Source organism: Clostridium swellfunianum (assembly GCF_023656515.1).
Classification (GTDB): domain Bacteria; phylum Bacillota; class Clostridia; order Clostridiales; family Clostridiaceae; genus Clostridium_AT; species Clostridium_AT swellfunianum.
This window is the reverse complement of record NZ_JAMOFV010000006.1, coordinates 4280001-4395343: the sequence shown is the minus strand read 5'-3', so window position 1 is coordinate 4395343 and position 115343 is coordinate 4280001. Positions and strand designations below refer to the sequence as shown.

General features: G+C 34.6%; 100 protein-coding genes, 3 tRNA genes, 3 rRNA genes and 2 riboswitches (2 of these 108 cut by a window edge). Of the genes, 86 read left to right on the top strand and 20 right to left on the bottom strand.

Going from position 1 to position 115343, the window contains the following annotated elements:
* The 23 genes from larAH6 to NBE98_RS20760 form a co-directional block, all read left to right on the top strand.
* Positions 1-710, top strand: the 3' portion of a protein-coding gene (larAH6, locus tag NBE98_RS20870; protein WP_250816931.1) for a nickel-dependent malate racemase, LarAH6 family. The gene continues 541 nt to the left of window position 1, outside the view; only the last 710 of its 1251 coding nucleotides appear in the window; the start codon falls outside the window, past its left edge; it ends in the stop codon at positions 708-710.
* Positions 711-984: 274 nt separating this feature from the next.
* Positions 985-1905 carry a carbohydrate ABC transporter permease gene (locus NBE98_RS20865; protein WP_349305966.1) on the top strand — a complete coding sequence of 307 codons (921 nt, stop codon included), beginning with the start codon at positions 985-987 and terminating at the stop codon, positions 1903-1905.
* Complete coding sequence (locus NBE98_RS20860; RefSeq protein ID WP_250816930.1) at positions 1905-2741, top strand: carbohydrate ABC transporter permease; 837 nt, start codon at positions 1905-1907, stop codon at positions 2739-2741. The genes NBE98_RS20865 and NBE98_RS20860 overlap by 1 nt, the downstream gene beginning before the upstream one ends.
* Before the next feature lie 99 nt (positions 2742-2840).
* Positions 2841-4211, top strand: coding sequence for an ABC transporter substrate-binding protein (locus NBE98_RS20855; RefSeq protein WP_250816929.1), 1371 nt, complete (start codon positions 2841-2843; stop codon positions 4209-4211).
* A 73-nt stretch (positions 4212-4284) separates the two neighbouring features.
* Positions 4285-5013: a glycerophosphodiester phosphodiesterase gene (locus NBE98_RS20850; RefSeq protein ID WP_250816928.1), complete on the top strand. Its 729-nt coding sequence runs from the start codon at positions 4285-4287 to the stop codon at positions 5011-5013.
* Positions 5014-5146: 133 nt separating this feature from the next.
* Complete coding sequence (locus NBE98_RS22555) at positions 5147-6160, top strand: inorganic phosphate transporter (protein ID WP_250816927.1); 1014 nt, start codon at positions 5147-5149, stop codon at positions 6158-6160.
* An 18-nt stretch (positions 6161-6178) separates the two neighbouring features.
* A complete protein-coding gene (locus NBE98_RS20840; RefSeq protein ID WP_250816926.1) occupies positions 6179-6796 on the top strand; it encodes a DUF47 domain-containing protein in 618 nt (205 codons plus the stop codon).
* 37 nt (positions 6797-6833) lie between these two features.
* Complete coding sequence (locus NBE98_RS20835; protein ID WP_250816925.1) at positions 6834-7712, top strand: PfkB family carbohydrate kinase; 879 nt, start codon at positions 6834-6836, stop codon at positions 7710-7712.
* A gap of 243 nt (positions 7713-7955) precedes the next feature.
* Positions 7956-9026 (top strand): ABC transporter substrate-binding protein, encoded by a 1071-nt coding sequence (locus tag NBE98_RS20830; protein WP_250816924.1) that lies wholly within the window; start codon positions 7956-7958, stop codon positions 9024-9026.
* A 68-nt stretch (positions 9027-9094) separates the two neighbouring features.
* A complete protein-coding gene (locus tag NBE98_RS20825; protein ID WP_250816923.1) occupies positions 9095-10786 on the top strand; it encodes an ABC transporter permease in 1692 nt (563 codons plus the stop codon).
* Positions 10787-10790: 4 nt separating this feature from the next.
* Positions 10791-11921 (top strand): ABC transporter ATP-binding protein, encoded by a 1131-nt coding sequence (locus tag NBE98_RS20820; RefSeq protein ID WP_250816922.1) that lies wholly within the window; start codon positions 10791-10793, stop codon positions 11919-11921.
* Positions 11922-11930: 9 nt separating this feature from the next.
* On the top strand, positions 11931-12734 hold the full coding sequence (locus NBE98_RS20815; protein WP_250816921.1) for a Cof-type HAD-IIB family hydrolase: 804 nt from the start codon (positions 11931-11933) through the stop codon (positions 12732-12734).
* Between the two features lie 343 nt (positions 12735-13077).
* Entirely contained in the window at positions 13078-16209 is a 3132-nt protein-coding gene (locus NBE98_RS20810; RefSeq protein WP_250816920.1) for an alpha-mannosidase, read from the top strand.
* Positions 16210-16268: 59 nt separating this feature from the next.
* A complete protein-coding gene (locus NBE98_RS20805) occupies positions 16269-17033 on the top strand; it encodes an endonuclease/exonuclease/phosphatase family protein (protein ID WP_250816919.1) in 765 nt (254 codons plus the stop codon).
* A 188-nt stretch (positions 17034-17221) separates the two neighbouring features.
* A complete protein-coding gene (locus NBE98_RS20800) occupies positions 17222-17683 on the top strand; it encodes a PTS sugar transporter subunit IIA (protein ID WP_250816918.1) in 462 nt (153 codons plus the stop codon).
* 85 nt (positions 17684-17768) lie between these two features.
* Positions 17769-19169 carry an ABC transporter substrate-binding protein gene (locus NBE98_RS20795; RefSeq protein ID WP_250816917.1) on the top strand — a complete coding sequence of 467 codons (1401 nt, stop codon included), beginning with the start codon at positions 17769-17771 and terminating at the stop codon, positions 19167-19169.
* A 168-nt stretch (positions 19170-19337) separates the two neighbouring features.
* On the top strand, positions 19338-20267 hold the full coding sequence (locus NBE98_RS20790; protein WP_250816916.1) for an ABC transporter permease subunit: 930 nt from the start codon (positions 19338-19340) through the stop codon (positions 20265-20267).
* 15 nt (positions 20268-20282) lie between these two features.
* The gene (locus tag NBE98_RS20785) at positions 20283-21152 is read left to right on the top strand and encodes a carbohydrate ABC transporter permease (protein ID WP_250816915.1); all 870 of its coding nucleotides are present in this window, start codon (positions 20283-20285) and stop codon (positions 21150-21152) included.
* 5 nt (positions 21153-21157) lie between these two features.
* Positions 21158-22462, top strand: coding sequence for a CehA/McbA family metallohydrolase (locus tag NBE98_RS20780; protein WP_250816914.1), 1305 nt, complete (start codon positions 21158-21160; stop codon positions 22460-22462).
* 2 nt (positions 22463-22464) lie between these two features.
* Positions 22465-24525 carry a DUF5054 domain-containing protein gene (locus NBE98_RS20775; RefSeq protein ID WP_250816913.1) on the top strand — a complete coding sequence of 687 codons (2061 nt, stop codon included), beginning with the start codon at positions 22465-22467 and terminating at the stop codon, positions 24523-24525.
* Between the two features lie 152 nt (positions 24526-24677).
* A complete protein-coding gene (locus NBE98_RS20770) occupies positions 24678-26687 on the top strand; it encodes a BglG family transcription antiterminator (RefSeq protein ID WP_250816912.1) in 2010 nt (669 codons plus the stop codon).
* A gap of 86 nt (positions 26688-26773) precedes the next feature.
* Positions 26774-27094 carry a PTS fructose transporter subunit IIB gene (locus NBE98_RS20765; protein WP_250816911.1) on the top strand — a complete coding sequence of 107 codons (321 nt, stop codon included), beginning with the start codon at positions 26774-26776 and terminating at the stop codon, positions 27092-27094.
* Positions 27095-27213: 119 nt separating this feature from the next.
* Complete coding sequence (locus tag NBE98_RS20760; protein WP_250816910.1) at positions 27214-28242, top strand: hypothetical protein; 1029 nt, start codon at positions 27214-27216, stop codon at positions 28240-28242.
* A gap of 32 nt (positions 28243-28274) precedes the next feature.
* On the opposite strand, the gene yidA is transcribed toward NBE98_RS20760, so the two are convergent.
* Complete coding sequence (yidA, locus tag NBE98_RS20755) at positions 28275-29093, bottom strand: sugar-phosphatase (protein WP_250816909.1); 819 nt, start codon at positions 29091-29093, stop codon at positions 28275-28277.
* A 187-nt stretch (positions 29094-29280) separates the two neighbouring features.
* Here yidA and NBE98_RS20750 point away from each other — a divergent pair, with 187 nt between their 5' ends.
* Positions 29281-29856 (top strand): ATP/GTP-binding protein, encoded by a 576-nt coding sequence (locus NBE98_RS20750; RefSeq protein ID WP_250816908.1) that lies wholly within the window; start codon positions 29281-29283, stop codon positions 29854-29856.
* 68 nt (positions 29857-29924) lie between these two features.
* Complete coding sequence (locus NBE98_RS20745; RefSeq protein ID WP_250816907.1) at positions 29925-31520, top strand: peptide chain release factor 3; 1596 nt, start codon at positions 29925-29927, stop codon at positions 31518-31520.
* Positions 31521-31631: 111 nt separating this feature from the next.
* On the opposite strand, the gene NBE98_RS20740 is transcribed toward NBE98_RS20745, so the two are convergent.
* Positions 31632-32816 carry an NAD(P)/FAD-dependent oxidoreductase gene (locus NBE98_RS20740; protein WP_250816906.1) on the bottom strand — a complete coding sequence of 395 codons (1185 nt, stop codon included), beginning with the start codon at positions 32814-32816 and terminating at the stop codon, positions 31632-31634.
* 106 nt (positions 32817-32922) lie between these two features.
* Positions 32923-33078 (bottom strand): lmo0937 family membrane protein, encoded by a 156-nt coding sequence (locus tag NBE98_RS20735; RefSeq protein WP_250816905.1) that lies wholly within the window; start codon positions 33076-33078, stop codon positions 32923-32925.
* A 223-nt stretch (positions 33079-33301) separates the two neighbouring features.
* Between NBE98_RS20735 and NBE98_RS20730 the strand changes: the two genes are divergently transcribed.
* Positions 33302-33865: an ECF transporter S component gene (locus NBE98_RS20730; RefSeq protein ID WP_250816904.1), complete on the top strand. Its 564-nt coding sequence runs from the start codon at positions 33302-33304 to the stop codon at positions 33863-33865.
* Between the two features lie 88 nt (positions 33866-33953).
* Here the strand turns inward: NBE98_RS20730 and NBE98_RS20725 are convergent, their stop codons facing one another.
* Complete coding sequence (locus tag NBE98_RS20725; protein ID WP_250816903.1) at positions 33954-34124, bottom strand: zinc-ribbon domain-containing protein; 171 nt, start codon at positions 34122-34124, stop codon at positions 33954-33956.
* Positions 34125-34299: 175 nt separating this feature from the next.
* Positions 34300-35376: a GerAB/ArcD/ProY family transporter gene (locus NBE98_RS20720; RefSeq protein ID WP_250816902.1), complete on the bottom strand. Its 1077-nt coding sequence runs from the start codon at positions 35374-35376 to the stop codon at positions 34300-34302.
* A gap of 94 nt (positions 35377-35470) precedes the next feature.
* On the opposite strand from NBE98_RS20720, the gene NBE98_RS20715 reads away from it, so the two are divergent.
* The 4 genes from NBE98_RS20715 (at position 35471) to NBE98_RS20700 (ending at position 39303) form a co-directional block, all read left to right on the top strand.
* On the top strand, positions 35471-36904 hold the full coding sequence (locus NBE98_RS20715; RefSeq protein ID WP_250816901.1) for a spore germination protein: 1434 nt from the start codon (positions 35471-35473) through the stop codon (positions 36902-36904).
* A complete protein-coding gene (locus NBE98_RS20710) occupies positions 36879-38003 on the top strand; it encodes a Ger(x)C family spore germination protein (protein WP_250816900.1) in 1125 nt (374 codons plus the stop codon). The genes NBE98_RS20715 and NBE98_RS20710 overlap by 26 nt, the downstream gene beginning before the upstream one ends.
* 65 nt (positions 38004-38068) lie before the next feature.
* Positions 38069-38560 (top strand): YajQ family cyclic di-GMP-binding protein, encoded by a 492-nt coding sequence (locus NBE98_RS20705; RefSeq protein WP_250816899.1) that lies wholly within the window; start codon positions 38069-38071, stop codon positions 38558-38560.
* A 23-nt stretch (positions 38561-38583) separates the two neighbouring features.
* Positions 38584-39303, top strand: a complete 720-nt coding sequence (locus tag NBE98_RS20700) for a DUF554 domain-containing protein (RefSeq protein ID WP_250816898.1) — start codon at positions 38584-38586, stop codon at positions 39301-39303.
* Between the two features lie 52 nt (positions 39304-39355).
* On the opposite strand, the gene NBE98_RS20695 is transcribed toward NBE98_RS20700, so the two are convergent.
* Complete coding sequence (locus tag NBE98_RS20695) at positions 39356-39493, bottom strand: hypothetical protein (protein ID WP_250816897.1); 138 nt, start codon at positions 39491-39493, stop codon at positions 39356-39358.
* A gap of 249 nt (positions 39494-39742) precedes the next feature.
* Between NBE98_RS20695 and iadA the strand changes: the two genes are divergently transcribed.
* The 4 genes from iadA (at position 39743) to NBE98_RS20675 (ending at position 44986) form a co-directional block, all read left to right on the top strand.
* Complete coding sequence (gene iadA, locus NBE98_RS20690) at positions 39743-40921, top strand: beta-aspartyl-peptidase (protein ID WP_250816896.1); 1179 nt, start codon at positions 39743-39745, stop codon at positions 40919-40921.
* Between the two features lie 178 nt (positions 40922-41099).
* Complete coding sequence (locus NBE98_RS20685) at positions 41100-42626, top strand: spore germination protein (RefSeq protein WP_250816895.1); 1527 nt, start codon at positions 41100-41102, stop codon at positions 42624-42626.
* Positions 42627-42661: 35 nt separating this feature from the next.
* A complete protein-coding gene (locus tag NBE98_RS20680; RefSeq protein WP_250816894.1) occupies positions 42662-43864 on the top strand; it encodes a Ger(x)C family spore germination protein in 1203 nt (400 codons plus the stop codon).
* Positions 43865-44986 carry a GerAB/ArcD/ProY family transporter gene (locus tag NBE98_RS20675; RefSeq protein WP_250816893.1) on the top strand — a complete coding sequence of 374 codons (1122 nt, stop codon included), beginning with the start codon at positions 43865-43867 and terminating at the stop codon, positions 44984-44986. It begins immediately after the preceding gene.
* 39 nt (positions 44987-45025) lie between these two features.
* Here the strand turns inward: NBE98_RS20675 and NBE98_RS20670 are convergent, their stop codons facing one another.
* Positions 45026-45163, bottom strand: coding sequence for a hypothetical protein (locus NBE98_RS20670; protein ID WP_250816892.1), 138 nt, complete (start codon positions 45161-45163; stop codon positions 45026-45028).
* Between the two features lie 224 nt (positions 45164-45387).
* On the opposite strand from NBE98_RS20670, the gene NBE98_RS20665 reads away from it, so the two are divergent.
* Complete coding sequence (locus NBE98_RS20665) at positions 45388-46554, top strand: metallophosphoesterase (RefSeq protein WP_250816891.1); 1167 nt, start codon at positions 45388-45390, stop codon at positions 46552-46554.
* Positions 46555-46582: 28 nt separating this feature from the next.
* On the opposite strand, the gene NBE98_RS20660 is transcribed toward NBE98_RS20665, so the two are convergent.
* Entirely contained in the window at positions 46583-48496 is a 1914-nt protein-coding gene (locus tag NBE98_RS20660; protein ID WP_250816890.1) for an ABC-F family ATP-binding cassette domain-containing protein, read from the bottom strand.
* Positions 48497-48768: 272 nt separating this feature from the next.
* On the opposite strand from NBE98_RS20660, the gene NBE98_RS20655 reads away from it, so the two are divergent.
* The 12 genes from NBE98_RS20655 to NBE98_RS20600 all read left to right on the top strand — a co-directional run bounded on the left by NBE98_RS20655 (position 48769) and on the right by NBE98_RS20600 (position 61810).
* Positions 48769-49416: a redox-sensing transcriptional repressor Rex gene (locus tag NBE98_RS20655; protein WP_250816889.1), complete on the top strand. Its 648-nt coding sequence runs from the start codon at positions 48769-48771 to the stop codon at positions 49414-49416.
* 105 nt (positions 49417-49521) lie between these two features.
* Positions 49522-50298, top strand: a complete 777-nt coding sequence (locus NBE98_RS20650) for a short-chain-enoyl-CoA hydratase (protein WP_250816888.1) — start codon at positions 49522-49524, stop codon at positions 50296-50298.
* Between the two features lie 24 nt (positions 50299-50322).
* On the top strand, positions 50323-51174 hold the full coding sequence (locus NBE98_RS20645; protein WP_250816887.1) for a 3-hydroxybutyryl-CoA dehydrogenase: 852 nt from the start codon (positions 50323-50325) through the stop codon (positions 51172-51174).
* Between the two features lie 109 nt (positions 51175-51283).
* A complete protein-coding gene (locus NBE98_RS20640) occupies positions 51284-53206 on the top strand; it encodes a sigma-54-dependent Fis family transcriptional regulator (protein WP_250816886.1) in 1923 nt (640 codons plus the stop codon).
* Between the two features lie 222 nt (positions 53207-53428).
* Entirely contained in the window at positions 53429-54595 is a 1167-nt protein-coding gene (locus NBE98_RS20635) for an iron-containing alcohol dehydrogenase (RefSeq protein ID WP_250816885.1), read from the top strand.
* Positions 54596-54874: 279 nt separating this feature from the next.
* Positions 54875-55753, top strand: a complete 879-nt coding sequence (locus NBE98_RS20630; RefSeq protein WP_250816884.1) for a sulfide/dihydroorotate dehydrogenase-like FAD/NAD-binding protein — start codon at positions 54875-54877, stop codon at positions 55751-55753.
* A gap of 12 nt (positions 55754-55765) precedes the next feature.
* Entirely contained in the window at positions 55766-57157 is a 1392-nt protein-coding gene (gene gltA, locus NBE98_RS20625; protein ID WP_250816883.1) for an NADPH-dependent glutamate synthase, read from the top strand.
* Between the two features lie 118 nt (positions 57158-57275).
* The gene (locus NBE98_RS20620) at positions 57276-58178 is read left to right on the top strand and encodes a DNA-3-methyladenine glycosylase family protein (protein WP_250816882.1); all 903 of its coding nucleotides are present in this window, start codon (positions 57276-57278) and stop codon (positions 58176-58178) included.
* A gap of 165 nt (positions 58179-58343) precedes the next feature.
* Positions 58344-59036 carry a TVP38/TMEM64 family protein gene (locus NBE98_RS20615; protein WP_250816881.1) on the top strand — a complete coding sequence of 231 codons (693 nt, stop codon included), beginning with the start codon at positions 58344-58346 and terminating at the stop codon, positions 59034-59036.
* Positions 59037-59121: 85 nt separating this feature from the next.
* Positions 59122-59742, top strand: coding sequence for a hypothetical protein (locus NBE98_RS20610; protein WP_250816880.1), 621 nt, complete (start codon positions 59122-59124; stop codon positions 59740-59742).
* Between the two features lie 233 nt (positions 59743-59975).
* Positions 59976-61250, top strand: coding sequence for an HD-GYP domain-containing protein (locus NBE98_RS20605; protein WP_250816879.1), 1275 nt, complete (start codon positions 59976-59978; stop codon positions 61248-61250).
* A gap of 2 nt (positions 61251-61252) precedes the next feature.
* Complete coding sequence (locus tag NBE98_RS20600; protein WP_250816878.1) at positions 61253-61810, top strand: DUF5317 family protein; 558 nt, start codon at positions 61253-61255, stop codon at positions 61808-61810.
* Positions 61811-61813: 3 nt separating this feature from the next.
* Here the strand turns inward: NBE98_RS20600 and NBE98_RS20595 are convergent, their stop codons facing one another.
* A complete protein-coding gene (locus NBE98_RS20595) occupies positions 61814-62467 on the bottom strand; it encodes a TIGR01906 family membrane protein (protein ID WP_250816877.1) in 654 nt (217 codons plus the stop codon).
* A 587-nt stretch (positions 62468-63054) separates the two neighbouring features.
* On the opposite strand from NBE98_RS20595, the gene groES reads away from it, so the two are divergent.
* The 8 genes from groES (at position 63055) to NBE98_RS20555 (ending at position 71183) form a co-directional block, all read left to right on the top strand.
* Entirely contained in the window at positions 63055-63339 is a 285-nt protein-coding gene (gene groES / locus NBE98_RS20590) for a co-chaperone GroES (RefSeq protein ID WP_250816876.1), read from the top strand.
* A gap of 23 nt (positions 63340-63362) precedes the next feature.
* Positions 63363-64985 carry a chaperonin GroEL gene (gene groL, locus NBE98_RS20585; protein WP_250816875.1) on the top strand — a complete coding sequence of 541 codons (1623 nt, stop codon included), beginning with the start codon at positions 63363-63365 and terminating at the stop codon, positions 64983-64985.
* Between the two features lie 214 nt (positions 64986-65199).
* Positions 65200-66894, top strand: coding sequence for a GspE/PulE family protein (locus NBE98_RS20580; protein ID WP_250816874.1), 1695 nt, complete (start codon positions 65200-65202; stop codon positions 66892-66894).
* Between the two features lie 12 nt (positions 66895-66906).
* Positions 66907-68118: a type II secretion system F family protein gene (locus tag NBE98_RS20575; protein ID WP_250816873.1), complete on the top strand. Its 1212-nt coding sequence runs from the start codon at positions 66907-66909 to the stop codon at positions 68116-68118.
* A gap of 76 nt (positions 68119-68194) precedes the next feature.
* Positions 68195-68575 (top strand): type II secretion system protein, encoded by a 381-nt coding sequence (locus NBE98_RS22485; RefSeq protein ID WP_284703670.1) that lies wholly within the window; start codon positions 68195-68197, stop codon positions 68573-68575.
* 6 nt (positions 68576-68581) lie between these two features.
* Positions 68582-68664, top strand: a riboswitch (cyclic di-GMP riboswitch).
* A gap of 258 nt (positions 68665-68922) precedes the next feature.
* Positions 68923-69948, top strand: coding sequence for a pilus assembly protein PilM (gene pilM, locus NBE98_RS20565; RefSeq protein ID WP_250816872.1), 1026 nt, complete (start codon positions 68923-68925; stop codon positions 69946-69948).
* A gap of 3 nt (positions 69949-69951) precedes the next feature.
* Positions 69952-70494, top strand: a complete 543-nt coding sequence (locus NBE98_RS20560; protein WP_250816871.1) for a PilN domain-containing protein — start codon at positions 69952-69954, stop codon at positions 70492-70494.
* Positions 70491-71183, top strand: a complete 693-nt coding sequence (locus NBE98_RS20555) for a hypothetical protein (RefSeq protein WP_250816870.1) — start codon at positions 70491-70493, stop codon at positions 71181-71183. The genes NBE98_RS20560 and NBE98_RS20555 overlap by 4 nt, the downstream gene beginning before the upstream one ends.
* A gap of 61 nt (positions 71184-71244) precedes the next feature.
* Here NBE98_RS20555 and NBE98_RS20550 read toward each other — a convergent pair whose 3' ends face one another.
* Genes NBE98_RS20550 through NBE98_RS20540 form a run of 3 tightly spaced genes read right to left on the bottom strand, consistent with a single transcriptional unit; the run spans position 71245 to position 73744 of the window.
* The gene (locus NBE98_RS20550) at positions 71245-72363 is read right to left on the bottom strand and encodes an Ig-like domain-containing protein (protein ID WP_250816869.1); all 1119 of its coding nucleotides are present in this window, start codon (positions 72361-72363) and stop codon (positions 71245-71247) included.
* A gap of 29 nt (positions 72364-72392) precedes the next feature.
* A complete protein-coding gene (locus NBE98_RS20545) occupies positions 72393-72761 on the bottom strand; it encodes a prepilin-type N-terminal cleavage/methylation domain-containing protein (protein ID WP_250816868.1) in 369 nt (122 codons plus the stop codon).
* 26 nt (positions 72762-72787) lie between these two features.
* A complete protein-coding gene (locus NBE98_RS20540; RefSeq protein WP_250816867.1) occupies positions 72788-73744 on the bottom strand; it encodes a pilus assembly PilX N-terminal domain-containing protein in 957 nt (318 codons plus the stop codon).
* 238 nt (positions 73745-73982) lie between these two features.
* On the opposite strand from NBE98_RS20540, the gene NBE98_RS20535 reads away from it, so the two are divergent.
* The 5 genes from NBE98_RS20535 (at position 73983) to NBE98_RS20515 (ending at position 80196) form a co-directional block, all read left to right on the top strand.
* Complete coding sequence (locus NBE98_RS20535) at positions 73983-74735, top strand: prepilin peptidase (protein WP_250817646.1); 753 nt, start codon at positions 73983-73985, stop codon at positions 74733-74735.
* A 33-nt stretch (positions 74736-74768) separates the two neighbouring features.
* A riboswitch (purine riboswitch) is annotated at positions 74769-74866 on the top strand.
* Positions 74867-74955: 89 nt separating this feature from the next.
* Complete coding sequence (gene guaB, locus NBE98_RS20530) at positions 74956-76407, top strand: IMP dehydrogenase (RefSeq protein ID WP_250816866.1); 1452 nt, start codon at positions 74956-74958, stop codon at positions 76405-76407.
* A 131-nt stretch (positions 76408-76538) separates the two neighbouring features.
* Positions 76539-78068, top strand: a complete 1530-nt coding sequence (gene guaA, locus NBE98_RS20525; protein ID WP_250816865.1) for a glutamine-hydrolyzing GMP synthase — start codon at positions 76539-76541, stop codon at positions 78066-78068.
* Between the two features lie 332 nt (positions 78069-78400).
* On the top strand, positions 78401-79750 hold the full coding sequence (locus NBE98_RS20520; protein ID WP_250816864.1) for a glucose-6-phosphate isomerase: 1350 nt from the start codon (positions 78401-78403) through the stop codon (positions 79748-79750).
* Positions 79750-80196, top strand: coding sequence for a YaiI/YqxD family protein (locus NBE98_RS20515; RefSeq protein ID WP_250816863.1), 447 nt, complete (start codon positions 79750-79752; stop codon positions 80194-80196). The genes NBE98_RS20520 and NBE98_RS20515 overlap by 1 nt, the downstream gene beginning before the upstream one ends.
* Before the next feature lie 127 nt (positions 80197-80323).
* Here NBE98_RS20515 and NBE98_RS20510 read toward each other — a convergent pair whose 3' ends face one another.
* Both NBE98_RS20510 and pulA read right to left on the bottom strand, forming a co-directional pair.
* The gene (locus NBE98_RS20510; protein ID WP_250816862.1) at positions 80324-80764 is read right to left on the bottom strand and encodes a hypothetical protein; all 441 of its coding nucleotides are present in this window, start codon (positions 80762-80764) and stop codon (positions 80324-80326) included.
* Positions 80765-80912: 148 nt separating this feature from the next.
* Positions 80913-83045, bottom strand: coding sequence for a type I pullulanase (gene pulA, locus NBE98_RS20505; RefSeq protein WP_250816861.1), 2133 nt, complete (start codon positions 83043-83045; stop codon positions 80913-80915).
* Between the two features lie 185 nt (positions 83046-83230).
* Here pulA and NBE98_RS20500 point away from each other — a divergent pair, with 185 nt between their 5' ends.
* From NBE98_RS20500 to NBE98_RS20460, 9 genes are all read left to right on the top strand, one after another.
* The gene (locus NBE98_RS20500; protein WP_250816860.1) at positions 83231-85234 is read left to right on the top strand and encodes a triple tyrosine motif-containing protein; all 2004 of its coding nucleotides are present in this window, start codon (positions 83231-83233) and stop codon (positions 85232-85234) included.
* Positions 85235-85304: 70 nt separating this feature from the next.
* Positions 85305-85961 (top strand): lytic transglycosylase domain-containing protein, encoded by a 657-nt coding sequence (locus NBE98_RS20495; protein WP_250817645.1) that lies wholly within the window; start codon positions 85305-85307, stop codon positions 85959-85961.
* Positions 85962-86030: 69 nt separating this feature from the next.
* On the top strand, positions 86031-86747 hold the full coding sequence (locus NBE98_RS20490) for a pseudouridine synthase (RefSeq protein WP_250816859.1): 717 nt from the start codon (positions 86031-86033) through the stop codon (positions 86745-86747).
* A gap of 441 nt (positions 86748-87188) precedes the next feature.
* Positions 87189-87494, top strand: coding sequence for a YerC/YecD family TrpR-related protein (locus NBE98_RS20485; protein ID WP_250816858.1), 306 nt, complete (start codon positions 87189-87191; stop codon positions 87492-87494).
* A 203-nt stretch (positions 87495-87697) separates the two neighbouring features.
* The gene (gene pcrA, locus NBE98_RS20480; protein WP_250816857.1) at positions 87698-89962 is read left to right on the top strand and encodes a DNA helicase PcrA; all 2265 of its coding nucleotides are present in this window, start codon (positions 87698-87700) and stop codon (positions 89960-89962) included.
* Between the two features lie 148 nt (positions 89963-90110).
* Positions 90111-92111, top strand: a complete 2001-nt coding sequence (gene ligA, locus NBE98_RS20475; protein ID WP_250816856.1) for an NAD-dependent DNA ligase LigA — start codon at positions 90111-90113, stop codon at positions 92109-92111.
* 102 nt (positions 92112-92213) lie between these two features.
* On the top strand, positions 92214-92483 hold the full coding sequence (locus tag NBE98_RS20470; RefSeq protein ID WP_250816855.1) for a hypothetical protein: 270 nt from the start codon (positions 92214-92216) through the stop codon (positions 92481-92483).
* 144 nt (positions 92484-92627) lie between these two features.
* Positions 92628-93107 carry a hypothetical protein gene (locus NBE98_RS20465; protein ID WP_250816854.1) on the top strand — a complete coding sequence of 160 codons (480 nt, stop codon included), beginning with the start codon at positions 92628-92630 and terminating at the stop codon, positions 93105-93107.
* A gap of 77 nt (positions 93108-93184) precedes the next feature.
* Positions 93185-94777 (top strand): peptide ABC transporter substrate-binding protein, encoded by a 1593-nt coding sequence (locus NBE98_RS20460; protein ID WP_250816853.1) that lies wholly within the window; start codon positions 93185-93187, stop codon positions 94775-94777.
* A gap of 11 nt (positions 94778-94788) precedes the next feature.
* Here NBE98_RS20460 and NBE98_RS20455 read toward each other — a convergent pair whose 3' ends face one another.
* Both NBE98_RS20455 and NBE98_RS20450 read right to left on the bottom strand, forming a co-directional pair.
* The gene (locus NBE98_RS20455) at positions 94789-94947 is read right to left on the bottom strand and encodes a hydroxymyristoyl-ACP dehydratase (protein ID WP_250816852.1); all 159 of its coding nucleotides are present in this window, start codon (positions 94945-94947) and stop codon (positions 94789-94791) included.
* Between the two features lie 107 nt (positions 94948-95054).
* Entirely contained in the window at positions 95055-96467 is a 1413-nt protein-coding gene (locus tag NBE98_RS20450) for a hypothetical protein (RefSeq protein WP_250816851.1), read from the bottom strand.
* 94 nt (positions 96468-96561) lie between these two features.
* Here NBE98_RS20450 and NBE98_RS20445 point away from each other — a divergent pair, with 94 nt between their 5' ends.
* The 9 genes from NBE98_RS20445 to NBE98_RS20405 all read left to right on the top strand — a co-directional run bounded on the left by NBE98_RS20445 (position 96562) and on the right by NBE98_RS20405 (position 105260).
* The gene (locus tag NBE98_RS20445) at positions 96562-97563 is read left to right on the top strand and encodes an AIR synthase family protein (protein ID WP_250816850.1); all 1002 of its coding nucleotides are present in this window, start codon (positions 96562-96564) and stop codon (positions 97561-97563) included.
* Between the two features lie 55 nt (positions 97564-97618).
* Positions 97619-98368 (top strand): ribonuclease PH, encoded by a 750-nt coding sequence (gene rph, locus NBE98_RS20440; protein ID WP_250816849.1) that lies wholly within the window; start codon positions 97619-97621, stop codon positions 98366-98368.
* Positions 98365-98961: an XTP/dITP diphosphatase gene (locus NBE98_RS20435; protein ID WP_250816848.1), complete on the top strand. Its 597-nt coding sequence runs from the start codon at positions 98365-98367 to the stop codon at positions 98959-98961. Before rph ends, NBE98_RS20435 begins: the two co-directional genes overlap by 4 nt.
* Positions 98958-99431 carry a metallophosphoesterase gene (locus NBE98_RS20430; protein WP_250816847.1) on the top strand — a complete coding sequence of 158 codons (474 nt, stop codon included), beginning with the start codon at positions 98958-98960 and terminating at the stop codon, positions 99429-99431. The genes NBE98_RS20435 and NBE98_RS20430 overlap by 4 nt, the downstream gene beginning before the upstream one ends.
* Positions 99432-99519: 88 nt before the next feature.
* Positions 99520-99595 (top strand) — tRNA-Pro (locus NBE98_RS20425).
* 142 nt (positions 99596-99737) lie between these two features.
* Positions 99738-101240 (top strand): 16S ribosomal RNA (locus NBE98_RS20420).
* A 356-nt stretch (positions 101241-101596) separates the two neighbouring features.
* Positions 101597-104503: ribosomal RNA gene (locus tag NBE98_RS20415) — 23S ribosomal RNA — on the top strand.
* Positions 104504-104556: 53 nt separating this feature from the next.
* A 5S ribosomal RNA gene (rrf, locus tag NBE98_RS20410) occupies positions 104557-104673 on the top strand.
* Together the 16S, 23S and 5S rRNA genes with 1 tRNA gene alongside form the textbook arrangement of a ribosomal RNA operon.
* Before the next feature lie 134 nt (positions 104674-104807).
* A complete protein-coding gene (locus NBE98_RS20405; protein WP_284703669.1) occupies positions 104808-105260 on the top strand; it encodes a redoxin domain-containing protein in 453 nt (150 codons plus the stop codon).
* A gap of 148 nt (positions 105261-105408) precedes the next feature.
* Here the strand turns inward: NBE98_RS20405 and NBE98_RS20400 are convergent, their stop codons facing one another.
* Positions 105409-106050: a DUF4397 domain-containing protein gene (locus NBE98_RS20400; RefSeq protein ID WP_250816846.1), complete on the bottom strand. Its 642-nt coding sequence runs from the start codon at positions 106048-106050 to the stop codon at positions 105409-105411.
* A 330-nt stretch (positions 106051-106380) separates the two neighbouring features.
* Between NBE98_RS20400 and NBE98_RS20395 the strand changes: the two genes are divergently transcribed.
* The 4 genes from NBE98_RS20395 (at position 106381) to NBE98_RS20380 (ending at position 110927) form a co-directional block, all read left to right on the top strand.
* Complete coding sequence (locus NBE98_RS20395) at positions 106381-107844, top strand: spore germination protein (protein WP_250816845.1); 1464 nt, start codon at positions 106381-106383, stop codon at positions 107842-107844.
* Positions 107837-108916, top strand: coding sequence for a GerAB/ArcD/ProY family transporter (locus NBE98_RS20390; RefSeq protein WP_250816844.1), 1080 nt, complete (start codon positions 107837-107839; stop codon positions 108914-108916). The genes NBE98_RS20395 and NBE98_RS20390 overlap by 8 nt, the downstream gene beginning before the upstream one ends.
* Position 108917: 1 nt before the next feature.
* On the top strand, positions 108918-110036 hold the full coding sequence (locus NBE98_RS20385) for a Ger(x)C family spore germination protein (protein WP_250816843.1): 1119 nt from the start codon (positions 108918-108920) through the stop codon (positions 110034-110036).
* Positions 110037-110228: 192 nt separating this feature from the next.
* Positions 110229-110927 carry a DUF2238 domain-containing protein gene (locus tag NBE98_RS20380; protein ID WP_250816842.1) on the top strand — a complete coding sequence of 233 codons (699 nt, stop codon included), beginning with the start codon at positions 110229-110231 and terminating at the stop codon, positions 110925-110927.
* Between the two features lie 84 nt (positions 110928-111011).
* Here NBE98_RS20380 and NBE98_RS20375 read toward each other — a convergent pair.
* Together NBE98_RS20375 and NBE98_RS20370 are read right to left on the bottom strand one after the other, a co-directional pair.
* Positions 111012-111086, bottom strand: a tRNA-Glu gene (locus NBE98_RS20375).
* A 3-nt stretch (positions 111087-111089) separates the two neighbouring features.
* Positions 111090-111165: transfer RNA gene (locus NBE98_RS20370), tRNA-Thr, on the bottom strand.
* 187 nt (positions 111166-111352) lie between these two features.
* Between NBE98_RS20370 and NBE98_RS20365 the strand changes: the two genes are divergently transcribed.
* Positions 111353-111913 (top strand): DUF6143 family protein, encoded by a 561-nt coding sequence (locus tag NBE98_RS20365; protein ID WP_250816841.1) that lies wholly within the window; start codon positions 111353-111355, stop codon positions 111911-111913.
* Between the two features lie 74 nt (positions 111914-111987).
* Here the strand turns inward: NBE98_RS20365 and NBE98_RS20360 are convergent, their stop codons facing one another.
* Positions 111988-112941: an alpha/beta hydrolase gene (locus NBE98_RS20360; RefSeq protein WP_250816840.1), complete on the bottom strand. Its 954-nt coding sequence runs from the start codon at positions 112939-112941 to the stop codon at positions 111988-111990.
* A 352-nt stretch (positions 112942-113293) separates the two neighbouring features.
* Between NBE98_RS20360 and NBE98_RS20355 the strand changes: the two genes are divergently transcribed.
* From NBE98_RS20355 to NBE98_RS20345, 3 genes are all read left to right on the top strand, one after another.
* Positions 113294-113803 (top strand): GNAT family N-acetyltransferase, encoded by a 510-nt coding sequence (locus tag NBE98_RS20355; RefSeq protein ID WP_250816839.1) that lies wholly within the window; start codon positions 113294-113296, stop codon positions 113801-113803.
* Between the two features lie 272 nt (positions 113804-114075).
* Positions 114076-114840 carry a DODA-type extradiol aromatic ring-opening family dioxygenase gene (locus NBE98_RS20350; protein ID WP_250816838.1) on the top strand — a complete coding sequence of 255 codons (765 nt, stop codon included), beginning with the start codon at positions 114076-114078 and terminating at the stop codon, positions 114838-114840.
* 294 nt (positions 114841-115134) lie between these two features.
* A protein-coding gene (locus tag NBE98_RS20345; protein ID WP_250816837.1) for an adenylate kinase crosses the window boundary here: on the top strand, positions 115135-115343 show its 5' end (the start). It continues 439 nt past the right edge of the window; 209 of the gene's 648 nt are visible here — the first part of the coding sequence; it begins with the start codon at positions 115135-115137; its stop codon lies off the right edge, out of view.

Sequence of the window (115343 nt, the reverse complement as noted above, 5' to 3'; positions counted from 1 at the left end):
TAATGCCTGGAGTTTCTACAAGGGAAGCTATACAGGCAAATCATAGCAGAATGGTTGAAGATGCTGCGTATGCAGGAAATTTAACAACTAATCCAGTAAGAAAGGATATAGAGGACACAATAAAGCTTGTACCAATAGATTTTATAGTTAATGTTGTACTTAATGAGAAAAAAGAAATCATAAAAGCTGTTGCAGGTCACTATATCGAGGCTCATAGAGAGGGCTGCCGGTTCCTGGATGGATTTTATAAGATTCCTATTAAGGATAAGGCTGATATAGTCATTTCTTCAATAGGAGGCTACCCTAAGGATTTAAACCTCTACCAAGCTCAAAAAGCCTTGGACAATGCCAAACATGCAGTTAAGAATGGTGGAATTATAATTCTTGTTGCTTCCTGTAAGGAGGGCCTTGGAGAAGATGTGTTTGAAAAGTGGCTCCTAGAAGCTGAAAAGCCAGAAGACTTGGTACAAAAAATAAAGACAAATTTTGTTTTAGGAGGACACAAGGCTGCAGCTATTGCAATGGTACTTGAAAATGCAAGAGTATTTCTAGTTTCAGAGTTAGAGCCTGAGTTTGTAAGAAATATTTTCCTTGAGCCCTTCAGCAATGTGCAGAGAGCTTTAGATAGCGCTTACGAGGCTTTAGGTGAAGACGCTAAGGTTATTTTAATTCCACACGGAGGTTCCATCTTGCCAGTGTTAAAAAAATAAAAAAGCAACTTTTAGGGAAGGACTTATGGAGTTAGAGTCCTTCTCTGTTTTTATAGTAATATTTTCTGCTTAATAGAATAAATATTAAACAAGAGAGATTATAAATAAGGATATATAGAATATTCTAAATATTAGTAAATTTATTTTTTAACAATGAAGGTATTTTTAAACAAATATAGAAATAAGTATAGTGAAATAGTTAAACGGTTTCATTATAAAAACAACAAGAAAGGGGTTTACTTTTGAAGTAAGAATTTAAGGGGGCTAAAGAAATATGCAAAATTATAATTCTTCATTAGCTGCAGAAAAAAAGATGGTAAAGAAACCAGGTAGGGCAAAGAGAGGGTTTTTTAAAACTGTAGAACCATATATATATATTTTGCCTTGTATACTAATATTTGCGGCTTTTACTTTTTATCCTTTTATTAAAACTATCTATCTAAGCTTAAATGCTACTAACCCTCAAGGGCAAGTAAGCTATTTTGTTGGCTTGGAAAACTACACTAATCAATTTAAGGATCCATCCTTTAGAAACAGTCTTATGGTTACAGTGAAATTTGCAATAATGACAGTATTCCCATCTATGTTTATAGGCTTTATTGCAGCGGTATTGGGAAATACAAAGATAAAGGGAATTGGAATATTTAGAACTCTATATGCTCTTCCATTAGCTATATCTGCTGCTGCAGCATCAATTGTATGGATGTTTCTTTTTCATCCAAGTATAGGAATCATAAACTATCTGTTAAAAAGTGAAATAGGCTGGCTGACAGATCCAAGCTGGGGGCTTTTATCAGTTGTTATTGTAACTGTTTGGATGAACATAGGCATTAACTTTGTATTTATGATAGGAGGGCTTCAAAGTATATCTCATGATTTGTATGAAAGTGCTGCAATAGATGGAGCGGGAATTATTAGAAAGCATTGGTCAATAACCATACCATCCTTAGGACCAACGTTATTTTTCTTATTAATTATAAATATTATTAATACCTTCCAAGCTTTTGGTCAAATTAAAATCATGACTTCAGGCGGACCAGGAGAAGCTACTAATGCATTAGTATTCTCAATTTATAGAGAAGCCTTCTTCAACAATAGATTTGGAGTGGCAAGTGCGCAGTCTATAGTATTATTTGTAATATTACTAATACTTACATTACTTCAATTTAAGCTGGAAAAGAAGGTGAATTATTAGTGAATGAAGGAAAAGTAAAAAAAGAGTTTTCAAAAATACTTGTTTATGTTGTAAACATAGCTATAGGTATTTTAATTGTATCACCAATTATTTATGCTGTGCTAGTAAGTTTAATGGCCCCAGATCAGGTTTTTGAATATCCGCCCAAACTGATACCTAGGGGGTTACACTGGGAAAACTATAAAGATGCTCTTAGAACAGCACCAATACTGAAGTTTATAGTTAACAGTTTAATGATGGCATCTGCAATAACTATAGGACAAATTATAACTGGAGGACTTGCGGCTTATGCCTTCTCCTTCATGGAATTCAAAGGTAAGAAAGTTCTTTTTATAGCAATACTTTCTACAATGATGATTCCAGGACAGTCAATAATTATAGCAAACTATCTTACTATAAGTTCTCTAGGCTGGATTGATACCTTTAGAGCGTTAATAATACCACATTTAACCTCAGCTCTATCAGTGTTTTTATTGAGGCAAGCCTTTCTAGTACTTCCTCGTGAATTAAGAGAGGCTGCAGTTATGGATGGATGTGGAAACTTTAAATTCTTAATCAGTATAGCTATTCCTTTAACTAAACCAGCAATAGGTTCCTTAGGTATTTATGCTTTTTTAAATGCTTGGAATATGTATCTATGGCCTCTTCTAGTTACAAATAGGGATAGCATGAGAACTGTACAAATAGGGATGAGCATGCTTCAAAATGTTGACTCTCAAGCCTTTGGGCCGCTGATGGCAGGGATAACAATGATTCTTCTGCCATCTATATTAGCCTTCGTTTTAGGACAAAAGCAACTTATAGAAGGTCTTACTGCAGGCTCTGTTAAGAGTTGATTATGATATAAAAAGCTTAGTGCTGCAGCAAATTTTAACCTAAGATTTTATGCAGCATTAGGATTTTATATAAACATATAAGTATAAGGGGGAAAATAAATGAATATCAAAAAAATTACATCAATACTGCTTGCAGCCTCTATGCTAGTTGGTGCAGCAGGTTGTTCGAAGCCAAACAATGGCTCACAGCAAACCAGTGGTTCTAAAAAGACTGTGGAGCTTACTTTATGGCATGCCATGGGTGGGGTAAATGGTGAGGCAGTAAAGTATATAGTAGACGAATTCAACAAGAAACAAACTGACATACATGTTACTGCTCAATTTCAAGGAACCTATGATGATGCTATAAACAAGTTGAAGAGCTCTATGACAGGAAAAGCAGGTCCAGATATAGCACAGATATATGATATAGGTTCAAGATACATGGTTGACAGCGGTTGGGTTGTTCCAATGCAAAAGTTTATCGATGAGGACAAGAAATTTAGTAAAGACGATATAGAGCCAACGTTATTAGGTTATTATACTGTTGACAACAAGCTCCAATCGATGCCGTTCAACTCTTCAACGCCAATACTATACTATAATAAAACTGCATTTAAGGCTGCTGGCTTAGATCCAAATAAGCCGCCAAAGAACTTTCAGGAAATAGCTGAATACAGCCAAAAACTTGTTAAGAAAGATGGTTCAGGCAAGGTTTCTCAATATGGTTTTTCCATGGCTATATATGGTTGGTTCTTTGAGCAGCTATTAGCAAAGCAAGGTGCTATGTATGCTAATAATGCAAATGGAAGAACTCAAAAGGCTACTGCTGTTGAGTGGGATAAGAGTGAAGCAGGAATGAATATTCTTAAAGAATGGAAAAAGCTTGTTGACTCTGGAAGCGTTGGAAACTTTGGAAGAAAGACAGATGATACTAAGAATGCCTTTACAGCAGGAAGAACTGCAATGATTCTTGAATCAACTGCAGCTCTTGGCGGATTAGTTAAAGGTGCAGGCGACAGATTTGAAATAGGTACAGCTTATCTGCCAGCTTTAGGTACCGAAAATCCAAATGGTGGAGTTATAATAGGCGGAGGCTCTTTATATGCTCTTAACAACGGCGATGAAACAAGACAAAAGGCAGCTTGGGAATTCATAAAATTTGCAGTTTCTCCAGAACAGCAGGCAACTTGGTCTAAGACTACAGGGTACTTCCCAGTAAATAAGAAGGCCTATGATTTGGATGTTATGAAGAAGCATCTTGAAACAGCTCCACAATTTAAAACAGCTATAGATCAGCTTCACAATACAAAGGTTAACGAAGCTACAAGAGGCGGTTTAATAGGAGTATTCCCAGAAGCAAGAGCTACAATAGAAACAGAAATAGAAAATATGCTGCAAAATAAGCAAACCCCGGAGCAAGCTATTCAGAACGCAGCTAAAAAGGTTAATGATGCTATAACCAACTATAATAAAACAAATACTAAATAATTAAATAAATAGGATACCGGGTGATTTTCCCGGTATTTTATCTTGTAAGAAATTTAGAATAGGAGATGAAATTATGTCATTAAATTATGCACACAGGGGAGCAAGCGGTTATTACCCAGAAAATACCATGTTAGCTTTTCAAAAGGCTGTAGAAATGGGCTGTGAAGGAATTGAGACAGATGTACAGCTTACTAAGGATGGAGTACTTGTACTTTGTCATGATGAGCTGGTGGATAGAACTACAGATGGCAAGGGACTTATATCTGAAATTAATTATAAGGATATTGAAAAACTTGATGCAGCAAAGCTTTGGGGTGGAAGATTTAAAGATGTAAAAATTCCAACTCTCGAAGAGCTTTTAGGCTATGTTAAGAATAAAGACATAGTTGTTAATCTAGAGCTTAAAAACAGCATAATAGATTATAAAAACCTTGAGAAGCTTGTTATCGATATGATTGATAAATATAACTTAAAGGAGAAAGTGATAATATCTTCCTTTAATCATTATTCTATACTTAGATGTAAGGCTATTGACTGCACACTTAAGCTAGGACTTTTGTATAGCTGCCGTATTTTCCAGCCTGGTAAATATGCAAGTGAGCTCGGTGTAAGTGCTGTTCATCCGTTATTTTATAGTTTGGATGAAACTACTGTAAGGGAAATAAAGGAGCACAAGCTAGCTATCAATACTTATACTGTAAATGATGAAAAATACATGCGTGAACTTATTAAGTTAGGTATTGATGGAATAATAACAAATTATCCAGACAAACTTAAAAAAGTTCTTGAAGAACAAAGGTAGATAGTTTTAATTGTTAAAAAGTTCATTATTTAATGATGAAGTATTATGAATCTTTCTATTGATTATAATGTGGTAGCATATAAGTGTAACAAAGACAATATATAAAAATAGGAGTAATGGGAGGGGAGTAAAGGTGATAACAGCAATTACAGTAGCGGCAATAATATTAGCATATGGGTTTACAATTTTAAATGGAATACATGATGGCTGTAATGTTATAGCTACAATCATTGCATCAAGATCAATGCCGCCAAGGCGCGCCATAATTATTGCTTGTGCTGCAGAGCTTATTGGTCCGCTTTTTGTTGGAACTGCGGTAGCTGCAACTATAGGGAAAGGTGTTATAAAATTTAACTATATCAATGCTTCGGGAAATATAGTATCCGTTGTAACAATTTTAGCTGCCTTGGTAGGGGCAATTTGCTGGAACCTGCTAACCTGGAAGCTTGGGATTCCATCAAGCTCCTCCCATGCGTTAATAGGAGGGCTTTTAGGAGCGGGAATTGCCGGATTTGGATTAGCTGCTATAGACTGGCACAGCCTTATCTTCAAGGTTATTTTAATAATGTTTGCTTCACCTTTGATAGGTTTTGGAATAGGCTATATATTTATGAAGCTGAGCATTGGCATATTCAAAAATTTTAATCCAAAGATAAATAACTTTTTTAAACATATACAGGTTCTAAGCATGATATTCTTAGGTACCAGTCACGGCTCCAGTGATGGTCAAAAAGCGGCTGGAATAATTACTTTGCTTATGGTGGTAGGGGGTATGACTCAGGAGTTCGTAGTCTCAAAATGGATACTTTTAAGCAGTACTTTTGCTCTCGTATTTGGAATTTCATTGGGAGGCTGGAGCATTATAAAAACAGTTGGAACTGGAATTTATAAGGTAAAGCCGCTGCATTCCTTTAATGTTCAGCTATCCTCTGCATTTGTAATATTTACTTCAAATATGCTTGGGGCACCAGTAAGTACAACACAAATTGTAAGCTCCTCAGTGATGGGAATAGGCTCAGCTGAGAGAATAAATGCAGTGAAATGGATAAGGGTAAAGAATATTGTATTATCATGGTTTATAACTATACCAGCTGCAGGAATTGCGTCTATGGGCATTTTTTATATTTTAAAATTAATCTTGATTTGATATAGAGGGGGAAGATAGATGGTAAGACTATTTAATAATGTTAACAATCTAGAGAGAGACTTTTATAAGCTATTATCTGCACAGTCAGAAAAGACCTTGGAGGGAATTAAACAACTTAAGCTTTATATGAAAACAGGACTTGATGAAGATGGAGAAAAGCTTGTTATCTACGAAAAAGAAGGAGATGAGCTCAGAAGAATACTTATAGATGAACTCAATAAAACCTTTATTACACCCTTTGAAAGAGAAGACATTTTTATTCTCTCAAGGTCAATTGATGATATGCTTGACTATAGTAGAAGCACTTATGAGGAAATGCAAATACTTGGCCTTCAGCCTACAGACGAAACAAGAAGCATGGTAGGTCTTATACTGGAGGCTTCAGAAGATATAAATTATTCAATTGTATATTTAAAAAATAATCCGAGAGTTTCAGCTGAACATGCTGTAACTGCAAAAAAAGTCGAGAATAAGATTGAAACAGAATATAGAAAGTGCCTCGTTAAGCTTTTAGAAAATGATGATGTGAAATATATTTTAAAGATGAGAGAAGTCTATAGGCATCTTAGCAACTTAGCTGATAAGATAGATTACGCTGCTGATGTAATCGGTCACATAGTTGTTAAGATGGGGTAATATGAATAGTTAAGTAATTTATTTGGTGGGGGGAAATATGGTTAACATACATTACGACACTTTTATAATGGGGCACATATCAATAGATGAAATAATATATGAAGGGACTTATGAGAAAAGTATTGGAGGAGCAGTAATATATTCCTCCTATGCTGCTAAAGCAGGAGGCAGTAAGGTAGGAGTGCTGACAAAGGTTGCTGAGGAGCATATTGATTTATTAAGAAATTTTAATGTTTCTAAAGCTGACATTTACTCTACTGGTTCAAAGGGCACAACCTCTATAAGGAATGAATATTTATCTAAGGATAAGGAACGAAGAATATGTACTGCGCTTTCGATTGCAGAGCCTTTCACTATGGAAGACTTGCCAGATATAGACTCAAAAATATACCATTTTGCAGGTTTAATTGCCGGCGAATTCAAAGAAAACATGATTGAAGCTTTATCAACCAGAGGCTTAGTGGCACTAGATGTTCAAGGGTTTTTAAGAAATGCTGAAAATGGAAAAATGGTATTTAGAGACTGGAGTAATAAAAAGAAATACCTTCCACATATAGATTTTTTAAAAACCGATGCGGCTGAAGCAGAAATAATGACGGGGTGTCAAGATAGAAGAGAAGCAGCGAGAGTTTTATATGGCTATGGGGCAAAGGAAATCATGATTACTCATAATACCGAGGTGTTAGTATATAACGGTAAGAATTATTATACAGCTCCACTTAAGCCAAGAAACCTTTCAGGCAGAACTGGAAGAGGAGATACCTGCTTTAGTGCTTATATAACTGAAAGGTTGAAGGAAGGCATTGAAAAAGCTTTGATATACGCTGCAGCTCTGGTATCGGCTAAGATGGAGACCCCAGGGCCTTTTAAGGGCACTAGAAAAGATATTGAGGAGTATATAAAGCAGTTTTATTAATAAGTTTTAAAATATTGAGAGGGAAACCTCTCATTTATTTTCCTATTGAAGAGGAAATTTTAATTCTTTATCAGGTATATATGAGTATTAAATTAATATACTTTAATAAGGAATAATTGATGGTCTTCAAATAGTTAAAAATGAAAGGTAAAGTTGGGGGTGCGTAAAAGAGTAGATATTTCAAGGCACGAATGAAACCGGTTACAAATATTGAAAATAGTAAATTTTAAGGGGGATTAGAAAATGAAAAAAAGATCAGCTTTAATTGCAGGCATAATATCTATAATTACAGTTTCTATGTTAGCTGGCTGCAGCAAGCCCCAGTCGTCGAGTAACAACAATGCTTCAACAGCAGGTAGCGATAGCAAGACATTAACTATGTATTGTTCTTTTCCTGATTCTGAATATCCTACATACACAAATGCCTTTGAAAAGGCTACTGGAATTAAGGTTAATGTAGTTAGATTATCAGCAGGTGAAGTTTTTGCAAAGCTCCAGGCAGAGAAGAATAATCCTAAGGCAAGCTTATGGTATGGCGGACCTAATGATACTTTTATAGCAGCAGTGAAAGAAGGATTATTGGAAAAATATGAGTCAAAGGAACTGACAAATATACCAGCCAATTTTAAAGATAAAGATAACAACTGGAGTCCAGTGTATGTTGGAGCTCTAGGCTTTGCTGTAAATAAGAATTGGTTCCAAAAGAATAACTTGAAGTATCCAGAAACTTGGGACGATTTATTGAAACCAGAATTTAAAGGTCAAATATCTATAGCTCACCCAAGCTCTTCGGGAACCTCTTATACAGCTTTAGCTACTTTAATTCAAATGAAGGGTGAAGATCAAGGAATGGAGTATTTTAAAAAGCTTAATGCTAATATAAGACAATATACTAAATCAGGATCTGCACCTGCACAACAGGTTGGGCTTGGTGAGGCAGCTATTGGCATTGCTCATTCCCATGATTGCTTAAAGCCAACAGCAGAAGGTTATCCAGTTGAAGTGGTGTTTCCAAAAGATGGAACAGGTTATGAAATTGGTGCAGTGGCTCTTATAAAAGGCGGACCAAAAGATGAGGTAAATAATGCAAAGAAATTCATTGACTGGTCGCTTAGCAAGGAAGCTCAAGAGTTATATGAAACTTCAAAATCCTTTAGGCTTCCTGTAAACAAGAATGCAACTCCTCCAAAGGGAGCGATAAAGCTTGAAAATATTAAAGTTATTGACTACAAGTTTGAATGGGCTGGAGACAATAGAAAAAAACTTGTTGAAACCTTTACACAGAAAATTGCTGATGCAAACAATCTAAAATAAAAAGTTAAATATTTTAGTTTGACAGTTTAATGTCAAACTAAAATGTTTTAAGAAAGGAGGACAAACAGTTGGATGGGAAAATAAAAAGAAACACAGGGGTAAGTAATTTAATAATGATATTTAAGGAACCAGTATTGCTTTTGACAATTCTAAGCATATTTGCAGCTATTTTTATATTTGTCTTATTTCCGTTATTCAAGGTTCTAGTTTTAAGCTTTACTACTAATGAAGGGGAATTTAGCTTGCAGACCTTTTGGGACATAGTAAGTAAGGTAAGCTTTAGAAAGACATTTATGAATAGCATGAAGCTTGGAGTTATAACAGCAGCTTTAGCAAGCATTATTGGATATATATTTGCTTATGCTATCACTAGGACAAACATACCTTTTAAAGGCTTTTTTAAGATGATAGCCACGCTGCCAATAATATCACCTCCCTTCGTACTTTCGCTTTCAATGATTTTTCTGTTTGGAAGAATGGGTGTTATAACAAACAAACTATTTGGTATAGATGATTTTAATATATATGGCTTGAATAGCCTGATAGTTATTCAAGTAATGTCCTTTTTTCCTATTGCTTATTTGACTCTCACAGGAATACTTGAAGCTATTGACCCTGCAGTTGAGGATGCTGCTTTAAATCTTGGAGCATCAAGATGGCAGATATTTAGGTCGGTAACACTTCCACTATCTATGCCGGGCATAGTAAGTGCAGTGCTTTTAGTTTTTATCCAATCCCTAGAAGATTTCAGCAATCCTGCCGTTATTGGAGGAAACTATTCGACCTTAGCGGTGGAGGCTTACAGGGTTATTACTGGCATGTACGAATTAAAGAGTGGAGCAGTTCTTGCTATATTGTTACTTCTTCCAACGCTTATAGCTTACCTTCTGCAAAAATATTGGATAAGCGGAAAATCCTTTGTAACTGTCACAGGAAAGCCTTCACAACACAGACCTAAGATAAGTGAAAAGCATATAGTTATTCCGTTATTTATAGTTTGCCTGATGCTTACAGGAATCATTATATTGTTCTATGGTACAGTTCTTTTTGGAGCCTTTGTAAAAGTATGGGGGATTAACAATACCATAACGTTAGACCATTTTAGATACGTATTTTCTTTAGGATGGGAGCCTCTAAAAAATTCTATTTTTATAGCAGCAATAGTAACACCTGTAACAGGAATATTAGGTATGATAATAGCCTATCTGGTTATAAGAAAAGAATTTATAGGAAAGCATTTTATGGAGTTCTCCTCAATGCTTACCTTTGCATTGCCAGGCACAGTAGTAGGTATAGGGTACATACTGGCCTTCAATGACAAGCCGTTTTTGCTTACGGGAACACTAGCAATATTAGTAATTGCTTTGACATTTAGAAATATGCCCGTTGGAATAGAAGCAGGAACCTCTGCGCTTCAACAGATAGATAAATCTATTGAAGAAGCATCAACTAACTTAGGGGCTAGTAGCTTTGAAACCTTTAGAAAAATAACGCTTCCTCTAATAAAGCAAGCATTTTTCTCGGGTTTAGTATTTGCCTTTGTGCGTTCAATGACAGCTGTAAGTTCAATAATATTCTTAATTTCAGCAAAATGGAATCTGGCAACTGCTAAAATATTTTCATTGTTTGAAGTGAGCAAGTTCAGTGATGCTGCCGCCTATATAATAATTATGATTACAGTAATTATGACAGCTATAGGAGTATTAAACTTGTTAGTAGCTAAGCTTGGACGGAAACATAAGGAATACCAGGGAGGATAAATAGATGGAAAGAAAAATTATTACAGATAGAACCTTTAGTTCAAGAAGTACAAGTGTAAAGCTTAAAGAGCTTGTGAAAAAATTTAAAACCTTTGATGGTTCATCAGAATTTATAGCAGTCAATAATATATCTTTAGAAATAAAGCAGGGACAGCTGACAACTCTATTAGGTCCTTCGGGCTGCGGAAAAACTACTACCCTTAGAATGGTAGCGGGCTTTGAGTTTCCAACCTCGGGAGATATACTTTTAGGAGAGCAGTCTGTAGTTAATGTTCCTCCAAATAAAAGAGACATAGCAATGATGTTCCAAAGCTATGCTTTATTCCCCCATCTTACTATTTATGAAAATATAGCCTATGGTCTAAAAATCAAAAAGCTTTCCAAGGAGGAAATTAAGAAGAGAACTGATACAGTAATCGACTTAATGCAGCTTAGAGGAATGGAGTCAAGGTATCCTGCTCAGGTATCCGGCGGTCAGCAGCAGAGAATAGCGTTAGCTAGAGCCGTTGTTATTGAACCAAAGGTGCTTCTTTTTGATGAACCTTTATCAAATTTAGATGCAAAGCTTAGAGAATATATGAGAGATGAGTTAAGAAAGCTCCAACAAAGACTTGGTATAACAAGCATATATGTAACTCACGATCAGTCTGAAGCAATGGCAATATCAGATAATGTAGTAATTATGAACAATGGAAACATTGTTCAAAGCGGACCACCAAGAGAAATATATGAGCATCCAAACTCAAAATTTGTTGCTAATTTTATGGGCAAGTCTAACTTTATTGAAGGAGTAGTAGCTGGAGTAGAAGGCCGTGAAATTATTGTTAGGGTTGGCGACAACCCTATAAGACTGCCAAATCCGGGAAAGATTTTATTTAAATCAGGAGAAAGAACTGTAATGGTTATAAGACCTGAAGCTATTTCTCTTTCCAAGAGTAAGGAAGTAATAAATGGAATTATTACAAGAGCAACCTATTATGGAGCAAAGGCTGAGTACGAGGTAAAGATAAATGATAATATTCTTGTTGTAGAAAATACAAATCCGCAGATTACCGGTATGTTTGACGAGGGAAACAACGTGGGCATACAGCTACAGCTTGATTGCATAAGACTTATTCCAGCACATGAAGAGTAGGTGAATTGAATGGACTATAAGCTGATTGTGTCTGACTTGGATGGAACACTTTTAGATAGTAATAGAAAAATTTCACAAAGAACGAAGGCTTTAATAAAGCGGTTTACTGAAAAAGGTGGAGTTTTTACCTTTGCAACAGGAAGAATGGAAGCATCTGTAGAAAAATATTTAGATTATCTGGAGGTTTTAAATCCAGTAATTATTTATAATGGTGCTAAAATAGTTGATATAAAAAACAACATAATCTTATATGAAGATTTACTTGACGTTGAGTTGGCTAAAAATGCATTAAAGCTATCTGAAAGCTATGACTGGGATGTGCTCTTATATGAAAATAAGAAAATATATGTGAGTAAAATAACTCCCGTTATAGAAGAGTACATGCTAAAGGATGGAGTCTGCTGTGAAGCTGTAGGCAGTCTTTATGACTTTTTAAAAGGCAGACCAACAAAGATACTTATAATTGGAAGTCCGGATTATTTCCTGCCCTATATTGAAAGACTGAAACAAAAAAGTAATAGCCCTATTAATTATGTAGTTTCTGAGTACAACTATTTAGAAATATTGCCTAGTAGTTCTTCTAAAGGAAATGCTTTAAGGGAGCTTGCTAAAAAATTACGTATTCCAATAGAGCAGACTATAGCTATAGGAGATAACTTAAATGACATCTCTATGATAAAGGCTGCAGGAGTTGGAGTAGCAGTTCAGAATGCACATGATAATGTTAAGGAAGCTGCTGATTGTATTACAAAAACAAATGATGAAGATGGAGTTGCAGAGGTAATTAATAAGGTTATTAGTGAAACAGCATAAAAAAACATCACTTAGAATGTTATAGCATTTTAAGTGATGTTTTTTTGTTTTTCAGATCAATTAAACACAAAATATTTATTTTGAATCTTTTTCAAAAAGTTCATTATTATATGTAGAAGTTTTATAAATTTTTAATAAAGTTCCTATATGTTAATATTAAAATAAATCAAACAAAATTCGGTTTTAGTCCTTAGGATATATAGAAGATATTTTAATAAAATACTACATTAGAAGAGTGCATAATATCAGTGCTTGGAGAAAGCTCAATAGAAGAACAATATTTTATAGTAGTTGTATAAAACAGCTAAAGTTTTAAATTATAGAGTGAAGGGGTATATCTGCAATGGATATGAACAATAAAATCTTTTTTACTATTGATAAGCTATCAAAGGAAATACAAGATTTAGAAGCCTTTAGATATTTAAATAGAAATATAATAAATCAGTTTTATTGCAGTGAACATGAGGAAACTTCAAAATATCCTCCTAATAATCAGGAGTGGAGCATACGCTCATTAGGAGAGCATTGGAAAGGACGAGATAAATATCTGTGGGTTAAGATACCATATAATTACTCAGTGGAAAACAAAAACAACAAGCTTATTTTGTTTGTAGATTTTGGATTTACAGATGGGTGGCATAACTCAGGCTTCGAGTCTTTGTGTTTTATAGATGGTGCACCTTTTCAAGGAGTAGATCAAAATCACAAGGAGATTATTCTTCCTCAAAATTTGAATGGATGCCAAACAGACATCTATTTAAAACTATGGTCTGGTCTAGAGGGAGGCGGTAAGCCTCGCGAAATAGAACATGCTTTTAAGCAGCTCTTTGCAGCTGAAATGGTTAAGGTAGATAAATTTTATTATTTGGCTAAGACTTCTATTGAAGCAATTAAAGTACTGCCAGAGGATGATGCAAATAAGCTTGAACTTATTAGCATACTTCAAGGAGCTTTCAATTTGATAGATTGGACACTGCAGGATTATAGGGATGAATTTTACAATAGCTTGCACAATGCTTATGAAAGTTTGCAAACAGAATTAGATAAGCTTGAAAAGAAATCCTTAGTTTGTATCTCAGCAGTAGGCCATACTCACATTGATATAGCATGGCTTTGGAGATTAAAACACACAAGAGAAAAGTGTGCAAGATCCTTTTCAACAGTTTTAAGATATATGGACTTATATCCAGACTATACCTTTGTACAAAGTCAGCCTCAGCTATATGAATTCATAAAGGTTGACTATCCGCAGTTGTATGAAAGAATAAAGGAAAAGATTGCTGAAGGCAGATGGGAACCTAATGGGGGAATGTGGGTTGAGGCAGATTGCAATGTGACTAGCGGAGAGAGCCTTGTTAGGCAAATTTTATTTGGAAAGAGATTTTTTAAGAAAGAATTTAATATTGAAAGTGATATATTATGGCTACCAGACGTTTTCGGATACTCATGGACACTGCCACAAATACTTATAAAGTCTGGCATTAAAACCTTTATTACTTCTAAAATCAGTTGGAACAAATACAACAAGATGCCATATGATACATTTTACTGGAGAGGTATGGATGGCAGTGAAATATTAACACATTTTATTGACACTCCAGAACTTCAGGAGTTTCAGCAGGATTGGCAGTCAAAGCATCATTCTACTTATAACGGACATATTACACCCTTCACAATTAAAAGCACCTGGGAAAGATATACAAACAAGGAAGTGTACAAAGGACAGATAGTTCCTTTTGGATATGGCGACGGTGGCGGCGGTGTGGATAGAAATATGCTTGAAACCTATGAGGCTCTGCAGGCAATTCCTGGATTGCCTAAGGTTAAACAAGAAAAAGTATCTGAATTTGCTAATAAGCTTCATAAAGCCTTCGATAATACAGGTAAATATGTTCAGGTTTGGGACGGAGAGCTCTATCTTGAGTATCATAGAGGTACCTATACTTCGCAAGGCTATGTTAAGAAAAAGAATAGAGAGCTGGAAAATAAGTATAGGTTTGCTGAAATGTTATCTGTGTTAAATGCTATAGAAAAAAATAATTTTAGCCCATATGAACAAGAAACTTTAAATGATGGCTGGAAAATTATACTCCGAAATCAGTTTCATGACATCATACCTGGAAGCTCTATAACAGAGGTTTACGAGGATGCTAGAGAAGAGTATAAGGAAGCAGACACACTTGCAGAGGATATAATAACTAGTACTATCAGTAGCTTAGCCTTAGAGGCTGAAGGTTATTATACAGTTTTTAATCCATTAAGCTTCGATAGAACTGACCTAGTAATAATAAGTTTAGACAGAGAAGCGGCTTTTTATGAACTGGATGGAACAGAACTAGAGTCTCAAAAAACAGAGGAAGGATATATTATAAAAATTAACAATGTGCCTTCTCTAGGATATAAAACAATAAAAATTGGTGATAAGGGTACAAAAAAAGGAAATGATATATTCAGCTTTAAGAACAATACTATTGAAACACCTTTCTATACAGTTGTTTTTAATAAGGGCAATATTGACTCCATTTATGATAAGGAAAACGAAAGAGAGATTTTGGCTGGAACTAGCAATATTCTTGAAGTTTATGAGGATAGACCTCTTAATTTTGATGCTTGGGATATTGATATCTTTTATAACAACAAAGTTCATTATTTAGATGAATTAATATCTCTTGAGCTTAAGGAAATAAACAGCATAAGGCTTGTTGTTAATGCAAAATGGAAGTATAAGAAGTCCTTAATAGAACAGGATATTATTTTTTTCAGACACACAAGAAGAATCGACTTTAAAACTAAAGCAGACTGGCATGAGCATCAGCAGCTTTTAAAGGTAGGTTTTACAGTTGAGGCTAGAGCCACAAAGGCCACTTATGATATACAGTTTGGAAACATCGAAAGAACAACTCATTGGAATACCAGCTGGGATTTAGCAAAGTTTGAGGTTGTAGGACATAAATGGGCAGATGTTTCAGAAGGCGACTATGGTGTTGCACTGCTCAATAATTGCAAATATGGCTATGATGTCAAAAATAACCAAATGAGATTAACTTTAATAAAGTCAGCAATTCATCCTGACCCTAATGCTGATCAAGGTGAGCATTTATTCACATACTCACTGCTTCCTCATAAAGGCGATTTTAGACATTCTGAGGTAGAGAAGGAAGGATTGAAGCTAAATGATGAATTAAAAGCTTTTAAAGGCATGCTTAATACCAAAATTGATAGCATGCTGTCATTAAATACTGATAATGTTATTATTGATGCAGTTAAAAAAGCTGAAGATGATGATGCAATTATAGTTAGGCTTCATGAATATAAAGGTTGCCGCTCTATGGTGAAGTTAAGTGGTAAATTTAATTTTAACTCATGGCAGGAAGTAAATTTAATGGAAGAACCTTTATCAGAACTTAGAGAGTCTAATATACAGTTTATTATTAAACCTTATGAAATCAAAACTATATTCATTAAGTTATTTTAAGATAAAGCCTCTGTTGATGGTTATATGTGAAGAGGCTCTGAGATTATTAGGAGGTAAAAATGCTGAAAGTATTAACCTTAAATATGCATTCTTATTTTGAACCTAGAACTTATTGGGCTTTTTACAAACTTGCAAAAGATATAGCCTATAATAATTATGATATCGTCTGCTTACAGGAGGTTAATCAACTTAGATATACAAGCATAATTTTTGACAAGGTTAGAATCGATAATGCGGCTTATGTGATAAAGTTGATACTTCAAGAAGAATTCAACTTAAACTATAATTTGTTTTGGGATAAAGCTAAAACTCTGGACGGACTAATTGAAGAAGGGGTTGCAATTTTAACACCTCATAAAATACTGGAGAGAGAAAGCAGGTATGTGTCTGACTTAACTGCTGATGAGGAGTGGCGATGCAGAAAAAATGTATATGGTTGCATTGAAAAGGATGGAGTAAGCTACAATGTTTTTTCAGTTCACTTTGCTTGGGAATATGATGGTAAGGAAAGATTTGAAAACCAATTTGCGAGGTTTCTGGATTGGATGAAGGATAAAGATGAGAACTTAATAGTTGCTGGAGATTTCAATATTGACTATAAATCAGAGGCTTATAAGCTGATGGAACAAACCAATTGGAAGGATGTTTCTAGAGCAACTAACAAGGAGCATTTAGCAACAGCCTTTGATGAAAATGGCGAAGGAATACATATAGACTATGTATTTACTAACATAATTGGGGCATATGAATACACCCTTAAATTCGATGGAAATAATGAATCATCGATTTCAGACCATAGGGGAATATATGCGCTTATTAAATAACGTTTGTAGACAGGATTACTGAAATATGAAGAAGTAATCCTTTTTATTATTGTTAAAGTATAAACTAGCATCAAAAACTTCAACATTATATGTGGAAGTTTTATAAATATTTATACAATAAGTTGTATGATATTATAAATATATCAGATAGAATTAACTTTTCTACTGCACAATGAGGTGATGGAATAGTGGAACTATACACAGACTTGCAGATAGTTTTAGATGAAAAACTTATCATTTTAAATTTATATGCCTCTACAAAAGAAGAAGCTATAGAGCGCCTAGCTGATGTATTATATGAAAATGATAAATTAGTGTCAAAAGAAATTTATATAAATGATGTTTTAGAAAGAGAAAAGTATTGCTCCACAGCTATAGGAAGCGGTGTTGCTATACCACATGGTAAATCAAAAGGGGTAAAACATACAAGTATTGCAATTGGCAGGCTAATAGATGAAATAGATTGGCAAGCCTATGATAAGAAGCCGGTTAAAATGGTTTTTCTGATATCTGTAAAAAAGGAAGATGAAGAAGAAGCACATCTAAGAACTATTTCAAGCATAGCAGTTTCCTTATCAGATGATGCTACAGTTAAGAAGCTTTTGCAGGCAACAACAGCTAAGGAAATAATAGCTTTATTATGTGAGTAGTAACTAAACTTATTTGTGTAAACGATATATTTGTGCTTATTTAAATTAACATAAAACGTAAAATTTAAAAGGGGGAATTATTATTATGAAAAACAAAAAGCTTTTAGCTTTGGTAACAGCTACATTAGTTACCTCCATCTCAGTACTGGCTGGTTGCAGCAAGCCTCAACAATCAGCTGCACCTAAAACAGAAAATAAGGAAGTAAGAATCCTTACTGCTGTAACAGGTGGTAAGGATGATGCAGAAATGAAGCTGTTTGAAGAAAAAATGGAAAAAGCAACAGGACTTCAAATCACAATTGACAAGCCAGCTTCAGATTATGACAATGTTATGATGCAGAAGCTTCAGGCAGGAGAAAAATATGACTTAATCTATTTTGGGCAAGATAAGCTGCCATACCTTGTTCAGCAAGGAGCAGTTAAGGACATAACTCAAAATGTTAAAAACTCAAAGGTTCTATCTGATACTAGCAATATACCACAATCTGAATGGGATGCTATAAAAATAGATGGAAAGATATATGCAGGCTTTAACAAAAAAGAGGTTCATAGAGTGGTAAACGTAAATTCGGTTATAGCTCAAAAGGCAGGAATTGATGTATCAAAGATAGAGCCAACACTTGATGGATATTATCAGGTACTTAAAAAGCTTAAAGAATACAATGACAATGGAGAAAAGGCAAAAGACTTCTATGCATTTAATACGTCAATTGTAAAGGTTTATGATCTTCAGCCTTGGTTTTCCTCAGTTGGATTAAAGGGAGGAATAGTTGTAAAAGATGGAAAGAAAACAGTTCCATGGGCAACTGATGAATCCGCTCCAGTATGGGATTGGATGAGAAAATTGTATGCAGAAGGGTTAATGGATAAAGATGCTTTAATTGATACAACAAAAGAGTTAAGAAACAAGTACCAGTCAGGAAAATCAGGGGTTATTGTTGACTGGGCAGCTTGGACAGGATTGTATAATGTTAATGCTGGAGCAAAATACCCTAATGAATATAAATCAGTTCCTTTGCCAGGTGTTAAATCTCCAAATGGAAAATACATGTTAACTAGAGGTGCGGCTTCTCTATGGGGAGTTCCAGCAAATGCTCCAAACACTGATGGTGCTGTAAAGCTTCTTGAATTCTTTGCAACCCAAGAAGGTGGAGAACTTTTATCTGTTGGTATTGAAGGAAATGACTACAACAAAGAAAATGGTAAATATGTTTTAACTGAAACAGGAAAGAAGCATGCTTCAGACCATGGTGCACCAGTTCCAATCAGCTCTACTTTTAAACACCCAATAGGATGGAATCCTGGATTTGAAGATGCTATGAAATATTTAGAGTATGCATCAATAGAAGCAGCTCTCCCAGAAACTCCAAAATTCCAAGAAGTTTTTGCTAAGCATGCAGCTAAGATAGTAAAAGGCGATGTGAGCACAAAAGACGGTTTAGCAGCAATGAGAGCAGAACTTAAACAAGCAGGTGTAATAGATTAATAGTAAACCACAAGAGGAGTATTTCTCCTCTTGTGGTTTATAAAATAAAAAGATTGTATTAATACCAAGTACGTAATGACTAATACTCATTATGTGCGCATAAGGAGTAACCGGGGCGTAATCATTGATAATGATTATGTGCGGATAAGTATTACCAGGGGGGATAATATGTTGAATACAAAAAAGAAAGCTGCCTACAATAGTACGTTTAACAGAAATACCTTTAGACAAATAAAAAAATACAAAACCATATATATTATGATGCTGCCTGTCTTATTATACTTTATAGTTTTCTCTTACTATCCCTTGCTATTAGGTATAATTCAAAGTCTTCAAAAAAATAAGCTTATAGGAGCACCAGAGTTTATAGGAGCGGCAAATTATCAAGAAGTTATAAAGGACTATCAATTTAAACAAGCTTTTCAAAATTCGTTAATCATTGGTATTGGAACGCAAGTGCTGGCATTTATTTTATCTATACTACTTGCAATAGGAATAAACGAAATTAAAAACAAATTATCTAAATCAACTATTCAAACAGTAACCTATCTTCCAAACTTATTCTCATGGACTGTTGTAGGTGGTATGTGGATTTTTGTACTGTCTTCAAATGGTTTGATCAACAGTATACTATCATCGGCAGGGAAGGATTCAGTACAATTTTTAGCCGATACTAAGTTTTCACAAGCTATTATGATTTTAACTGGGACTTGGAAGGCTCTCGGATACTATGCGGTTCTATTCTTAGCCAGCATCGTGTCTATAGATCCAAGTATATATGAAGCAGCTCAGATAGATGGCGCTTCAAGAGTAAAACAGATAATAAAGATAGTAATTCCTCAGCTAATTCCAACAATGAAGGTTATTATTGTGCTTGGAACAATGGGACTATTGAGAAACTTTGACCAAGTGTTCGTAATGGGTAATCCGACCATAATGGATAAGGTTAGGACATTGCTACTATATATATACACAGAGGGTATAACACAGTTTAAGGTAGGTAAGGCAACAGCAGCTGCAACGGTCGTATTAATTGCTACTTTAGTAATATCCTTTGCAGTTAGAAAACTTGTTAAGTATGATGAGAATTATGTGTAGTGGGGGTGTCGTTTAATGTTAAAAAAGAAAAGATTTCATAATGAAATGAATCCAATTGCTAAGGGATTAAATTATGCATTTCTTTTAATCCTGTTTATATCGATGATAATCCCTATGCTGAATGTTTTATCTGTTTCTTTATCAACTAAATTAGGATCAATGCAGCCGGGAATCAGGTTAATACCAGACAATTTTACTTTTGAAGGCTATAAGGATATATGGAGCAGAGTACAGCTTTGGAAACCGTTTCTTAATTCTCTGTATGTAACTGCAGTAGGAACCTTTATCCAAGTAGTTCTTTCTTCTATGGCGGGATACGTGCTTATTCAGCAAGACCTGCCTTTTAAAAAATTTATGACAAGCATAATAATGATTACTATGATGATACCAGGTGATTTGACGCTTATATCAATTTATGCTTTGAACAAGCAGTTAGGTTTAATTAACTCTTACTCAGGATTAATAATAAATGGACTGGTTTCAGGATTTAGTATACTTCTTATGAGAAGTTATTTCTTATCAGTACCTAGTTCTTTAGCGGAATCTGCAAGAATTGATAATGCATCTGAATTCACGATATTTTGGAAAATATATTTACCGCTATCAGTTCCAGGTTTAGCAACAATATCATTTTTAGAATTTGTTAACAAGTGGAACAGCTTGATGATTCCAGTAACAATAATAACTAAACAGGAAAAGTATACTCTTCCTATGGTATTAAAGTCTCTAGTTTTTGATACTTCAAGCAGATCAGGAACAGAATTCATAGCTCCAAACTCAATTATGGCTGCTATAGTAATCTCTGTAATACCTTTAATCTTATTATATGTAATTGCTCAAAAATTCCTTGTAACTGGAATGACAATTGGAGCTTCAAAGGAGTGATGTAAATGCAAAATATTAAGGAGCTAAACTTTGAAAGACTTATAACTAAGGATAAGGAAAAGGCATATTTTGAGATACCATTCTCAATTCCTAAAGATGTTTCCAGGCTTGAAGTTTCTTATGCTTATAAGAGAAGAGATATAACTGAAAATGAAGCAGGGGACGTATTTAATAAAGAAATAAATGTAATTGATATTGCAGTGAGAGACGAAAACAAATCTTTCAGAGGGTGGTCAGGCTCTGAAAGATTATACTTTTATATAACTGAAAATGAGGCTACTCCTGGTTATGTAAGAGGAGTAATAAACGAAGGAGAATGGGCTTTAATATTAGGAGCCTATAAAATTCAAGAGGAAGGTTGTTCTGTAAGCATTAATATTAAATTTACGTTCAAAGAAAGAGTTTTGTTAAAAGGCGATCTTCATATGCACTCAGAGCATTCAGATGGAAAGTATAATGTTGAGAATGTAATTAATATGGCAAAGCTTCATGGTATGGACTTTATTTTCTTAACAGATCATAATACCTTTTCTCAAAATGAATATATAAGGTCAAGCGATTCACTTGTTGTAATGCCAGGAATGGAATGGACTCACTACAAAGGTCACTGCAACTTCTTGGGAGTACAAAGTCCTATAAAGAACTTTGTAGCTAATGACAAGGAAAAAACAGTGGAAATAATGCAGGAGGCTAGACAAAGCGGAGCTTTTATTACCTTGAACCATCCATTTTGCAGATACTGCGGGTGGAAATGGGGCTTTGATGTGCCTTTTGATGCAATAGAAATATGGAATGGACCGATGAAGGATTCAGAGCTTGATGCAGTAGAATGGTGGCATTCCAGGTTAGTGGAAGGCGAAAGAATTCCTATAGTTGGAGGAAGTGACAGCCATAAAAATGAAATGTTTAGAATGATAGGGGCTCCTACTACCTTTATATACAGCGAGTCTAGGGGACAGTCAGATATAATTAAAGCTCTAAAAGCAGGCCATGGATTTGTAAGCTTCACAGCAAGCGGCCCAATAATTGATTTTAATATTAAAGATGCAATTATGGGAGATTTAATAGAAGAAGCGCAAGGGTTAAAGGGAATGGCAAAGGTTTCAAACTTATCTATAGGTGATGAAATAAGACTGATTTCAGACAAGGGAATGGAGGCAGTCTATAAAATATCTACTGAAAGTACAAAAACCTTCAGTTTTGAAGCTTCTGAACGTAAGTTTTATCGTCTGGAAGTATGGAGACAGGTCATTCCGGGAAATAAGCTGCTTGCTGCTATATCAAATCCTATTTACATCGGAAAGGAATAACCATGGAAAGCATTAGAAAGGTTCATGTAGTATACAAAACGCATTTAGATGTAGGCTTTACAGACCTAGCTAAAAATGTAATTGATAAATATATAAGCAGTTTTATTCCAAAGGCAATTGAATTAGCTGAGAAGGTAAACAAAGATGGTGGAAATAAAAAATTTGTATGGACAGTAGGTTCGTGGCTTATCGATGAGTACTTTAGAAGAGCAAGCGTTCAAGAAAAGAATAAACTTACTGAAGCTATTGAAAAGGGGAATATAGTTTGGCATGGGCTGCCATTCACGACTCATAGCGAATTAATGGATAGAGACCTATTTGAATTTGGAATATCAATTTCAAAAGCCCTAGATACTAAGTTTGCAAAAGACACTATTGCTGCAAAAATGACTGATGTTCCAGGGCATACAAGGGGCATAATAGAACCCCTTTGCATAAACGGGATAAAGTACCTTCATCTGGGAGTAAATGATGTATCACATAAGCCTAAGGTTCCAGATACTTTTATTTGGAGAGACTCAAAGGGAAATGAAATAATAGTGGACTACTGCCAAGGCTACGGTAAAACAACCATTGTGCCAGACTTAGAAGAGGTACTGGTTTTTGCCCACTCGGGAGACAACCTAGGACCTCCATCAGAAGAGGATATTGAGCTGCAGCTTAAAAAAATACAAAGCAAGTTTCCTGGTGCTGAAGTAAAAGCTTCGACCTTAGATGATTATGCTAAGGAACTGATAAAGGTTAAGGATAAGCTTCCAGTTATTACTGATGAAATAGGAGATACATGGATTCATGGAATAGCTACTGATCCATTTAAGGTTTCTAGTTTTTTGGAATTGCTTAGATTAAAAGACAGGTGGTTAAGGGATAAAAAATTGGTTAAAGATAGTAAAGTATATAGAGAATTTTTAAGGGACCTGTTGATGGTTCCAGAGCACACCTGGGGCTTGGATTTAAAAAAATATTTGGCAGATTATAAAAACTGGAGTAAGCAGGATTTTATAAAGGCTAGGGCATTAGATAAATTAAGCGATGCTTATATACCTGAAGAGTATTCAAAATATGGAGAATTTGCAAAGAAGGAGTTTGCAGCCCAAGTTAAGCATATGAAATGGGAGGACAGGAGTTACTCTTACTTTGATGCCTCTCATGAGGAGCAGAGAAAGTATATTGAAGAGGCTATTGAAGTCTTGCCTGACAACTTAAAGGCTGAAGCAAGAGAAGCAATTAACGAATTAAAGAGCGGGTCAAGATATAGTAAAGGCAACGAAGAGCTTTCATTTAACAAAAAATATTATTTTGATAATTATGAAGTGGAAATATTAACAGATGGAAGCTTAAAGATAAATATTGCAAATAAACAAAAGGGAATTGTTTTAGGAAAGGTTAATTATGAGCTTTTTGGAAAAGCTACCTTTGATAAGTGGAGAGAGGAATACATGGTTAATCTTGAAGAGAATAGGCTTTGGGGTATTCCAGACTTTTTTAAACTTGGTGCTGAGGGTAGGGCACTACCAAAGGAAAATATTCAATTTAAAGGCAGTGTAAATAAAGCTTATAAAAATAATAATGAATTAATTATTGAAGGAAGTTTTGGTAATAATGAATGCATTGAATATGGATGCCCTCAAAAAATGGTAATTCAATATAAATTCAATGCAGATGAAATAGATATGTGTGTATATCTTTATAATAAAGACGCAGTAAGGCTTCCTGAGGCCATATGGGTTTCTCATTTTACAGAAAACAATGGAATAGAGGATGTAGAGCTTATTAAACTTTGCGAGAGTATAAATCCTTTTAAGGTAATCGAAGCTGGCAATAGGAATTATCATTCAATAAAGGCAGTTGATTTTACAATGGGTGATTCACATGTAAGCATTGTTCCTCTAGATTCCACACTTTTATCTTTAGGCGAAAAACGCTTGTATAATTTTGAGCAAGAATATGCAGATCTAAAAGGTGGACTTCATTTTAACCTATATAATAATTTATGGGGAACTAATTTTAAAATGTGGTATGAAGAAGATATAATTAGTAGGTTTAAAATATCAATAAAATAGGAAAGGGAGACCTTTCCTTTTTTAGGGTAGAAAAATAATTTGAATTAAGTTATCATATAATTATATGATAATAAAAATATTTACAATTTTCATATAAAAGTAGTTTTTAATATGAGATTTTGCAGTTGAATTAAAATTACAGGGGGATAAATATGGAGGGCTTGTTAAACGATAGATGTATACTGATAATGAAAAGCCTAATAACAAAAGGTGTCCTTACATTAAAAGAATTAAAACATATATGCAATGTTTCGGAAAGAACTATCTCCAAAGATTTAGATATAATAGAAGGTTTAGTGAAGGAGCATAAACTGCTGCTTTATAGAAAGCCAAAACTAGGAATATGGATAGAAGGAAGCGAAAAAGATAAAGAAAGACTATATGTTTCAATAAGTGTTAACAACCCTAAAATACCTAATTCACCAAAAGAACGGCAGGAATATATTTTGCTGAAGCTGATACAAGCTTTAGGTTATATTACTATGCAAGAGTTGTGTGATGAAATATATATAAGCCGAGGCACCTTGGAAAATGATTTAAACTACGTAGAAAATATTATTGTCAAAAATGGCTTAAAATTAAAAAGAACCACGAACAGAGGTATAAAAATAATTGGCGATGAAAAGAAGCTAAGAACGCTAATAGCAGGGTTATTTTCAAGGTTATCTTATGTTATGCCTGTAAAGGAATTAGTAACATATATTGGTTCAACTAGGATAGACACCGGTGAGTACAGCTTTGAAAAGGATTTATTTAATCTGTTTAGCGATTTAAATCTTGGAGAAATTGAAAAGATAATCTGTGAAGCTGCTGATAAGTTTCAGTGGAATTTTACTGATAATGCTTTTGCATCGCTTTTGATACATATAGCAGTAGCAATAAAAAGAATTAAAAGTAATAGCCAGGTTAATTTTACAGAAAATATTTTGTCTAGTTTAGAAATAACAAGGGAATATAAGATTGCTGAGTTCATTGCAAAAAATATTGAAAAAGCATTTCTAATAAATGTTTCTAAAACAGAATGTGCATACATATCAATCCACATTTTGGGATCAAAGGTTCAGTTTAATATTATAAATGACGAAGGAAAGGTATTAAATAGAGCTGATGTCAGCGATAGTGTAGAAGAATTATGCAAAGAAATGGTAGCAAAAGCTGCTGAAGCCTTGGATATGGATTTAATAAATGACAAGATTTTGCTTAAAGGGCTATCTATGCATATTAGAGCTGCGCTTAATAGATTAGTTCATGATATGCCTGTAAAAAACCCACTTCTTGATAGTATAAAGAACTCTTACGTAGCTTCTTTTGAAGCAGCTGTATCAGCCTCTACGATTATAAAAGAAAGGTACAAGCTGGCAATAGATGAAAATGAAATTGCATATATTGCTCTTCATATAGAAGCAGCCATTGAAAGAATGAAAAATAACCTTGTAGACAAAAAAAGAATCATTTTTGTTTGCAGTACTGGAATTGGAACCTCTCAGCTTGTATCTTCAAAGCTAAGAAGAGTTTTCAATAATATAGAAATAGTGGATATTCTATCTTCAATGGATTTAAAAAATAAGAAATTAGATAATATAGATTTTATAATAACTACCATACCACTTGTAATAGATTCTGTTCCTGTGATAAGGGTAAATCCACTGCTGCTGCAAGAGGATTTGGATAATATAGAGAAGTTTATGTCAAGAAGTACATCTCCTGAAATTGCTAAAAAAAATAATTTAAAGAATGTACTTCAACTAATAGATAGAGATTTGCTATTCATTAATAAGAACTTCTCAACTAGAGAAGAAGCCGTTTATGAAATAAGCAAGTTGATGTACCAAAAAGGATATGTGGCAGAGGATTACTATGATTCTATAATAAGTAGAGAAAAAATAGCCTCCACCGCAAGCGGAAGAGTCGCATTGCCTCATGGAGATATGAATAAAGTGTACAAGTCCGTTGTAAGTATTTGTGCGTTAAGCAATAAGCTTAACTGGGATGAAAACAACAAGATTGACATCATAATTATGATGTCAATAAGAAAAAAAGACTTAAATAAAATACAAGCTATATTCGAGTGTATCTATGATATCATGTCTGATAACAGGCTTATAAATAAAATATTGAACTGCAAACACAAAGAAGAAGTATTAGAATTTATACTAGAGTAAAAAAACTATAGACACAAAAGGAATACTAGGAGCATAAAGATTGATAATCTTTATGGGCACAAAAGGAATACTAGGAGGCATTACTTATGAAAATTATTGCTGTAACAGCATGTCCTACTGGCGTAGCGCATACAAATATAGCAGCAAGAGCTATAGAAAAAGCTGCTAAAGTGCTTGGATATGATATTAAGGTGGAGAGGCAAGGTGCCTTAGGGATACAAAATAGGCTGACAAAGGAAGATATACAGCTTTCTGACGTAGTAATATTTGCTGTAAGTCAAAAAGTTTTGGACGAGCAAAGGTTTAGCGGTAAAGTAGTTCATATAGTACCAGTAAATGCACCCATTGTTGATGGAGTAGGTGTTTTACAGGATGCACTAAAGCTTATTAATGAGAAATATATATAAACATTCAAATTATTACATTATGCTTCGCAAAATGTAATAGAAATTCTGATTTATGTATAAAAGAAGAAATTAGGAACATTGTAAAGCCACAATTTATAAGAATTGAGTTGGTGAGATATTTGAAAAATATAAAACAAAGCTTAATGTCTCTTCAAAGCCATGCGATGACTGGGATATCTTATATGGGTCCTTTGTTTACTACAGCCTCACTGGTTAAAATATTTTCTAATATGCTTATAAGTAGAAATTTTACAGATGCAGGTGTATATTTAGGTGAATTTGCTTCTATTTTGTTTGCTCTTATACTGCCAATTTTTTCAATGTTTATAGCCTACTCGATAGCAGATAAACCTGGATTGATACCAGGACTAGCTCTTGGCTGGATTGCTTCAAACCCAATTGGAAACTCCTATGATTCAGGTTTTTTTGGGACGTTGATACTAGCCTTTTTAGCTGGGTTTTCAGTTAGATATCTGGCTAAAAGAATAGTGTTTAAGGAACTATATAATTCTGTGGTTCCTACATTTATAATACCCTTAGTAACTGTTATATTGCTGCTTCCAATACATATATTCTTTATAGCACCTCTTTTTGGTGAATTCAATAAAATGCTTATTGGGATGGTGCATAAATGGGGAATGGCTGGGCAAATAGTGTATGCCATTCTTACAGCTGCTGCTATTGCATCAGACTTAGGCGGGCCTATTAATAAGATAGCGATACTGTTTGGAACTCCTCTTTCAGCTAAATTTATTATGCCTATGACAGCAATTAATCTTGCTATAGTTATTCCCCCAGTAGGAATAGGGCTTTCGACAATCATTGATAGGTTGTTTAGAAAAAGAGGAATATATGACGAAGACATGAGAGAAATGGGAAGAGAAGCTTTTAAGCTTGGACTTATAGGAATATCAGAAGGAGGTCTTCCCTTTCTTTATGAAAAGCCTAAAGGAACGTTATTAGTAAATGTTGCAGGTGCTGTAACAGGTTCAGTTACAGCTGTTTATCTAGGCGCTGTATACTGGTATCCTATATCTGCAATATGGGGCTGGATACTTGTAGAAAAATTTTCAGCCTATATCATAGGACTAACTATTGGAGTTGTAATTACCGCTGTAGGTAATATAATTATAAGATGGAAGGATTAAAAACTGGCTGCCTGAATTCAGACAGCCAGTTTTTATGCGTTTGTAACTTCACTTAGTACGAATTTATCAATAACATGTGCAACTCCATCCTCATCATTTGATAGAGTAATATAATCCGCTATTTCTTTAACTTCAGGAAAAGCATTGTCCATAGCAACCCCAAGTCCTGCATACTGAAGCATGTGAATATCATTTCCAGCATCACCAACGCATATTACCTCTTCAGGCTTAATATCCAGTTCCTTTGCTAAAAGTTCAACTCCAGCACCTTTATTAACATTCTTATCAAGAAACTCTAAGAAGTAAGGAGCGCTTCTTAATACTGAGTATTTCTCATAAACTTCAGAAGGCAGCTTAGCTATAACTTCAGAAAGATGCTCTGGTTCATCAATAAACATTATCTTAACTATAGTTGTGTCTTTATCTAAGTTATTAAAGTCAACAAATTCTAGAGGAATGTCATTTATATCTGCTTCCACCTGACTATATTTGCTCCATTTTGGAGTTATACATTTACTTTCTGTTAGGGCATGTATATTAACTCTAAGCTCTTGGCTCAATTTATATAAATAATCAATATCTTTTAAGGACATTAGAGTTTGAGCTATAACTTCTTTAGTCTTAGTGTTTTGAACAAGAGCACCGTTATAAGCCACAGCATAATCTTCATCATTAATTAGATTAAGTTCTTTAAGATATTTTCTAATACCATCTATAGGTCTTCCGGTTGCTAAAACAACTTTTACTCCCTTAGCTCTGGCATTTTGTATTGCTTTATAAGTTTTTTTAGATATAGTTTTATCTTCTCTTAAAAGTGTTCCGTCCATATCAAGTGCGATTAATTTATACATTTAGACCCTCCCAGTATTCATTTGATTATTAACCACTATTATTATATCATTTAACTATAAAAAATGAATGGAACATATTGTATTGTAAATGTTGTCATGCTTATCTTCTAAAAAATAATTGAAATAAAGGTGGAAAACTGATATAATCTACTAGGTTTTAAAATAAATATTCGGAGTGGATGGAGATATGGCTACAAGAATAGCTATACTTGGTGGACCAAGGTGTGGAAAGACTACCTTAATACAGCAATTGTATGTTGAAATGAAAATAATGGGGTTAAGTGTTGGCTGTGCTTCAGAATACAGCACTGACTACCTTAGAGATAAAGGCATGATTGAATCCATTGCTGAGCAATACGGAATATATTTAGGACAGCAAAAAATAGAAGAAGATTTAAGCTCCTTTGATTATGCTATTACTGACTATGCAACCTTTGTACCATATATATATGGAAGATATATGCTTGGAACTAAGAAGAGGACAAAGAAGGAAATAGAAATATTGAAGGATTTATACTACCTTGCATTAAGAGATTTGCCAAAGTATGAACATATTTTCTTTGTACCAAGAGAATTTGGCTATTCAAAAGATGGAGTTAGATGGCAGGATGAAAATGCTGCTTTAGAAGTTGATGCCGCTATAAAAAGCTTCCTGGAGGCTGAGAATGTGACTTATATAGAAGTTACTGGCTCAACAAAGGAAAGGTCACAAAAAATACTAGAGATTATGGGATTGAATAAGGACGTAGAACAAGGAGCATAATAGGTCTGCTATATTTAGCAGGCCTTTCAATATAGATAAGTAATACTATAGAAAAGGAGAGAGAGCTAGTGTCAGAATTAATTAATGAGATAGAAAGAAGAAGAACCTTCGCTATAATATCACACCCAGACGCAGGTAAAACTACACTAACAGAAAAGCTTTTACTATACGGGGGTGCTATAAGACTTGCAGGTTCTGTTAAAGCTAGAAAGGCGTCAAAGCATGCAGTTTCAGACTGGATGGAAATAGAAAAGCAGAGAGGTATTTCTGTAACTTCATCTGTAATGCAGTTTAACTATGAGGGATACTGCATAAATATTTTGGATACTCCTGGTCACCAGGACTTTAGTGAGGATACTTACAGAACACTAATGGCTGCAGACAGTGCGGTAATGGTTATTGACGGAGCCAAGGGTGTTGAGGAGCAGACAAAAAAATTGTTCCATGTATGTTCTCTTAGAGGAATTCCTATCTTCACCTTTATAAATAAGATGGATAGAGAAACACGAGATCCTTTCGAGCTTATGGAGGATATAGAAAATGAACTTGGAATAAAATCTTATCCAATTAACTGGCCAATAGGAACAGGCGCTGACTTCAAGGGAGTTTATGATAGAAAGAAAAATGTAATTCAGGCCTTTGATGGTGGAAATCACGGTCAAACACAGGTTGAGTCAGTAGAAGGAAGTATTGAAGACAAAGTCTTTAATGATTTACTTGGAGAAAACCTTCATAAAAAACTTATAGAAGATATAGAACTTTTGGATATAGCAGGCGATGAATTTGATGCAGAGAAAGTAAGGAAAGGAGAATTAACTCCAGTATTTTTCGGAAGTGCTCTTACAAACTTTGGTGTCGAGCCATTCTTACAATACTTTTTAGATTTAACTCCTTCACCGCTGCCAAGGCAATCAGATCAAGGTGAGATTAGTGTTGTTAATCCTGAGTTTTCTGCTTTTGTGTTCAAGATTCAAGCTAACATGAATCCAGCGCATAGGGATAGAATTGCCTTTATGAGAATTTGCTCAGGACAATTTAGAAAAGGTATGGAAGTTCATCACGTTCAGGCAGGGAACAAAGTTAAGCTTACTCAGCCTCAGCAATTCCTAGCTCAGGATAGAGAAATTATCGAAGAAGCTTTTGCAGGTGATATAATTGGTGTATTTGACCCAGGTATATTCAGTATTGGGGACACTTTATGCGAAAGTCCTAAAAAATATAAATTTGAGGGTATTCCAACCTTTGCACCTGAATATTTTGCTAGAGTAAGAACTGTTGATACCATGAAGAGAAAACAGTTTATAAAAGGTATATCCCAAATTGCTCAAGAAGGTGCTATACAAGTTTATAAAGAGCTCTATGTTGGAATGGAAGAAATAATTGTTGGTGTTGTTGGTGTACTTCAATTTGAGGTGCTTGAATATCGCCTAAAGCATGAATATGGTGTTGACATTAAGATGGATAGACTTTCGTTTAAGTATATCAGGTGGATTGAGAATACTGAAATAGATGTAGAGAAGCTTAATTTAACAAGTGATACTAAGAGAGTAAAAGATTTTAGAGACAGAAACCTGTTATTGTTCCAAAGCGATTGGGCAATAAGCTGGGCCCTTGAACACAACAAAGGTTTAGTACTTTCAGATATTGCTAAAAATAACGAGTAGCAACATATTTATATAAATATATAAATATATAAATATAAGAAGATAAGAAGATAAGAAGATAAGAAGATAAGAAGATATAAAAGCGATGAAAGCACAAGGCTTTCATCGCTTTTATCGTTTAAAGTTGAAGATTTTGGAATCCGGGCTGCTATTGTACAATATTAAATCCTTAATTATCTGAGCTCCTGCAGCGGATAGAGTGTCTCCGCTGCCTCCAAGACCTAAATTAAAGTAGCAGTTTGGAAAGTCCGAGTGCTCTCCTATGTATGGAAGACCATCCTTTGTTTCAGCATAAGAGCATTTCCAAAAGTAATCTGCTTTAAGACCTTTATTCTCGGGAAGTAAAGTTCTTATTTTGTTAAGCATAATATCGAGTTTTTTACTTATATCGTCAACTGTGCTTTCTTCTGGTGTATGCATCTGAATTAAAATCCTATTGTTATTAATAGGTCGTATGTTATAGATATTTTCATCGACCTCATGTATTAAACATTTCTTATACCACCAGTTTAAGTCTTTAAGCTCATTTGTTACTAGGGTGTAAGAGGGAATAAATCTTACTATATTATCAGTTATTAACTTAAGAGCCTGTGAACCGGCTGTAAAAACAACTTTTTTGCAGGTAATGCTGTATTCTTGAGTGTTTACTCGTATTTTATTTTGTGCAAAATCAAGGCTTGTAAGGGATGTATTTTCATATACTCTAGCATTTTTAGAAGCTGAGGCTTTTATCAATGCGTGGCAAAATTTTAAAGGGTCTATTACAGCAAAGCTTTTGGAATAAATTCCGTCACTATCTAAACAAGCGAAATTGCTTTGAACAAGCTCTTTATCCATATAATCCACAGCAAACCCTTCTGAAGCTCTAAGATTGAACTCTTTTTTCAAATCTGTATCCTTAAGTCTATTAATATAAAGATTATCTATTCGCTTAAAATCACAAGATTTAGATATATTCCATAAAATACTTTCTACATCATCTATAGATTTCTGACACAGCTTATAAGCCCTTACAGCGTGCTCTTTTGTAATAAGCTTTGAGAGTTCTGAAAGTTCTTTGCTTAATTCGCATTTGAGTATGCCGGAGCTTAATAAAGTGCTGCCTTGAGCTATACTTTCTTTTTCAATAACAACTGTATCGATATTATATTGAGATAGATAATAGTTGGTAAGACAGCCGGAAATACCTCCACCTACAATAACTACATCACAGCTTATATTCGAAGATAATTTAGGATAAGCCTTATAATTTCTGCTTATATGATTCCAAAAGGTTTTATCTTTTGCAGCCTTCATTTTTAAGCCCCCATTTATTGTTCTGATGCACATAAGCATTATCGGTGCTTATGACTTTCAAATTTAAATATCCAAGCTCAGTTTTATGAACTTGGATATTTAAATGCTACATGGTTTTTCTTCGCCCAAAAAGCGCATCAACTATAAATACAACTGCAGCCACTATAAGCAGAAGATTGATTAGACCGCCGCCGATTCTGAATATAAGACCTATTAGCCAGAATAAAACCACAAGACCGCCTATCCAACGTAAAATAGTCATAACAAAACCCTCCTATATTTCTTTTAGCTAGGTTTAGTGTATATTTTTGTATGTGCATTTAGTATTTACAGTATTAGTTATTATTATTACTATAATTGAACCCATACACTTTAAAAAATCTTGTTTTGAACATATAATGGTATTAGAGAATTAAGCGCGCTGAATTAAAGAAATTATATAAACCAATTAAACACATTGCTAAGTAAGTAGGAGGGTTCTTAAGTTGGAAAGAAAAGAAAAGGCATTAAGGAATAATTCAGTACTAGAAATAGTCCAAGTTGGATTAATGGCTGCTATTGTATTCATAGCAACATCCATGATTCATTTTCAAACCTTTATGGGAGTAATGCATGCAGGAGACAGCATGGTGTTCTTATCAGCAATACTTTTAGGCAAGAAAAAAGCTGCAATTGCATCAGCTATAGGAATGGCATTATTTGACTTGGCTCACGGATATATGACTTGGGCTCCATTTACCTTTATAATAAAAGGTGTAATGGCATATATAGCAGCAATTCTAGCTTATAAGTCAGGCTTGGAAGGCGAAAAAGTTGGCAATAATATTCTAGCTTTTATTACAGCAGGAATATTTATGATAGTAGCTTACTACTTAGGAGGAGCTATAATCTTATCCTTACTTCAAGCTGATAAGCAGCCCTTTACTCAAGCACTAATACTTTCAGCAAAGGATATTCCAACAAATATAGCTCAAGTGGTAATAGGAATATTAATTGCAGTTCCACTTCTTGGAGCACTGAAGAAGGCAGGAATCAAAAACCTATTATAAAAATGATGGCATCGAAGCAAGCTTCGGTGCTATTTTGTTTTTATCAAAAAATAAAAAAGAGAGGTTTTAACCTCTCTTTATAGTTAAATTAGAATCTTCTTTCTCTTTGAGAGTTCTTTTCAGCTTTTCTAGCTTTTCTGCACTCTGGGCATCTTACTGGATCATTTTCAAATCCTTTTTCTTTGTAGAAAGCTTGCTCACCTTCTGTAAATACGAATTCTTTTCCGCAGTCTTTGCAAGTAATGTTCTTATCTGCCATTTTGTAAATCCTCCTTTAATCATAGGGACTAATTTGTTCTTGGACCATGCTCCCTTTTCTGATTAAAGGGGTTAAAAGTACCTTGAAAAATAGACCCGAAAAATAATTAGAGCAATTGCTCAATAATTATTATAGCATATAGCTTATAAAATACAATATGATTTTGCCGAATTTATCAAAGATTTTTACCATTTTTTCTTATAGAATACATAATAAAAGTAATTAAGGGAATAATGATAAATCCTACAAAAGATATGTATGTATAGTAGTCTAGAAGCTTAAATAAAGTAAATAAATTATTAGCTGCGAAGAAAGCAAACAAGAATACAATGGTGCTAATTACATAGTGAATATACTTATTATTTATGTTCAGATCCTTTAAAAGTTTAGTCAGAGCAAAAAATGTGAGTACATATTTTATAAACCAGCCTCCTACAATCTGAAGCATAACAAACAGCTCTCCCATTTCAAGAAAATCGAAAAGACTTACTCTTTGAGTTTGAATAAGCTTTGGATAAGAAATTAGATTTCCTCTGTTAATTCCAAAGGTCATGATAACACCTGTAACTGAAACAATTTGCATTTGTATTAATATAAATAATCCGATTAAGCTGTCTTTAATGATATTTTTTGTATCTTTAATTTCACACAAATAGGGCAGCACTACTGAAATACTTCCATAAAGTCCAAAGGTTTTTAATATGGTAATTAAAAAATTTATAGTAATACCATCTTTAAAAATTGGAAATAAATATTGAAATTTTTTGTACTTTGCTGTAAGTATAGCTAAGTTGATTCCAGCTATCATTATAAGTACTATTCCTATTATAGTAACAGTTATAATTGCAACCTTTCCTTTCTTAACAGTATAAATTGCGGGGATTATAAAAAATATAAGAAAAAACCACTGAGGCGTGCTTAAAAGCATGTTTGTATGCATAGAGTTTGCCTCAACTGCAGAGCTTTCTATTAAAGTAAGAAACAACATGAGCATATAAACAATCATGAAGACTGTGCCTATAATTTTCCCGTAAGCACCCTTGAAGATTTCATAAAGACTGTAGGTTTTAGTCTTGCGGCATACATTTATGATATATAAAAAGTAGATAATTATTAAAATCGAAGAAACTATTACGGCAACCCAGCTATCCCTCCCGCCAACCTTAGTGAAAATAGTAGGATAAGTCTTTAATGATACTATTCCTGTGCCTAGAATTAAAAATATTATATGTCTTGAATTGAACTTATCCACAAGTCATCTCTCCTTTCGCATTTTCTATTCTTGACCATAAATGCGAATATTAACCTAGAATGCTACAAACAATAAAACTGGAGAGGTGAAATATATGAATGAAGGAATAATCCAATATATTAAAGACACCTTTGTAGATAGTTTTGATGTTAAATATAGAGAGATAATTACAGATAAAGGCATGATTACTGTTATATTTATAGACAATATGTGCGATTCAAAATATATTAGCGAATTTATAATAGCACCTCTGTCAAACTCAAGACAAGAAATTGGAAGCCTGATAGATATTAAGAAAGGCATCATTTCAGCAGGTTCCATGGGGGTGCTTAAGACGAAAGATGACCTTCTTACACATTTACTTTCAGGAGACGCTATAATAGTATTTAGTTTTATCAAGGAAGTAATCTACTGTGATTCTAAGGGGTTTAGTAAAAGGTCTATTCAAACGCCTATAACAGAAGCTCAGATTAAAGGACCAAGGGAAGGATTTAACGAGGTTTTGGCTGATAATATATCTCTTATTAGAAGAAGAATAAAAGACCCTAACCTAAAGTTCGAAAGCATGATGATGGGGGAAAAAACTCATACTACTGTGGTACTATCATATATTAAAGGTTCTGCTCCAGAAAAACTAGTGGAATATATAAGAAAACAGCTCAAAAGCATAGAGACTGGAGCTATTTTGAGCATTAATTATATCGAAGAAAAGCTTAAATGCAAGCATACTGCCTTTGACACCATTGGCTATACTGAAAAGCCAGATGTTATAGCTTCAAGGCTTTGCGAGGGAAGGGTAGCTATATTTGTGGATGGTACACCTTTTGTAGCTACAGCACCGTATTTCTTTTTTGAAAATTTTCATACAGGTGATGATTACTATTCAAATATCTATTTTGCTAATGGTGCTAGAATGTTAAGATGGGTTGCCTTCATATTAGCTACATTGCTTACGGGTTTTTACATAGCCATAGTTACTCATCACTTTTCTCTAATCCCGTATATGTTTACCTTTAGACTGGCCATTTCAAGAGCTGGAGTTCCATTTCCTACTATCATAGAAGTTCTTCTAATGAATTTTTTCTTTCAGCTTTCTAGAGAGGCAGGAATAAGGCTTCCTCAGCCCATAGGTCAGACAATGAGTATAGTAGGAGCATTAATTTTAGGAGATGCAACAGTAGGTTCAGGATTAGCCTCCCAGACAACGCTAATAGTAGTTGCCATAAGCTCGATATGCTCCTTTTTGGTACCTAAAATCTACTACGCTATAGCTACTTGGAATTTAGTTACTATTCTGTTTTCAAGTGTTTTAGGCTTGCCAGGTTTTTATATAGGCTTTTGTATCTTTGTATCTCATATTGCAGGTTTAAACAGCTGCGGATATCCATATCTGTTTCCTTTAGGAACTCTTAGAAGCTATAAGCATAGAGATATTATTACTACAGATTACCTTAGAAACTTAACTAATAATATTTTTGATGAAGGTGATAAGGAGGATAAGGGTGAAAAAGACGAAAAGAATAATTAGTTCAATAATATTGTTCTGTAATCTTATATCCTTTAGCGGCTGCTTTAGCTACAGAGATATAAATAAGCTTCTTTTCATTACCTCAGTAATTGTTGATATTGATAAAGACAATAGACCTATTTTGTATGTAGAAGCCTTCAAACCATTTAGAAGTTCCTCTTCTGGTTCTGAAAGAGGGCAAAGAGTGTTTTTGAAAGGGACCGGAAAAACAACCTACGAAGCGTTGAGAGATATACACCTTTCTACAAGCTATAAGCTGAATTATACTCAGCATAAGGCCGTTATTTTTACTTGCAGAGCTGCTAAGGTTGGAATCGATAATTGGCTGGATATATTTGATAGGCATCAAGAGTTCATAATAAGACCGTATATTGCAATTACCAATGACAATCCAGAGGATTTAATGAAGCTTAAAATAGCTGGCCAGGAGTATCTTGGGATAATTGTTAAGGAGTTAATTGATAATGAGGGAGCATCAACAAGAGCAGTTAGGTTGGCGTTAAATGAGTATTTGAATAGAAGATTAATAGGGAGTAAAACTGAAGTAATAACTTTAATAGGTATAAAGAAAAATGTACCGGAGGAGAGAGTTGAGATAGATGGCGGTGCAATACTCAAAGATGATAAGTTTATGGAAATACTGCCTCGTACAGATGGCCAAGGGTATAATTTCCTTATGAATACTTTAAAAACAGGAAGCTTGGAAATAAGCAATCCTCAGCAAGAAAATAATTTCGTTTCGCTAAATATACTGAGTAATAGAACAAGTACTGATCTTACTTATGATGGCAAAGTAATTAGGCTTAGGAAAACAATAAATATAAAAACAAATATTGAAGAGATTGAAAAAGGATTGGTCTTAAGTAGTGAAAATATATTTAAAGTAAAACAAAAATCGGAGGACAATATAAAGAGGGCTTGCGTGAGAGTATTTGAAAAATATAAAGAACAGGATTTAGATATCTTCCAGGTTAAAGAAACTCTTGAAAGAAAGTATCCAAATGCAAAAGTTGAAAATCCCTTGAAAATTACAGAACTTGAGGTTGTAGTCAATGAAAATATCGAAGGTTCTCCAGATACTCAGGATTTTTGGGATTAGATATTGATAAAGTGCGTAAAGTTTATTAATATAATGAGTAGATAAAGACAGGGAGGGTAAAGCAAATGGCAAGTACATATTCATTTGATGTAGTTTCAGAGGTTAATATGCAGGAAGTTGACAATGCAGTTAATCAAGCAAAAAAGGAAATAGAACAGAGATATGATTTTAAAGGCAGCAAGACAGAAATAGATTTAGGAGAAGAGGAGATAAAGATTGCCTCAGACGACGAATTTAAATTAAAGTCTGTTGTTGAGATCATAAAAGCTAAATTTATAAAAAGAGGGTTGTCTCCTAAAGCATTAGATTTGCAGAAGGTAGAAAAGGCAAGTCTTGGTACAGTAAGACAAACTGCTAAAATAGTAAAAGGAATTTCAAAAGAAAAAGCCAAAGAAGTTGTTGCTGAAATTAAGGAAAGCAAGCTAAAGATTCAAACTCAAATCATGGAAAACCAAGTTAGAGTGTCTGCAAAAGACAAGGATGACCTTCAGGCTGTTATTGCGCTTCTTAGAAACAAAGACTTTGGTATAGATTTGCAGTTTACTAACTATAGGTAGCAGAAATAAGATGGGGGCTAAGAATGTTAGGAACAGTTGTTAATTCACTAGCCATAATTGTTGGAAGCTTGGCTGGGTTTGTTCTTAAGGGGGGAATTCCTGAAAGAATAAATGATTCTATTATGAAGGGCTTGGCTCTTTGCATAATGGTTATTGGTATTACCGGGGCAATTAAATCAGACAATATGATTTTAGTTATATGCTCAATTGTTATTGGAACTATTATTGGTGAACTTGTAGATATAGACAAGTGGCTTAAAAGACTTGGAGACCTTATAGAAACTAAACTTCAAGGAAGAGGTGGCAAGGTATCGGAAGGCTTTGTTACTGCAAGTCTTGTATACTGTGTTGGAGCAATGGCGATAGTAGGTTCTTTAAACAGCGGGTTAAAGGGAGACCATGAAATTCTTTTCACGAAAGCAATGCTTGATGGAATTTCTTCTATAATGTTTACCTCAACACTTGGAATAGGAGTTACTCTTTCGGCTGTATCAGTATTTATTTATCAAGGGCTGATAACAGTGGGGGCTTCTTTTATTCAGGGAGTTCTTACCCAACCTGTTGTTACAGAAATTTCTGCTGTAGGCAGTCTTCTAATAATAGGTTTAGGTTTCAATATGATGGGATTAACAAAAATTAAAGTAGCGAATCTTCTGCCTGCAATACTAATACCAATAGGATATTTTACTTTATATGTGCCCATAGCAAGTTCGCTGGGAAAATACTTTTATATGTTATTCTAATAATAAATGCACTGACTGGAATTATAACCTAGTCAGTGCATTTATTATTAAATTATGTTAAATTTGAATAAGCCTGCTCAGTAAGTTTATCTATTTCGTCATATTTATTTGTAAATTCTTTTGAAAAATTAGATCTCATTCCCTTAGTTTCTTTTTCTTTATTTTGATTATCCATATTTGTAGTTCTCATTAAAAATCACCCTTTCATAAAATTTGAACTCACGTTGTTTTATTAATATAATTTTACGATAATTCTATCTATTTGTCAATAATAATTATTAATAAATATAATATATTATAAACATATAATCATAGTATATACAGTAGGAATAATTTTATTCATTTGGATGATTATCTTACTTATATATACTTTATTGGAAAAAGTGTATAATATTGATGGAAGTATGTTAAGGTTAGCCTTAAGAGTGGAGGTAGAGCAATGATTAAACTTATAAAAAGTGCAAAAATTTATTCCCCGAAGTTTTTAGGAATTAAGGATATACTTATAGTTAACGATAAAATTGCAGCTATAGATGATAATATAGAAATAAACTTTAAGGGTAATGTTGATTTTGAAGTAATTGATGGAGTTGGTATGATACTGACACCAGGTTTTATAGACAGCCACGTACACATACTTGGTGGAGGTGGAGAAGGAGGCTTCAGCACAAGAACTCCAGAAATAAGTCTTACGGATATTACTACTGCTGGAGTAACTACTATTGTTGGATGTCTCGGAACGGATGGAGTAGGAAGAAGTATGGAAGCTTTGTATGCAAAAGCAAAAGCCTTGGAAGAAGAAGGAATAAGCACGTATATTTATACAGGCAACTATAGAGTACCAGTTACAACTATTACAGGAAGCATAATGAAAGATATTATGATGATAGATAAGGTTATTGGAGTGGGGGAGATTGCTCTTTCAGACCACCGTTCCTCTCAGCCTACTGTAGAGGAAATAAAAAAGATTGCAGCAGATGCCAGGGTAGCAGGTATACTTTCAGGAAAGGCTGGAGTAGTTAATATACATTTAGGTGACGGTAGAAGGATGTTAAATCATTTATTTGATATCACTGAAAACACTGAACTGCCAATTACTCAGTTTATACCAACCCATATGAGTAGAAATCCTTATCTCTTTGAAGAAGCAATTAGGTATGCTAAGAATGGAGGTTATATTGATTTTACAACAAGTTCAGACCCAAGTTTTTGGGAGGAAGGTGAAATCAAGGCAAGTAAGGCTTTGAAGATGTGCTTGGATAAGGGTGTTCCTGAGGAGAGAATAACCTTTAGTTCAGATGGTCAAGGAAGCTTACCCATGTTTAATGATAAAAAAGAGTTTATAGGTTTAAGAATGGGAAGCTGCAGTACTCTTTTAGAAGAACTTCAAGCAGCTGTTTTCGAGAATGGAATAGGGATTGAGCAGGTATTAATGGTCTTAACTGAGAATCCAGCACGGGCTCTAAAGCTTAGAGAAAAAGGAAGAATTGAAAAAGGCTTTGATGCTGATTTAATTTTACTTGAAGAAGAGAAGCTTGAAATAAATACAGTTATAGCAAAAGGGAAAATGATGGTTAAAGATAAGAAAATAAAGGTTTTTGGAACATTCCAAAAATAAATAAAAGTGCTTCTGGCAAATAGCCAGGGGCACTTTTGATTTAGCAGCTAAAGTATAGTAATCCATAGTATGGTTATAATTTAGATAAAAGATAAAACAAAGAATTACTAGATCTAACTGAAAAGTTAACAAGTTAACTTTTTATATTCTTTGGATTTGTGTTTGAAGGATGGGAGCTATGATTGAAGATAAAATAGGAAGAAGCCTTAATGATAATGAAAAACAAATTAAAAGTATATTAGGTGAAAGCTCCGACATTATTATAAGAAATTTTGTTATACCAGCTTTTAATAATTGTAGAGCTTTTATATTATTTATAGATGGACTTACCGGAACCAAAGAATTAGACGACATAATACTTAAACCTCTTATGACAAATGCTCAGTCTTCTATTGAAAGAAATTTTGCAGCGACTGCTGGTCCTATTAGAGCATTAAAAGAAGCAGGGCTTCTATCTCCCTCAGTTAATGAAACACAAAAGTGGAATGAAATCTTTGATGCAGTCTTATGCGGAGATACTGCATTATTTATTGAAGCCTTTGATACAGCTATAATTATGTCTACGAGAGGCTATGAATCTCGTTCTGTATCAGAACCTTTATCAGAGAGTGAAGTTAGATCAGCTAGAGATGGCTTTATTGAAAATATTCGTGTTAATACTTCTCTTATTAGAAGAAGAATTAGAGACTACAGCTTGCGAATGGATGCAATGAAAATTGGTGAAAGAACCAAGACTGATGTAATACTTGTGTACATAGATAATCTAGTGAATAAAGGCATACTAGAAGAGCTTAAGAAAAGATTAAATAGGATTAAAGTAGACTCAATATTGGAAAGCGGATATATAGAAGAATTCATAGAAGATGCTCCACAATCGATATTTCCAACTATAGAGCATACGGAAAGGCCAGATAAGGCAGCAGCAGCTATTTTAGAAGGAAGAATAGCTATTCTTATAGATAATACTCCCTTCTGCCTTGTTGTTCCTACAGTTTTTTGGCAATATATTCAGGCCACTGGAGACTACTATGAAAGATATTATATAGGCACTTTTATAAGATGGTTGAGATTATTCGCATTGTTTGTATCCCTAACCTTATCTTCTTTTTATGTTATGCTCTCGGAGTTCCATCAAGAGATGTATCCTACTCTGTTGGCGCTTAGAATAGCTGCAGGACGTGAAGGAGTACCGTTTCCTGCAATACTTGAAGTGCTTCTAATGGAAACAATATTTGAAATAATGAGAGAAGCAGGACTTAGGATGCCTAAACCAGTAGGTCAGGCAGTTGGCATAGTGGGAGCACTTGTTATGGGGGAAGCTGCAGTTAGTGCAGGGCTTGTAGGGCCTATATTAGTAATTGTGGTTTCAGCGGCAGGCATAAGCTCTTTTGCAGTACCTGCATATAGTATGTCTACATCCTTCAGACTTTTAAGATTTCCATTGATTCTTTTATCAGGTTCTTTTGGTATTCTAGGATTTTTAGGTGGCACTATTGTTATAACACTGCACCTCTTATCACTTCGTTCCTTTGGCGCACCATTCCTTACACCAATTGACCCTTTCAGATTACCTGGTAATAAGGATGTACTTATTAGGGCTCCTTGGTGGATGATGAAGAAAAGACCTAGGATAACTCAGCCTCAGGATTTTGACAGACAGGCAGATAGTGAGCAATTGAAGCCTAAACCTCCTACAAACAACTAAAGAAATATTTTACCTTGCTATAGGGAGGTGTAGTTATGAAAAAAATTATTGCCATCATCTTGACGTTAAATACGATATTTCTTACAGGTTGTTGGGACTCTAGAGAGTTAAATGAGTTAGGGCTTGTAATGGCTGTTGGGGTAGACAAGAAAAAAGGATCTAATGAGTTTACTGTTACTGTTCAAGTTGCTAAACCTTCCAGTGCTTCAGGTCAAGGAGGAAAGAGCGGGGGCGGCGACCAGCCTGTTTGGGTTGGAACAGCAAGAGGAAATACAATATTTGAGGCTATAAGAAATATAGCAAAGTTTTCTTCTAGAAGAATTATGTGGGCGCACAACAATGTTATTATAATTGGAGAATCTCTGGCAGAAGAAGATATTACCCCTGTAATTGATTTTTTTACAAGAAACCATGAGTTAAGGATGAAAACTTGGGTAGCAATATCACATGGAGATGCTAGACCATATATAGAAGCTAAAACTGGAATTGAGAATATACCTGCATTCTCTATTGCAGAGCTCTTTAGATATTATGAACTTCCAGCAGAAAGCATAGCTTCAGATATGGTACGTGTATTTAGAGACTTTAAGGCTGAAGCAACTCAGCCGTTAATCTCTGCTCTTAATATGCCAGAAGGTGAGGAAGCACAAAGTAATCAAGGCAGACAGATAGAACTTGAGGGAGCTGCAGTTTTTAAGGGAAACAAGTTGATTGGATGGTTGTCTCCAGAGGAAACAAGAGGTGTTGTATGGGTAAGAGGCGAACTAAAAAACGCAATTGTAGATGTTGGTGATGTAGGTGAAGAGAAGCTTAAGGTTTCTATTGAACTAAAAGACATAAAAGTGAAGTCTAAAGCGCATGTAGTGCCAGGAGAAATACCATCAATAACTATTGATATAAATGCCAAAGCCGATATTACTGAACTTGATCATGTAACAAAAATGACTACAGATGAACTGAAAGCTGTGGTACAAGAAGAAGCAGCAAAACAAATAACTAGACAAATTAAACTAGGAGTTGATAAGGTGCAGAAGGAATTTAAAAGTGATGTAGTTCGTTTTGCTATGATGACTCATATCGCGAATAAGGAAGAGTGGTATAACAGGATAAAGCCTAAATGGGAGGAGATATACCCTATGGTACCTGTAAGTATAAGTGCACAGATTGATATTGAATCAGGAGCTTTATATCAGATTCCAATAAAACTTGAACACAAAGCTGGAGAGGAAATAAAGTAAATGAGAGAAAAAATAGATAGGCTCCAATATTTTTTTATGATTCCTAGCATATTGTTTGGAAAGGCTATAGGTATAACTTCTGGAGTAATTGTAAGGAAGAGCGGCAGCGACGTCTGGATAACTATGGCTATAGGATTTATTTTCGGAACAGTTGTTGCACTTTTAATGATATATGCTGCATCTAAGTTTCCAGAAAAAACAATGGTCGAATTTTCAGAAGAGCTTTTTGGTAAATGGATAAGTAAGCTGATTAGTATTATTCTAGCGTGTTATTTTGCTTATGCTTATGCTGTCTCAGCAAATGTAATCAATTTGCACTTAAAGGAATACTTTCTTCCAGAGACACCTTTTATTGTTTTAAGTTTAATATACACAGTAGTATGTACCTATGGTGTCATAACAGGAGCAGAAGTTGTTATTAGGTTTTCATTTTTTGGATTTTTCATGCTTTCAGCTATAAATATAACAATGATATTAGGTGTTATGCCAGACTTTAAGATTTTAAATATATATCCAATTCTTGATAAAGGCATTAAAGTAAATGTAATTAACAGCATATATACTTTTGTAGATACTAGTATGGTAATTTTAGTGTTGGGGATGGTATATCCAATGCTAAATAGTAAGAAGAGAGTAAAAACTATAACTTTTTCTGCTATGATAATAGCTTCAATTTCAGTACTTATTTGGCCATTTTTCGAGGTGGCAGTTTTGGGTACTGATGTTATGAAGCAGTTTGTAGTAGTATGTATGCAGCAGGTAAGAAGTGCACAGCTTACTAGATACCTTCCAAGATATGAACTTATAATGGTAAGCTTTTTCGTATGGTCAATGTATGTTCAATCAGTATTAATGTTTTGGTGCTCTGAATATTGTATTAAATATACTTTCAGACTAAAAAAAGACAGAAAAATAGTATATATTCTTACTCCTATTTTAATTGTGCTTACAAGTCGTTTAGGAAAAGATCATCAGAATTATATTAATTTCTTAGCCTATCCATGGGCACAGATATCGGCTGCTATAGGTATAGGTTTGCCTGTTTTGTTTATAACAGCTATTTTTATTAAAAATGGTGTTAAAAAGAAAAGGAAACCAAGAAAAATTAACAATCAACAATGATGGTTATTGTTGATTGTTAATTTTCACTAAGCAAAGCATCTAGCTTTGCTTAAATTTTTCCTTAGTATTTTTTTCTTCTGCTTTATGATTCTTCTTAAATTCTGCACTTCTTGAATGATACTTTGCACTGTCATAACTGCTTAGGGCCTCTCTATTTTCATATTCCTTTCTACCCATAGAATATACACCTCCTTTTTTTCACTGAAGAACATAATAGTAAGCAATTATTATGTTCTCTAAAGAAGCTTGTGAATTTATTATGTGAGTGTTTAAATACAATTATGCTGTCATAAACTTTGAAACATTTTCTAATTTAATAAATAAAAACTATTACTTTTTAAACGATAATTTTAGTTATATAATATGAATACTATATTTTACCTAAGATTGAGGGGAGATAGATGAGAAACGTTGGATTTGCTATTATGTTTGTAATTTTTATCCTGATTTTCGGGGGAGTTAATTATTATATTGGACTTAGAGGCTGGCAAGGAGTTGGAAGCCATATACCATTTTTAAATAATAAGATTTATTGGATTATATTTTGGTTTATAGCCTTTTCTTTTGTTATAGCAAGGCTTTTAGAAAAAAAATTACCATCTTCAATTAGGCAGTATTTAGATTTAGTTGGCGGCTATTGGATGGCTGCAATGCTTTATTCCATAATAATTCTTCCTTTAGTAGATTTGATAAGATTTGCAAGGAACAAGGCAAGATTTATTCCAAGAGGTATAAGTGAAAGCGATATAATTAAAACTTACTCGGGAATATTAGTGCTTCTACTTTTAATAGGGATACTTGTTTATGGAACGTGGAATGCTAGAAATATAAAAATATCTAATTATAATATAGAGATTCCTAAGAAAGTAGGCAATTTGAAGCAACTGAAAATCGCTATGCTGTCAGACTTGCATCTTGGGACTATAGTAGATAATTCGAGACTCTTTAAGATGATTAATAAGGTTAACGAGCTTGAGCCTGATATGGTTTTAATAGCAGGAGATATAATAGATGATAAAATAGAAGCCTTTAAAAAACAAAATATGAGTGAAAACTTTAAAAGGCTTAAAACTAAATACGGGGTATATGCTGTAACTGGAAATCATGATTACTATGGAGGAGACTCAGAAGAGCTTATTAAAACTCTTGAAACTGCTGGAGTAAAGGTGCTTAATGACGAGTATATAAAAGTAGATAATAACTTCTATGTGGCAGGCAGGGAGGACATAGCTGTGGAAAGCTACTACAAGAGAAGCAGAAAGCCTCTTGATAAGATTTTAGATGGAATAGATAAAACTCTTCCTATAATTTTAATGGATCATAACCCTAAAGATTTAAATGCTGCAATGATTAATGGAGTTGATTTACAAGTCTCTGGGCATACTCACAGAGGACAGATGTACCCGAATGGCTATGTAATTAAAAGAATATATGAACTGGACTGGGGATATTTAAAAAAGAGTAATTTAAATGTGGTTGTATCCTCAGGTATAGGAACTTGGGGGCCGCCTATAAGAATAGGAAACGGCTCTGAACTTGTAGAGATAAATTTAAAATTTATAGAGTAAAAATTTAAGGCTGCAAAAATGCAGCCTTTTATATTAATTCTTCCCACTGGCTATATAGTTTTTCCAATAAGCTTTCTACTAGAGAGATTTCCTTATTCACTTCCTCACTCTTTTGAGGATTAGAATAAACCTCCTCAAGACAAAGCTGATTTTGAAGGTCTAAAAGCTTCTTTTCATTGTCGCTTATAGAAGTTTCTAGGTTTTTAACTCTAAGCTGCTTTTCTTTTTCTTGTTTTTCAGCTTCCCGTTTTTTCTTTTTCTCTTCTTGAATTTGAGTTTTTGTTTTTCCTACATTAGCAAGCTCCTCTTCATATCTTTGAGGATTTTTCTTCTTTTCAACATAGTAGCTGTAGTTGCCAAGATATTCTTTTACTCCGTTTTCTTTAAGTTCGTAAATCTTATCTATAACCTTATTTAAAAAGTATCTGTCGTGAGATATAACAAGCAAAGTTCCATCATAACTTAATAGGGAATCTTCCAGAGCTTCGCGCGAATTTATGTCGAGGTGATTAGTAGGCTCGTCAAGAAGAAGAAAATTTGACTTAGAAAGCATGAGCTTTAAAAGATTTATTCTGCACTTTTCACCGCCGCTTAATGTGGATATGTGCTTAAATACATCATCGCCTGTGAATAAAAACGCGGCTAAAGCATTTCTAAGCTGTGTTGTAGTCATATTAGGAAATTCATCCCAGACTTCATCAAGCACAGTCTTTTCTAAATGAAGATCAGATTGCTCTTGATCGTAGTAGCCTATGAACACATTTTTACCAAGCACTTTTATTCCGGTATCTTTTTCTACCTTATCCATTATGATTTTAAACAGAGTGGTTTTACCTCTTCCATTTTCGCCTATAAGAGCAGTCTTTTCTCCTCTTTTAATATCTAAATTTAAACTATCAAACAGTTTTTTATCTCCATAGCTTTTGCTTACATCTTCTGCATGAAGCACATCATTGCCAGACTTAATCTGAGTTTCAAACTTAATCTTTGAGGCTTTAGCTTCCTTATCAGGGGCTTCTATTCTGTCTATTTTTTCAAGAGCTTTTTCTCTGCTTTCTGCAGCTTTAATACTTTTTTCTCTATTAAAGGATCGGTATCTTTCAATTATTTCCTCTTGTCTTTTTATTTCTGCCTGCTGTAGGTTATATGCCTTAAGTTGTACTTCATAATTTTTTTTCTTAAGATCTACAAAGGTTGTATAGTTTCCGTTATAGCTGTTAACATGTCCGTTAATCATTTCAACGGTCTTGTTTGTTATTGAGTCAAGGAAAAATCTATCGTGGGATATTATAATGATAGTTCCCTTATAGCTCTTTAAATAGTCTTCCAGCCATTCAATAGCATCTAAATCAAGATGATTGGTAGGTTCGTCTAGAAGAAGTATTTCAGGCATTGTTAAAAGAAGCTTGCAAAGAGAAACTCTTGTCTTTTGACCGCCGCTTAAAATATTTATATTTTTATTAAAATCTTCCTCTGTAAAACCTAATCCCTTTAATACTCTGCTTATTTCACCTTTATAGGTATAACCACCTCTGTGATCATATAGCTCTGAAAGGCTAGTATACTCATTAATTATCTTATCGTGGTAGTCTTGCTTTGAGCTATCGTAAGGCTCATTTAGTTTAACCTCAAGTTCTTTCATTCTATTTTCCATATTCAAAAGCTCGCTAAACACAGTTAAAAGCTCTTCGTATATTGTACTTGTGCTTTCTAAAGAAAGATGCTGAGACAGATAGCCGATTTTTTTGTTTTTATCAATAAAAAGCTCACCTGAGTCCTGATCTAGCTGACCAGTTAAAATTTTAAAAAGAGTAGTTTTGCCAGCTCCATTAGCTCCAATAAGCCCAACCTTTTCACCCTCATTTATATTAAATGTTACTTTATCCAAAATTACATCAATCCCATAACTTTTATGGATGTCCTTACAGCTTAAAATAATCACTTTTATTCACTCTCCCATAGTATATTGTACTATGTAAATAGATTTTGTAAAATAAAAAAGTTATTTTCATAGTAAGATTAAATTGGAAGTATTATGACAATAATATTAAATAGCGTATTTATATATAAAAAATCGCATTGAATAAATTTACAATATAGGAATTAATGTGTTAAAATATTGACAGTACTAAAAATTTAAGTAATACTATAAATTAGAAAATAAAATTAATGGTAGGTTTATCATAGAAGTATATTAAAGAGACGAGGTGTGTTATGGACAAGAAAAAAAGCAACATATCCATGGCTGTTATAAAAAGACTGCCTAAATATCACAGATACTTAGCTGAACTTCTAAAAAATGATGTAGATAGAATTTCCTCAAAGGAATTGAGTGAAAGAATCGGATTTACTGCATCACAAATTAGACAAGATTTGAATTGTTTTGGGGATTTTGGTCAGCAGGGCTATGGATACAATGTTAAAGACTTATACAATGAAATAAGTTCAATTTTAGGACTTACTAAGGATTATAAAACTATAATAATTGGGGCAGGTAACATTGGTCAGGCGATCGCTAATTACACAAGATTTGAAAGATTAGGATTTACTTTGGATGGTATTTTTGATGCCAATCCTAAACTTATGGGGCTTAGAATTAGAGATATTGAAATTCAAGATATAGATGTGCTTCCTAAATTTTTAGAAGAGCATCATATCGATATTGGAATAGTATGTGTTCCAAACAATAGTGCCCAAAAGGTTGCTTCCTTACTAGTAGAAAATGGTATAAGAGCAATATGGAATTTTGCGCCTACTGACTTGATTGTTCCTGAATATGTTGTAGTAGAAAATGTTCATCTTAGCGAGAGCTTGCTTACTCTAGCATATCTGTTGAAAGATAGAGATGAAGAAAAGAGATAATATGTAAGCGTTGTCAGGAAAAATATTGAAATAAGCATTTTGTGGACTTATAATAGAAATTGAAGATTAAACTTCAGTTTCTATTTTTTTTATGGGGGAGTTATTGTGAATGATATAATTTTGCAAAAAGAAAATCATTTGGCCACTATAACTATAAACAGGACTAAGGCATTGAATGCTCTTAACACACAAGTGCTTTTTCAATTAGAAGAGGTTTTACAAGACCTAAAGAAGGATGACAATGTTTTTGTTGTAATAGTAACAGGAGCAGGCGAAAAAGCTTTTGTAGCAGGAGCTGATATAACAGAAATGAAGGAGTTTTCGGTGTTTGAAGGCAGGAATTTCAGTGCACTTGGGAATAGGATTTTTAGAGAAATTGAAAACTTAGAGAAACCTGTAATAGCGGCTATAAATGGATTTGCTTTGGGAGGGGGCTGTGAATTTGCACTAGCCTGTGATATTAGAATAGCTTCTTCAAAAGCTAAATTTGGACAACCAGAGGTAGGGCTTGGTATAACCCCAGGTTTTGGGGGAACTCAAAGGCTAGCAAGGATTGTGGGAATAGGAGCAGCAAAAGAACTATTATATACAGGCAAGATGATAGATGCTGCTGAAGCATATAGGATTGGCCTCGTTAATAAAGTTGTTGAACCTGACAAGCTTATGGAAACGGCTAAAACTCTGGCTAACGGAATAGCCGAAAATGCTCCAATAGCAGTTAAGCTGTGTAAGGCTGCTGTTAATAGGGGGATGCAAATGGATATAGATACTGCAGTTATGTATGAAGCGGATATATTCTCGCAATGTTTCTCAACTCAAGATCAAAAGGAAGGCATGACAGCATTTATTGAAAGAAGGCACAAGAACTTTATTAATAAATAGATAAGAGAATATGGGGGGATTGCTATGAAAAAAATATTTATTTTAGGGGCAGGCACAATGGGAGCGGGCATCGCTCAAACTTTTGCTGCAAATGGATTTGAAGTAGTGCTCAGAGATATAAAAGATGAATTTGTGGACAGGGGCTTAATGGGAATACAAAAGAATCTATCAAAGCTTGTACAAAAGGGCAAGCTTACAATGGAAGCTTCAGAGGAAATGCTTGTAAGAATTTCAGGAACCACAAGCTTGGCACTTGCTTCAGATTGTGATTTGATAATTGAAGCTGCTATTGAAAATATGGAAATTAAAAAGAATGTTTTCAAAGAACTAGATAATATATGCAAGAGTGAAGCTATTTTTGCAACAAACACTTCCTCTTTATCAATAACTGAAATAGCTTCAGCTATATTAAGACCAGACAGATTTATAGGAATGCATTTTTTTAATCCAGCACCAGTAATGAAGCTTGTGGAGGTTATTAGAGGAATTGCAACCTCTGAGGAAACTGTTAAAACTATTAAAGATATATCTGTTTTAATAGGAAAAGATCCAGTGGAAGTTCAAGAAGCTCCTGGTTTTGTAGTAAACAGAATTCTTATTCCTATGATAAACGAAGCTATTGGTGTATTATCTGAAGGTGTTGCTGAGGCATCAGATATTGATAAAGCTATGATGCTTGGAGCAAATCATCCAATGGGACCACTTTCACTTTCAGACCTTATTGGTAACGATGTAGTTTTATCAATAATGGAAGTGCTCTATAAGGAAACAGGTGATTCTAAATACAGACCTCATACACTGCTTAGAAAATATGTGAGAGCTGGCTATTTAGGGAGAAAATCAGGAAGAGGCTTCTTTACATATAACAAACAGTAATTCATAAAGAAAAGGCTGCAAAATTTGCAGCTTTTTCTTTTCTTATATGGAATAAAACTATATAATTCATATTATAAGAATAAGAATTTTAAACTGGGGATGGAAAGTTATGTACTCAAAGAATAGGCACGAAGAAATAATTAAAAAATCTCATGAACGATGTGTTGAGTATGGAGTTGAAAAGGAAAGAACTCTACCTAAAAAGATACTAAAAGGCAGTGAGGTTTCAGATAATATAAATAATAATAAGGACTTGTTAAGAGTTGCAGAACCTTTTATGAATTTGTTATATAACTTTCTAGAAGGCTCTGGATTTTTTATAATTCTTACGGACAAGGAAGGCTGTATTTTAAATCTAGTTGGAGATGGAGAGGTTGTTAAAGCAGCTAGAGAATTGAATATGGTAGTTGGTGCTTACATGGATGAAAGAAGTATTGGCACAAATGCCATGGGTACAGCTATAAAGGAAGATTCGCCTATTCAGATTTCTGCAACGGAACATTTTATAACAGCCTACCATAGATGGACATGTTCTGCAGCACCTATTCATAATGAAAAGGGTGAAATTGTGGGTACTTTGAATTTAACAGGAAGCAGTAAGCTTGTTCATCCACATACCCTAGGGCTTGTAGCAGCTGCAGTAAAATCAATAGAAAATCAGATGAAAAGTGATTTGATTCAGTCAAGACTTACTGAAGCCTATAGTTATTTAAATACTATTATGGGATCAATATCAACAGGAATTTTTGCTGTAGACAATAAAGGGAGTATTAGGCTTATTAATAAGAATGCCTGCGATATGTTCGGAATTACTGAAGAACAAGCAATTGGGAAAAATATTACAGAAACTTTCGCAGAATTTAAGGAAATAGTTAGAGCCTTTGAAAGTAAAAAAAGTATACAGGATGAAGAGATTTCTTTGACCAATGGAACTAAAAAAGAACGATATAATGTGAATTTTTATCCCATTAATTCTGTAGATAAGGAGTCAATTGGAACTGTAGTAACTCTTAAGGAAATTCAAAATGTTATAAATTTAGTTAATAAATATACGGGTATGAGAGCTAGGTACACCTTTGAAAATATTATCGGTGAAAGCAGACAAATTAAAAAGGTAATTGAGTATGCAAGGCAAATAGCAAACAGCCCTTCAACTGTATTAATCCAGGGTGAAAGTGGCACAGGAAAGGAAGTACTTGCTCAGGCTATACACAATGAAAGTATTAGGCGTGATTATGGTTTTGTAGCTATAAACTGTGGCGCAATTCCTAAGAATCTTATTGAAAGCGAATTGTTTGGATATGATGATGGAGCATTTACAGGGGCTAGAAAAGGCGGGCATCCTGGAAAGTTTGAATTAGCTAATGGAGGAACCTTATTTCTAGATGAAATTGGAGAGATGCCTCTTGATATGCAGGTAAATCTATTAAGAGTGCTTCAGGAGGGAACTGTTACAAGAGTTGGTGGAACAAAATGCATACCAGTTGATGTTAGAATAATTGCTGCCACTAATAAAGATTTAAAAAAGGAAATTGAAAAAGGAACCTTTAGGCAGGATTTATTTTATAGGCTTAGCGTTATTCCTATTGAACTTCCTCCATTGAGAGATAGAAAAGAAGATATAGTATTTTTAGTTGAAAATTTCTTAAAGCTTAAGGCCAGTAAGCTGAAACGGGAAATACCAGAGATAGATGCACAATTATATGAGAAGTTTTTAGATTATGATTGGCAGGGAAATATAAGAGAACTGGAAAATGTTATTGAGAATATTGTTAATCTAGGTGGAAAGTTATCTTCAGGTATAAGCAGCAGATTTGTAAATACTATGAAACAAGAGGAGCAAGCTTTAGAGTTTATAGCTGGCTGCATAGACGAAAAAGAGGAAAGCTATATATATTCTTTAGAAGAACTTGAAAGAAAGGCAATCCTGGCTTGTATGAATAAATTTAGAGGGAATATTTCACACGTAGCAAAAACCTTAGGTATAAGCAGGAATACTTTGTATTTAAAAATGAAAAAGTATAATATATAGGATTGTTAAAAAATATGACAACTGTCCTAAAAGTGAGCAACAAAATATTTTGTAAATGCTCATTTTTAGGACAGTTTTATTTTTTTTACAAGATAAATTGCAATGAAAGGCTTGGAATGCCATAATGTTAATTTTATGACAAAGCTGGCACGGAAATTGCTTAATATAATATTGTGTTGGTTAAAAAAGTAACAATTATAGATATAAAGGGAGGAACTATTAATGAACAGATTTACATTACCTAGAGATATTTACTTTGGAGAAGGATCCTTGGAAGTTTTAAAAACCTTAAAAGGCAAGAAGGCAGTAGTAGTTACTGGTGGAAGTTCCATGAGAAAGTTTGGATTTTTACAGCAAACAGTATCCTATTTAGAAGAAGCGGGCATGGAGGTTGAACTAATTGAAGGTGTTGAACCAGACCCATCAGTAGAAACAGTTATGAAGGGCGCAGCTTTCATGAGGGAGTTTGAACCAGATTGGATTATTTCAATAGGCGGAGGCTCACCAATAGATGCGGCTAAAGCAATGTGGATTTTCTATGAGTATCCAGAATTTACTTTTGAGCAAGCTGTTATACCTTTTGGTATTCCGGAGTTAAGACAAAAGGCTAGATTTGCAGCTATACCATCAACAAGCGGAACTGCTACAGAAGTTACAGCTTTCTCAGTAATAACTGATTATAAAATGCAAATTAAATATCCTTTGGCAGACTTCAACTTAACTCCTGACATAGCTATTGTGGATCCATCACTTGCTGAAACAATGCCAGCAACTTTAACAGCTCACACAGGTATGGATGCATTAACTCATGCAATTGAGGCCTATGTTGCAGGTTTAAGATCAGTCTTTTCAGACCCGCTTGCAATGCAAGCTATTGCAATGGTTAAAGAAAACCTGTTAAGATCCTTTGAAGGAGATAAAAAAGCAAGAGAAGAAATGCATAATGCACAATGCTTAGCTGGAATGGCATTTTCAAATGCATTGCTTGGAATAACCCATAGTATGGCTCATAAGACAGGAGCTGTATTCCATGTTCCTCATGGCTGTGCTAATGCTATTTATCTTCCATATGTTATAGATTTTAATAAAAAGGCTTGCGGAGCTAGATACGCTCAAATAGCTAAGAATCTTGGACTTGGTGGAACTACTGAAGATGAGTTAATAGATTCCTTAACAAATATGATTAAGGAAATGAATAAGGCTATGGGAGTTCCTCAAACATTAAGAGAGTATGGAATAACTGAAGAAGATTTCTATGCAAATGTTGATAGAATATCAGCAAATGCAGTATTAGATGCGTGTACTGGTTCAAACCCAAGAGCAATTACAGTAGAAGAGATGAAGAAGCTTTACACTTGCACCTTTACTGGAGAAAAAGTGACATTCTAATAGTAAATTAGTGGGCTCTCTTGCGGTTTTTCTGCAGGGGAGTCTTTTCATGAAGGAGCAAAAAAGATACTTGCTACAATAGTTCAAATTTTTTTACAAATTTCTCTTTTAATAATGAAATATTTTAATAATATGTTATAATAAGTTTGGTTAGGGAAGAAAGTATAAATGAATACTTTGATGAATAAAAACTAATAATTTTTATGTAGAGAATAATAAATACGGTGTCATAAGAACTAATTATTCTTATGTGCTTAAAAGGAAACGGGAGGGCTTTAAATGTATAAGATTGTAGAAAAAAGAATATTGGCGCCAAATATTTATTTAATGGACGTTGAAGCTCCTAGAGTAGCTAAATCGGCCAAGCCAGGTCAATTTTTAATAGTTAAAATGCACGAAAAAGGTGAAAGAATACCTCTTACAATTTGTGATTATGATGCAGACAAGGGAACAGTAACTATAGTGTTTCAAGCAATGGGAACGTCTACAAAGGAAATGGCTTTGTTTGAAGCAGGAGACAGCTTTGCAGATTTTGTAGGACCTCTTGGACAGCCATCTGAAATGGTACATGAAGATTTGGAAGAATTAAAGAATAAAAAGATGATATTTATAGCAGGGGGAGTTGGAACAGCTCCAGTATATCCTCAGGTTAAGTGGCTTCACGAAAGAGGCATAAAAGCTGATGTTATAGTAGGAAGTAAAACTAAGGATATGCTTATATTAGAAGATGAAATGAAATCTGTAGCTGGAGATTTATATGTTGCTACAGATGATGGCTCCTATGGCTTTAAGGGACTTGTTACAGATCTTTTAAAGAAGCTTGTTCAAGAAGAAGGAAAGCATTACGATTTAGTGGTTGCTATAGGACCAATGATAATGATGAAATTTGTTGCAAGGCTTACTAAAGAGCTTGGAATTCATACTATAGTAAGCTTAAATCCTATAATGGTAGATGGTACAGGAATGTGTGGCGCTTGCAGAGTTACTGTAGGTGGAGAAACTAAGTTTGCTTGCGTAGATGGTCCTGAATTTGATGGTCATCTTGTAGACTTTGATGAAGCTATGAGAAGACAGACAATGTACAAGAGCGAAGAAGCACAGGCTAAGTTTAGAGAAGAACATCATCATGAAGGCGGCTGTGGCTGCTGCGATAACTAGGGGGATTTACAAATGGATAGAATGAAGAGAACTCCAATATCAGAACAAGATCCAAAGGTTAGAGCAACAAACTTTGAAGAAGTGTGTCTAGGTTACACAGATGAAGAGGCGATGCAGGAAGCTTCAAGATGCTTAAACTGCAAAAAGCCAATGTGTGTTACACAATGCCCAGTTACTATTGGGATACCAGAATTTATAATGCATGTTAAAAATGGTGAGTTTGAAGAGGCTGCTAAAATAATAGCAAAACAAAGTTCTCTTCCAGCAGTATGCGGTAGAGTTTGCCCACAAGAATCTCAATGTGAAGGAAAGTGCATACTTGGAATAAAGGGTGAGCCTGTAGCTATTGGCAAGCTTGAACGCTTTATAGCAGACTGGTCAAGAGAGAATAATATAGATTTATCTCAAAGAGAAGAGAGCAAAGGAAAGAAGGTTGCAGTTATAGGCAGCGGTCCTGCAGGGCTAACTTGTGCTGGAGACTTAGCTAAGCTTGGTTATGACGTAACTATATTTGAAGCTCTTCATGAGCCAGGTGGAGTTTTGGTTTATGGAATACCAGAATTCAGACTTCCAAAAGATACAGTTGTTAAGCATGAAATAGACAACGTTAAGAAGCTCGGTGTTAAAATAGAAACAAACGTAATTGTAGGAAGAACAGTTACAATAGATGAACTTTTAGAAGAAGAAGGTTTTGACGCAATATTTATAGGCTCAGGAGCAGGACTTCCAAAGTTTATGGGAATACCAGGCGAAAACTCTAATGGAGTATTATCAGCTAATGAATTCCTAACAAGAACAAATCTTATGAAAGCCTTCAAGGAAGATTACGATACACCAATTAAGGTTGGCCAAAGAGTTGCAGTAGTTGGCGGCGGAAACGTGGCAATGGATGCTGCAAGAACAGCTCTTAGACTAGGAGCAGAAGTACACGTAGTTTACAGACGTTCGGAGTCCGAGCTTCCAGCAAGAGTTGAAGAAGTTCATCACGCTAAGGAAGAAGGAGTAATTTTTGATGTCTTAACTAATCCAACAGAAATTCTTGCAGATGAAAAGGGTTGGGTTAAGGGTATGAAATGCATCAAAATGGAACTTGGTGAGCCTGATGCTTCAGGCAGAAGGAAGCCAGTTGAAGTTCCAGATTCAGAGTTTGTAATGGACGTAGAAACAGTAATAATGTCCCTTGGTACTTCTCCAAACCCACTTATCTCTTCAACAACAACAGGTTTGGAAATCAATAAGAGAAAGTGTATAGTAGCTGAAGATGAAACTGGCTTAACTACAAAAGACAGAGTTTATGCTGGTGGAGACGCAGTTACAGGAGCTGCAACAGTAATACTTGCAATGGGTGCAGGAAAGAAAGCAGCTAAGGCAATACATGAGTTTTTAATAAACGTTGAAAAATAATTTTAAGGGCAGTATCAATTGATACTGTCCTTTTGTTTTTGTTGAAAATGGGAAATTTATAGTATATATTTAGAGATAATGATTAAACTTTAAATGAATTAGTATAAGGAGGCCGAATATGGATTTTAATAAAATTATTGAAATAGATAACTCTGTAGTAATTGAAGGAGTAAAAAACTTCGAGCTTGCTCATATATTTGACTGTGGTCAGTGTTTTAGATGGAATAGACAAGAGAATAAAAATTATATTGGTGTTGCCTTTGGAAAAGTTATAGAGGTTGAAAAAAAAGGCGATGATGTTGTTATATATAACACTAATGAAAAAGAATTTAACGAAATATGGCTTGATTATTTTGACTTGTGCAGGGATTACTCAAGCATAAAAGAAGTTTTAAAAGAGGACGAACTACTAAGACAATCTATTGAATTTGGTCATGGAATAAGGATTCTAAAACAGGAGCCTTTTGAACTTGTAATATCCTTTATAATTTCAGCAAATAATAGAATTCCAATGATAAAAAGAGCCATAGACAATATAAGCAGAAGATGGGGAAGGGAACTTGAGTACAAGGGTAATACCTATTATGCTTTTCCTACTCCAGAAGAGCTTGCTAAAGCTTCTATGGAAGAAATAGAAGCTTGTGGTGTGGGCTTTAGGGCTAAATATATTGCAGATACTGTTGAGAAAATTAATAAAAGCAGAACTGAAGAATATAAACAGGAATATGATTTGAATTATATTAAAGAACAAAGTGATGATGGCTGCCATGAAGCACTGCAGATCTTCAACGGAATTGGCCCTAAGGTGGCGGATTGCATTATGCTGTTTTCTATGAGTAAACATTCAGCTTTTCCTGTTGATGTATGGGTAAAGAGAGCGATGCAGCACTTTTATTTAGCGCCTGATGTATCTTTAAAGAAGATAAGAGACTTTGGAAGAAACAAGTTTGGAGAATTATCAGGCTTTGCACAGCAGTATCTTTTCTATTACGCTAGAGAAAATAATATAAGTGTTGAGTAAGTTGTAAAGTAGAAGTTTATGATAAGAAGATGACCATATAAGTGGTTAAATTGTTAACTTTTTATATTTTTATATTCTTATAAAGTTATCTTCTTATCTTTATATGTTTTCAGAATTTGTTTTTTATGAATTTTGTTAAGCGAAATTCTAAGAGGTGGTACAGTGTTGAAAAAAGGTTTAAAACTGCTCTATGAAAACAGAGGATATTTAATATTAATTTTAATTGCATTGTTTATAGTTTTTATAGGTTACGAATATTATGGACAGCACTTCAATGAGCTCAGAAATCCCAAGAAAATTAAGAGTATAATATTATCTTATGGTGACTATAGTGTTCTGGCTTTTTTAGCGTTACAGATAATCCAGGTTGTAGCTTTTTTTATTCCAGGAGAGTTTATGCAAATAGCTGGAGGGTATATATATGGTGCTTTTATTGGCGGACTTCTTACTTTGCTTGGAATAACCATGGGCAGTGCCATAGTATATGGCTTAGCTCGACAATATGGAAAACCACTGATTAGAAGAATAATTTCTGATAAAAAATTAAACTTTTTTGATAAGCTTTTAAAGCTTGGAAGTGTTAACCATATAGTTTTGATTTTATATTTGATCCCTGGAATTCCAAAAGATGTTTTGGCATATATATGTGGAATTTCAGATATTACCTTTAAAAATTTCATGATATATTCTACTCTTGGTAGAATACCTGGAATATTTATTTCAACCTTTTTTGGAGCCAGAATGTATTCAGGGCATAAGGGAATATTAATTGTGATAGCGGTTGCTATGTCTATTTTGTTTGTAATTGGAGTTTTTAAAGGCGAAAAAATAGTGAAATTACTGGTAAAAAAAGAATAATTATATAAAACAATGAATTATTGTTTTTAATTAATTATTATGTTACAATTTAGATATAATTGTGATTTAAAATGGGGGAATAGGGATGGATTTTGCTAGTTTGAAGAACATGATAGCAAAGATTGACGGTGTTATCAATGTTAAAGTAGTTACTGAAAACGATGAAATATCCGAAGTACATATATTGTCAAATAATCTGAGAGCACCTAAGCAGATAGTAAGAGATATTGAATCTTCCTTGCTGGCTGCTTTTGACTATAGAATAGATAGAAAAGTTATAAGTATTGCCCAAATTCAAACTGAGGATAACAATGAAGCCTTAAGAAGAGTTAGGTATAGTGGAATAGACTTAAAAACTGAAGGCAATGCTCTAGAATGTATTGTTACTTTGCTGCATGATGGAGAAGAATTTGGCGAGACTATAACTGGCATAAAAACTGCAGCAAACAGAAGAAAGATAGTTGCTGATGCTACCATTAGAACTATTGAAAAAATTCTTGGACAAGCTTACTTATTTAATATAGAAGATGTAATTATTAGTACAAGCAGAGATATAAACTTTGTATCTGTGCTTGTAAACATGGTTTTGAATGAAAATGAACAAACCATGGTAGGTTCCGCTATAGTTAAACAAGATATAAATGAAGCTATAGCCAAGGCGACCTTGGATGCTGTAAATAGAAGGATCCAAAAGGGCGCCCTTTAACACTGCTTATAAAGACCGGTTAATTTTCTTTTTTCTTACCCTTAGCGGAGTGAAAATATGACAGTACTTAGCGGAAAACTGTTAATTTTCGATTAAGGGGGAATTTACCAATGAAAACAAAGAAGTTAGCTGTATTATTAATAGCTATTCTTGCGCTTGTAGTTGCAGGCGGTTCAATGTGGAGCTGGAACTAAAGTTTTTATACCGGTCTTTATATATAAATAGGAGGATTTATGAGAAACCTAAATCTAAAACTTAAGATTTATCTTGTTTCGTTGTATGTATTTACCGCTATATCATTATCATACTTACATATTAATAGATTATTTATTGGGTATCAGACTGGCTACATGAAAGTCATTTTTTTTGCAATTTTATTAGCTATAGCTGAAAGCCTTAGAGTAGCCTATAAAGGAATGGCTATTAGTACAAGTCTAGCTGTAGAAATAGCTGTTGTTATATTATTTGGGCCTGTAGTAGCAAGTTTTGTAGTAATTTTAGGTTTTTCTTTAAGATTCAAAAAAGTAGATGGAAAATACAGACATTTATTTAATGATCCTATTTATAAAACTTTATATAATTACTGTTGTCAAATAGTTCCTTTACTATATGCTGGAATGGTTTACTATAAGTTGGGTGGTAGTTTTGATGTAGTTAATTTATGGAGTAAAGCACATCTAATAATTATTTTTAGCATTATTTGTCTCCTATTGAATACCTTGCTAGTATCTATATTATTTTCTCTGTTAAATAATAAGAGTATTTTGTATTTTTTTATTGGTAACATTAGACTTAGCTTACTTAATAGTATAGTAATGGCACCTTTTGGAGCTTTATTGGCATTTATGTTTGATAAATACAGTTATGGTGGTGTAATATTAACAATATTTCCAATTATACTAGTTAGATACACATTCTATCTTTATCTGGAATTAAAAAGTCAATATATTGAAACGGTTGATACTTTAATGCACGCAATGGAAGCACGAGATAAATATACAGAAGGGCATTCAAAGCGAGTTGCAGAAATATCCACTTTATTAGCAAAAGAACTTAAGTATAATGATATAAAAGTTGAAAGATTGCATATGGCATCCTTACTTCACGATGTTGGAAAAATAGGTATTGATGACAGCATTTTAAACAAACCAGGAAAATTAACTCAAGAAGAGTATGAAATAATAAAAAGTCATCCGGAAATAGGATATAACATACTTAAGGATATAAAAAATCTTCAAGATATACTTCCGATTATTCGCAGCCATCATGAGCGTTATGATGGAAAAGGTTACCCCGACGAAAAGCAGCCAGAACAGCTTAATTTAGATGTATTTATAGTACAGCTTGCAGATACAATTGATGCAATGACGACAGACAGACCTTATAGAAAAGCTCTAACCGATGAAGAAGTTATAAATGAAATTACGAAATATTCAGGAACTCAGTTTCATCCTAAAGTAGTACAAGCGTACTTAAATATACTTGAAAAGCAGAAGAAAGCGGTGTAGAAATGTTTTTACTTGCACTGATAATTGCAGTATTGATAGGTTATGTCCTAAAAGGCAGTATAAAAAATATTGATGCGGCTAAAATTAAAGGATTATACTTTGTAATAGCAGCGTTCATATTAGAATTTATAATGATTAAAATGCTTAAAAGTAAATATCTTACAATTGGCGCCATAACATATATCTTAGACTTAATAATGTATGGATTGCTGTTGAGCTTTGTTTATTTGAATAAAAACAGCAAATGTATTATAGTGCTGGGAATTGGTATACTATTAAATGCTGTAGTTATATTTTCAAATGGTGGAACAATGCCTGTCGACATAGAAGCTGTAAGAACTTTAGGTTTTACAGGTCAAGTTAGCTCCCAAGGGCTTTACTCAGAGGTCAATGCAGAAACCAGATTTGCTTTTTTAGGAGATATATTCTTAGTAAAGTATCCTAAACCAGGGGTTGCCAGTTTAGGTGATTTTATTGAGGTTATTGGAATGGCATTATATATAATAACGGAAATGAAAAACAAAAAATCAAAAATTATATATACAAAAATAGAGCAGTAGGGATTAAACCAAACTGCTCTTTATTTTTGTAAATTTCCTATAGAATAAATAAAGAACTATACTAAACAAAGCTAACAATAGTAATATTAAAATTGCATTATGGAAAAAAAGCTGTTGTGGAAGTACATTGATTATAGGATCTGTAACGGGGTCAAATTCCCAATAATCATTGTTGAAAAATATCTTATGAAAAGCTGTAAAGCTTCTGTCGAAGTTTATTGCAAAAGGGATAGCTAACACAATTGGTATCAAAAGCATTCCCAAAGAACTAAACTTTAAAAACAAATAATCCTTTGTTTTAAGCTTTATAAATGCACCAATTAAGCTTATGATTCCCATTAAATACATCAAATTGCTAAATTTCATAAATATGTTTTTAACTTCTACAAAGTGTATTTCACCTTCTCTAGACATTGGAAAATCAGGCATGTTCAATTTTACAATATTCTTGTTTTGAAGATAATCAATTAAAATATTGTAATTTTTAATTATTATTTCTTTTTTCATACCATAATCTTTAGCTATATTTAGATGATCCACATCAAAGTAATATAACTGCTTAAAGGATAACGTAAGCTTTACAGCTAATGAAATTAAAAATAAGGATACTGTAAGAGCTAAGAAAATTGTGGACAGCTTATTTAGGCTTTTGTTCATATTAATACTCCCTTCATGATCCCTCTTTTATGTCAATGATTATAAGTTAATTTTATATAAAGCTTGATTTATAGTCAACTATAGGATTTTAACTATGGAACTAAACTTATACATATCATAAAACAGGCAGCTTTGAGCCTTTTTAGGACATGTACAAGTTAATAGTTGAATTTAAAACCTATAAGAAGGGCATGTCTAGATATGTGGATAAAGTGGTGATTTGTGTGAATATTTAGAAATATGAAAATATAAAATTCATATTTGTTTGTAAGAATATAAATTCATAAAACTTACATAAAACAAAAATTGGCTACATAAAATTAAAGTATTGTGTCTATAATATCAATGTTTGGATAAAATTACTAATACAATGATATTAAATGAAAAAGAGAGTAAAAGCGCAAAAGAGTAATATAAATTGAACTAACGCTATAAATTCAGCCTTAAATGGGCTAAAAAGTAAAACATGGAATTTGATATTCCACGAACAATTATTTATTATAATAATTGTATTAGCACTCAATGATGATGAGTGCTAACAAAAAGTTTATAATATTATATTTCAAATATATTAAGGAGGGGTTTAAATGAGAATTAGACCACTTGCAGACAGAGTAGTTATTAAGAAACTTGAGGCAGAAGAAAAGACTAAAAGCGGTATCGTATTAACAGGTACAGCTAAGGAAAAGCCACAAGAAGCAGAGGTTGTTGCAGTAGGACCTGGAACAATAGTTGATGGAAAAGAAATCAAAATGGAAGTTAAGGTTGGAGACAAAGTATTGTTCTCAAAATATGCAGGAACCGAAGTTAAAGTTGATGGTGAAGAATACACTATCATAAAGCAAGACGACATATTAGCAGTTGTTGAATAATTAATTAGTTTGGAGGGATAGTAATGGCTAAGAAAATCATGTATGGTGAAGAAGCTAGAAGAGCTATGCAAAGAGGCGTAGATGAGCTTGCTAATACCGTTAAAATTACACTTGGACCAAAAGGAAGAAATGTAGTTCTAGATAAGAAATTTGGCGCACCACTTATAACAAATGATGGTGTTACTATAGCTAGAGAAATAGAATTAGAAGATCCGTTTGAAAACATGGGAGCTCAACTAGTTAAAGAAGTTGCTACAAAGACTAACGATGTAGCAGGAGATGGAACTACTACAGCTACACTTTTAGCTCAAGCAATAATTAGAGAAGGCTTAAAGAACGTTACAGCTGGAGCTAACCCAATGCTTATAAGAAGTGGTATTAACTTGGCTGTAAGCAAGGCTGTAGAAGGAATAAAGAAAGCATCAAGACCAATAGAAGGAAAAGAAGACATAGCTAGAGTTGCTGCGATATCAGCTGCTGATGAAGAAATCGGAAAGCTTATTGCTGACGCTATGGAAAAGGTAGGCAACGAAGGCGTTATAACTGTTGAAGAATCAAAGTCAATGGTTACAGAGCTTGACGTAGTTGAAGGAATGCAGTTTGACAGAGGCTATGTAAGTGCTTACATGGTAACTGACACCGAGAAGATGGAAGCAGTTTTAGATGATCCATATATACTTATAACAGATAAAAAGATATCAAACATACAAGACATACTTCCAATACTTGAGCAAATAGTTCAGCAAGGAAGAAAGCTTTTAATAATAGCTGAAGATGTTGAAGGAGAAGCTCTTGGAACACTTATTGTTAACAAGCTAAGAGGAACCTTCACTTGCGTTGCTGTTAAAGCTCCTGGTTTTGGTGACAGAAGAAAAGAAATGCTCCAGGATATAGCTATATTAACAGGTGGAGAAGTAATCTCTGAAGAATTAGGAAGAGACCTTAAGGAAGTTACTGTTGATATGCTTGGAAGAGCTGAAAGTGTTAGAATTTCCAAAGAAAACACTACAATAGTTAATGGAAGAGGAAATGCTGACGAAATCCATGCTAGAGTAGGTCAAATAAAGGCTCAAATCGAAGAAACAACTTCAGATTTCGATAGAGAAAAGCTTCAAGAAAGACTAGCTAAGCTAGCTGGTGGAGTTGCAGTAGTTAAGGTTGGTGCTGCTACTGAAACTGAGCTTAAGGAAAGAAAGCTTAGAATTGAAGATGCTTTAGCGGCTACTAAAGCAGCTGTTGAAGAAGGTATCGTACCTGGTGGTGGAACAGCTTACATCAACGCTATAAACGAAGTTGCAGAAGTAACTTCAGATGATGCTGATGTTAAGATTGGTATCAACATCATAAAGAGAGCCCTTGAAGAGCCAGTTAGACAAATAGCAGCTAATGCTGGACTTGAAGGTTCAGTTATAATAGAAAAGGTAAAAAGCAGCGAGCCAGGAATTGGTTTCGATGCTCTAAGAGAACAATATGTAAATATGATTAAAGCTGGTATAGTTGACCCAACTAAGGTTACAAGAAGTGCACTTCAAAATGCAGCTTCAGTAGCAGCTACTTTCTTAACAACAGAAAGTGTTGTTGCAGACATACCAGAAAAGAATCCAGCACCTGCAATGCCAGGCGGCGGAATGGATGGAATGTACTAAAATATATAAAAGCTCCTCGGAAACGAGGAGCTTTTATTTTGGTAAGATTTGATATATGAAAATATAAATAACTTGTAAAATCGTGTATAAATATGTTTGATTATATTTCTTGTAACAGGTAACTAGTATAGATATAATATATTTGTGTACATAATGTAAAAAATTATATTCTTTTGCTATTATTTGCATAATGTTGCAAGTGAGGTGAAGAACTATGGAAAATAAGCCAAGAAAAAGATTAGGTGACATGCTTGTTAAATCAGGCAGAATGACCTTGGAACAGCTTGACTATGTTCTTAAAAAACAGAAAAGTACTGGCAGGAGACTTGGTGAACTTCTTGTTGAAGAGAATATTGTAAGTGAAAATGATATATTGAATATTCTTGAGTTACAATTAGGAGTTAAGAGAGTAAAGCTGGATGAGGTAGAGGTTGATACTGATGCAGTAAAAACCATATCAGCAAACTTAGCAAATAAGCATAATGTTATACCTATATCAATTAGACGAAGCAAAGTTCAGCTAGTTATGAGCGACCCTCTTAATATTATTGCACTAGATGATGTAAGAATAGCAACTGGCTATAGTGTAGAACCATATATAGCCTCAAGTGTGGAAATTAAGGAAGCTATTAAAAAATATTATTCAACGCAATATGTTATGAAAGCTGCGGACGAGCTCTCAAAGGAACAGTTTTCAAATAGGGTAGAGGCTAAAGAAGATGAAACTGATGCCTTAGAAGAAATCAAAAATGCACCTGTAGTAAGGCTTGTGGACAGTATAATTGAAAATGCTGTAAGAGCAAGAGCATCAGATATACATATAGAACCTTTTGAAAAATATGTAAGGGTAAGATATAGAGTAGACGGAGAACTATCTGAAGTCCTAAAAACTCAGCCAGACACTTTAGGTGCCCTAATAACACGTATTAAGATATTAGCTGATTTAAATATAGCAGAGAAAAGGCTGCCGCAAGATGGCAGAATAATGACAACTATAGATAATAAGGAAGTGGATCTTAGAGTTTCCATTTTACCAAAGGTAAATGGAGAAAAGGTTGTTATAAGAATACTTAACAAGGAAAACTTTCTTGTTGGAAAAGAAAACTTAGGGATTAGCGGAAGTGAGGTAAAGAAACTTGATAAATTTATAAGCAATCCTCATGGAATAATCCTTGTTACAGGCCCTACAGGTAGTGGAAAGTCAACAACCTTATATACTATGCTTAATGAGTTAAACACAGAAAGCAAAAACATTATCACTGTAGAGGACCCCGTAGAGTTTTTAATGGAAGGAGTCAATCAGGTAAGCGTTAATACAAAGATTGGGCTTACTTTTGCAGCAGGTCTTAGGTCCATACTAAGGCAGGATCCTGATGTAATAATGATTGGTGAGATTAGAGATGCTGAAACTGCTGAAATAGCCATAAGATCCGCTATTACAGGGCACTTGGTGCTCAGCACTCTTCATACAAACGATGCACCTTCCTCTATGCTTAGACTTGCAGATATGGGAATTGAGCCATATCTTATTGCTACCTCTGTAGTTGGAGTTATAGCTCAGAGATTGGTTAGAAAAGTGTGTCCAAGCTGTGCAGAAGAATATGAAGCATCTGAATATGAAAAAGGTATTCTTGAGATAAAAGGAAATATGCCTATTATGCTTAAAAAGGGCAGGGGGTGTAATGTTTGCGGCAATAGCGGCTACAAAGGTCGTATAGGTATATATGAAATAATGGAAGTAACAAGAGAGCATAGAGACATGATAATGAAGGGCTGCAGCACGGATGAACTTCGAGATCTATCTATCGAGAAAGGTATGAGTACTCTAAGAACAGCTTGCGCAGTACATGTGCTTAAAGGAACAACTACTATGGATGAATTTATGAGAGTTGCTTATTTAAAGGAATAAGGGGGAAGAAGGATGCCAAGCTATCAGTATGAAGCAAGAAATTTACAGGGAAACATAATCAAAGGGAAGATGGAAGCTGAAAGTGAAGATATAGTAAGGACAAGCCTTCGAGAAAGAGATTATTACCCTCAAAACATAAAATTATACAGCAGCTCAATGGATATAGATTTATCAAAATATAAAAAAATATCAACACAGCAAATAGCAATATTTTGCAGACAGTTTTCTTTTACTATATCTGCAGGAATGAATATTTTAAGGGCTATGGATGTAGTTGCTGAACAAACTGAAAATAAAAAATTCAGAAATATACTTAAAGAGGTAAAAAGTGATATAGAAAAAGGAAGTAGTTTATCAGAAGCCTTAGGAAAGCATGAGGATATACCAGAAATGCTTGTCAACATGATAAGTGTTGGTGAAATGAGCGGAACTCTTGATACTGTAATGAATAGAATGGCTGATTATTATGAGAAGAGCTACAAGCTTCAGAAAAAGATTAAGGGCTCTTTAACTTATCCTATTATGGTAGCTGTGGTTGCAGTTGTGGTAGTTAATCTTCTTCTTATATTTGTACTGCCTACCTTCGTGGGCATGATAACAAGTTCAGGAGGCACCTTGCCTATGCCTACCCGTATAATTATGGCTTTGAGTGATTTCATGAAAAAATATGGCTTGCTACTTATGGGATTTATTCTGATGCTAGCAATAGTTGCGAAGATATTTATAAGGAATAATGAAGAGGCAGCAGAAAAAGTAGATATGCTAAAGCTAGATATGCCGCTCTTTGGAAAGATAATTACCAAGATTGTAACAGCAAGGTTTACAAGAACCTTTGGGACTCTTATGAGTACAGGCGTGCCGCTACTTGAGAGTATTGATATTTGTTCAAAGGTTGTAGGAAACGCAGTAGCAAGTAAATTACTCCAAAGCACTAGCGAAGCAGTAAGGAAAGGTCATAGCATTGCCTTAAGTCTCGAAGGCAGAGGCGTTTTTCCCACTATGCTAACCCAAATGATGAAGATAGGCGAGGAAACAGGAACTCTAGACAGTATTATGGAAAAGACAGCAGAGTTTTATGATAATGAGGTTGAAAATGCTACTTCTCAATTGTCAACATTAATTGAACCGTTAATAATAGTATTTTTAGCAGTAGTGGTAGGTTTTATTGTAATAGCTATGCTGTTGCCGATGTTTGAGATGTATAACTTAGTATCTAGTATGTAGAATGAATTGCATAATAAGCATTCATATATAAACATTAGGAGGGTAAAAAATGATAAACAAAGGGGAGGTAAAATTAATGACCAAGAAAAGAAAGGGTTTTACATTAATTGAACTTATTGTAGTTATTGCAATTCTGGGAATATTAGCAGCAATTGCTGTTCCAAGATTCGGTTCTACATTAAGTGGTACGAAGGATAAAGCAGATTTAGCTACTGCAAGAACACTTCAAAGTGCAGCACAAACTTTCCAAGCTAATTCATCTACTAATTCACTTCCGGCTGCATCGGATTTTAAAACAAGCGGAGCAATGGCTGCTTATCTTGCACCTGAAGCTTTAACTTCAACTGGTGTAAAGGCATGCCAAAATACTGCAAATAAGTTTTGGTATGATGCTGCTACTGGTGATGTAAAAGTTAAAGATTCAAAGCCAGCTGACTCTTATGAATCTCTTAACTAAAATTAAGAGATTAGGGTAGCAAAGAAATACAATTTACATATGGACACTTGAATTGTATGGAGCTAATAGTGTAACCGACCCTTTATTTCTGAAATAAATATTTAACAATATTATATAGTTAAAAATTGACATCTTTTCTGCTGAGATTAAATATAACATTATTTTTGAAAAATAATAAAAGACTATAATTAATATTAAATAAATCTTTCATGGCAGCACTAATGAACATGTTCGATAGCGCTGCCTTTTAAAGTTTATAAATACAGAGAACAAATATATAATTTTATAGATATATGATTTTAGAACTAATAAAGGTAGATTACATCTTTCATGAAAGTGGTGATTTAATGTTTGAAAAAGACCTAATAGCTGTAGAGATTGGGCACGAGTACATAAAAATTCTATCAGGTTCAAAAAACAAGATAAAATGCTGTGGTAGTATAAAGACTCCTGAAGAGGCTTTTGTAAAGGAAAATATTTTAAATATTCAAAGGCTTGCAAAGGCGATTTCAGAGTTTTTAAAAGAAAACAATATAACCACAAAAAGAATATCCTTTACTGTACACGGTGAGGATATTGTAGTAAGGCATATAGAAACACCCATAATGGACAGCAAGGGAATCATTAAATCACTGCAGTGGGAGATTAGTCAATACCTTCCCAATGAGGGAGAAAACTATTATACAGATTATGAGATAATAGATAAGATAAATACAAAGGAAAAGAAAGTCTACAAGGTTATGGTGGTTTCTGCACCTAAAGAAAAGATAGACAAGTATGTGGAGCTTGCTAAAAAATTAAATCTAAAACTTGAAGCTATAGATATTGCTCCCAATAATATAAGCAAGGTTTTTAGAAATGTTCATAAGCTTAAGAAGGAAATACAAAGCATCGGCATAATTCACATAGATCATTATAATAGCAACTTTACTATTTTAGAGAACGGGAGATTATTTATTGAGAGAACCATACCTTTTGGAATTAATAATGTGGCGGATATAATGTATCCATTTGCTAAATCCAGACCAGAGGAATCTGCGAAGAACTTCTTAAGAGTATTTAACTTTTATGTGCAAGAAGAGAGTACTGTTGATGTGGCAATAAAAGGTCTGTTTGATCAAGCACTTTATTCCTTTGAGAAAATTATACAGTTTTATACCACAGGGAAAACAAATAAGTCGCTAGACATGATTTATGTAATTGGAGAAGGCGCAGAAATAAAAGGAATTGATAATTACATTCAGGAATACTTTTCAACTACAGTGGAAATAGTTGACTCGGCTGAAGAAATAGGGATAAAAACAAAGCTTCCTGAGAATTGCAGCTTCAAATACTATGTTAATAGCATAGGCTTGCTGCTAAGAAAGGAGTAGGCTATGAGAGAACTTAATCTTATTCCAAACCATATAAAGCAGAAGAGAGAAAAGGATGCAATGCTTCTTAAAACAGTTGGCGGGGCGCTGCTTATACTCTCATTATTAGCGGCTATTGCTATTGTGCCCTATGCAAAGCTTAACGAGCTTAACAAAAGAGAAGCTGACCTTAAAGGCTCTCTGGAAAAATCGAAGCTTATAATTATTGATAATGAGAAGCTTAGAAAAGAAGTAACCTCCTACAAGCAGTATGCAGATTTAGTAGAGAAAACACAAAAATCCAACTCTGCCATATATCCAGTTATTAAAAGCTTGGAAAAGCATATGCCACAGGATATTGTTATAAATACTCTTGATTATAAGTCGGGCAGTATTAATATATCTGCAGCAGCAAAGGTATACAACTCAATTAATGAGTTTGCAGCTAATCTTCAAGAGTCAAAGGAATTTACTAATAGCCTTGTTGCAAATATAATTAAAGATGAACAAAAGGGTATCTATACTTTCACCTTAGTAATCACTAATATAAGGGAGGAAGTAAAATGAAGAACTTAAGTAAAAGTGAAAAGCTTCTTTTAAGCATATTTGCAATTATGCTTATAGGATATATTTACTACCAATATATAATAACTCCAATAGGAATAAAAACAAAAGCTGTTCAAGATAGAGTGAATAATTATGAGCAGAAGGTACTGCAAGCCAAGTTTATGGATACAAGCAATAAGAAGATGAACGAAGAAATAGTCTCACTAAAGGAAAAATATGATAAGTACATAAAGCTCATGCCTAAGAGTGATATGAATGCTGAGGTTATGAGAGAGCTAAATAAGCTTGCTTTGGAAAATAAGGTTACCTTAGTTGGTCTTACTATGGGTAATGGAGTGAAATATGAAGCAGGTGAAGGGACTTTGAAAAATACACCAACTACTAGCAATCAGGCAGGCAGCGAGCAAAAGAAAGAAACACAAGCTTCAGGGATAAGTATTATGGCTGTTCCGGTAATTATTAATATTAAGGGGGATTACAGCGGTTTTACTGAGTATATAAACAACTTAGAAACAAACAGCAGGCTAACTAATGTAAGTGCTGTTAATGTAACTAAACAAGGCAATGTTGATGGTCAATTATCCGTTACCTTAACTGCCAGCGTGCTTTATGTGCAGGATGGTATAAATCTGCATAATGAATATGATTTTAATCAAAGCAGTTATGGTAAGGACAACCCGTTTAAATAATTTTGCTAAATAAATAAAACAAAGCCTGCTCGTAAATAAAGTTTTGCGAGCAGGCTTTGTTTTACTTGTTTGTAACAGCTATACTAATATCTTTTGAAATGCTTGTTCCATCTATTGAGGTAACCTTAAGAGTTACTTTTAATGAATTTGCTGTGAGTTTATTAGAGCCATTAGGGCTTCTTAGTAAACCTGAGGCAGAAATTGAAGCATTGCGATCATTAAAAACATTCCATTCAACGGATTTAAGCTTTACATTCTGCGGAGTAGCATTATAGGATAACTGTAGGCTTCCTTTATTCCTTTTTATAGAAGTTCCATCATTTGCAACTATTGATAACGCTGTTATTGCAGTTGGAGCACTAGGTGAAGCTGTGGTTACAGTGTATGTAGCCAATTTACCTGAACCATCATTTGCAGCTGCAGTGACAACTATTGGTATTCCGCTAGCAGCAGAGGCGGTTGTTTTTAGCAAGCCGCTATCTTTATCAATGGTTGCTACTGAAGTATTATTTACCGACCAAGTTACAGTTTTAATGGAAGCCTCTAAAGGATTCACAGAACTCGAAAGCTGAAGGGTTCCACCACCAGTTGGTATAGTCGAAGATGGGGCTGAAATATTTACCGATGTTACAGGTATAAATGCTGCAGGCTGCTCTTTAGTAAAGCTTATTGCATATGAGGGGCTTAAACCTTGAATTATGTTATTGCCAAGATTAAGTGCTATAACAGAACTATCGACAGAAAAATCTTCGCCTTTTAGTGTGCTGCTTATTTTAAAATAAACAGTTTGGTGGTCTTGCTGCTGAAATTCTATGTTTGTTGATATTCCGCCAGAAGAATTAATAATTGTTTTATAAACTCCATTTGAATAGTGAATTAAAGAACCAGTTGAAGAATCTATGTAAATATACTCTGTATCGGAATCTAAATCAGCTGGTTTAGCAGGTAATAACTCAACCTCTCCGCTAAATCTAAGCTGCTTTGTTACATAATCAGCGGCTAGTCTTAAGGTAGATTGAACGTCTGATTTTTTAATTCCCTTGCTGAAAGTATTATTGGCGAATATATTCATAGAAAAAGTCATAGCAATTACTAGCGAAACTATGGCCAAGGTGATTATTAATTCTATAAGCGTAATTCCTGAATTTTTTATCGACGCAATATTGCGTTTAATAAGCAAGCAACATACACCTTCTTTTGTTTTTTATTTTAATCTACAGTGAAAGAGGTTAGTTTTTTTGTTTGATTACCTGAGCTATAGTCAATATCAACGGTTCTGCCAGTTACTTGGTATGATTTATCACCAAATTTGAGCTGAACAGTAGTGCTTGGGGTTCCGCTAATTGGTTTTTCAGAAATACTATTCTCCATTTTATATTGTGCTTCATAGTGCGACGTGCTAGCTCGTCCTGATTTGAATATTTCAGATAAACTAGTAGAAAACATAGATAAAAAGGCTACGCTAATTATGCCTAATATCCCTATAGAAATAACTATTTCTATTAAAGTTAACCCCTTTTGGGTTCGAGACTTTATCTTTTTATCAGTGCAATTAAATCTATTCTTTTTATAAAGCATAAATTTGAGGCCTCCTTCAATAAAGCCTAATTCCATATTACTGAATTAGTTATGACTGTTTCTGTTTTTGAATCTGTATAAGAGTTATCCATGTAGTCTGTATTATCGGTATCAGGTATTTCAGTAAGCTTTGTTTCTATATCATTTTGATTTTTTAAAACAACATTGTCGGGAAAGTAATAACCCTTGCCTTTAATGTACACAACTCCCCATATTCCTCCTTCGGGTCTTGATATACCTTGACCAGCGGGAACCTTAAGATTTATATCACCTTTTCCATCATTTGAAAAGATAATTCCTCCACTAAAGGAAATAGCTTTAGAAATAAGCGTTATTCTATTATGAAGAACTTGTACTTCACTTGTAAACACCATTTTGTAAGCATCATAGGTTACAGAAGGTGAGTTTTTATTTGGAATCTTTATACCTTTTCCTTTTTTAGCTTCAAATTTTATAGTTTTAGTTTTATCAGCCAAGCTGTGATACCCTGTAATAATTTGCCCGCTGTTAAAGTCATACCACCCCTGGTTATGACCCAATAGTACTTCGGATGGTGCTACTGGAACTGTAACTTGAGTTGTTGTTGGCGTAATGGTTGCTGTAACAGTTTGAGCTACATTACCTACAGTGCCTATAGCTTTTATAACTGTATTTCCATTTTCCTGGCTGACAGATACATCAAATTTACGAACTATACCTTCGGGCATAGTAGATACAAACTGATTTGAACTGTTTAAATAAACAGTTTGAGCTATCCCTTCTGGCTTTCCTGAGGATGAAGGGTTTGGATTTTCCCAAGCACTTAATGCAGCTTCAGCCCCTGAACGGGCAAGATAATAAGCTTGCATTTTTTTCTCCTCCTGAGATGCTTCTTTTGCTTGAGCAAGACTAACATTAAGTATGCTTGTCCCTAGTATCGCCATAACAGCCATAACTAATATAACCATCACAAGAGCAGCCCCTTTTTTCTTTTTAACCCCCATAAAATCACTCCCATAAACTAGTACTTATTATTGAAATTGTATTAATTTCAATAGTTCTCTATTGAAATATGATATCATATTTGCAAGTATATTCCAATATCAGTAAAAGAAGATTGATATATTATTTACTCAATAATAGCAATTTAATTGAGTGAAAATGCAACAATATGGTATAATTTGTATAGTGTTGGTGATATATAGCGCCACCTAAAAGGAGGTACACTTAATTTTGGTTAGTATGTTTATAGCTTCATATGTGTTTATAATAGGTTTGCTTCTTGGAAGCTTTTTTAATGTATGTATCTATAGAATTCCAAGGGAGGAATCAGTAGCCTTTCCGCCTTCTCATTGTACAAGCTGCAATACTAGACTTAAGCCTTTAGATTTAATACCGGTATTAAGTTACATATTTCTTAGAGGAAAATGCAGATACTGCGGAGAAAGGATTTCACCACGATACGCAATTATAGAATTAACTACAGCAATAATATTTTTAAAGTTATATGCAGAATATGGATTAGGCTTTGAGTTCATCAAGTATGCGGTGCTTTCTTGTTTTCTAATAGTAATAGGAATGATAGATTACGACACTACAGATGTGTATACTAAGACTACAATGTCAGCTATAATTATCGGAATAATATTTGTTGCTATAGGTGGATACCTAGGATATGGTATAAAAACTTCTCTTTTAGGAGCTGTACTCGGTGGCGGAGTTATTTCGCTAATAATACTATTAACTAGGGGAATGGGCTGGGGAGATGTGGAGATATGCCTTTTATGTGGATTATATCTTGGCTTTTACAGCACTATCTTACTGCTTTTTCTTTCATTCGTTTTAGGAGGAGCTATAGGAGCGTTATTAATTATAACCAAAGTTAAGTCAAAAAAGGATTACATTCCATTTGGACCATTTATAGCTATATCAGCTATAATTGTAATGATGTTTGGAAATAAAATTATAAATTGGTACTTATCATTTCTTAGTTGACAAAATTAAAATCATTCATTACAATTAAATAAATTAAATATTGCATTTTTCATTCATATATCCCCTGAATATGGCAGGGAGTCTCTACCGGAAGCCGTAAATTTCCGACTATGGGTGATTTCAAGTTATGCATTAGGTGCATACTGATTTCACTTATGGTTTTTTGAGTGGAGTTAGTATGCTTTTGTTTTTTGTAAATTTAAATAAGGGAGATGGGAGCATGGCAAAAATTATTAAACAAGCTTATACATTTGATGATGTACTTTTGGTTCCAAACAGGTCTGAGGTGCTGCCAAAGGAAGTGAATCTAAGTACTAACTTAACTAAGAAAATTAAGATTAATATTCCGCTTATGAGTGCCGGAATGGATACTGTCACTGAATCAAAAATGGCTATAGCAATTGCAAGAGAAGGCGGAATAGGAATAATACACAAGAATATGAGTATAGAAAGACAAGCTGCCGAAGTAGACAGGGTTAAAAGGCAGGAAAATGGAGTTATAACAGATCCATTTTCTTTAGCACCAGATAATACCATTGAGGATGCACTTGCCTTAATGAGCAAGTACAGAATATCCGGAGTGCCTGTAACTGTAGAGGGGAAACTTGTTGGTATAATAACCAATAGAGATATAGTTTTTGAGAAGGACTATTCTAAAAAGATAAAAGAAGTTATGACTAAGGAAGGTCTTATTACAGCTCATGAGGGGACAACTATTGATGAAGCTAAGGAGATATTAAAGCAGCATAAGATAGAAAAACTTCCATTAGTAGATGAACATAGCTATCTTAGAGGCCTTATTACAATAAAGGATATTGAAAAGGCAATACAATTTCCAAATGCGGCAAAGGATTCTAGAGGAAGACTTTTGTGTGGTGCTGCAGTAGGAGTAACTGCAGACATGATGGATAGAGTAGAAGCGTTGGTTAAAGCTGGTGTTGATGTTATAACTATTGATACTGCTCATGGCCATTCAAGAGGAGTAATGGAAGCAGTTAGAAGTATAAAAGAAATTTATCCAGAGCTTCAGATTATAGCAGGAAATATAGCAACTGCTGAAGCTTGTAAAGATTTAATTCTTGCAGGAGCTGACTGTATTAAGGTAGGAATTGGACCAGGCTCCATATGTACTACAAGAGTTGTAGCAGGTGTTGGAGTGCCTCAACTTACCGCGGTTATGGATTGTGTAGAGGAAGCTGAAAAATATGGTGTACCAGTTATAGCTGATGGAGGAATAAAATACTCAGGTGATGTAGTAAAAGCTCTTGCTGCTGGCGCCAAGGTTGTTATGATGGGTTCTATGTTTGCAGGCTGTGAAGAATCCCCAGGAGAAACTGAGGTTTACCAAGGAAGAAGCTATAAGGTATATAGAGGCATGGGCTCCCTTGGAGCAATGGCTAACGGAAGCAAGGACAGATATTTTCAAGAAGGCGCTAAAAAACTAGTACCAGAAGGAATAGAAGGAAGAGTTCCTTATAAGGGCTTCGTAGCAGAAACCTTATATCAATTGCTTGGCGGTCTCCGTTCAGGAATGGGCTACTTAGGCGCAAGAACTTTAGAGGAACTTTATAATACAGCAACCTTTGTAGTTCAAACAGCTTCAGGTTTAAGAGAGAGTCATCCTCATGATGTTGTTATAACAAAGGAAGCACCGAACTACAGCATAAACTAATTTATACTGTGCATTAAGAATTTTATTACAAGCAACAAGTTAAGAATATAAAAATTTAAAAAGTTAACTTTTTATAGAGCTGACAGCTAGAGCAGCAGGGCTGTGGCAACTTTATACTACAGGAGGAAGCAATGAATAAAGAAATGATTTTAATAGTTGACTTTGGCGGTCAATACAATCAACTTATAGCAAGAAGAGTAAGAGAGTGTGGAGTATACTGCGAGATCATTCCATATACTTATACTTTAGATAAGATAAAGGAAAAAAATCCAAAAGGAATAATATTTACTGGTGGTCCAAACAGTGTATATGAAGAAGGAGCACCTAGAATTGATAAGGAAGTCTTCAATTTAAATGTTCCGGTATTAGGCATTTGCTATGGACATCAGCTTATGACTTACTCCTTAGGTGGAGAGGTTAAGAGCGCAAAAGTAAGAGAGTACGGAAAGACTGAAATTGCTTTAAATAATAATGATTTATTCAGTGGTTTATCGGAAAAAGAAAGCTGCTGGATGAGCCATACGGATTATGTATCAACTCTTCCAGAAGGCTTTAAGTTGATTGCAAGTACAGAAGGCTGTGAGATAGCTGCTATGGCCAATGATGAAAGAAAACTGTACGGAGTTCAGTTCCATCCAGAAGTTGAGCACACTCCTTTTGGTCAGGAAATGATTAAAAACTTTTTATATAATATCTGCAAGGTTGAAGGCGATTGGTCTATGGCTTCCTTTGCTGAAGAAAAAATTGCAGCTATAAAAGAACTAGTTGGAGATAGAAAAGTGCTTTGCGCTTTATCTGGTGGAGTAGATTCCTCCGTTGCTGCAGTTATGGTACACAAAGCAATAGGTAAGCAGCTCACTTGCGTATTTGTTGATCACGGTCTTTTAAGAAAAGATGAGGGTGATCAAGTTGAAGAGATTTTTAGAAAACAATTTGATATGAACCTCATAAGAGTTAATGCACAAGAAAGATTTTTGGGAAAGCTTAAAGGCGTTAGCGATCCTGAGAGAAAGAGAAAGATAATTGGTGAAGAGTTTATAAGAGTGTTTGAGGAAGAATCTAATAAGCTTGGTCAGATAGATTTTCTTGTTCAGGGAACTATATATCCTGATGTAGTTGAAAGCGGTACTGGAACCTCAGCAGTTATTAAAAGCCACCACAATGTAGGTGGTCTTCCAGAAGACATGAATTTATCACTTATCGAGCCTCTAAGGGAATTATTCAAGGATGAGGTTAGAAGAGTTGGAGAAGAGCTTGGAATTCCACATAACTTAGTATGGAGACAGCCATTCCCAGGCCCAGGCTTAGCAATAAGAGTTTTAGGAGAAGTTACAGAAGAAAAGCTTCATATTGTTAGAGAGGCGGATGCTATATTTAGAGAAGAAGTAGCTTTAAACGGACTTGAGGGCAAGATTTGGCAGTACTTTGCCTGCCTTCCTAATATTCAGTCAGTAGGAGTAATGGGAGATGAGAGAACCTATTCTCATACAATAGCACTTAGAGCAGTTACAAGCTCCGATGGAATGACTTCAGATTGGGCTAGAATACCATATGAGGTGTTAGATAAGGTTTCTCGAAGAATAGTTAACGAGGTTAAGGGAGTAAATCGTATTGTTTATGACATAACTTCAAAGCCACCTTCAACTATTGAGTGGGAATAATATTTTAAAATTTTGCAGCACTTCCATAACCTTGGGAGTGCTGTTTTGTATAAATCAAAGATGCGCAGCAGAAACTAAATCATATGTAAAAATTAAACCTACATATAGGGTTTTAAATTCAACTATTAACTTACACATGCCCTAAAAAGGCTTAAAGATGCCTATTTTATGGCATGTATAAGTTTAATTTCATAGTTAAAATCCTATAGAATATATTGGGCAACTTTTTAATAAATATTGATTTATTTACTTTAATAGGATAAAATTTCATTTAGGTTAAAACTATAGCAATTCAAAATGTTAGATATTTTATTTATATAAGGAGGTTCACTATGTCAAATAAATTAAGCTTGGATTTAAGCAAGGTTAAACCATTTTTAAACGATAATGAAGTTTCATACTTACAGCCAATGGTAACTGAAGCTCATAATATGCTTCATAATGGAACTGGAGCTGGAAGTGACTTTTTAGGATGGGTTGACCTTCCTGTAAATTATGATAAAGATGAATTTTCAAGAATTCAAAAGGCAGCTGAAAAAATAAAAAACAATTCAGATATTCTTATAGTTATAGGTATCGGTGGTTCTTATCTTGGAGCAAGAGCTGCAATAGAAAGCCTTTCACATAGCTTTTATAACAATCTTCCAAAAGCTAAAAGAGGAACACCTCAAATATTCTTTGTTGGAAACAACATAAGTTCTACATATGTTACAGATTTACTTGAAGCTATCGACGGCTTAGATATATCAGTTAATGTTATTTCTAAATCAGGTACAACTACAGAGCCAGCTGTTGCTTTTAGAATTTTCAAGGATTACGTTGAGAAGAAATATGGCAAGGAAGGCGCTAAGGAAAGAATATTTGCTACAACTGACAAAGCAAAAGGAGCCTTAAAGTCATTAGCTGATGCAGAAGGCTACGAAACTTTTGTTATTCCAGACGATGTTGGAGGAAGATATTCAGTTTTAACTGCTGTTGGACTTCTTCCTATAGCTGTTGCTGGAATTAACATTGAAGAGCTTATGAAGGGTGCTGCTGATGCAAGACAAGATCTTAGTAATCCAAATTTAAGCGAAAATGATGCCTACAAATATGCTGCAGCTAGAAATGCACTATATAGAAAGGGTAAAGTTACAGAGATATTAGTTAACTACGAGCCAGCTTTACACTTCTTTAATGAATGGTGGAAGCAGCTTTATGGAGAAAGTGAAGGCAAGGACAATAAAGGCATATTCCCAGCAGCTGTTGATTTTTCAACAGATCTTCACTCAATGGGACAATATATTCAAGAAGGACTAAGAAATATATTTGAAACAGTTATAAATGTTGAAAAAGCAAAAAAAGAAGTTACTATTGAAGAGAGTGCTGAAAATATAGATGGATTAAACTTCTTAGCAGGAAAAACTATGGATTTTGTAAACAAGAAGGCTTTCCAAGGTACAGTGCTTGCACATAATGATGGAGGAGTTCCAAACATAATAGTTAACCTTCCAGAATTAACACCATATCATTTTGGCTATGCTGTTTACTTCTTCGAAAAAGCTTGTGGGATAAGCGGATACATAAATGGAGTAAACCCATTTGATCAGCCAGGAGTTGAAGCATATAAGAAAAATATGTTTGCTTTACTTGGAAAACCTGGATTTGAAGACATGAAGGCTGAACTTGAAAAGAGATTATAATGAGGATTATAGTAGATGCTGACGCATGTCCAGGCAAAGATATTATAGAAAAACTGGGAAAAGAGCACGGGCTTGAGATTATAATGTATTGCGATATAAACCATGTTCTGAATAGTGATTACTCAATTATAAAGTATATGGATAGTGGGTTTCAAAGCGTTGATATGGCTGTTGCTAATGAAGCCAAGCAAAATGACATAGTAGTAAGCCAGGACTTTGGGGTTGCTGCTATGGTACTTGGGAAAAAAGCTTTTGCAATAAGTCCTAAGGGCTATATTTATACTAATGATAATATTGATAAGCTTCTTTTTGAAAGACACATTTCTGCAAAGGTTAGAAGAGGAGGAGGCAAGACCTCCAATCCAAAGAAAAGAAGCAAGGAAGATGACGAGAGGCTTTATACCAACTTGCTTAAGCTTATAAAACAAGGCCATTTAATCATATGAATGTATAACCATGTAACCATTTAGCCATATAACCATTTATAGAATCCATGCGGGTTTTAAAATTATTTTGATAATAAAACAAGGATATATAAAGCTTAAGCTTTATATATCCTTGTTTTACATTTGATTAATACCAGTCATAATGAGGTCTTGGTCTAGGTCTTCTTCTCCTTCTGCGCCTTCTGCCAATTAGTTCACCAAGGAGAAGTACACCTATTAAATCTCTAATGGCATTCCTTCTTCCATAGCGTCTAATTCTCTTATCATCGTCATCATCTTCATCACCGCAGTCATCATCCAAATCTTCTTCAACTTGTTTGTAAATTTTATCGCACATTTCATCTACATGATGCTTTTCAGGGCAGTGCATTGTTCCATGCATCTGCTCATGCATATCGCAGTGATGAGCAATAAGGGGCATTATTTTAATATATATTCTCGGATACATCATCTTTAGCTGCTCTTCACCCATATCCATTTCCATCATTGGTTGCTGCATCATAGGCTGCATATTCATGTCTTGCATCATCATACAGTTCATACAAGGTGTCCATCCATTATTTTCCACAGTTTACCTCCAATTTAATTAATTATGCACACAATACATGTTATGTAATTCAGATGGCTATTGACACTTGTGATTAATTTTTTATAAAAAAAAAGCCTCAGATTTCCCGAGGCTTATCATATATGGTTGCTATAGAAATTTTTATTATTCACCTATATATGATGCTCATGCTTATATCTTCAATTTCTATAGAATGCCCTGTAAAGCCTCTTAGCACTTCAGTACCAATATTGTTTTTATCCGCCGCAAGCTTCCAATTGCCTTCTGGAATTTTAATGATTGATGCTTCTCTATTAGCGTTGTAGATAACAATTATATCCTTCCAGGTGTCATTGTTAGCATAATTTTTAAGCATAAAACCAACAACATTTCTAGGTAAATTAGGTAAAAACTCAAGATGTTTTTTTATTTGCTCAACACTGTTCATTCTAAAGGCGCTATGCTCTCTTCTTAATTTTATAAGACCTTTATAATATTCCACTACGTCAATAAATTCTGCTTTTCTGCTCCAATCCATCCAATTTACTTTATCTTCTGAGCGAACGCTATCCTCAATGCCGTATTTGGTTCGGCAAAATTCAACTCCTGAATGAATAAAAGGTATTCCTTGTGAGGTTATAACTATGGCATTTGAGAGCTTTTGCATTTCCTTTCTAGTTTCTATGCTGTCTTCACCTGTTGAAAGCTCTAATTTATCCCAAAGCGTATTGTTATCGTGAGCTGAAACATAGTTTATTGCTTGATCAGGAGTTTGGAATAAAGATGATCCTTTTCCTGAATAATCTGTACAGCCAGTAACGCAGTAACTTATTATTTCTTCCATATTCTCCTGGCCGCTTGCAAAGCCTCTTTCCTCATGGATAAATACACTTCCTCTTACTGCATTTCTAATAGTATCATTGAAATGTCCTATATGAGGCATCTTGTTTGAATTAAGCTGATTAGCCTTTAACTCATCATTAAGCATAGTATTTAGAATCCAGCCCTCACCGTAAAGCATAATAGGTCTTCCCAAGGTGTTAAGCTTTTCTCTTACAGCATTTAATGAAGTAACATCATGAAGTCCCATAAGATCAACGCGGAAACCGTCAAGATGATATTCTTTAGCCCAATAGTATACAGAGTCTACTATAAATCTTCTAAACATAGCACGTTCTGAAGCAGTATCATTAGAACAGCCGCTTCCATTTGAAGGTTTTCCATCCTCAAGGAATCTAAAGTAATAGCCTGGGAAAATTCTTTCAAGATTTTCTGTTTCAAGGTTAAATACGTGATTATAAACTACATCCATATTCACTGACAAACCTTTTTCATGCAAGGTTTTTATAAGAATTTTGAGCTCTAAAATTCTTGAAATAGGGTCATATGGATTTGTTGAATAACTGCCCTCAGGTACATTATAATTTTGAGGATCATAACCCCAGTTATACTTTGCAGAGTTTCTTTCATCGGTGCTTACATAGCTGAAGTCATATATAGGCATAAGCTGTACATGGGTTACCCCAAGTTCTAATATGTGAGATAAGCCTGTAGATAATCCAGTGCTTGATTTTGTATTTTCTTCTGCAAGTCCTAGGAATTTTCCCTTGTTTTCGATTCCGCTGCCTGGATGAATTGATATATCTCTTATAGAAGTTTCGTATATGATAGCATCTGTAAAATTATTTAATTGCGGTGAAAGATCGTCTTCAAAGCAGGAAGGATTTGTGTCCTTTAAATCTATTACCGCACCTCTAAGACCATTGATACCTACAGCTTTTGTATATGGATCAACAGCTTCATTAGTACTTCCGTATACATTTACTTCATATGTATAAAAGAAGCCATTTAGAGCTTGATCAACAGTAATACTCCAAAGACCATTATTTTCAAGCATTTCAAGCTTTCTAGGCTCTTCTTTTTTATTAGGATCGCCATTTTTATATAGAAGTAAGCTTATGCTTGAAGCAGCAGGGGACCAAACGCTGAAGGTTGTTCTTTCAGGGCTATAGGTACAGCCTAGTTCTGCAGATGTAAAATATCTTTTGTTAAATACCTCTGAGGTGAATATTTCTCTGTATATTGCTTTGATTTTAATATTCTCATATTGAATAAAGCATTCATGTTTAATATCAATTTCCTCATCAAGCAGTAAAACTGTGGAGTTGTTATCTGAGAGGGCGGCAACAGCTTTGATATTTCTATCACCGTTTATGATATTAAATGAATGGATTTCGCTTTTAAAAGATTCTTTATGAATCAATTTTATTTTATTAAATTCTAAAACAACTGCATTAAACATAAAAACATACCCCTTTCTGTGCAAACGTTGCACCAAAGATTATATACTATTATTATACTATTTTAAAGTATTTTTAGTGGGAACTAGTATTAAGTATTAATTATTTATAAAAAGGTCTATAACAAATTATGGAATTATAGTATAATGTATTATGAGGCATATTACAAACAGGGGATGAGAATTTGATGAACGAAATAAATATAGTTTTTGATTTACAAAGTCCGCAGGAAAAAGATAAGCCTATTAATATTGCTATAGAAGAAAAGCCAAAAGAGGAGCTTTTATATAAATTCATAGTTGGCAGTGATGGAACTTGGGAAACCTTGAAAGATTTTAGTGAGGACTACAGTGTAAGGTGGTTTCCTAAGAAGGAAGGCAAGTATACAATAATGGTACAAGCCAAGAGTTCCAATAGTACAAAGTCCTTTGACTATGTTTCAAGGGCTGATTATATTATAGGCGAAGAGGAAGAAAAATTAATTAAGAATATTCATATAGATAAGGAGAAGCTTACTGTTGGAGAAAAATTAAACTTGATTGTAGAAGTAAGTAAAGCTCCTTGCGTATTTAGATACTGGATTAAGGAAAGAGATAATTGGGAACTTATAAAGGACTATAGCGCGGATAATAATTTGATTTGGAGCATTAAAGATTCGGGAGAGCATGAAATACTAGTTGAATGTAAGACTCTTGATTCGAAAGACAAATTCGATGATTTCCATAAGGTGAAGTTTCAGGTAGAAGAAATAAAGAAGCTTGAGATAATAGATTTTAAGACTTTAGCATCGGACATGCTTGTTGATGCAGAACTTATATTTCAGGTAGAAGCAGCTCATGAAGATAACAGAATGGTATTATACAAGTTTATAAAAATAGATTCTGACGGAAATGCCAGCTGTATTCAAGACTACTCGACAAAGAAGATAGTTAGTTTTGTAGAAAATACTCCTGGCGATTATAAGCTTTTGTGCCTAGCTAAAGATATGTATTCTCAAAAGGAATATGATGATAGAGCTCTTATAAGCTATAAGGTAAAGCCTTATAAGGATATAGTTATAAAAAGCTTTGCTGCTGATTTAAATTCTCCACAGGTTTGTGAAACAGCTGTAACTCTTAAGGCAGTTGTCAGTGGCGGAAAAGAACTTTTATACAGATTTAAGATTGATGGTAATTACGGTGAAGATTCAGGCTATACAAGAAATAATACATATGTATGGAATACAAGGAAATCCGGAGATTACAAAATTGAGCTTTTAGTTAAAGATGCTTCCTTTGAGGGAAATCATGAGTGCTTTGCTGCAATGGATTTTAAAATTGAGGAGCAATGCAATGACCCGGTTATTATAAATGAAGTTGTTCTAGATAAGAACAACAAGCTTATAAAGGGAGAAATCCTAAATATTAAGGTTATTGCTAGCGGGGGAGCAGATTTACGATACAGCTTTATAGAGAGTAAAAACGGAAAGATAACAAATAAGGTTGATTATGGAACCTGCAATTGGGTTAACTTTACCGGGAACGAGAAGGGGAATTATGAACTGGAAGTAAGAGTTAAGGATAAGTACTCTAACAGGGAATATGATAGCCATTCTATAGTACATATTGAAGTGTTCAACTATATGCCAGCAGTTATAGAGCATGTTTTATCTGCTGTAAGGGAAAATCATATAGTTGGGGATGCTGTGTCCTATAATGTCATTACTCAAAATACTAAGCAGACTCTTGTAAAGTATGTGCTTAGTATTAATGGGCAGAAGGTAGAGGAAACTGATTTCGTTAAAGATAAAAAATATGTATTCACTCCTAAATGCAGCGGTCTATATACTTTGGAGTTTTACGCCAAAAATGAAGAGAGTGAAAAAGAATTTGATGTTAAGAAGGAAATTAGACTCAAGATTCATGATGCACTACCGATAACTAATACAAAGATACATTGTGATAACACAAAACTGGAAGTAAACAAAGGGGTAACCTTTACTGTAACTTCTGAGGGCGGCAAGGATGTGCTTTATCAGTTTTATCTTATGAATAAAGGAGAATGGAACTTAATTCAAGATTACAGCAAGAAGGACTATTACAGCTTCATACCATTTTCTAAAGGAACTTATAGAATATTAGCTCTAAGTAAAAGCAGCTTAAAAAAAGGTGCTTATGAGGATTATGATTTGCTTGAGTTTGTTGTTGAGTAGTAGGAAGATAAGCATATAATTGCTATTGAAAATAATGTCGAAGTATAAGATAATTAATTCATTAAACCATATGGGAGTGGAAAAATTGAAGGTAGAAAATAATGTGGAAAAATTTATGCAGATGCAATTAATGACACAGCTCTTTAAAAGCATAGTAGGAGAAAAGTCCTCTTCCTTTCAGATGGTTATGGAAAGTTTAACAAAAGCTATGCAGGATGGCCAAGGCGGTTTAGACATGTTAGGCTTTACCCAGGAGGATTTGTCAAAGCTAGGCTATGGTGGTGGACAATCCTTAGAGAGTATGGCTGCTAGCCTTAAGGGCGAAGTTGACAGTGATATAACCAGTAACAACCTTACAGTTGATGAAGCAGTAGAAAAAGCCTCAAAGAAGTATGGAGTTGAGAGGAAGCTTATATTAGCAGTTATAAAGCAGGAATCAGACTTTAATCCAGATGCTAAATCTGGGGCAGGAGCTATGGGGCTTATGCAGCTTATGCCAGGTACTGCAAAGTCATTAGGAGTTACAAATGCATATGATATTGAGCAGAATATAGAGGGTGGAACGAAGTATCTTAGAAAGCTTTTAGATATGTATGGAGATTCGAAGGAGTTAGCTTTAGCTGCTTATAATGCAGGTCCAGGTGCTGTGGCAAAATATAAAGGAATACCAAACTACAAAGAAACTCAAAACTATGTCAGAAAAGTAATGCAGAGCTATAATAAGTAACAGTCCTATATGGGCTGTTTTTATTTTGCTCGTAAGGTTATAATATGAATAGAAAGTGAGGGTATACAAATGGAAAGACTAGATAAGGTATTAGCTAACTTAGGTTATGGAAGCAGAAAAGAGGTTAAAGCTCTTGTTAAAAATAAAGAGGTTTTGATTGATGGAGAAATTGCTGTAGATAGCTCAATGCAAATTGATCCTGAAAAAAGTGAAATAATTGTAGCAGGTGAAAAGGTAAATTACAGGCAATTTATATACCTTCTTATGAATAAGCCTGCAGGGGTAGTATCTGCAACCTTTGACAAATTTGATGAAACTGTTATTGATTTAATTGATGATGAGTACAAGGTTTTTGAGCCATTTCCTGTAGGAAGACTTGATAAGGATACTGTTGGTTTCTTGCTTGTAACAAATGATGGAGAACTTAATCATAGACTTATATCTCCAAAGTGGCATGTTGATAAGGTTTATTATGCTGAAATAGATAAAAAAGTAGAGGAAAGCGATATAAAAGCTTTTGAAAGTGGGATAACTTTAGATGATGGCTATAAATGCATGCCTGCAAAACTTGAAATTTTGTCTGCAGATGACAATGGTTCTGAGGTAAGGGTTACCATACAAGAAGGAAAATTCCATCAAGTTAAAAGAATGTTTAACAGTGTTGGTAAGAATGTAGTTTATTTAAAGAGAATTAGCTTTGGGCCTTTGTCGCTTCCTGAAGACTTAGACGAGGGACAATACCGAGAATTAACGGAAAAGGAAATAGAATTACTCAAAAAAGTTTAATTATATTATAAAAAGTAACAAAATAAACAAATGAAGCTTAAAATGAATGAATTATATTCATTTAACATATAGTTTACAATTTAATTTGCAAAAAAGCCTTGTTTTTTTTCAGACAATCTTATATAATAATTTTGCAAGGATAAATAAAAAGAATTAAATAGCCCCCTTTTTATTTATTAAAACAGCCCCGCCCCAAGGGCTGTTTTTATTTTTTGTGAATATAGTTGTTTAAAATACATGTTAGGAAATTATAGGCTTCTGTATATTTTATAGCTTCAAGTATAGTCTATATATCAGGGGGATTTAACGCAGTAAATAAGTAATTGAAAATATATAAATAATTGTATAGAATAATAAAGTAAAAAATGCTAAAATAATATTAAGTAAACGTTTTAAATTGGGGCATCTATTATTATAAGTACATATACGGGAGGATAAAAAATGGGAGATTTTAAATCAAAGCTTGAAAGTGAAGAAATGAACTTTCTTTGCGAGGCTGTGTTGAGTTTAAAAACTAGAGAGGAAGTTTATAGATTCTTTGAAGATATATGCACAATAAATGAAATTAAGGATTTGGCTCAGAGGCTTGAGGTAGCAAAAATGCTTAAGCAAAAGAGAACATACTTGGATATAGCAAGTACCACTGGGGCAAGTACAGCTACTATAAGCCGAGTAAACAGATGCTTAAATTATGGAAGTGACGGATATAATCTCGTATTTGAAAGAATAAATTGGAGAGAAAAATAAAAGGTACACCTCTAAGTAAAAACTTAGAGGTGTTTTTGTTATATAAACGGAAAAATATGATATAATGAAAGGTATGTAAACAGAACTGATGTTTATGTTGCTTAAGTAGAAAATAACGAAAATTTTGAGTGCAGTATAGGAATACAGGAGGCACGAAGATTGATAATCTTTGTGTACAGTATAAGGAATACAGGAGGGTAACGATGGATTTACAGAAGCTTTTAAATAAGGAACAATATGAAGCGGCAACTTCTATTAATGGACCACTTTTGATACTTGCTGGTGCAGGTTCAGGTAAAACGAGAGTGCTGACTTATAGAATAGCACATATGATTAATGATTTAGGGGTATACCCTTCTCAAGTTTTAGCAATTACTTTTACTAACAAAGCAGCTCAAGAGATGAAGGAGAGAGTTAGGGCTCTTGTTGGAGATGAAGTTGACAATATGTGGGTATCAACCTTCCACTCAAGCTGTGTTAGAATTTTAAGACGTGAAATAGATAAGCTTGGATATAACAAGAATTTTGTTATTTATGATACATCTGACCAAAAAACCCTTATTAAGCAGTGTATGAAGGAACTCAGCATAAATGAAAAGGATCTTGAAGATAAGGAGATTATAAATAAAATTGGCGATGCTAAGGATAATATGATAAGCCCTGAGAGGTATAAAAGAGAAAATGAACATAACTTCAGGCTAAATAAAGTTGCTGATGTATATGCTCTTTATCAGAAAAGGCTTAAAGCAAATAATGCCTTAGATTTTGATGATATAATTTTTAAAACTGTTCAGCTTTTTAAAGAGCACAAAGATGTTCTTGAGTTTTATCAAAGAAAATTTAGATATATTATGGTAGACGAATATCAGGATACAAATATGACTCAGTATGAGCTGGTAAGGCTTTTATCTGCCGGTCACAGAAATATTTGCGTTGTTGGTGATGATGATCAATGTATATACGAGTGGAGAGGTGCTAACATTAGAAATATCCTGGATTTTGAAAAAGATTATCCAGAAGCTAAGGTTATTAAGCTTGAACAGAATTATAGATCTAAAGGAAATATATTAGATGCAGCTAACAATGTAATAAAAAATAATTACGAAAGAAAAGATAAGGTTCTAAGAACTACAAACGAAAATGGAGAAAAAATAAAAATTTATAGAGCTTTTTCAGATAATGATGAAAGCGATTTTGTTGTATCAGAAATAAAGAGAATAATTAAAGAAGAGGATAGAAGGTTTAGTGATTTTGCTATACTTTATAGAACAAATGCTCAATCTCGTATATTTGAAGATAGCTTTATTAAAGGAGATATTCCTTATAGACTTATAGGAGGACATAAATTCTACGACAGAAAGGAAATTAAGGATATTCTTGCGTACTTAAGGTTAATAAACAATCCATTGGATGATATAAGTCTTCAAAGAATCATTAATGTGCCTAAGAGAAGTATTGGAGAAACAACTGTTGCTAAAATTCAAGAAGTTGCAAATAATAATGAGGAACCGCTTTACAGTACAATTTTAGATATTGAGTATGTACCAGGACTTACAGCACGAACTATAGCTTCCATTAATAAGTTTACTAGCCTTATTAATGGTTTTATCAGGAGAAAGGATGAAATGGGAGTTTCGGAGCTTATTGAAATTATACTTGATGAAACAGGCTATATGAATGAGCTTAAAAAATCTAATGATATTGAAGACCAAAGCAGAATAGAAAACCTTAAGGAATTAGTATCTGCAGCGGTTGAATTTGAACAATCAAATGAAGAAACTTCTCTTGCTGATTTCTTAGAAAAGGTTACCCTTGTTTCTGATATAGACAATTTTGATGAAACTGCAGACAGTGTTGTGCTTATGACTCTTCACAGCGCTAAAGGCTTGGAGTTTCCAGTAGTATTCATGGTAGGTATGGAAAACGGAATATTCCCAGGAAAGGGAGCTTTGAATAATGACAAGGAGATGCAGGAATCTAGAAGACTTTGTTATGTTGGCATAACTAGAGCAAAGGAACAGCTTTATATGACTGCTGCAGAAATTAGAAGAGTATTCGGAAGAACAGAAGCGCATACCCCTTCAGATTTTTTAAATGAAATTCCTGGGGGCTTAAAAGAGTATGTAGGTGGGAAGAGCTACAGCAAAGGATTTAGCGGCAATCAAAGTGCTCCCGCAAGAGGCAGTATAAACGGAATCTTTGGAAACAGCGGACCTTGTAGAACTGTTGGAGCAGGTGCCCAAGCGTACAATTTAAATAGTGTAGCAGCCACTAGTAATCAAAGTTCTGGAAAGACACTTACAGCATCAGAAGCAACCCTAGGAAGAAAGATAAAACACTCAAAATTTGGAGTTGGAACAATAGTAAGTGTATCAAAGGATGGAAGTGATGTTAAGCTAACTATTGCTTTTGATACGCAAGGAATTAAAAACTTCATGCTAGGTCTAGCACCGCTTGAATTAGTATAGGATAGAATTAAAGTACGAAATGAGTTTAATAAATTGATGTATAATTAATTGTATAAATATATAACTAGATAACTTTTTAACTTTTTATCTAGTTATATATTTTGTTTTTCGTACTTGCTGCTAGCTTGAGATAAACGGAGGAATAAACATGGAGAATAGAGAGAATAAGATTGAAAAAATACATGAACTTGTAGAAGAACTAAATAGGCACGCCTATAGCTATTATGCTCTTGATAACCCAACTATATCTGATAGAGAATATGATAAAAAATATGATGAACTAACCCTATTAGAAAGGGAAACTAAGTATGTACTCCCTTATTCTCCAACACAGAGAGTAGGGGATACAGTTTTATCTGAGTTTCAAAAATATACCCACAGAGCAAAGCTTTGGAGCTTGGATAAGGCTCAGAGCATAGAGGAGTTAAAAGAGTGGGACAGCAGAAACAGAAGATTTATTGCTGACTATAATGCTAGCCATGAAGCTAAGCTTCCAGAACTTAAATATGTAGTAACAAAAAAGTTTGACGGGCTTACTTTAAACTGTACATATGATGAAGAGGGAATTTTAATAAGAGCTGCTACAAGAGGAACAGGTGAAACTGGAGAGAACATAACTGGTCAAGCTAAGACCATCAAGAGGCTTCCGCTTAAAATAGATAATGACTATCTTTTTGAAGTTCATGGAGAAGCAATAATGACAAAGAAGGCTTTTGATGATTACAATAGAACCGCAGAAGTACCTCTTAAAAATTTAAGAAATGGTGCAGCGGGAGCTCTAAGAAATTTAAACTTAAAAGAGACAGCCAGAAGAAATCTGTCTGCATTCTTTTATGATATAGGTTATACGGAAGGCGAATCCTTTAACAGCTATATGGATATGATGAATTTCATAAAAGAGAAGGGATTTCCAGTAGATGATTATATAAAAGTTTGCAGCAATGTAGAAGAAATTGAAACAGAAATAAGATACATAGAATCTATTAGATACGACCTTGATTATGATATAGATGGTTTAGTCATTGTAATTAATGATACTAAAACAAGAGAGCTTTTGGGGTATACTGTAAAATTCCCAAGATGGGCAATTGCTTTTAAGTTTGAAGCACAAGAAGCCACTACAAAACTCTTAGATGTGGAATGGAACGTAGGAAGAAGTGGAAGGGTTAGCCCTACTGCACTACTAGAACCGGTAGAACTTGCGGGAGCAACTGTAAGAAGAGCTACTTTAAACAATATAGATGATGTTAGAAGAAAAGGCGTCAAAATAGGCTGCGATGTATTTGTTAGACGCTCAAATGACGTTATACCAGAGATAATGGGAGTTGTTGAGGAAACTCTAGAGGGAAGTAGAGAGATAGAAATTCCAACTCATTGCCCAGCCTGCGGAAGCGAAATTATACAAGAGGGGGTTCATTACTTCTGTGAAAATACTTTATCCTGCAAGCCACAGATGGTTAAGAGCATAGTGCATTTTGGCAGCAGAGAAGCCATGAATATAGAAGGCTTTAGCGAAAAGACAGCAGAGCAGCTTTTTGAAAAACTAGAAATAAAATCTATAGCAGATTTATACAGATTGAAGAAGGAAGACTTGCTAACTCTTGAAAAATTTGGAGAGAAGAAGGCGCAAAACCTTTTAAATGCTATAGAAAAGAGCAAAAACTGTGATTTACCTTCATTTGTATATGCATTGGGAATACCTAATATAGGAAAAAAAACTGCAACAGATTTAGCAAAGACCTTTAAAAGCTTGGAAAGAATAAAAAAGGCTGCCTTTGAAGAACTTACGGCAATTCAGGATATAGGAGACATTGTGGCTCGAAGTGTACTAGAATTTTTTAATGAGGAAAAAATAATAAATAGTATTAATGAACTTTTAGCTTTAGGAGTTAGCCCGAACTATGAGGAAGTAGTGGTTGATGATAATCCATTTACAGATAAAACAGTAGTTGTAACAGGAAGCTTAGAGAGCTATAGCAGAACGGAAATTAAAGAAAAGTTAGAGGAATTAGGCGCAAAAGTTTCAGGCAGTGTAAGCAAAAAAACTAATTATGTGATTGTTGGAAAAGAACCAGGTTCCAAGTATGATAAAGCAGTTGAACTTGGAGTGAGAATATTGACAGAAGAAGAATTTACTTCCATGTTGTAAAAAATCTGTAAAATAGTAAAAATATACTTTACAATTGCAAGTTTTTGAATTAATATAGTTCATGAATGAAATTTGTTCTTAGATAGCTCGGGAGGCTAAAACATGAGAAGAACTATAAATGTACTAGGATGGATAAGTGTAACTTTAACTATTGCAGCACTGATTTTGACAATGATATCAACGTATCATTTCGCTTACATAAAATATTTTGATGATTATTATACCCTTCAGGTGTTCTTGTTTTTTACTATGTTAATCTGGGGAGTAAAGATATTTTCTTTAAGATCAAGTGCAAGAGACATAATTTATACTATTATTTGTTTCCTAATGGCTTTTGGTTCAATGTTTTTCAGATTGATGAAGGTTTATTAACTTAATAGATTATTAAAATACATCAGTATCATATAGACTGATGTATTTTTTATTTTCTCTACAAATCCAAATCTAGGTTAAAAATCCTTGTATTAAATCATATAATGTTAATGTATGCTGGGAAGAAATTGACTTGGAGGGGATATGGTTACACTACTGAATGAACTCTACTATAAGCTAAGAAAAGAAGAAATAGAAAAGGCACATATAATATTAAAGATGATAAAAGTAGAAACTATACTGCAGAGCCTAACAAAGCTATGCTGGAAGTACAACATTCAGTATGAGGTAATTATTAAAACAAAAGATACGCTAACAATAAAGTTAAGAGGAAATCGAGAGATAGTAGTGTTTAAGTACCATAAAGCAGACATGGTTTTGAGAGAAAATATAGATTCCTTTTTAAGTGAGCTAGATGAAAATAAAGCTCATAAAGGAATCTATTTGACAACTGGAAAATTTGAAAAACTATCTGGATTAAAAAATCGAGTTTTAGTTTTGAGTAGAGATTGCATGTTAGAGGATAGCTTCTCCTTCATAAAGAGACATTTGGGCCTTAAAGGAAGAGTGCTTGTAAAATTTAAAGAGGATAATTTAGATTTCTTTAAATATCTCCCACAATAAAGTATGTAGTGATTAATTTTAATAATTAATGACAATAATTAAAACAAGTTTAAAGTCTATAAATGGGAGAATAGCAAATGAAAAAGTTAGTTCTGTTGGCAACTACATTTATATTTTTAATAAGCACGGGCTGCGTAGAAAAAAAGGTTAATAATATAAGTCAATATAATAAAACTGATGACTATTTAGTATATAATATTGGATCTATGCCTGAGAATTTGATACTGTTAGATGACAGTAAAATAAGAAACAAGGATATTATGATTTCATTATTTGAAGGTCTTGTAAAAACAGATGAAAATGGAGATATTGTTCCAGGACTTGCCGAAAGCTGGACTATAGGAAATGATAACATAACCTATACTTTTAAGCTAAGAGAAAGTGCTTATTGGAGTGATGGAACACCTATAACTTCTGAGGATTTTAAGAGCTTTTTCAAGGATATCTTAAACAGCAAGCAAAGCAATATTTTCGCTTATCAGCTGTATTCTATCTTTGGTGCTCAAGAGTATAGAGAAAATAAAAAAGCCTTTAACGGTGTAGCTATAAGATCGGTGGATAGTAAGACATTAGAGATAAGGTTAAATTCTCCAACAAGCTATTTTCTTGAGATTCTAAGTCAGCCAATATATACGCTGAGAAAATTAGGCAGTAATCTGAAAGACTGGAAGAATAGTTACAGCGAAATTGTTTATTCAGGTCCATTTATTATAGATACTGTTTCAAAAGACGGGGAAGTATCCTTAATTAAAAATGAATATTATTATGACATGAATGAGGTTAAAAGCGAAAGAATTTATTTAACTTCATCGCAAGGAAGTGAAAATTCGCTAGCATTATTTAAAACCAACAAAATTAATCTATTTATTAACCCACCATTGAGTGAGAGCGGTGAATTAGTGCTTGACGGAGAAGCAGAAGTTGTGCCAATAGAAGGTGGAGCTAGCCTAAATTTCAATTTTAAAAAGGCTGGAATAATAAGTAATTCTAACTTTAGACAGTCGATAAGCTTAGCTATAGATAGAGATGGCCTGCTTAGCGGTGATTTGAACTATATAGCCAGGAGTGCATCAGCATATGTACCTAACGATACTGGTTCAGTAGATGAAAGTTTGAAATTTAAACCATTGATTAAAGTCGAAGGTAATGAAGAGCAGAGTAAAAAATTGCTTAGGGAAAGCAAATATGACAAGAAGGAAAGGCTAAAAATAGTTTATTTAAACAACAACGAAAATAGAAGGCTTTGTGATGCCTTAGTTAAAAATATCAAGGAAAATTTAGATATAAGCTTAGATTATAAGGGATATAATGATATTGAACTTCAAGATGTTTTGAAAAGCGGTGATTATGATATGATGATAATGAATTATGCTCTCTTGTATGATGATCCAGCATCTATTTTGGAGTCTTGGGCTTCTAATTCTAAGCTTAATATATTTGGTTATAAAAATGCTGAGTTTGATAGTTTGATTTCTAAAGCTAAATTTGAAAATGATAAAGCTAAGAGAAAAGACCTTTTAAAAAGGGCTGAAGAAATATTTTTAAGTGACGCTCCTGCTATACCAATATATTTTCATAATATAATTTTATGTAAAAAGTCTTCCGTGCAAGATGTATATGCAACTAAGGAAGGCAATATTAAGCTAGATAGAGCTTATATAGAGAAATAAAGAAAAGCTCCCTAAATATCTTGGGAGCTTTTCTTTATAATTTTTTTAGCAATAAAGTAACCGCAGCCATTTAAGAGGTTGATTGAACTTGTTAATGTAGCTGCTTGATTTAAAGTACACTTGCCATTTATAGAGTAGGTACAGCTTTCAGAGCAGTTAATATTTGTCATAATGTATCAACTCCATAGTTCAGTGTTTTGTTATATATAGTTTGTTCAGTATAGCTTTTTTAACTCAAGGAGATAGCTGCACAAATTACATTAATCTGTTAGAATGTTTAAATGTTTGGAGACAAGTCTTTTTCATCAAATAGCTTACCTAAATGTAGAATAAGGAAAAATAGCAGCATATTTTTTGTGCTGTCAAATGTAAACTTGCTTTGAGAGAAGGTTTCTTTCTTTTTATTATAGTTTACGTATTTTATGAAAATAGGTGGCAGTTCAACACTATCAGGAGTTGGGACAGATGCCATTCTAAAATCTTGCTCTTCTAGTAAATCTTCAGCTTTTGAAGAAAAACCTCTGTATCGTTCTATATCGTCTAAATCCGGACTAGCAGGCCAGCTTAATATTATTCCTGAGTCTACCAATTGGCGCTTAAAAATATCTACAGCAACTAGATTGCCGTCCTTAGTTTTTTCAAAGATATTCATATGACTTAAAACAGATAATAGATAAAGTACTATATCCATACAGGTATACTCAATTTCTTTTTTATCAGTAAGCTTTATAAAAATACCTCTCTCTGGTTGATAAAGTTCCAAGAGCCTTGAATAAATCTCTTCTGCCTTATCCTTGAATTTCAGTATTCCTGTACTGCTATATAGGAGCATGAGATTAATATAAAGCAGTCCGTCATAGTCAGACGTGTCCTCTCTTATATCTTCGCTTTGTTCCTGTGAACTATCTATTAAAAGCTCTCCTAAATCAAGCATAATTAATTTTGCGTCATCCAAACCAGAATATCTATATAATAAATTGAAAGCAAGAGAAAGCTTTAATAAATCCTCGTTGGAGCATCGATATAATTCATCTCTAAACTCTAAAAACATTTTGAGTATGTCTAAGGCAAAGTTTTTGTAGTCTTCTCCATATTTACCTTCATCAAATAACGAGTATTTGTAGTAGGCAGCCATAAGAAGAGCTTGATCCGAATACCTAAATTTTTTATTTTTCTCTTCGAACTTGTTATCTTCTGAGGAATCTTTGCTGCCATGCTTCTTATCAACGAATACTCCCTCTATGTTTCTAAGATTTGCTGCAAAAAACTCAAGCTGTTTTCTTGCTATGGATAAGTAGAGTGTGCTTAATGAGTATTTTTTATTATCGATGTCCTTAAATTTTTTGTAGTAGTCTACTAATTCGAGAAGACTTAAAGTCATGAAAGCATTACTTTCAATGGTTATTTCTCTTTTTAAGGAATCTTCATCAAAGCTTAAATTTCCACCAATGCTTAAAAGTTTAGCATTTCCTTTTTTATAAACACATAAAAGTGGAGAAAGAGAGCTAAGTATGCTATTATCAAAATTAGGTGTATTTCTAACTTTTAACTCATTTGTATGAAGTGTTATGCCGCATTTCGAATGCAGTACTAGGTATTTAACAGATTCCTTTGCTAGAAAAAATAATTGTTTTTCAATTGTTTCACTGTTTAGAGAGTTCATTCTTAAAAATGGACCTATATACTTCAAAATCTACACCACCATAAATTAATCCTTATATAAATAATATGAATTAAGTTGTTAAAAAGTGCTTGTTCACTTTTTAAAAGGAAGGAGTTTTTTTATGAAAGTTGGAAAATTGAATTGGGATGACCTAAAAGAAATAATATCGTCAAATAGAAGCGTTGATAGAGCAGATGTCAGAATTAAAAGCGGGGTAGGAGAGGATTGCAGTGTTGTAGAGTATGGTGATTATGAGTGTGTTCTTTCAACAGACCCTATAACTGGAACAGAATCCAATGTTGGAAAGCTAGCAGTACACATAAATTGCAATGACATTGCATCTTGTGGGGTTGAGCCCGTTGGAATTTTGGTGACAATACTTGCTCCAGAAAATATTACCATGGAAGAGATTAAAGAGGTCATGAGACAGATAGATGAGGAAACCAAAAAACTGAATGTAGAAATTTTAGGAGGGCACACTGAAGTAACAAATGCCGTCAATAAGCTAATAGTTTCTTGTACAGCGATTGGAAAAGGAAAATTAGGAAGTGCTGTTGCAACTTCTGGAGCAAAAATTGGAGATGACATTGTAGTAACAAAGCTTCTTGGAATGGAAGGAAGTTCTATAGTAGTTAATGATTATTACGATTATATAAAAGATATATTATCTGAAGAAGAAATTAAAGAAGCTAGAGATTATGTGAATAACATCAGCGTAGTTAAGGAAGGGACTATAGCCGGGAGTTTTGGAGTAAACTCCATGCATGATATAACCGAAGGGGGAGTGCTTGGAGCCCTTTGGGAGATGGCTGAAGCAAGCGGCGTTGGCTTTAAAGTTTACGGGGAAAGGATGCCTATAAGTGAAGCAACTAAAAAAATATGTGATAGGCTTAATTTGGATATTCTAAGATTTATATCCTCTGGAAGCATGCTTGTAACTACAAAAAACGGAGAAGAGCTTGTTAAAAGACTTAAGCAGAATGGGATTAATGCAAGCCTAGTAGGAAAGATAACCTCAAGTAAGGGAATTCTAGTTGGAAATAGCGTAGAGCAAGAGGTTCGACCTCCTGAAAGAGATGAGCTGTTTACCATTGAGGAAAAAATCAATAAATTTTGTATATAATATACATACTGTGCTATTATATATAGGTATAGCAGATATGTTTTGGAGGAATAAAATGAGAATAGATGGAAGAAAGAATGATCAGTTAAGACCTACAAAAATAACAAGAAATTATATAAAACATGCTGAAGGCTCTGTATTAATCGAAGTAGGAGATACAAAAGTAATATGTACAGCATCTATCGAGGATAAGGTGCCACCTTTTTTAAAAGGAACAGGAGAAGGTTGGATAACTTGTGAATACAATATGCTGCCAAGGTCTACACAGACTAGGAAACCGAGAGATATAGCAAAACTTAAAATAGATGGAAGGACCATGGAGATTCAAAGGCTTATTGGTAGAGCGCTTAGATCTGCTGTAGACTTAAAAGCTATAGGCGAGAGAACCATATGGATAGATTGCGATGTTATACAGGCAGATGGAGGAACAAGAACTTCATCTATTACTGGAGCATTTGTAGCTTTAGTGGATGCTGTGAATAAGCTACATAAGCATACAGCCTTTGAGATTTATCCAATTAGAAATTTTGTAAGCGCGGTTAGTGTTGGTATAGTTAAGGATATAAAAGTGCTGGATCTTTGCTATGTTGAAGACTCTGCAGCCAAGGTTGATATGAATATAGTAATGACAGATGAAGGTGAGTTCATTGAAGTTCAGGGAACTGGTGAAGAGAGTCCGTTTTCCAGAAAAGATTTAGATGAACTATTAGCACTTGGAGAAAAGGGAAACAAACAGTTGATTCAAATACAAAAGGATGTACTAAAGACAGACTGCCTATGGATTGGAACAGGAGCAAGGAAATGAAAAGACTTATAATAGCTAGTAATAATGAGCACAAGGTTAAGGAAATAAAAGCTATTTTAGCTGAATTTCCTTTTGAAATAGTATCTCTTAAAGAAGCTGGAATTGATATTGATGTTGAAGAAGATGGCAGTACCTTTATGGAGAATGCCTATAAAAAAGCTTATGAAATATTTAGGTTGGCAAAAGATTCAATGGTTCTTTCTGATGATTCAGGCCTTATGGTAGACGCTTTAGGGGGAGAACCAGGGGTTTACTCTGCAAGATTTGCTGGAGAGCATGGAAATGATGCTAAGAACAATGAAAAACTGTTAGAATTGCTGAAAGGAAAACCTTTTGAAGAAAGAGGAGCAAGATTTGTTAGTGCGATTGTCTTAATATTAGATGAAAATAGGATCATAAAAGTTGAAGGAGATATAAAGGGGGTTGTAAAAGAGGAGCTTTCTGGAAGAGGTGGCTTTGGTTATGATCCTCTTTTCTATGTTCCAAAGATGAATAAAACATTTGGAGAACTAAGCGAGCAGGATAAAAATGAAATCAGCCATAGAGCAAGAGCTCTGCAAAAGTTAAAGGAGGAGCTCAAAAATACACTATGAAGATAGCTGTTATTAGTGATACTCATAGGCATAGGTATTCTTTAAATCAAATAGTTAAACTGATTGATGATACAGATATGCTCATTCATCTTGGAGATAATGTTGAAGACGTAGAGACTTTTCAAGCTAACTATAAAGGCAAAATTATAAATGTAAGAGGAAATTGCGATTTTACAAGCTTTACTCCTGCCGAAAGACTGGAGGAGATAGAAGGAAAGAAAGTATATATTACCCATGGTCATAGATATGATGTCAAATATGGACTTTTAAAGCTAAAATACAGAGCAAAGGAAGTAGGAGCAGATATAGTTTTGTTTGGGCACACACATGAATTCACCGAGATTTACGAGGATGGAATATGGTTTATAAACCCTGGCAGTGCGTCCCTTCCTAGAGATTCTTCAAAGAGTATAGTTATACTTGAAATCTCTCATAACAAAGTGCTTGTCTCGGTAAAAAATATAAAATGAATTTTTTTTAAAAAAGGTGTTGACGAATTTAAATATATCGTGTAGAATAATCTATGTCGTCGGGAGACAAACAAGAACTTCCCGACAACGGGGTGTGGCGCAGATGGGAGCGCGCGTGCTTTGGGAGCATGAGGTCGCAGGTTCAATCCCTGTCACCCCGACCATAATATGCGGGTGTNGATGACGGCGAACAAATTGGTCTTTGAAAATTAAACAGAGAATATAAAGGTAAATGACCAGCAATTCTTTTGAAGTTGAAAAACTTCTAACAATAAGTAAGCGATGAGCTTAAAAGATTCAAACTTTTAAATTGAGAGTTTGATCCTGGCTCAGGACGAACGCTGGCGGCGTGCCTAACACATGCAAGTCGAGCGGGGAACTTCGGTTCCCAGCGGCGGACGGGTGAGTAACACGTGGGTAACCTGCCTTGTAGAGGGGGATAGCCTTCCGAAAGGAAGATTAATACCGCATAACATACATGCTTCGCATGAAGAATGTATCAAAGGAGCAATCCGCTACAAGATGGACCCGCGGCGCATTAGCTAGTTGGTGAGGTAACGGCTCACCAAGGCGACGATGCGTAGCCGGCCTGAGAGGGTGAACGGCCACATTGGAACTGAGACACGGTCCAGACTCCTACGGGAGGCAGCAGTGGGGAATATTGCACAATGGGCGAAAGCCTGATGCAGCAACGCCGCGTGAGTGAAGAAGGCCTTCGGGTTGTAAAGCTCTGTCTTCTGGGACGATAATGACGGTACCAGAGGAGGAAGCCACGGCTAACTACGTGCCAGCAGCCGCGGTAATACGTAGGTGGCAAGCGTTGTCCGGATTTACTGGGCGTAAAGGATGCGTAGGCGGATGCTTAAGTCAGATGTGAAAATCCCGAGCTTAACTTGGGAACTGCATTTGAAACTGGGTATCTAGAGTGCGGGAGAGGAAAGTGGAATTCCTAGTGTAGCGGTGAAATGCGTAGAGATTAGGAAGAACACCAGTGGCGAAGGCGACTTTCTGGACCGTAACTGACGCTGAGGCATGAAAGCGTGGGGAGCAAACAGGATTAGATACCCTGGTAGTCCACGCCGTAAACGATGAATACTAGGTGTGGGGGTTATCATGACCTCCGTGCCGCAGTTAACACAATAAGTATTCCGCCTGGGGAGTACGATCGCAAGATTAAAACTCAAAGGAATTGACGGGGGCCCGCACAAGCAGCGGAGCATGTGGTTTAATTCGAAGCAACGCGAAGAACCTTACCTAGACTTGACATCTCCTGAATTACCGGTAATGCGGGAAGCCCTTCGGGGCAGGAAGACAGGTGGTGCATGGTTGTCGTCAGCTCGTGTCGTGAGATGTTGGGTTAAGTCCCGCAACGAGCGCAACCCTTGTCGTTAGTTGCTACCATTAAGTTGAGCACTCTAGCGAGACTGCCGCGGTTAACGCGGAGGAAGGTGGGGATGACGTCAAATCATCATGCCCCTTATGTCTAGGGCTACACACGTGCTACAATGGTCGGTACAATGAGACGCAATACCGCGAGGTGGAGCAAAACTTATAAAACCGATCCCAGTTCGGATTGCAGGCTGCAACTCGCCTGCATGAAGCCGGAGTTGCTAGTAATCGCGAATCAGAATGTCGCGGTGAATACGTTCCCGGGCCTTGTACACACCGCCCGTCACACCATGAGAGTTGCCAACACCCGAAGTCCGTGAGCTAACCGTATGGAGGCAGCGGCCGAAGGTGGGGGTAGCGATTGGGGTGAAGTCGTAACAAGGTAGCCGTAGGAGAACCTGCGGCTGGATCACCTCCTTTCTATGGAGAAATCCAGATTGTTCAATGAACAACTGGTAGCTGGAAATCCTTAAATCTCTGTTTAATTTTGAGAGACCAATGGTCGAAAGACTGTAGGTAAATCTCAATTGTTCTTTGAAAATTGCACAGATTAAACAATTAAAATTGTTATACTCAAACTAACTACTATATAGTAATTAAAAGGGTATACAATTTCGCAAATGAAGTAATGATTACTCGCGTTTTAATTACTTCATATTAATATTGAATTAGCATCTCAACAAGTTCAACAAAGTCTAATATTCTATCTGCGTAAAAGCGGGTGAAAATTCCGCATTTTACTTGATACAACATAAGATTTTATAGAATTGTTGATTGGTCAAGCTACGAAGAGCGCATGGTGAATGCCTTGGCACTAGGAGCCGATGAAGGACGCGATAAGCTGCGATAAGCTTCGGGTAGGCGCAAATAGCCTGTGATCCGGAGATTTCCGAATGGGGCAACCCCCACAGTTAAAACTGTGGATCCTGCATTGAATACATAGGTGCAGGAAGGTAACTCAGGGAACTGAAACATCTAAGTACCTGAAGGAAGAGAAAGAAAAATCGATTTCCTAAGTAGCGGCGAGCGAAAGGGAAAGAGCCCAAACCAGCAATTTATTGCTGGGGTTGCGGACAGAACATTAAAATTGTGATGTCATTAATCGAAGAAAGCTGGAAAGCTTCGCTATAAAGTGTAATAGCCACGTAGATGAAAGTGAATAACAAGAGTTCTGATCCAGAGTACCACGAGACACGTGAAACCTTGTGGGAAGCAGGGAGGACCACCTCCCAAGGCTAAATACTACCTAGTGACCGATAGTGAAGAAGTACCGTGAGGGAAAGGTGAAAAGAACCCCGGGAGGGGAGTGAAATAGAACCTGAAACCGTGTGCTTACAAACAGTCGAAGGGCATTAAAGCCTGACGGCGTGCTTTTTGTAGAACGAGCCAGCGAGTTACGATGTGTAGCGAGGTTAAATACTTAAGGTATGGAGCCGAAGGGAAACCGAGTCTGAATAGGGCAAATAGTTGCATGTCGTAGACCCGAAACCGGGTGACCTATCCATGGACAGGTTGAAGCGGAAGTAAAATTCCGTGGAGGACCGAACCACGTTGGTGTTGAAAAACCATGGGATGAGCTGTGGATAGCGGAGAAATTCCAATCGAACTCGGAGATAGCTGGTTCTCCTCGAAATAGCTTTAGGGCTAGCGTCGGGTAATTGAGTAATGGAGGTAGAGCACTGAATGGGCTAGGGGTCTTTTAGATTACCGAACCCTATCAAACTCCGAATGCCATATACTTTTATCCCGGCAGTCAGACTGCGAGTGATAAGATCCGTAGTCAAAAGGGAAACAGCCCAGATCATCAGCTAAGGTCCCAAAGTGTAAGTTAAGTGGAAAAGGATGTGGGATTTCTAAGACAACTAGGATGTTGGCTTAGAAGCAGCCACTCATTTAAAGAGTGCGTAATAGCTCACTAGTCGAGAGATCCTGCGCCGAAGATGTCCGGGGCTAAAACTTACCACCGAAGCTATGAATGTACCGTAAGGTACGTGGTAGAGGAGCTTCCTGTATGGGCAGAAGTCATACCGTAAGGAGTGGTGGACTGTACAGGAGTGAGTATGCTGGCATAAGTAGCGAGAAATGAGTGAGAATCTCATTGGTCGAAAACCTAAGGTTTCCTGAGGAAGGCTCGTCCGCTCAGGGTTAGTCGGGACCTAAGCCGAGGCCGAAAGGCGTAGGTGATGGACAATCGGTTGATATTCCGATACCACCAATGGCGTTATTAGAGATGGAGTGACACAGAAGGATAGGATGTGCAGACTGTTGGATTAGTCTGTCTAAGCATTTAGGTATTCAGGTAGGCAAATCCGCCTGGATTAGCTGAGGTGCGATGGGGAGCGAAATTTAAGTAGCGAAGTATCTGATTCCACACTGTCAAGAAAAGCTTCTATCGAGGTAATTGGTGCCCGTACCGCAAACCGACACAGGTAGGTGAGGAGAGAATCCTAAGACCAGCGGAAGAATCGTTGTTAAGGAACTCGGCAAATTGACCCCGTAACTTCGGGAGAAGGGGTGCCACAGCAATGTGGCCGCAGAGAATAGTCCCAAGCAACTGTTTAGCAAAAACACAGGTCTCTGCTAAAGCGAAAGCTGATGTATAGGGGCTGACGCCTGCCCGGTGCTGGAAGGTTAAGGGGATTGGTTAGCCGTAAGGCGAAGCCATGAACTTAAGCCCCAGTAAACGGCGGCCGTAACTATAACGGTCCTAAGGTAGCGAAATTCCTTGTCAGGTAAGTTCTGACCCGCACGAATGGCGTAATGACTTGGGAACTGTCTCAACAACGAATCCGGCGAAATTGTATTGCGAGTGAAGATGCTCGCTACCCGCGATTGGACGGAAAGACCCCGTAGAGCTTTACTGTAGCTTAGCATTGAGATTCGGTATTGTCTGTACAGGATAGGTGGGAGACTGGGAAACAGGGTCGTTAGGCCCTGCGGAGTCATCCTTGGGATACCACCCTGACAGTACTGAGTTTCTAACTGGCGGCCATGAATCTGGTCACAGGACATTGTTAGGTGGGCAGTTTGACTGGGGCGGTCGCCTCCTAAAATGTAACGGAGGCGCTCAAAGGTTCCCTCAGAGCGGTTGGAAATCGCTCGAAGAGTGTAAAGGCAGAAGGGAGCCTGACTGCGACACTTACAAGTGGAGCAGGTACGAAAGTAGGACTTAGTGATCCGGTGGTTCCTCGTGGGAGGGCCATCGCTCAACGGATAAAAGCTACCTCGGGGATAACAGGCTGATCTCCCCCAAGAGTCCACATCGACGGGGAGGTTTGGCACCTCGATGTCGGCTCGTCGCATCCTGGGGCTGAAGTAGGTCCCAAGGGTTGGGCTGTTCGCCCATTAAAGCGGCACGCGAGCTGGGTTCAGAACGTCGTGAGACAGTTCGGTCCCTATCCGTCGCGGGCGCAAGAAGTTTGAGAGGAGCTGTCCTTAGTACGAGAGGACCGGGATGGACTAACCTCTGGTGCACCAGTTGTCACGCCAGTGGCACGGCTGGGTAGCTATGTTAGGACGGGATAAACGCTGAAAGCATCTAAGCGTGAAGCCCACCTCAAGATAAGACTTCTCATAGCGTAAGCTAGTAAGACCCCTTGAAGAACACAAGGTTGATAGGTCAGAGGTGTAAGTGTGGTAACATATTTAGCTGACTGATACTAATAGGTCGAGGGCTTGACCAAATATATTTTAATCTGTGCAATTTTGAAAGAATAATGTTCTTTCTAACTACATAATTGGTGATGATGATGCAGAGGGTACACTCGTTCCCATACCGAACACGCAAGTTAAGCTCTGAGATGTCGATGGTACTGCTTGGGAGACTAAGTGGAAGAGTAGATAGTTGCCAATAATTAAGCTCTAGATGAATATCTAGAGCTTTTTGTTTTATCATTAATTCAATTTCAAAGTTAAAATTAATTTAACTCCTAATAAAACAAAAAAATAAAGGCACAATATTAATATACTTTTTAAGGAGATGAGAATATGCCAAATATTAAAATTGGAGATAAAGCTCCAGAATTTAGTTTAATGAGTTCAAAAGAAAACAAGGTAAGCCTTGCTGATTTCAAAGGTAAAAAGGTGATTTTATCATTCTATCCAGTTGCATTTACACCAGTGTGACAGAATCAGGTTGGTTCTCTGGAAGAGAATTTTGATAATATTAAAAACACTAACTCAGTTGCTCTGGCAATAAGCATTGATTCACCCTATGCCAATAAGGCATGGGCAGAGATGATAGGAGTCAACAATACAACTTTGCTTTCTGATTTCTGGCCACATGGTAAGGTAGCCTCCCAATATGGAGCTTTCAGAGATAAAGAGGGCTTTGCAGAGAGAGCTAATGTTGTTTTAGATGAAAAACATAATATTATATTCCATAAAATTTATGCTCTTGACGAGCAGCCGGATATGGAAGAGGTTTATAAATTACTATAGATTAAAGTATAATATACGCATATAGATTAGAGACGTAACCTATAAAAATATTAAAAAGAACGACTAACAACTACCAGCTACATTATGAAGCTGATAGTTGTTAGTCGCTCTTTTATTACGAACATATTAATAGGTTTATTCATATTTTTTATCTTGGCTCAGATACAATTAATGCTTCTAGTGTAGGAGTTTTACCTACTTGACCAACTGCATAAATGGTATAGAAAGTATTAGGATTAAGTGTAACATCTGGAACGGTTAATACTAGAGTGTTTGTATTAGCAGTATTTATTGTGAAGGTATAAGTTCCTGCAGGAAGACAAGCGTAATCTGTAATATCCTTAAAACCTACATTATCAAATATTTTTGTACCATCAGACACTTTAATATCCACAGCAGGTGCATTTGGAGAAAGATGAATGAATCTTATACAAGGCCTCCCAAAGTTTTGAGCAGTTGTTGGTTCAGGAATAGTATATAAAGTAATAAAAGGGGCAGTTCCAATTGCAGCCATATTAAATATAGTGTTTTCAGGGATATAGATAACAGTACTTATAACAGGTGATGTGGTTTGTCCTGTAGGGTAAAGTGTAATATTATAGCTGCCAGGAGAAACAGGAAAGTATGGTGAGATTTCCTTATAATTAAGATCTTTTACAATAAGATTTCCATTAGCATTAATATCTACAGCTGGGGTATCTGGTAAAGCATGAAACATCCTAATATAAGAGTTTGATGATGTTTGTCTGTAATAATTAGTTATCATTTGAGTATATGGACTGTAATACATATACTATCTCCTTGAAATTTTTGTCATTATCATGATATGATAAAAATTTTATAATGTTCATACAAGTTATGTTTATTTACTATTATATGTGCGTTTTGGATAGCAATTTATTTATAGTCATACATAAAAAATATATATTGATAGTAATTTATACATCTAATTAGATAAGAGATTTAAGACTTTTCAGATGGTAACTAAAGATTAAGATAGTGAGATATCATTAACTTTTACAAGTTACATAATAGGGTACAAAGTGGATAATAATATAATTTAGACTTACAGAATTTAGTAATATAAAGCAGAAGCTATTTAAGAGGATGTGATAGACTTTTGAGCACAAGTAAAGAGTTATCTGTTTGTTTAAATGAAAACTTAAGAGTTTTAAATACTAGTTTTAAAGATTGCCCAGATGTTATTCAAAAACTAGTAACGTTAAAGCAAATGAAGAAAGGCTGTTTTATTTTCATAAAAGATTATGTGAATTCTGATCTGCTTCAAAGAGATTTTATAAGACCATTATTATCCATGGATTATTATATGGTGGCAAATAAAAATATTATAGAGTATCTTCCAACTTTAAATAATTTTATATGCACTGATATGGAAAAGGTAATAACCTCCGTACTAGAAGGAAAAACTGTATTTTTATTAGACGGAGCTAATTTTGCAGTTGTTTGTGATTTAGTAGATATAGAAAATAGGGCTATAACTGAACCTGAGGGAGAGAAAAATGTGAAGGGTTCTCGTGATGGCTTTATAGAATCTCTATCTACAAATATTACCTTATTAAGAAGAAGAATAAAGAGCAGTAGATTAAAGTTCAGACATATAGTTCTAGGAAACGTAACTCATCAAAATCTGGCCATAGCTTACATTGAAGAGATAGCAAATCCGGAGATATTAAGTATTCTTTATAGTAAGATTAAAGATATTGGTACTGATGGGTTGATATCTATGGGGCAAGTTGAACAGCTTATAACAGAGTCTAAGTATTCCTTGTTTCCTCAACATGTTTCTACAGAGAGAGTTGACAAAGCAGTTGCAGCACTTTTAGAAGGAAGGCTTGTTGTATTATTAGAGGGGACTCCCATTGTACTAATAGCTCCAATTTCTTTATTTTCGCTTATTCAAGCTCCTGACGATTACAGTGCAAACTGGATAGCAAGTACAGTTGTTAGGATTATTAGAATCCTAGGTATGATTACTACATTAATTTTGCCAGGGCTATATGTTTCAATTACTGCTTTTCAATACTATCTAATACCTATAGATATATTAACTACACTTGCTAGATCTAGAACTGGTGTTGCTTTCCCTCCAGCTGTTGAAGCCCTTGTAATGGAATTTACAATTCAAATGATGAGGGAAGCATCCATAAGGCTCCCTACCTATATAGGCACAACTTTAGGTATTGTTGGTGGTATCATAATTGGTCAGGCAGCAGTAGCTGCAGGAATAGTAAGTAACGTATTTATTATAGTTGTAGGAATAATGGCTATAGCATCTTATGTAACACCTGACAACAACTTAGGATTGGCTTTGATTGTGATAAGAATAATCATATTAATAATGTCGTCCATGTTTGGAATTCTTGGAATAACAGTATGCCTGGTTTTGCTCGCTATGCATTTGCTTTCTTTGGAATCCTTAGGACAGCCTTATTTATCTCCTATCATGCCTTTTAAATTAAGGGACTTGAAGGATACTTTTATTAAATTGCCTTTGAGTTTTATGAATAAAAGACCACATATCACTCAACCAACTAACAAGAATAGAGGTGATAATAATGAATGACTCAAGGCATGATATCACCTCTACCCAATTAATGGCTCTGCTGGTTTCAGCAGAAATCGGAGCAGGAATTGTCACTTTGCCATCCATTTTAGCTCAGAAAGTTGGTCATGATGGTTGGATATCAATTATTATCACAGGCTTTCTGTGTATAGCTGTGGGATTAATAATTATGAATTTATTAAAAAGCTACTCTGATAAAACTATATTCCAAATAAATGATATAATATATGGGAAAATTTTGGGGTTTATACTTAATTTTAGTTTTCTGCTATATTTAGTGTTCATTGCCGGTATGACCTTAAGAGTTTTTATGGAAATTGTCAATATTATAGTTCTTAAGCTTACGCCTCCATTAGTAATAACCGTTATTATATCAATATCTACAGTATATGGAGTAGCTAAAGGATTAAAAGTTATAGCTAGATTTTCTGTTATGCTTTATTTTTCTTATTTCATAATGATATTAACGCTTTTGATGGCAATTAAATACACAAGATACACCTATTTGCTTCCGGTTGGCTATGCTGGCTTAAGTAATATTGCAAATGGAGTAAAAATAAGTGCTTACTCATTTCTTGGCTTTGAATTAGTAGCTGTAATATATCCAAATATAAAAAATAAAGACAAAGCTGCTACCTATATGTGCCTGTCTATAGCTATTACAACTCTATACTATGTAATGGCGGTAGTTGTTACAACTGCTATGTTTGGAGAAACAAAATTAGCTATGCTTGTATTTCCAATTTACAATCTTGAACAGTCCTTAAATATCCCGGTTATTGAAAGATTTGATATTTTTTACATAATGTTCTGGTTCCCAACAATAGCTTCTTCCGTACGTGCTTATTTTTTTTCAGCCTACTACGGTATAACAAAAGTTTTTAAAATCAGAATGAAGAAACTTTTAATTTTTGCTTTGGCTGTCGCTGTAATAGCAATAAGCAGGGTACCAAGAAATTTTGAAGCTATGTACGATTATTTGAAATTTGGAGGGAATCTAGGGATTTTCCTAATATTTATCATCAACATAACTTTCCTTATATCTTTCGTGAAAAGAAGGTGGCTAATATAAATTGAAAAAAGCAATAGCTTTTATAATGATTATATTGACATTTGTAAATTGCACAGGGTGTTGGGATCAAAAGATATATGAAGAATTAGGGTTTATTATGCAGGTTGGAATTGAACCCTCTAATTCAGGAGACATGATGTTATCAGCAGTTATGCCTGTGGTAGAGGAACGCACTAAAGAAAGAACCGAGTTAATTTATACTAATGCTAATTTGGTAAGAGAGTTTCGCGAGAAGGTAAGACAAATATCAGCACAAGCTGTTGAGGCTGGAAAGGTGCAGCAGTTTCTGATATCTGAATCCTTAGCATACAAAGGAATATATGATCTGTTTGACGTAATCGAAAGGGATCCTATAAATCCTCCTAGTGCCTTTGTTGTTATTACTGATGGCAGTCCAAAGGCGATACTCGAGGAATTAAAAACATTAACTGATAAACCCCCATCCTCAAAATATATTCATGATTTAATTAGAAGTAATATTCGAGCATCTAATGTACCAGAATCTAGAATATTTCAGTTTACAACCCAATATTTTAGTCCGGGTATCGACCCTATTGTACCTATTCTTAAATTGAGTAGTGAAAGGGGAGCGGGGATTGAAGTTACAGGTTCAGCGTTGTTTGCAGGTGATAAGATGGTAGGAAAAGTCGATACAAAACAAACATCGTTATTATTAGCAATGATGGGGAAAGTAAAAAATGCAGTCTATATCTCTAAAGCACTATCTAATGAAGAAAGAGAAAATAACAAGAAAGGTGGTGCAATCACTATAACTAAAGCTAAGCGCAAGCTCCTAGTTGATATAAAGGATGATAAACCAGTTGTTAATATATCCTTAAAACTTAATACAGTTATAAATGAATACAAGTGGAATAAGAGTTATGACGAAAAATTTCAAGAATCTATTGAACATATTATAGAAAGAGATATAAAAAATGTATGTGAGCAAACGCTGAAGTACACTCAGGAGGTAGGCAGTGACCCATTGGGTGTAGGAGATATAGTCCGTGCAAAGCATAATAATTACTGGAAGAAAGTTAATTGGGAGAAGGACTATAAAAATGTGATATTCGATATTAGTGTTGATATCGATATAAGTAATCATGGAGTTATAAAGTAATTATCGAGAAATAGATAATATTTACAAAATTATTTTAAGAAATATTACATATAAGCAGTATAAGAGGTTTAGCTTCCATACAATGCAATAGCATGTACATAAATTCCTCCAATATCCTGGTCTATTACAACAATAATGTAAATATACATAGAAAGAATTGCTTATAGGAAGGATTAATCGGGGGAATGTCAATTGATAGACAAAAATAAAAAATTAGAAAAAGATAAGAATGTAGTTTTTGCCTTTGTGTTATTACTACTTATAATTTCAACTGTTTATGCGGCTTATATGCTTTTTAATGCTCCATCAGGTATTGCTCAAAATGAATATGAAAGAGTTAAAAGCGATTATGTTCTGATGATACTGCAGTGTGTTCTAGGATGTATAATAATTTTTCTGCCTTCAAAAGTTGAGCACTTGTTTCATATTGATATACCGGATTTGATGGAAATAATATATTTTATTTTTCTGTTTTGTGCTATCTATCTTGGAGAAGTGCGGAATTTTTATTTAAGAATTGCCTATTGGGATGTGATATTACACTGTTTTAGTGCAGCTATGTTAGGTGCTGTAGGTTTCATGATTGTTAATATTCTTAACAGCTCAGAAAAGATAAGTATTCAACTGAGCCCTTTTTTTGTAGCTCTATTTGCATTTTCCTTCGCCATATTATGCGGAACGGTATGGGAGATATACGAGTTTACTGCAGATGGAATTCTGGGGACTAATATGCAAAAATTTATGAGTGGAAATAGAACTTTATTAGTTGGAAGGGAAGCACTGCTAGATACCATGGAGGATTTGGTTGTTGATTGCTTTGGAGCGTTGATTGTAACAATGATTGGATATTTTGATTTGAGGAAAAAACATTTAAAATTAGAGCTGAAATAAAATAGTGCCAGCCCTTAGATATTTAGACATCTTATATGTCCATTTGTCTAAGAGTTGGCACCTTTAATTTTTAATTGTGTGGATTGGTGACTCATAGGGGAATCGAACCCCTGTTACCACCGTGAAAGGGTGGTGTCTTGACCGCTTGACCAATGAGCCATATGGAGCTAGAAACGGGGATTGAAGCCGTGACCTCCACCTTACCAAGGTGACGCTCTACCAACTGAGCTATTCCAGCATAGTTGACAACTGTAATTATATATGGTTCAAGCGATGCTTTCAAGAATATATTTTTTCTAGTATTTCATACTTTTACCTATGTGTAATGTTTTTGTTATAGAAAGAACCATCTTAAGCAAACGGAATAATATATATCAACAATACACGATGCTGTTGTACTATTAAGAACCATAGGAGATGATTAAATGGTTTATGAAAGCAAATGCTATTCTATTGATAACTGGTGCAGTACACCTCAGCAAGTAGTTAATATTCCAATCACGTTGTTTGAGTCTCTCAAAGGAAAGTATTTCGTAGGGCAGAGTGAAGCTCTATGGGTAGGAAATGGCTCTAATGCTTGGGCGGGCTTGTTTAATCCCTGTAATTCAGGGACAAACTTGTTTGCAAATGTGATAACTATATCTAATTTTTCGGATGAGTATTTAACTGCTGAAATATGGCTTAATGCAAGGCTTTCTGAAAAAGGAATTGTATCACAGAAGGTTTCTCCATCAAATACTGCTTTAGAGCCTTTGCCAGATAATAAGGTAAATATTAGATATGTGCAATCTACCGAAGATACTCCTCGAGGTGGAGTTAATATCTATGATAGAATTGTACCGCCAAATGGAACACTGGTGAGCGAGGAAGATGGTAAGTTTATTGTACCACCCTGTGGAAACTATACTATATATATTAAATCCTCAAGCGTAAAACCTTCTAAGGTTATTGTGGCTTTAGGATGGTGGGAAGAGAAGTTGAAATAATAAAAACAGTATTATTTGCAAAAAGAATCACCCCTGAAAAATGATTTCTGGGGTGGTTTTTTATTATTTCATTACTATTTAATATATTTATTAACAAAGCTCCAAAGTGTATTCCAGTAGGCATTTGGATCAACTGCCTCAGCTTGCCCGTGAGCTGCTCCTTTTATAACCAGTCTTTCTTTTGGAGCAGAAGATGCTTCATATACTTCACCCAACATTTTAAAGGGAACGAAGGTATCTTTATCTCCGTGTATAAACAATGTAGGTAGTTTACTTTTAGCCACTTGTTTTACTGCTGAGGCTTTGTAAAGACTATAACCAGCGCGTAATTTCGTAACTGTATTAGCGGCTGTCATTACAGGAAACTCAGGTAAACCAAACATGTCATTTAGCTGATAAGCAAAGACACTATTAACAGAAGAATACCCGCAGTCTTCCACAATAACCTTAACATTTGAAGGAAGGTCTTCACCGGAAGTCATCATTACTGTGGCTCCTCCCATAGATATGCCGAAAAGTGCAATTTCAGCCTTTGAATCCATTTCTATAATTTTATTGATCCATAGAAGCATATCTAAGCGATCATTCCACCCCATGCCTATATAATTGCCTCCACTATTTCCATGCCCCCGAAGGTCAGGTACAAGAACATTATATCCTTGTTCATGAAAGTTTCGAGCCCATCGCGTCATCCACTTACCGCTGCTATTGTAGCCATGAACTACTATTGACCATTTATGACTGACGTTATCATATTTGTATACATAAGCATTTAAATTTAGCTTATCAAAAGAAATAATTGATGTTTCAATAGGCGGATGCTGGCTTAAAAAGTCTAAGTCGGCTTTTTTTGCTGCATCAGTCATTTCAGGATTGATGGATTTATTTGAAGGTAAATTAGGATTGTTTTCTAAAAAATCCTTTTTGTTAGTTGCATTCAGAGCATAATTATAAAAGTAATTGCCAACAGCAAAGTAAGCAGCGATTAAAAGAATTACTATACCTGCTGAAATTATGGCTAGCTTCATTTTTACTCATACCCCCATTTTTTAGTGCTATTTATTTACTAATTTAAGTATGCTACATGGGTTCTTACTTGGCAAGCAAAAAAATAGATTGATTGCTTGCATGTAAAATAAATTACAGAAAACAAAAGATTTAACATTTAATTGAAATATTATAAAAATTCAAACAAGTTAATGACTTTTTTGCAGAGAAATTGAGATTTAGGTCAGTTTTGACAGTTAAATTCATTTAACTGCAGTTATCACATTTTACTTATTGGCAAATAGATGGTAGCTTTTCCATATAGGTGGAAATCTATCTTAGGTATTATGCTTTGAGATAGGTTTTTATTATTTTTTAAGGAGAGATGCTATAATGAAGGCTGGTAAGGTGTTATTACGACAAGAAGTCTTTTCATCAGACGCTTGGAAGCTTATCGAGTGGCTTGAGGATACTGAGATAACACAGTATTTGAATGAGAAGCAGAATGTAGGTAATAGCATTAGGCAAGTCATAAGCAGGGTGAACCTGCCTATTTTAACACATTTATTTAATCAGGATGGAAGTTTTTTTATTTTAACTACCCCGGAGGATGAGCCAATAGGTTTTTTAAGGCTTATTCCTAAAGGAAACAATACGGAAATGGTAATTGTTATTGGAGATAAAAAAAGATGGGGCATGGGCCTTGGCAGCAGTGCAATCTTTCAAGGTCTCAAGCATGCATTTTTTCAGTGGAGATCTGATAAGGTAGTTGCAAAAATAAAATTTAAAAATGAACGTTCTGTGAGAGTGTTTAAAAAAGTTGGCTTTAAAAAGGAAAAAGAGCTTTTAAAAGAAGCTCAGTATGCTATATCTATAGATGAATTTTTAAAGTCTGCTGCATAATATGATTAATTAAAGCTTGAAATAAAAGTAAGACATATGAATTTATTAGGTTGTGTTAAAGAATGCCGTTGATATTGAGCGGTATTCTTTAACACAACCATTATTAAAATTCCTGGAAGTAGATGCTCACTTGTTTAATTAAAAGATAATAAGTTATGTTATTATACTCGCTTGACAAAAGTAAGTAGGTTGCGGTACTATAGTTACATAAAGTAACTAAGTAAAAGATAATAATATTAATAAACATATATTAATTGAAGGAAGTGAGTATAATGGTTAGTTCTTTATTTGTATGCCATGGTGGACCTACACTTGTAATTGAAGATAATGAATACACAAGATTCCTTAAAGAAATAGGAAAGAGAATAAAGCCTAAAGCAATAGTTGTTTTTACTGCACACTGGGAAAATGAGATTACTACAATATCCTCTACTAATGATAACTATAGAATGATTTACGATTTTTATGGATTTCCAAAAGAACTTTATTCCATAAAGTATAATGCAAGGGGTTCAGTAGAAATTGCATCTAGGCTGCAAGCTATGCTCAAAGCAGTGGATATAGACAGTCAATTGGATAGTAAAAGAGGATTGGACCACGGCGTTTGGGATATACTTTATTTAATGTACCCTGAAGCAGATATACCGGTTGTTCAAGTATCAGTTAATCCTAACATGCCAATGGACAAACAATATAACCTCGGTAGCGCAATTAAAGATCTTGGCAGTGAAGATATTTTAGTAATTGGTAGTGGTTCAACTGTTCATAATTTAGGAACTATAGACTGGAACGCTGCTGAAGCGGTGCAATGGGCAGTAGAATTCGATAACTGGCTTATTGAAAATGTAGAAAATAACGGTAAAAAGGCATTATTTGAATACCGAAACCTAGCACCAAATGCCAAAGCTGCTGTGCCGAGGGAAGAGCATATTGTACCTTTGTTTGTAGCTATGGGAAGCGGTCAAGGTAACTTCCCTAAGGTGCTTCATAGAAGTTATTCATATGGGACTTTAAGTTACATTTGTATTGAGTTTTAATAAATAGAACTTGAAAATATAATAAGTTAATAAGTTAATAAGATATGTTTAGAATCTGTTTGATTAACGTAAATCGCAGCTTGTAAGCATATCTTATTTATTTTAAGAACTAACCTGCTATGAAGGACCTTCTATTATTCTGCTGATATTTTCAGATAAGCACAACAATTAAAAATAATGAATATATAAGTAAACACATAAAACCTATTGAATATAAGTAGTGTATCACATATAATATATAGTGTAGCATACATGTTGCGTTAATATATATTTATAATACAGGAGGGAGATTTTATGAGAATATTATTATTAGGGGCCCCAGGAGCTGGAAAAGGAACACATGCAAAACTAATATGCGAAAGCTTAAATATACCTCATATTTCTACTGGAGACATATTTAGAGATAATATAAGAAAAAATACATTTTTAGGAATACAGGCAAGAAGTTATATGGAAAAAGGGGAGTTAGTTCCAGATGAGCTGACTGTAGCTGCTGTAAAAAA

Bases quoted from the DNA above. Each gene is read 5' to 3' on its own strand.
- NBE98_RS20865 (WP_349305966.1), top strand. From the start codon at position 985: ATGCAAAATTATAATTCTTCATTAGCTGCAGAAAAAAAGATGGTAAAG.
- NBE98_RS20855 (WP_250816929.1), top strand. From the start codon at position 2,841: ATGAATATCAAAAAAATTACATCAATACTGCTTGCAGCCTCTATGCTA.
- NBE98_RS20850 (WP_250816928.1), top strand. From the start codon at position 4,285: ATGTCATTAAATTATGCACACAGGGGAGCAAGCGGTTATTACCCAGAA.
- NBE98_RS20840 (WP_250816926.1), top strand. From the start codon at position 6,179: ATGGTAAGACTATTTAATAATGTTAACAATCTAGAGAGAGACTTTTAT.
- NBE98_RS20835 (WP_250816925.1), top strand. From the start codon at position 6,834: ATGGTTAACATACATTACGACACTTTTATAATGGGGCACATATCAATA.
- NBE98_RS20830 (WP_250816924.1), top strand. From the start codon at position 7,956: ATGAAAAAAAGATCAGCTTTAATTGCAGGCATAATATCTATAATTACA.
- NBE98_RS20820 (WP_250816922.1), top strand. From the start codon at position 10,791: ATGGAAAGAAAAATTATTACAGATAGAACCTTTAGTTCAAGAAGTACA.
- NBE98_RS20815 (WP_250816921.1), top strand. From the start codon at position 11,931: ATGGACTATAAGCTGATTGTGTCTGACTTGGATGGAACACTTTTAGAT.
- NBE98_RS20810 (WP_250816920.1), top strand. From the start codon at position 13,078: ATGGATATGAACAATAAAATCTTTTTTACTATTGATAAGCTATCAAAG.
- NBE98_RS20805 (WP_250816919.1), top strand. From the start codon at position 16,269: ATGCTGAAAGTATTAACCTTAAATATGCATTCTTATTTTGAACCTAGA.
- NBE98_RS20795 (WP_250816917.1), top strand. From the start codon at position 17,769: ATGAAAAACAAAAAGCTTTTAGCTTTGGTAACAGCTACATTAGTTACC.
- NBE98_RS20790 (WP_250816916.1), top strand. From the start codon at position 19,338: ATGTTGAATACAAAAAAGAAAGCTGCCTACAATAGTACGTTTAACAGA.
- NBE98_RS20785 (WP_250816915.1), top strand. From the start codon at position 20,283: ATGTTAAAAAAGAAAAGATTTCATAATGAAATGAATCCAATTGCTAAG.
- NBE98_RS20780 (WP_250816914.1), top strand. From the start codon at position 21,158: ATGCAAAATATTAAGGAGCTAAACTTTGAAAGACTTATAACTAAGGAT.
- NBE98_RS20775 (WP_250816913.1), top strand. From the start codon at position 22,465: ATGGAAAGCATTAGAAAGGTTCATGTAGTATACAAAACGCATTTAGAT.
- NBE98_RS20770 (WP_250816912.1), top strand. From the start codon at position 24,678: ATGGAGGGCTTGTTAAACGATAGATGTATACTGATAATGAAAAGCCTA.
- NBE98_RS20765 (WP_250816911.1), top strand. From the start codon at position 26,774: ATGAAAATTATTGCTGTAACAGCATGTCCTACTGGCGTAGCGCATACA.
- yidA (WP_250816909.1), bottom strand. From the start codon at position 29,093: ATGTATAAATTAATCGCACTTGATATGGACGGAACACTTTTAAGAGAA.
- NBE98_RS20750 (WP_250816908.1), top strand. From the start codon at position 29,281: ATGGCTACAAGAATAGCTATACTTGGTGGACCAAGGTGTGGAAAGACT.
- NBE98_RS20740 (WP_250816906.1), bottom strand. From the start codon at position 32,816: ATGAAGGCTGCAAAAGATAAAACCTTTTGGAATCATATAAGCAGAAAT.
- NBE98_RS20735 (WP_250816905.1), bottom strand. From the start codon at position 33,078: ATGACTATTTTACGTTGGATAGGCGGTCTTGTGGTTTTATTCTGGCTA.
- NBE98_RS20725 (WP_250816903.1), bottom strand. From the start codon at position 34,124: ATGGCAGATAAGAACATTACTTGCAAAGACTGCGGAAAAGAATTCGTA.
- NBE98_RS20715 (WP_250816901.1), top strand. From the start codon at position 35,471: ATGAATGAAGGAATAATCCAATATATTAAAGACACCTTTGTAGATAGT.
- NBE98_RS20705 (WP_250816899.1), top strand. From the start codon at position 38,069: ATGGCAAGTACATATTCATTTGATGTAGTTTCAGAGGTTAATATGCAG.
- NBE98_RS20700 (WP_250816898.1), top strand. From the start codon at position 38,584: ATGTTAGGAACAGTTGTTAATTCACTAGCCATAATTGTTGGAAGCTTG.
- NBE98_RS20695 (WP_250816897.1), bottom strand. From the start codon at position 39,493: ATGAGAACTACAAATATGGATAATCAAAATAAAGAAAAAGAAACTAAG.
- iadA (WP_250816896.1), top strand. From the start codon at position 39,743: ATGATTAAACTTATAAAAAGTGCAAAAATTTATTCCCCGAAGTTTTTA.
- NBE98_RS20685 (WP_250816895.1), top strand. From the start codon at position 41,100: ATGATTGAAGATAAAATAGGAAGAAGCCTTAATGATAATGAAAAACAA.
- NBE98_RS20680 (WP_250816894.1), top strand. From the start codon at position 42,662: ATGAAAAAAATTATTGCCATCATCTTGACGTTAAATACGATATTTCTT.
- NBE98_RS20675 (WP_250816893.1), top strand. From the start codon at position 43,865: ATGAGAGAAAAAATAGATAGGCTCCAATATTTTTTTATGATTCCTAGC.
- NBE98_RS20670 (WP_250816892.1), bottom strand. From the start codon at position 45,163: ATGGGTAGAAAGGAATATGAAAATAGAGAGGCCCTAAGCAGTTATGAC.
- NBE98_RS20665 (WP_250816891.1), top strand. From the start codon at position 45,388: ATGAGAAACGTTGGATTTGCTATTATGTTTGTAATTTTTATCCTGATT.
- NBE98_RS20655 (WP_250816889.1), top strand. From the start codon at position 48,769: ATGGACAAGAAAAAAAGCAACATATCCATGGCTGTTATAAAAAGACTG.
- NBE98_RS20645 (WP_250816887.1), top strand. From the start codon at position 50,323: ATGAAAAAAATATTTATTTTAGGGGCAGGCACAATGGGAGCGGGCATC.
- NBE98_RS20640 (WP_250816886.1), top strand. From the start codon at position 51,284: ATGTACTCAAAGAATAGGCACGAAGAAATAATTAAAAAATCTCATGAA.
- NBE98_RS20635 (WP_250816885.1), top strand. From the start codon at position 53,429: ATGAACAGATTTACATTACCTAGAGATATTTACTTTGGAGAAGGATCC.
- NBE98_RS20630 (WP_250816884.1), top strand. From the start codon at position 54,875: ATGTATAAGATTGTAGAAAAAAGAATATTGGCGCCAAATATTTATTTA.
- gltA (WP_250816883.1), top strand. From the start codon at position 55,766: ATGGATAGAATGAAGAGAACTCCAATATCAGAACAAGATCCAAAGGTT.
- NBE98_RS20620 (WP_250816882.1), top strand. From the start codon at position 57,276: ATGGATTTTAATAAAATTATTGAAATAGATAACTCTGTAGTAATTGAA.
- NBE98_RS20610 (WP_250816880.1), top strand. From the start codon at position 59,122: ATGGATTTTGCTAGTTTGAAGAACATGATAGCAAAGATTGACGGTGTT.
- NBE98_RS20605 (WP_250816879.1), top strand. From the start codon at position 59,976: ATGAGAAACCTAAATCTAAAACTTAAGATTTATCTTGTTTCGTTGTAT.
- NBE98_RS20600 (WP_250816878.1), top strand. From the start codon at position 61,253: ATGTTTTTACTTGCACTGATAATTGCAGTATTGATAGGTTATGTCCTA.
- NBE98_RS20595 (WP_250816877.1), bottom strand. From the start codon at position 62,467: ATGAACAAAAGCCTAAATAAGCTGTCCACAATTTTCTTAGCTCTTACA.
- groES (WP_250816876.1), top strand. From the start codon at position 63,055: ATGAGAATTAGACCACTTGCAGACAGAGTAGTTATTAAGAAACTTGAG.
- groL (WP_250816875.1), top strand. From the start codon at position 63,363: ATGGCTAAGAAAATCATGTATGGTGAAGAAGCTAGAAGAGCTATGCAA.
- NBE98_RS20580 (WP_250816874.1), top strand. From the start codon at position 65,200: ATGGAAAATAAGCCAAGAAAAAGATTAGGTGACATGCTTGTTAAATCA.
- NBE98_RS20575 (WP_250816873.1), top strand. From the start codon at position 66,907: ATGCCAAGCTATCAGTATGAAGCAAGAAATTTACAGGGAAACATAATC.
- NBE98_RS22485 (WP_284703670.1), top strand. From the start codon at position 68,195: ATGACCAAGAAAAGAAAGGGTTTTACATTAATTGAACTTATTGTAGTT.
- pilM (WP_250816872.1), top strand. From the start codon at position 68,923: ATGTTTGAAAAAGACCTAATAGCTGTAGAGATTGGGCACGAGTACATA.
- NBE98_RS20560 (WP_250816871.1), top strand. From the start codon at position 69,952: ATGAGAGAACTTAATCTTATTCCAAACCATATAAAGCAGAAGAGAGAA.
- NBE98_RS20555 (WP_250816870.1), top strand. From the start codon at position 70,491: ATGAAGAACTTAAGTAAAAGTGAAAAGCTTCTTTTAAGCATATTTGCA.
- NBE98_RS20545 (WP_250816868.1), bottom strand. From the start codon at position 72,761: ATGCTTTATAAAAAGAATAGATTTAATTGCACTGATAAAAAGATAAAG.
- NBE98_RS20540 (WP_250816867.1), bottom strand. From the start codon at position 73,744: ATGGGGGTTAAAAAGAAAAAAGGGGCTGCTCTTGTGATGGTTATATTA.
- NBE98_RS20535 (WP_250817646.1), top strand. From the start codon at position 73,983: ATGTTTATAGCTTCATATGTGTTTATAATAGGTTTGCTTCTTGGAAGC.
- guaB (WP_250816866.1), top strand. From the start codon at position 74,956: ATGGCAAAAATTATTAAACAAGCTTATACATTTGATGATGTACTTTTG.
- guaA (WP_250816865.1), top strand. From the start codon at position 76,539: ATGAATAAAGAAATGATTTTAATAGTTGACTTTGGCGGTCAATACAAT.
- NBE98_RS20520 (WP_250816864.1), top strand. From the start codon at position 78,401: ATGTCAAATAAATTAAGCTTGGATTTAAGCAAGGTTAAACCATTTTTA.
- NBE98_RS20515 (WP_250816863.1), top strand. From the start codon at position 79,750: ATGAGGATTATAGTAGATGCTGACGCATGTCCAGGCAAAGATATTATA.
- pulA (WP_250816861.1), bottom strand. From the start codon at position 83,045: ATGTTTAATGCAGTTGTTTTAGAATTTAATAAAATAAAATTGATTCAT.
- NBE98_RS20500 (WP_250816860.1), top strand. From the start codon at position 83,231: ATGAACGAAATAAATATAGTTTTTGATTTACAAAGTCCGCAGGAAAAA.
- NBE98_RS20495 (WP_250817645.1), top strand. From the start codon at position 85,305: ATGGGAGTGGAAAAATTGAAGGTAGAAAATAATGTGGAAAAATTTATG.
- NBE98_RS20490 (WP_250816859.1), top strand. From the start codon at position 86,031: ATGGAAAGACTAGATAAGGTATTAGCTAACTTAGGTTATGGAAGCAGA.
- NBE98_RS20485 (WP_250816858.1), top strand. From the start codon at position 87,189: ATGGGAGATTTTAAATCAAAGCTTGAAAGTGAAGAAATGAACTTTCTT.
- pcrA (WP_250816857.1), top strand. From the start codon at position 87,698: ATGGATTTACAGAAGCTTTTAAATAAGGAACAATATGAAGCGGCAACT.
- ligA (WP_250816856.1), top strand. From the start codon at position 90,111: ATGGAGAATAGAGAGAATAAGATTGAAAAAATACATGAACTTGTAGAA.
- NBE98_RS20470 (WP_250816855.1), top strand. From the start codon at position 92,214: ATGAGAAGAACTATAAATGTACTAGGATGGATAAGTGTAACTTTAACT.
- NBE98_RS20465 (WP_250816854.1), top strand. From the start codon at position 92,628: ATGGTTACACTACTGAATGAACTCTACTATAAGCTAAGAAAAGAAGAA.
- NBE98_RS20460 (WP_250816853.1), top strand. From the start codon at position 93,185: ATGAAAAAGTTAGTTCTGTTGGCAACTACATTTATATTTTTAATAAGC.
- NBE98_RS20455 (WP_250816852.1), bottom strand. From the start codon at position 94,947: ATGACAAATATTAACTGCTCTGAAAGCTGTACCTACTCTATAAATGGC.
- NBE98_RS20445 (WP_250816850.1), top strand. From the start codon at position 96,562: ATGAAAGTTGGAAAATTGAATTGGGATGACCTAAAAGAAATAATATCG.
- rph (WP_250816849.1), top strand. From the start codon at position 97,619: ATGAGAATAGATGGAAGAAAGAATGATCAGTTAAGACCTACAAAAATA.
- NBE98_RS20435 (WP_250816848.1), top strand. From the start codon at position 98,365: ATGAAAAGACTTATAATAGCTAGTAATAATGAGCACAAGGTTAAGGAA.
- NBE98_RS20430 (WP_250816847.1), top strand. From the start codon at position 98,958: ATGAAGATAGCTGTTATTAGTGATACTCATAGGCATAGGTATTCTTTA.
- NBE98_RS20400 (WP_250816846.1), bottom strand. From the start codon at position 106,050: ATGTATTACAGTCCATATACTCAAATGATAACTAATTATTACAGACAA.
- NBE98_RS20390 (WP_250816844.1), top strand. From the start codon at position 107,837: ATGAATGACTCAAGGCATGATATCACCTCTACCCAATTAATGGCTCTG.
- NBE98_RS20365 (WP_250816841.1), top strand. From the start codon at position 111,353: ATGGTTTATGAAAGCAAATGCTATTCTATTGATAACTGGTGCAGTACA.
- NBE98_RS20360 (WP_250816840.1), bottom strand. From the start codon at position 112,941: ATGAAGCTAGCCATAATTTCAGCAGGTATAGTAATTCTTTTAATCGCT.
- NBE98_RS20355 (WP_250816839.1), top strand. From the start codon at position 113,294: ATGAAGGCTGGTAAGGTGTTATTACGACAAGAAGTCTTTTCATCAGAC.
- NBE98_RS20350 (WP_250816838.1), top strand. From the start codon at position 114,076: ATGGTTAGTTCTTTATTTGTATGCCATGGTGGACCTACACTTGTAATT.